At 70.7% G+C, this 115,343-nt stretch carries 87 protein-coding genes, 1 pseudogene and 2 CRISPR repeat arrays (1 of these 90 cut by a window edge); of the genes and pseudogenes, 48 read left to right on the top strand and 40 right to left on the bottom strand.

What is annotated here, in order from left to right; translation table 11 throughout:
* The 3 genes in view from FHS42_RS15830 to FHS42_RS15840 are tightly spaced (at most 14 nt apart) and all read left to right on the top strand, a layout consistent with a single transcriptional unit that may run on beyond the window.
* A protein-coding gene (locus FHS42_RS15830) for a glutamate ABC transporter substrate-binding protein (protein WP_184572966.1) crosses the window boundary here: on the top strand, positions 1-525 show its 3' portion. 393 nt of this gene lie to the left of the window's left edge; only the last 525 of its 918 coding nucleotides appear in the window; its start codon lies beyond the left edge, outside the window; the stop codon is at positions 523-525.
* A 14-nt stretch (positions 526-539) separates the two neighbouring features.
* On the top strand, positions 540-1,184 hold the full coding sequence (locus FHS42_RS15835) for an amino acid ABC transporter permease (protein ID WP_184572857.1): 645 nt from the start codon (positions 540-542) through the stop codon (positions 1,182-1,184).
* Complete coding sequence (locus tag FHS42_RS15840) at positions 1,181-2,056, top strand: amino acid ABC transporter permease (RefSeq protein WP_184572858.1); 876 nt, start codon at positions 1,181-1,183, stop codon at positions 2,054-2,056. The genes FHS42_RS15835 and FHS42_RS15840 overlap by 4 nt, the downstream gene beginning before the upstream one ends.
* An 81-nt stretch (positions 2,057-2,137) precedes the next feature.
* Here the strand turns inward: FHS42_RS15840 and FHS42_RS15845 are convergent, their stop codons facing one another.
* Together FHS42_RS15845 and FHS42_RS15850 are read right to left on the bottom strand one after the other, a co-directional pair.
* Positions 2,138-3,742 (bottom strand): CocE/NonD family hydrolase, encoded by a 1,605-nt coding sequence (locus FHS42_RS15845; RefSeq protein WP_184572967.1) that lies wholly within the window; start codon positions 3,740-3,742, stop codon positions 2,138-2,140.
* Between the two features lie 351 nt (positions 3,743-4,093).
* Positions 4,094-4,906, bottom strand: a complete 813-nt coding sequence (locus FHS42_RS15850) for a hypothetical protein (protein ID WP_246494846.1) — start codon at positions 4,904-4,906, stop codon at positions 4,094-4,096.
* 432 nt (positions 4,907-5,338) lie between these two features.
* Here FHS42_RS15850 and FHS42_RS15855 point away from each other — a divergent pair, with 432 nt between their 5' ends.
* The 8 genes from FHS42_RS15855 (at position 5,339) to FHS42_RS15890 (ending at position 17,170) form a co-directional block, all read left to right on the top strand.
* A complete protein-coding gene (locus FHS42_RS15855) occupies positions 5,339-7,381 on the top strand; it encodes a gamma-glutamyltransferase family protein (protein ID WP_184572859.1) in 2,043 nt (680 codons plus the stop codon).
* A gap of 190 nt (positions 7,382-7,571) precedes the next feature.
* Complete coding sequence (locus tag FHS42_RS15860) at positions 7,572-8,414, top strand: nitrilase-related carbon-nitrogen hydrolase (protein WP_184572860.1); 843 nt, start codon at positions 7,572-7,574, stop codon at positions 8,412-8,414.
* A gap of 82 nt (positions 8,415-8,496) precedes the next feature.
* Entirely contained in the window at positions 8,497-9,906 is a 1,410-nt protein-coding gene (hydA, locus tag FHS42_RS15865) for a dihydropyrimidinase (RefSeq protein ID WP_184572861.1), read from the top strand.
* A 52-nt stretch (positions 9,907-9,958) separates the two neighbouring features.
* Positions 9,959-10,975, top strand: coding sequence for a TIGR03842 family LLM class F420-dependent oxidoreductase (locus FHS42_RS15870; RefSeq protein WP_184572969.1), 1,017 nt, complete (start codon positions 9,959-9,961; stop codon positions 10,973-10,975).
* Positions 10,976-11,532: 557 nt separating this feature from the next.
* Positions 11,533-12,708 carry a sulfite oxidase gene (locus FHS42_RS15875; protein WP_184572862.1) on the top strand — a complete coding sequence of 392 codons (1,176 nt, stop codon included), beginning with the start codon at positions 11,533-11,535 and terminating at the stop codon, positions 12,706-12,708.
* 184 nt (positions 12,709-12,892) lie between these two features.
* Positions 12,893-14,722 carry a gamma-glutamyltransferase family protein gene (locus tag FHS42_RS15880; protein WP_184572863.1) on the top strand — a complete coding sequence of 610 codons (1,830 nt, stop codon included), beginning with the start codon at positions 12,893-12,895 and terminating at the stop codon, positions 14,720-14,722.
* Positions 14,723-14,850: 128 nt separating this feature from the next.
* On the top strand, positions 14,851-15,690 hold the full coding sequence (locus FHS42_RS15885; protein WP_184572864.1) for an inositol monophosphatase family protein: 840 nt from the start codon (positions 14,851-14,853) through the stop codon (positions 15,688-15,690).
* 76 nt (positions 15,691-15,766) lie between these two features.
* A complete protein-coding gene (locus tag FHS42_RS15890; protein ID WP_184572970.1) occupies positions 15,767-17,170 on the top strand; it encodes a phytoene desaturase family protein in 1,404 nt (467 codons plus the stop codon).
* Positions 17,171-17,264: 94 nt separating this feature from the next.
* Here the strand turns inward: FHS42_RS15890 and FHS42_RS15895 are convergent, their stop codons facing one another.
* The 3 genes from FHS42_RS15895 to FHS42_RS15905 all read right to left on the bottom strand — a co-directional run bounded on the left by FHS42_RS15895 (position 17,265) and on the right by FHS42_RS15905 (position 25,531).
* Positions 17,265-21,755, bottom strand: coding sequence for an SAV_2336 N-terminal domain-related protein (locus FHS42_RS15895; protein WP_184572865.1), 4,491 nt, complete (start codon positions 21,753-21,755; stop codon positions 17,265-17,267).
* 2 nt (positions 21,756-21,757) lie between these two features.
* Positions 21,758-22,741, bottom strand: a complete 984-nt coding sequence (locus tag FHS42_RS15900) for an AAA family ATPase (protein ID WP_184572866.1) — start codon at positions 22,739-22,741, stop codon at positions 21,758-21,760.
* 141 nt (positions 22,742-22,882) lie between these two features.
* Positions 22,883-25,531, bottom strand: a complete 2,649-nt coding sequence (locus FHS42_RS15905; protein WP_184572867.1) for a VMAP-C domain-containing protein — start codon at positions 25,529-25,531, stop codon at positions 22,883-22,885.
* 415 nt (positions 25,532-25,946) lie between these two features.
* On the opposite strand from FHS42_RS15905, the gene FHS42_RS15910 reads away from it, so the two are divergent.
* Positions 25,947-27,419: a DNA-3-methyladenine glycosylase 2 family protein gene (locus tag FHS42_RS15910; protein WP_184572868.1), complete on the top strand. Its 1,473-nt coding sequence runs from the start codon at positions 25,947-25,949 to the stop codon at positions 27,417-27,419.
* A gap of 131 nt (positions 27,420-27,550) precedes the next feature.
* On the top strand, positions 27,551-28,099 hold the full coding sequence (locus FHS42_RS15915; RefSeq protein WP_312866896.1) for a methylated-DNA--[protein]-cysteine S-methyltransferase: 549 nt from the start codon (positions 27,551-27,553) through the stop codon (positions 28,097-28,099).
* A gap of 62 nt (positions 28,100-28,161) precedes the next feature.
* Here the strand turns inward: FHS42_RS15915 and FHS42_RS15920 are convergent, their stop codons facing one another.
* The gene (locus FHS42_RS15920) at positions 28,162-29,088 is read right to left on the bottom strand and encodes an LLM class flavin-dependent oxidoreductase (protein WP_184572869.1); all 927 of its coding nucleotides are present in this window, start codon (positions 29,086-29,088) and stop codon (positions 28,162-28,164) included.
* Positions 29,089-29,164: 76 nt separating this feature from the next.
* Positions 29,165-31,051 carry a BCCT family transporter gene (locus FHS42_RS15925; RefSeq protein ID WP_246494848.1) on the bottom strand — a complete coding sequence of 629 codons (1,887 nt, stop codon included), beginning with the start codon at positions 31,049-31,051 and terminating at the stop codon, positions 29,165-29,167.
* Positions 31,052-31,301: 250 nt separating this feature from the next.
* On the opposite strand from FHS42_RS15925, the gene FHS42_RS15930 reads away from it, so the two are divergent.
* Complete coding sequence (locus tag FHS42_RS15930) at positions 31,302-32,474, top strand: glycerate kinase (protein WP_184572870.1); 1,173 nt, start codon at positions 31,302-31,304, stop codon at positions 32,472-32,474.
* Between the two features lie 125 nt (positions 32,475-32,599).
* Here FHS42_RS15930 and pssA read toward each other — a convergent pair whose 3' ends face one another.
* The 9 genes from pssA to FHS42_RS15980 form a co-directional block, all read right to left on the bottom strand.
* Positions 32,600-33,457 (bottom strand): CDP-diacylglycerol--serine O-phosphatidyltransferase, encoded by an 858-nt coding sequence (pssA, locus tag FHS42_RS15935; protein WP_184572871.1) that lies wholly within the window; start codon positions 33,455-33,457, stop codon positions 32,600-32,602.
* Positions 33,444-34,091 carry a phosphatidylserine decarboxylase gene (locus FHS42_RS15940; protein WP_184572872.1) on the bottom strand — a complete coding sequence of 216 codons (648 nt, stop codon included), beginning with the start codon at positions 34,089-34,091 and terminating at the stop codon, positions 33,444-33,446. Before FHS42_RS15940 ends, pssA begins: the two co-directional genes overlap by 14 nt.
* 170 nt (positions 34,092-34,261) lie before the next feature.
* Positions 34,262-35,476 (bottom strand): acyl-CoA dehydrogenase family protein, encoded by a 1,215-nt coding sequence (locus FHS42_RS15945; protein WP_184572873.1) that lies wholly within the window; start codon positions 35,474-35,476, stop codon positions 34,262-34,264.
* A gap of 1 nt (position 35,477) precedes the next feature.
* Entirely contained in the window at positions 35,478-36,047 is a 570-nt protein-coding gene (locus FHS42_RS15950; protein ID WP_184572874.1) for a MaoC family dehydratase, read from the bottom strand.
* An 89-nt stretch (positions 36,048-36,136) separates the two neighbouring features.
* Entirely contained in the window at positions 36,137-37,123 is a 987-nt protein-coding gene (locus FHS42_RS15955; protein WP_184572875.1) for an HpcH/HpaI aldolase/citrate lyase family protein, read from the bottom strand.
* The gene (locus tag FHS42_RS15960; protein ID WP_184572876.1) at positions 37,120-39,174 is read right to left on the bottom strand and encodes an ethylmalonyl-CoA mutase; all 2,055 of its coding nucleotides are present in this window, start codon (positions 39,172-39,174) and stop codon (positions 37,120-37,122) included. The genes FHS42_RS15955 and FHS42_RS15960 overlap by 4 nt, the downstream gene beginning before the upstream one ends.
* A 159-nt stretch (positions 39,175-39,333) precedes the next feature.
* A complete protein-coding gene (ccrA, locus tag FHS42_RS15965) occupies positions 39,334-40,671 on the bottom strand; it encodes a crotonyl-CoA carboxylase/reductase (protein WP_184572877.1) in 1,338 nt (445 codons plus the stop codon).
* Positions 40,672-41,215: 544 nt separating this feature from the next.
* Positions 41,216-42,064, bottom strand: coding sequence for a TetR family transcriptional regulator (locus FHS42_RS15970; protein ID WP_184572972.1), 849 nt, complete (start codon positions 42,062-42,064; stop codon positions 41,216-41,218).
* A 319-nt stretch (positions 42,065-42,383) separates the two neighbouring features.
* On the bottom strand, positions 42,384-44,189 hold the full coding sequence (locus tag FHS42_RS15980; protein ID WP_184572878.1) for a 3-hydroxyacyl-CoA dehydrogenase family protein: 1,806 nt from the start codon (positions 44,187-44,189) through the stop codon (positions 42,384-42,386).
* Positions 44,190-44,679: 490 nt separating this feature from the next.
* On the opposite strand from FHS42_RS15980, the gene FHS42_RS38225 reads away from it, so the two are divergent.
* Entirely contained in the window at positions 44,680-45,648 is a 969-nt protein-coding gene (locus FHS42_RS38225) for a HEAT repeat domain-containing protein (protein WP_281392760.1), read from the top strand.
* A 267-nt stretch (positions 45,649-45,915) separates the two neighbouring features.
* Here the strand turns inward: FHS42_RS38225 and FHS42_RS15990 are convergent, their stop codons facing one another.
* Positions 45,916-46,491: a GNAT family N-acetyltransferase gene (locus tag FHS42_RS15990; RefSeq protein WP_246494850.1), complete on the bottom strand. Its 576-nt coding sequence runs from the start codon at positions 46,489-46,491 to the stop codon at positions 45,916-45,918.
* A 417-nt stretch (positions 46,492-46,908) separates the two neighbouring features.
* On the opposite strand from FHS42_RS15990, the gene FHS42_RS37140 reads away from it, so the two are divergent.
* A complete protein-coding gene (locus FHS42_RS37140) occupies positions 46,909-47,280 on the top strand; it encodes an SPASM domain-containing protein (RefSeq protein ID WP_246494895.1) in 372 nt (123 codons plus the stop codon).
* A 27-nt stretch (positions 47,281-47,307) separates the two neighbouring features.
* Positions 47,308-47,655 (top strand): hypothetical protein, encoded by a 348-nt coding sequence (locus tag FHS42_RS16000; protein ID WP_184572879.1) that lies wholly within the window; start codon positions 47,308-47,310, stop codon positions 47,653-47,655.
* Between the two features lie 144 nt (positions 47,656-47,799).
* Here the strand turns inward: FHS42_RS16000 and FHS42_RS16005 are convergent, their stop codons facing one another.
* The 3 genes and pseudogenes from FHS42_RS16005 to FHS42_RS16015 all read right to left on the bottom strand — a co-directional run bounded on the left by FHS42_RS16005 (position 47,800) and on the right by FHS42_RS16015 (position 50,661).
* Positions 47,800-47,988: a DUF397 domain-containing protein gene (locus tag FHS42_RS16005; protein ID WP_184572880.1), complete on the bottom strand. Its 189-nt coding sequence runs from the start codon at positions 47,986-47,988 to the stop codon at positions 47,800-47,802.
* 149 nt (positions 47,989-48,137) lie between these two features.
* Positions 48,138-48,348: pseudogene (locus FHS42_RS16010) on the bottom strand (DUF397 domain-containing protein).
* A 70-nt stretch (positions 48,349-48,418) separates the two neighbouring features.
* Positions 48,419-49,057: direct repeats of the CRISPR family, unit length 29 nt; unit sequence GGGACCACCCCCGCACGCGCGGGGACCAT.
* A gap of 392 nt (positions 49,058-49,449) precedes the next feature.
* Positions 49,450-50,661, bottom strand: coding sequence for a helix-turn-helix transcriptional regulator (locus FHS42_RS16015; protein WP_184572881.1), 1,212 nt, complete (start codon positions 50,659-50,661; stop codon positions 49,450-49,452).
* 243 nt (positions 50,662-50,904) lie between these two features.
* On the opposite strand from FHS42_RS16015, the gene FHS42_RS16020 reads away from it, so the two are divergent.
* Genes FHS42_RS16020 through FHS42_RS16030 form a run of 3 tightly spaced genes read left to right on the top strand, consistent with a single transcriptional unit; the run spans position 50,905 to position 52,375 of the window.
* On the top strand, positions 50,905-51,564 hold the full coding sequence (locus tag FHS42_RS16020) for a hypothetical protein (protein ID WP_184572882.1): 660 nt from the start codon (positions 50,905-50,907) through the stop codon (positions 51,562-51,564).
* Complete coding sequence (locus tag FHS42_RS16025) at positions 51,561-52,010, top strand: NUDIX hydrolase (protein ID WP_184572883.1); 450 nt, start codon at positions 51,561-51,563, stop codon at positions 52,008-52,010. The genes FHS42_RS16020 and FHS42_RS16025 overlap by 4 nt, the downstream gene beginning before the upstream one ends.
* Positions 52,007-52,375, top strand: a complete 369-nt coding sequence (locus FHS42_RS16030) for a hypothetical protein (RefSeq protein WP_184572884.1) — start codon at positions 52,007-52,009, stop codon at positions 52,373-52,375. Before FHS42_RS16025 ends, FHS42_RS16030 begins: the two co-directional genes overlap by 4 nt.
* 138 nt (positions 52,376-52,513) lie before the next feature.
* A CRISPR array of direct repeats spans positions 52,514-52,970; the repeat unit is 29 nt; unit sequence GGGACCACCCCCGCACGCGCGGGGACCAC.
* A gap of 373 nt (positions 52,971-53,343) precedes the next feature.
* Here the strand turns inward: FHS42_RS16030 and FHS42_RS16035 are convergent.
* On the bottom strand, positions 53,344-54,384 hold the full coding sequence (locus FHS42_RS16035; RefSeq protein WP_184572885.1) for a YhgE/Pip domain-containing protein: 1,041 nt from the start codon (positions 54,382-54,384) through the stop codon (positions 53,344-53,346).
* A gap of 318 nt (positions 54,385-54,702) precedes the next feature.
* On the opposite strand from FHS42_RS16035, the gene FHS42_RS16040 reads away from it, so the two are divergent.
* A complete protein-coding gene (locus tag FHS42_RS16040; protein ID WP_184572886.1) occupies positions 54,703-58,878 on the top strand; it encodes a DNA polymerase III subunit alpha in 4,176 nt (1,391 codons plus the stop codon).
* 188 nt (positions 58,879-59,066) lie between these two features.
* Positions 59,067-60,242, top strand: coding sequence for a DNA polymerase Y family protein (locus tag FHS42_RS16045; protein ID WP_184572975.1), 1,176 nt, complete (start codon positions 59,067-59,069; stop codon positions 60,240-60,242).
* A 134-nt stretch (positions 60,243-60,376) separates the two neighbouring features.
* Here FHS42_RS16045 and FHS42_RS16050 read toward each other — a convergent pair whose 3' ends face one another.
* Positions 60,377-61,009, bottom strand: a complete 633-nt coding sequence (locus FHS42_RS16050; protein WP_184572887.1) for a DsbA family oxidoreductase — start codon at positions 61,007-61,009, stop codon at positions 60,377-60,379.
* Between the two features lie 237 nt (positions 61,010-61,246).
* On the opposite strand from FHS42_RS16050, the gene FHS42_RS16055 reads away from it, so the two are divergent.
* From FHS42_RS16055 to FHS42_RS16085, 6 genes are all read left to right on the top strand, one after another.
* The gene (locus FHS42_RS16055) at positions 61,247-63,028 is read left to right on the top strand and encodes a carboxyl transferase domain-containing protein (protein WP_184572888.1); all 1,782 of its coding nucleotides are present in this window, start codon (positions 61,247-61,249) and stop codon (positions 63,026-63,028) included.
* Between the two features lie 633 nt (positions 63,029-63,661).
* Complete coding sequence (locus FHS42_RS16060) at positions 63,662-64,900, top strand: ATP-grasp domain-containing protein (RefSeq protein WP_184572889.1); 1,239 nt, start codon at positions 63,662-63,664, stop codon at positions 64,898-64,900.
* A complete protein-coding gene (locus FHS42_RS16065; protein ID WP_184572890.1) occupies positions 64,897-66,801 on the top strand; it encodes an IucA/IucC family protein in 1,905 nt (634 codons plus the stop codon). Before FHS42_RS16060 ends, FHS42_RS16065 begins: the two co-directional genes overlap by 4 nt.
* On the top strand, positions 66,802-68,802 hold the full coding sequence (locus FHS42_RS16075) for an IucA/IucC family protein (RefSeq protein ID WP_246494852.1): 2,001 nt from the start codon (positions 66,802-66,804) through the stop codon (positions 68,800-68,802).
* Complete coding sequence (locus FHS42_RS16080; protein WP_184572891.1) at positions 68,799-70,292, top strand: type III PLP-dependent enzyme domain-containing protein; 1,494 nt, start codon at positions 68,799-68,801, stop codon at positions 70,290-70,292. Before FHS42_RS16075 ends, FHS42_RS16080 begins: the two co-directional genes overlap by 4 nt.
* A gap of 232 nt (positions 70,293-70,524) precedes the next feature.
* Positions 70,525-71,019, top strand: a complete 495-nt coding sequence (locus tag FHS42_RS16085) for a ribonuclease FAU-1 family protein (protein ID WP_184572892.1) — start codon at positions 70,525-70,527, stop codon at positions 71,017-71,019.
* Positions 71,020-71,358: 339 nt separating this feature from the next.
* Here FHS42_RS16085 and FHS42_RS16090 read toward each other — a convergent pair whose 3' ends face one another.
* Complete coding sequence (locus FHS42_RS16090) at positions 71,359-72,033, bottom strand: response regulator (RefSeq protein WP_184572893.1); 675 nt, start codon at positions 72,031-72,033, stop codon at positions 71,359-71,361.
* Between the two features lie 797 nt (positions 72,034-72,830).
* Here FHS42_RS16090 and FHS42_RS16095 point away from each other — a divergent pair.
* Both FHS42_RS16095 and FHS42_RS16100 read left to right on the top strand, forming a co-directional pair.
* A complete protein-coding gene (locus FHS42_RS16095) occupies positions 72,831-73,415 on the top strand; it encodes a TetR/AcrR family transcriptional regulator (protein ID WP_184572894.1) in 585 nt (194 codons plus the stop codon).
* 269 nt (positions 73,416-73,684) lie between these two features.
* Positions 73,685-74,434, top strand: coding sequence for a nitroreductase (locus tag FHS42_RS16100; RefSeq protein ID WP_312866897.1), 750 nt, complete (start codon positions 73,685-73,687; stop codon positions 74,432-74,434).
* Here the strand turns inward: FHS42_RS16100 and FHS42_RS16105 are convergent.
* Both FHS42_RS16105 and FHS42_RS16110 read right to left on the bottom strand, forming a co-directional pair.
* Entirely contained in the window at positions 74,431-75,318 is an 888-nt protein-coding gene (locus FHS42_RS16105; RefSeq protein ID WP_184572895.1) for an EamA family transporter, read from the bottom strand. The two genes, FHS42_RS16100 and FHS42_RS16105, sit on opposite strands and share 4 nt — an antisense overlap.
* 157 nt (positions 75,319-75,475) lie before the next feature.
* Positions 75,476-76,114 carry a class I SAM-dependent methyltransferase gene (locus FHS42_RS16110; RefSeq protein ID WP_184572896.1) on the bottom strand — a complete coding sequence of 213 codons (639 nt, stop codon included), beginning with the start codon at positions 76,112-76,114 and terminating at the stop codon, positions 75,476-75,478.
* A 309-nt stretch (positions 76,115-76,423) separates the two neighbouring features.
* On the opposite strand from FHS42_RS16110, the gene FHS42_RS16115 reads away from it, so the two are divergent.
* On the top strand, positions 76,424-77,017 hold the full coding sequence (locus FHS42_RS16115) for a helix-turn-helix domain-containing protein (protein WP_184572897.1): 594 nt from the start codon (positions 76,424-76,426) through the stop codon (positions 77,015-77,017).
* 94 nt (positions 77,018-77,111) lie between these two features.
* On the opposite strand, the gene FHS42_RS16120 is transcribed toward FHS42_RS16115, so the two are convergent.
* A complete protein-coding gene (locus FHS42_RS16120; RefSeq protein ID WP_184572898.1) occupies positions 77,112-78,041 on the bottom strand; it encodes a GNAT family N-acetyltransferase in 930 nt (309 codons plus the stop codon).
* A 214-nt stretch (positions 78,042-78,255) separates the two neighbouring features.
* Between FHS42_RS16120 and FHS42_RS16125 the strand changes: the two genes are divergently transcribed.
* Complete coding sequence (locus FHS42_RS16125; RefSeq protein ID WP_184572899.1) at positions 78,256-78,582, top strand: hypothetical protein; 327 nt, start codon at positions 78,256-78,258, stop codon at positions 78,580-78,582.
* 90 nt (positions 78,583-78,672) lie between these two features.
* A complete protein-coding gene (locus FHS42_RS16130) occupies positions 78,673-79,050 on the top strand; it encodes a GntR family transcriptional regulator (protein WP_184572900.1) in 378 nt (125 codons plus the stop codon).
* A 105-nt stretch (positions 79,051-79,155) separates the two neighbouring features.
* On the opposite strand, the gene FHS42_RS16135 is transcribed toward FHS42_RS16130, so the two are convergent.
* The 3 genes from FHS42_RS16135 to FHS42_RS16145 all read right to left on the bottom strand — a co-directional run bounded on the left by FHS42_RS16135 (position 79,156) and on the right by FHS42_RS16145 (position 82,659).
* On the bottom strand, positions 79,156-80,247 hold the full coding sequence (locus FHS42_RS16135; RefSeq protein ID WP_184572977.1) for a DUF5925 domain-containing protein: 1,092 nt from the start codon (positions 80,245-80,247) through the stop codon (positions 79,156-79,158).
* Positions 80,248-80,632: 385 nt separating this feature from the next.
* Positions 80,633-81,178 carry a hypothetical protein gene (locus tag FHS42_RS16140; RefSeq protein WP_246494854.1) on the bottom strand — a complete coding sequence of 182 codons (546 nt, stop codon included), beginning with the start codon at positions 81,176-81,178 and terminating at the stop codon, positions 80,633-80,635.
* Positions 81,179-81,432: 254 nt separating this feature from the next.
* Positions 81,433-82,659: a S8 family peptidase gene (locus FHS42_RS16145; protein WP_184572901.1), complete on the bottom strand. Its 1,227-nt coding sequence runs from the start codon at positions 82,657-82,659 to the stop codon at positions 81,433-81,435.
* Between the two features lie 328 nt (positions 82,660-82,987).
* On the opposite strand from FHS42_RS16145, the gene FHS42_RS16150 reads away from it, so the two are divergent.
* Together FHS42_RS16150 and FHS42_RS16155 are read left to right on the top strand one after the other, a co-directional pair.
* Positions 82,988-83,818 (top strand): SGNH/GDSL hydrolase family protein, encoded by an 831-nt coding sequence (locus tag FHS42_RS16150; RefSeq protein WP_184572902.1) that lies wholly within the window; start codon positions 82,988-82,990, stop codon positions 83,816-83,818.
* 424 nt (positions 83,819-84,242) lie between these two features.
* A complete protein-coding gene (locus FHS42_RS16155) occupies positions 84,243-84,506 on the top strand; it encodes a hypothetical protein (RefSeq protein ID WP_184572903.1) in 264 nt (87 codons plus the stop codon).
* A 196-nt stretch (positions 84,507-84,702) separates the two neighbouring features.
* On the opposite strand, the gene FHS42_RS16160 is transcribed toward FHS42_RS16155, so the two are convergent.
* The 3 genes from FHS42_RS16160 to hmgA form a co-directional block, all read right to left on the bottom strand.
* Positions 84,703-86,172, bottom strand: a complete 1,470-nt coding sequence (locus FHS42_RS16160) for a type ISP restriction/modification enzyme (RefSeq protein WP_376772601.1) — start codon at positions 86,170-86,172, stop codon at positions 84,703-84,705.
* A gap of 148 nt (positions 86,173-86,320) precedes the next feature.
* Positions 86,321-87,070: a GntR family transcriptional regulator gene (locus FHS42_RS16170; RefSeq protein WP_184572904.1), complete on the bottom strand. Its 750-nt coding sequence runs from the start codon at positions 87,068-87,070 to the stop codon at positions 86,321-86,323.
* Between the two features lie 18 nt (positions 87,071-87,088).
* Positions 87,089-88,438 (bottom strand): homogentisate 1,2-dioxygenase, encoded by a 1,350-nt coding sequence (hmgA, locus tag FHS42_RS16175; RefSeq protein ID WP_184572905.1) that lies wholly within the window; start codon positions 88,436-88,438, stop codon positions 87,089-87,091.
* A gap of 449 nt (positions 88,439-88,887) precedes the next feature.
* On the opposite strand from hmgA, the gene FHS42_RS16180 reads away from it, so the two are divergent.
* The 7 genes from FHS42_RS16180 (at position 88,888) to FHS42_RS16210 (ending at position 99,563) form a co-directional block, all read left to right on the top strand.
* Complete coding sequence (locus tag FHS42_RS16180; RefSeq protein ID WP_184572906.1) at positions 88,888-90,453, top strand: CitMHS family transporter; 1,566 nt, start codon at positions 88,888-88,890, stop codon at positions 90,451-90,453.
* A gap of 2 nt (positions 90,454-90,455) precedes the next feature.
* Entirely contained in the window at positions 90,456-91,880 is a 1,425-nt protein-coding gene (locus FHS42_RS16185; protein WP_376772603.1) for an MFS transporter, read from the top strand.
* Between the two features lie 295 nt (positions 91,881-92,175).
* On the top strand, positions 92,176-93,177 hold the full coding sequence (locus FHS42_RS16190) for a hypothetical protein (RefSeq protein WP_184572907.1): 1,002 nt from the start codon (positions 92,176-92,178) through the stop codon (positions 93,175-93,177).
* A gap of 102 nt (positions 93,178-93,279) precedes the next feature.
* The gene (locus FHS42_RS16195) at positions 93,280-94,221 is read left to right on the top strand and encodes a class F sortase (protein WP_312866898.1); all 942 of its coding nucleotides are present in this window, start codon (positions 93,280-93,282) and stop codon (positions 94,219-94,221) included.
* A gap of 552 nt (positions 94,222-94,773) precedes the next feature.
* On the top strand, positions 94,774-96,192 hold the full coding sequence (locus FHS42_RS16200) for an aldehyde dehydrogenase family protein (protein ID WP_184572908.1): 1,419 nt from the start codon (positions 94,774-94,776) through the stop codon (positions 96,190-96,192).
* Positions 96,193-96,691: 499 nt separating this feature from the next.
* Complete coding sequence (locus tag FHS42_RS16205) at positions 96,692-97,774, top strand: zinc-binding dehydrogenase (protein WP_184572909.1); 1,083 nt, start codon at positions 96,692-96,694, stop codon at positions 97,772-97,774.
* A 229-nt stretch (positions 97,775-98,003) separates the two neighbouring features.
* Complete coding sequence (locus FHS42_RS16210) at positions 98,004-99,563, top strand: alpha/beta hydrolase (protein ID WP_184572910.1); 1,560 nt, start codon at positions 98,004-98,006, stop codon at positions 99,561-99,563.
* A gap of 127 nt (positions 99,564-99,690) precedes the next feature.
* On the opposite strand, the gene FHS42_RS16215 is transcribed toward FHS42_RS16210, so the two are convergent.
* A complete protein-coding gene (locus tag FHS42_RS16215; RefSeq protein ID WP_184572911.1) occupies positions 99,691-100,323 on the bottom strand; it encodes a TetR/AcrR family transcriptional regulator in 633 nt (210 codons plus the stop codon).
* Between the two features lie 61 nt (positions 100,324-100,384).
* Between FHS42_RS16215 and FHS42_RS16220 the strand changes: the two genes are divergently transcribed.
* On the top strand, positions 100,385-101,539 hold the full coding sequence (locus FHS42_RS16220; RefSeq protein WP_184572912.1) for an acyl-CoA dehydrogenase family protein: 1,155 nt from the start codon (positions 100,385-100,387) through the stop codon (positions 101,537-101,539).
* A 135-nt stretch (positions 101,540-101,674) separates the two neighbouring features.
* Complete coding sequence (locus tag FHS42_RS16225) at positions 101,675-102,298, top strand: TetR/AcrR family transcriptional regulator (protein ID WP_184572913.1); 624 nt, start codon at positions 101,675-101,677, stop codon at positions 102,296-102,298.
* Positions 102,299-102,521: 223 nt separating this feature from the next.
* Here the strand turns inward: FHS42_RS16225 and FHS42_RS16230 are convergent, their stop codons facing one another.
* Genes FHS42_RS16230 through FHS42_RS16240 form a run of 3 tightly spaced genes read right to left on the bottom strand, consistent with a single transcriptional unit; the run spans position 102,522 to position 105,204 of the window.
* Positions 102,522-102,959, bottom strand: coding sequence for an NUDIX hydrolase (locus FHS42_RS16230; RefSeq protein WP_184572914.1), 438 nt, complete (start codon positions 102,957-102,959; stop codon positions 102,522-102,524).
* Complete coding sequence (locus FHS42_RS16235) at positions 102,956-104,218, bottom strand: DegT/DnrJ/EryC1/StrS family aminotransferase (protein WP_184572915.1); 1,263 nt, start codon at positions 104,216-104,218, stop codon at positions 102,956-102,958. Before FHS42_RS16235 ends, FHS42_RS16230 begins: the two co-directional genes overlap by 4 nt.
* Complete coding sequence (locus tag FHS42_RS16240; RefSeq protein WP_184572916.1) at positions 104,215-105,204, bottom strand: Gfo/Idh/MocA family protein; 990 nt, start codon at positions 105,202-105,204, stop codon at positions 104,215-104,217. The genes FHS42_RS16235 and FHS42_RS16240 overlap by 4 nt, the downstream gene beginning before the upstream one ends.
* Positions 105,205-105,360: 156 nt before the next feature.
* On the opposite strand from FHS42_RS16240, the gene FHS42_RS16245 reads away from it, so the two are divergent.
* Positions 105,361-106,686, top strand: a complete 1,326-nt coding sequence (locus FHS42_RS16245) for a helix-turn-helix domain-containing protein (protein WP_184572917.1) — start codon at positions 105,361-105,363, stop codon at positions 106,684-106,686.
* 860 nt (positions 106,687-107,546) lie between these two features.
* Here the strand turns inward: FHS42_RS16245 and FHS42_RS16250 are convergent.
* Both FHS42_RS16250 and FHS42_RS16255 read right to left on the bottom strand, forming a co-directional pair.
* Positions 107,547-108,008, bottom strand: a complete 462-nt coding sequence (locus tag FHS42_RS16250; RefSeq protein ID WP_184572982.1) for a MaoC family dehydratase — start codon at positions 108,006-108,008, stop codon at positions 107,547-107,549.
* 216 nt (positions 108,009-108,224) lie between these two features.
* Positions 108,225-108,815: a hypothetical protein gene (locus tag FHS42_RS16255; RefSeq protein WP_184572918.1), complete on the bottom strand. Its 591-nt coding sequence runs from the start codon at positions 108,813-108,815 to the stop codon at positions 108,225-108,227.
* Between the two features lie 788 nt (positions 108,816-109,603).
* On the opposite strand from FHS42_RS16255, the gene FHS42_RS16260 reads away from it, so the two are divergent.
* The 3 genes from FHS42_RS16260 (at position 109,604) to FHS42_RS16270 (ending at position 112,816) form a co-directional block, all read left to right on the top strand.
* Positions 109,604-110,371 (top strand): SDR family oxidoreductase, encoded by a 768-nt coding sequence (locus tag FHS42_RS16260; protein ID WP_221476579.1) that lies wholly within the window; start codon positions 109,604-109,606, stop codon positions 110,369-110,371.
* Positions 110,372-110,482: 111 nt separating this feature from the next.
* Positions 110,483-112,132: a class I adenylate-forming enzyme family protein gene (locus FHS42_RS16265; RefSeq protein ID WP_184572919.1), complete on the top strand. Its 1,650-nt coding sequence runs from the start codon at positions 110,483-110,485 to the stop codon at positions 112,130-112,132.
* Positions 112,133-112,216: 84 nt separating this feature from the next.
* The gene (locus FHS42_RS16270) at positions 112,217-112,816 is read left to right on the top strand and encodes a TetR/AcrR family transcriptional regulator (protein ID WP_184572920.1); all 600 of its coding nucleotides are present in this window, start codon (positions 112,217-112,219) and stop codon (positions 112,814-112,816) included.
* 197 nt (positions 112,817-113,013) lie between these two features.
* Here FHS42_RS16270 and FHS42_RS16275 read toward each other — a convergent pair whose 3' ends face one another.
* Together FHS42_RS16275 and FHS42_RS16280 are read right to left on the bottom strand one after the other, a co-directional pair.
* On the bottom strand, positions 113,014-114,231 hold the full coding sequence (locus FHS42_RS16275; protein ID WP_184572921.1) for an acyl-CoA dehydrogenase family protein: 1,218 nt from the start codon (positions 114,229-114,231) through the stop codon (positions 113,014-113,016).
* Between the two features lie 7 nt (positions 114,232-114,238).
* Positions 114,239-115,315 (bottom strand): phosphotransferase family protein, encoded by a 1,077-nt coding sequence (locus FHS42_RS16280; RefSeq protein ID WP_184572922.1) that lies wholly within the window; start codon positions 115,313-115,315, stop codon positions 114,239-114,241.
* Positions 115,316-115,343: the final 28 nt, after the last annotated feature.

Raw genomic sequence — 115,343 nt, forward strand, 5'->3', positions numbered from 1 at the left:
GTCGGCACATACACCATCAACGACCTGCGCAAGAGGCAGGTCGGGTTCGCCGGTCCGTACTACGAGGCAGGGCAGTCGCTGCTGGTGCGCGACGAGGAAAACGACATTCACGGGCCCGGCGACCTGGGGGGCAAGAAGGTGTGTTCGGCGGCAGGTTCCACACCGTTGCAGCGCATCGAGGACGACTATCCCCAGGCCGATCCGGTCGCCTACGACGCGTACTCGATCTGTGTGGACAATCTCCTCACCTACCAGGTGGACGCCGTCACCACCGACGACACCATCCTTATGGGCTACGCCGCCAAGGCCCCCGATGAACTCAAGCTCGCGGGGCGGCCGTTCTCCAAGGAGCCGTACGGCATCGGCGTACCCAAACGGGACACCGCCCTGCGGTTCGCCCTCGACGACGCCATCGAGGCGCATCAAAAGAACGGCGACTGGAACAAGGCGTACGACGCGACCCTCGGCCTGTCCGGCGTGCCCGCGCCAAGGGCCCCCGCCGTCAACCGCTATCCGGCGAGCTGAGGGAAGGCAGCACCATGGACGTCCTGACCGAGAACTTCTCCCTCTACGGCAAGGGCCTGCTCGGCACGGTGGAGCTCACCGGCTACGCCTCACTGCTCGCCCTGGGCCTGGGCGTGTTGATGGCCGCCTTCCGGGTCGCGCCGGTCGGCTCGTTGCGGGCGATCGGCACCGTGTGGGTGGCGGTGCTTCGCAACACCCCGCTGACCCTGCTGTTCTTCGCCGTACTCCTTGGCCTGCCGCGCTTTGGGCTGGTGCTGCCCTTCACCACCTTCGCCGTGCTCGCGCTCGGCTGCTACACCTCGGCGTTCATCTGCGAGGCGGTGCGCTCGGGCATCAACACCGTGCCGGTCGGGCAGGGTGAGGCGGCGCGCAGCCTGGGCCTGACCTTCGAGCAGACGCTGGGCGCGGTCATCATGCCGCAGGCGTTTCGCGCCGTGATCCCGCCGATCGGCTCCACGCTGATCGCGCTGGCCAAGAACTCCGCCATCGCCGGCTCCTTCAGCGTCACCGAACTCCTCGGCACCTACAAGAACCTCAACGAACTGGGCTACAGCATCATCTGGTCCTTCGTCTGGATCGCCGTCGGCTATCTGATCGTGACCCTGACCATCAGCGCGGTGTTCAACGTGCTGGAGACGCGCTGGGGAGTGCCGCGATGACCCACACCGCCCTCTACGACATCCCGGGCCCAAGGACGCGCCGCAGACACCGGATCTACGGGGCGCTGACCACCGTCGCCATCCTGGCGCTGCTGAGCTGGTTCGGCTACCTCCTCTACGACACCGGGCAGTTCGAGGCGCAAAAGTGGCGCCCCTTTCAGTACAAGGGCATTCAGGAACTGCTGCTACGGGGTCTTGGCAACACGCTCAAGGCGTTTGCGTACGCGGCCGTTCTCGCGCTGGTGCTCGGCGCGGTTCTCGCGGCCGGGCGGCTGTCCGAACACCGTCCGGTGCGCTGGTTGGCCACGCTGCTCATCGAGTTCTTCCGGGCGATGCCCGTGCTGGTCATGATCTTCTTCGTCTTCGTGGCGCTGAAGGTGCAGCCACTGCCCGCGCTGGTCACCGGCCTTACCCTGTACAACGGCTCGGTCCTCGCGGAGGTGTTCCGCACCGGTGTGGGCTCCGTGGACCGGGGCCAGCGGGAGGCCGCGTACTCGCTTGGCATGCGCAAGACGCAGGTCATGTCGTACGTCCTGGTCCCGCAGGGGCTGCGGGCCATGCTGCCGGCGATCATCAGCCAACTCGTGGTGGCGCTCAAGGACACCTCGCTCGGCTTTCTGATCACCTACGAGGAGTTTTTGCACGCGGGCAAGCTCATCGCCGGAAACCTCGACTACGACCTGCCCTTTATCCCGGTGGTGCTGGTCATCTCGCCCATCTACATCGGCATGTGCATGCTGCTGTCCTGGTTCGCGAACTGGGTGGCCAAGCGACAGCGCCGCAATCCGAAGGTCGAGGCCGCGGAGGTGGCGAGGCCGGAGCCCGGCACGGTGCTGCCGGGCTCCGGCACCCCGGGCGGCGGCCAGGCGTGAGGGAGCCGGGCCGCCGCAGCGGGGCCGCACCGGCACCGATGTGCCGCGGCGGCAGGGCGTGCGGGGGGTGCGGGAGCGGGCTCAGCCGCGTTCGTCGATGGGCACCGACACATATGACGGGTCGTGCTGCGGCGAGGAGAACGTGAGCTGGGCGCCCTTCGGGTTGTGCTCCACATACAGCGGGTCCACCGTGTCCACCACCACGGCGAGCTTGTGCCCGGCCGGGACGTCGTACGCCGTGGAGAACAGCTCCAGATCGACCGGGAACGGCTGCCCCGGCGTCTTGTCGTGGAAGGTCACCGGGGCGTGCGTGACCAGCTTGCCCACGCCGAGCGGGCCGACGTCGTAGAGGTAGGCGATGGCCGTGCCGCTGGACTTGTTGCTGGTGAGGGTGGTGTGCAGCGTCGTGGTGCCGCGAACGCGCTGCTGCTCCTCGTACCGTTCGCTTTGCCAGACTGCCGTGACCGAGCGTGGCAGCAGCGGAATGGAGGCGGTCGGCGGGAGCTTGAGGAACTGGTCGAGGATGTTGGTCAGGAAGATCAGCCCGCCGTTGGCGCCCGAGTCGATGTTCGTGTTGATCTTCTTGGTGCCGGTCAGTGCGATCGTGCGGCGCTCGCTGGTCACGTCCTTCCAGCTCGCATAGGTGTCGTACGCGCCCGTCGAGCGGGATTTCAGCCGCACGGGGCGCTCGCGGTTGATGCCGTTGTCCTCGCCCTTGAGGTAGTGGTCGAACCAGCGGTGGGCACTGTTCCAGGTGTCGTTCGGCAGCCCCAACAGGCCGAGGCCCTCGGCGGTGGCGTGGTCGCCGGGGCGGAACTCCAGGCGCTTGGGACCGGTCAGCTTCTCGTAGAAGTTCGCGTACTGGTTGGGCGAAAAGAGGCTGTCGCCCCAGGCGTTGCCGAGCATGATGGCCGCGCCGTTGTCGTTGATCCGGTCCAGGTACGTGGCGGGGGACCGTTTCTTCCCCCAGGCGATCATCTCGTCCTCCTTGTCCAGGTGGGAGCCGAGGAAGTCGCCCAATATGCGCCGCAGTTCCGCGCTGGGCCGCCCGGTCAGCTCGCCCGAGCCGCCGAGCATGAGACCGGCCTGTTGGTGCTGGGTGCGACCGCTGTAGATGGAGTCGATCAGGTCGCCCCAGCCGCTGAGCGCGCTGACGGCCCTGACCCGCCGATCGAAGGCGGAGGTGAGAAGGCTGATCCCGGCGCCGTAGGACACCCCGGCCATGCCGACCCGATGCGGGTCGGCGGGGGTGTGGGCCAGCGCCCAGTCGATGACCTTGCTGGCGTCGGCGATGTCCTCGGGGCCCGCGGTTTCTATCTCGCCGCCCGACTGCCAAAAGCCGCGCGAGTTGTAACTGACCACCACGTAACCGGAGTCGGCGAGCTTTTTGGCCTGGGCCAGGTACTCGATCTGCGGCATCGACCAACTCGTCGGCAACACAATGACGGGATAGCGCTGTGAGCCGTTGGCCCCGGCGGGCGTGACCACATTGGCCGCGAGCTTGACTCCGCCGTCGCCGGCGATGTCCACGAATCGCACGGAGGAACCCGCGGCGGTGGCGTCCTGAGCGGTGGGGGCCGCGCCTGCGGCGGGGGCGGCGGCCAGGGCGGTTCCGGCGAGCAAGGCGGCCGACACGGTGGTGGCTGCGGCGCGTAGGGCCGCTGTGCCGTGGAGGGTGCGCGGCATGGGAACGGGGGGCATCTGCGGCTCCAGACCTGGGACATCCCAGAGCGGCCCGGTCCCAGGGGCAGGGCCGCGGGCGGCGGTAAGTGACTGGAGAGTAAGCGGACCGGATTACCAGTGGTAACCCGTCGGTAGGTTACGGACGAGTAACGTCTTCGCTCGGGTAGTGGCGGCTATCCGAGCAAGGACGGCTGCCCGAGTGGCGGCTGCCGAAGCGGGGGGCGTGCCGGCTGGGCTCGGGGTCGGGTTTGCGGGTCGGGCTCGGGGGTCGGGTGTGCGGGCTGGGCTGGGGCGTCGGGCTTGCGGGTCGGGCTGGGTCGTCGGGCCCAGGGGGCGGGTTTTTGTGGGGTCGCGTCAGAGCGCCTTGTCCGTGCTGCGTGCGGCGCGGTGCCCCTTTGACTCGGCCGGTGTGGTCGCCACCTTCGACAGATCGGCGACCAACTCCACCACGTCCGGCCCGTACGCCTGGGAGTTGATGACCTTGAGTAGCAGGCAAAACGAGCCGTCGTGCCCGTGCTTGCGCGCAAGGCGGGAGCGATGGCGTACGAGGTGCCGCACGGCAGCCCGGTGGGTGATCGGGCGTTGCCCTGCCGCGAGGAAGACCGGTCGGTCGCCTCCGCCCGCCGTCAGCCGGGCCAGCAGCACGTACTCCACCGCCCCCGGCTCCATCCGGTACGCCGTGCCGCCGATGGTGAACGTCGCCCGGTCCATGCCGTTGCCGTCGCCGGGATGGACCAAAACACCGGGGAGCAGGTTGGCCAGGTGGGCGGCCAACCTGCGGTGCGAGATCGGGTCGCCCACGCAGAACTCGGTGCGCGCGCCGAAGCCCTGGAGCCCGGTGTCGTGCGGGGCGACCTCTGCGTGGGCCCCGCAGGTCTCCACGACCGAGGAGAGGCACAGCAGCGCGAGCGCGTCGTGGCGGGGGATGCTCCACTGGCTGGCGGACGTGCTGTCCCGATGGGTGACCAGGACGCACTCCGACCCCTTCGGCAGCCCAAAGAAGGCGCGTTCGCGGGCGAGCCTGCGCCGTGCGGTTGCCGTGTGGGCGAGCCAGCCGAGCGTCAGGCCAACGACCAGGGCGGCGGCTCCGGCGATGAGGTCGGACTCCGCGCCGCCTGGGCCCAGGGCCAGGCCCACCAAGTTCCACACCTGTGGGGTGTCAGTCATGGCCGCGCATCGTAGCGGCCGATCGGGTGCGTGTTCGAGGCATCGACGGTATGGACGGACTTGGCCGGGCGGCTTGTGCCGGTGGGCGGCTTATGGCGGGTCCGGTGAGTCGCGGCCCCGTCGTGCGGAACGGGTCCCGCCGTGCGGAACGGTTCTCGTCGTGCGGAACAAGTCCCGGCGTGCGGAACGGGCCCGTCCATCGAAGCGGCTCCCAGCGTGCGGCGCGGCGCGGCCTGACACAGCACGGCCTGACCCGTCCCGTCCCGTCCCGACCCGGCACGGCGCTGCGCCGCGCATGGCTCGCCCTGCCTCGTGGTTCGCGCCCCTGTCCTGTCGCGATCGGGGGACACACGTGCCTCATGCGTACTGTCGTGCGCCCTCGCGCGCGAGTAGGCTCCGGCCCCTGCCACCCGCTTCCTGCCTGGAGGTCAGATGCTCCGCCCTGTCGCGTCGCTTCGTTCGACGGTTACCGCCCCCGGGCTTTCGCCGCCGCTCGCCGTCCGCGCCCGGGGCGGTGTACGGGCACGGCGGTGGGCCGCGCTGGCCGCGACCGCCGCGCTGGTCACCACGCTCGGCTCCGTACCGGCCGGCGCGGATCAGGCGTCGCCGGAGCGCACGGCGGACGCCGCGGCGCCCGCAAGTGCGGCCCACACGCCTCCGGGCGGGCCCGCCAAGACGCCGGTGGCCGTTGGCCATGGCGGTGCCGTCTCCAGCGTCGATCCGAACGCCTCCGCCGCCGGGATCGAGGTGTTGCGGCGCGGCGGCAACGCGGTGGACGCCGCGGTGGCCACCGCGGCGGCGTTGGGCGTCACCGAGCCGTATTCGGCGGGTGTCGGTGGCGGCGGGTACTTCGTCTACTACGACGCCAAGCGGCAGCGGGTCTCCACCATCGACGGCCGGGAGACGGCACCGCGCAGCGCCGGCAGCGACTTGTTTCTGGAGAACGGCAAGCCGATCCCGTTCAAGGACGCGGTCACCAGCGGGCTCGGCGTCGGCACCCCCGGCACCGCTGCCACCTGGGACTCCGCGCTCGACCGGTGGGGCACCAAGTCCCTTGCCCAGGTGCTGCGGCCCGCCGAGCGGCTGGCCCGTAACGGCTTCACGGTCGATCAGACGTTCCGCTCGCAGACCGCGGACAACGCCGAGCGATTCGCCGACTTCCCGGCGAGTGCCGAACTCTTCTTGCCCGGCGGCAAACTGCCCGAGGTGGGCAGCACCCTGGCCAACCCTGACCTCGCCCGCACGTACAGGCTGCTTGCGAAGCACGGCGTAGCCGCCATCTACCGTGGCGAGATCGGCCGCGACATCGTCCGTACGGTACGCAAGCCGCCGGTCGCGGCGAACGCGCAGCGCACGGTGCGGCCCGGCGACCTGACCACCGGTGACCTGCGCGCGTACACCCCGCGCAGCCAGGCCCCGAGCCGCTCCAGCTATCAGGGCCTTGACCTCTACAGCATGGCGCCCTCCTCCTCCGGCGGCACCACGGTCGGCGAGGCGCTGAACATCCTGGAGAGCGCGTCCCTCGATCGCGGCCACCAGAGCGACAGCCACGGCCGAACCGCCGCCAGCCACCGTGGCGGTAAGGGCGGTAAGGGCGGCGAGCAGAGCGGAGCGCAGGCTCGGCTGAGCGAGCGACAGTTCTTGCACCGCTACATCGAGGCCAGCAGGGTCGCGTTCGCCGACCGGGGCCGCTGGGTGGGTGACCCGGCCTTCGAGGACGTGCCGACCCGGCAGTTGCTGCGCCAGGAGTTCGCCGACGCGCGGGCCTGCCTGATCGACGATGACAAGGCGCTCACCAGCCCCGTCGCCCCCGGCGACCCGCGCCACCCCGCGCCCTGCGGCTCATCGGGTGCCGCGACCCCCACTCCGTACGAAGGCCGGGACACCACGCATCTGACGGTGGCCGACAAGTGGGGCAATGTCGTTGCGTACACGCTGACCATTGAGCAGACCGGCGGGAGCGGCATCACGGTGCCGGGGCGCGGGTTCCTGCTCAACAACGAACTGACCGACTTCTCCTTCGCGCCCATCGCTCCCGGAGTGCACGACCCGAACCTGCCGGGGCCCGGCAAGCGCCCCCGGTCCTCGATGTCACCCACCATCGTGCTGGAGGACGGCCGCCCGGTGGTCGCCCTCGGCTCACCCGGTGGTGCCACCATCATCACCACGGTCCTGCAAACGTTGCTGAACCACTTCGACCGCGGTCTGCCGCTCGTTGACGCGATTGCCGCTCCGCGCGCCAGCCAGCGCAACGCAGCCGCCACGGAGCTCGAACCCGGCCTGTGGAACAGCCCGGTACGGGCCGAACTCGAAGCGCTCGGCCATCGGTTCACCAAGAATCCGGAGATCGGCGCGGCGACCGGTGTCCAGCGGCTGCCTGACGGGCGCTGGCTGGCCGCGGCGGAGACCGTACGGCGTGGCGGCGGCTCGGCCCTGGTGGTCCATCCGCACGGCGAGGTGCCGAACGGGCGATGACGGCGGGCCGGGCGGGGGCGCGGTGTGCCCCCGCCCTCGCCCGACCAGCCCCGTAACATGATCGACTTCGTCGCTCACTGCCGATGGCCTTGCCACCGTCCGTGACGAGGCTTACGGTCGCATTCTCACGCAATCTACGCGTGTGGAGCCCTGGCTCACGGCTGGCTGACGCCCGACGAAGGAGCAGCTCATGGCCAATGTTGTCCGTGCCGCGCTGGTGCAGGCGTCCTGGACCGGTGACACCGATTCGATGATCGCGGGGCATGAGGAACACGCGCGCAGGGCCGCCGCGCAAGGTGCCCAGGTGATCGGCTTCCAAGAGGTTTTCAACGCGCCGTACTTCTGCCAGGTGCAGGAGCCCGAGCACTACCGCTGGGCGGAGCCCGTACCGGACGGCCCCACCATCACCCGCATGCAGGCACTCGCCCGCGAGACCGGCATGGTGATCGTCGCTCCCGTCTTCGAGATCGAACAGGCCGGCTTCTACTACAACACCGCCGCCGTCATCGACGCCGATGGCACCTTCCTCGGGAAGTACCGCAAGCACCACATCCCGCAACTGCCGGGCTTTTGGGAGAAGTACTACTTCAAGCCCGGGAACGCGGGCTGGCCCGTGTTCGATACGGCGGTCGGCAAGATCGGTGTCTACATCTGCTACGACCGGCACTTCCCCGAGGGCTGGCGGGAGCTGGGCCTTGGCGGCGCACAGCTGGTCTACAACCCCTCCGCCACCTCGCGCGGTCTCTCTTCCCATCTGTGGCGCCTTGAGCAGCCCGCCTCCGCTGTAGCCAACGCGTACTTCGTGGCCGCGATCAACCGGGTCGGCATCGAGGAGTACGGCGACGACGACTTCTACGGCACCTCCTACTTCGTGGACCCGCGCGGGCAGTTCGTCGGCGAGGTCGCCAGCGACCGTGTGGAGGAGCTGGTCGTACGGGATCTGGATCTCGACCTCATCGACGAGGTGCGCCAGCAGTGGGCGTTCTACCGGGACCGCCGCCCGGACGCGTACGAGGGGCTGGTGCGCCGATGAGTGCCGGCGGGGCTGGGGCGCCGATCAGCGCCGGCGTCGCCGCGCGAGGTGGCGCGGGCGGGCGCGAAGGAGGCCGCCGGTCATGAGCGGTGTCAGCCGCACCGTCATCCGCGGCGGTCTCCTCGTCACGGCGGCCGACGAGACGTACGCGGATGTGCTGATCGAGGACGGCCGGGTGGCCGCCATCGCCGCGCCAGGGACGGCGTACGCGCGAAGTTGGACCGCGGAGCGGCTGCTCGACGCGCACGGCAAGTACGTGATTCCGGGCGGCGTGGACGCCCACACCCATCTGGAGTTCCCGTTCGGCGGGACGTTTTCCAGCGACACCTTCGCCTCGGGGACCAGCGCCGCAGCCTGGGGCGGCACCACCACCATCGTTGACTTCGCCGTGCAGACCAAGGGCCATGCCCTACGGGAGGGACTGGACGCCTGGCACGCCAAGGCGCAGGGCAACTGCGCCATCGACTACGCCTTCCATATGATCCTCGCCGACGTCAACGACGGCTCGCTGAAGGAGATGGACCTCCTGGTGGCCGAGGGCGTCACCTCCTTCAAGCTCTTCATGGCCTATCCCGGCGTGTTCTACAGCGACGACGGCCAGATACTCCGCGCCATGCAGCGCGGCGCCCGCAACGGCGCACTGATCATGATGCACGCGGAGAACGGCATCGCCATCGACGTCCTGGTCGAACAGGCACTCGCCGCAGGCCGCACCGACCCGCGCTCCCACGGCGAGGTCCGCAAGACGCTCCTGGAGGCCGAGGCCACCCATCGGGCCATCGCGCTCTCCCGGGTGGCCGGCTGCCCGCTGTACGTCGTGCACGTGTCCGCAGCCGAGGCCCTCGCGGAGCTGACCCGGGCCAGGGACGAGGGGCTGCCGGTGTTCGGCGAGACCTGCCCGCAGTATCTGTTCTTGTCCACGGACAACCTGGCCGAGCCCGGGTTCGAGGGCGCCAAGTACGTGTGCAGCACGCCGCTGCGGCCCCGTGAGCACCAGGCGGCGCTGTGGCGCGGGCTGCGCACGGACGACCTCCAGGTGGTCTCCACCGACCACTGCCCGTTCTGCTTCGTGGGCCAAAAGGAACTGGGCCGGGGCGACTTCTCGAAGATCCCCAATGGGCTGCCCGGGGTGGAGAACCGGATGGACCTGCTGCATCAAGGCGTGCTCGATGGCCATATCTCGCGCCGTCGATGGATCGACATCGCCTGCGCGGCGCCGGCCCGCATGTTCGGGCTCTACCCCCGCAAGGGCACCATCGCACCCGGCTCCGACGCCGACATCGTCATCTATGACCCAGCGGTCCGTCAGGTGCTGTCCGCGACGACCCACCATATGAGCGTGGACTACTCGGCGTACGAAGGACGGCAGCTCACCGGACGGGCCGAGACCGTGCTCTCCCGCGGAGAGATCGTCATCGACCAGCGGACGTTCACCGGTCGCAGCGGCCACGGCCGGTATGTGCCGCGGGGCAGCTGCCAGTACGCGCAGTAGCGCGGGCCGCGCCCGACGTCACCGTATGCCCGTGTCACACCTGGAGGTGCTTGTGGACTTCGGCCTCGTCTTGCAGCCCGATCCGCCCGCCGCGCAGACCGTTGGCCTGATGCAGCGCGCCGAGCGCAACGGCTTTCGGTACGGCTGGACGTTCGACTCCGCCGTGCTGTGGCAGGAGCCCTTCGTCATCTACAGCCGGGTGCTCGAACACACCGAGCGGCTCATCGTCGGCCCCATGGTGACCAACCCGGGCACGCGCACCTGGGAGGTGACCGCCTCCACCTTCGCCACGCTCAACGAGATGTACGGCAACCGCACCGTATGCGGCATCGGCCGGGGCGACTCGGCGATGCGCGTCGCGGGCCGTACTCCGCACACGCTGGCCAGACTTGGCACCTGCATCGACGCGATCCGGGACCTCGCCGAGGGCCGGGAGACCGTCGTGGACGGTGCGCCGATGCGGCTGTCCTGGGTGCGGGACGGCAGGCTCCCGGTGTGGATGGCGGCGTACGGGCCCAAGGCGTTGGCCCTGGTCGGGCAGAAGGCGGACGGGTTCATCGTGCAACTGGCGGACTTGTTCCTCACCGAATGGATGATCAAGTCCGTCCGTGCGGCGGCGGCCGATGCGGGCCGCGATCCCGCCGCCGTGACGATCTGCGTCGCCGCACCCGCCTACCTGTGCGCCGACACGCCCGATGCGCTGGCGCACGCCAGGGAACAGTGCCGCTGGTTCGGCGGCATGGTCGGCAACCATGTGGCCGACCTGGTCAGCCGCTACGGCGAAGACTCGAACGTGGTCCCCGACGCACTCACCTCGTACATCGAGCGGCGCGAGGGCTACGACTACGCCCAGCACGGCCGGACCGGCAACCCCGACGCGGAGTTCGTTCCCGACGAGATCGTTGACCGCTTTTGCATCCTGGGCCCACCCCGCGCCCACATCGCCAAGCTGACGGCGCTAGGCAAGCTGGGCGTGGACCAGTTCGCGCTGTACGCCATGCACGACGCGCGGGAACAGGTGATCGACGGCTACGGAGCGGACGTGATCCCGGGGGTCGCGGCGATGTAGCGAAGTCGGGCCCCGCCATGGGCGGAGCCAGGGTGCGGGGGGCCGTGTCGGCCGGCTGCGCCGGGTCGGGGCTGAGTTGGGTCGGGTCGGGCTGGGACGGGCTGAGTTGGGTCGGGTCGGGCTGGGTCGGGCTGAGTTGGGTCGGGTCGGGCTGGGTCGGGCTGAGTTGGGTCGGGTCGGCGTTGAGCCGAGCCGGGGCCCGCCCTGCTGCCCTGCCGTCCTGAGCCCGCGGCGCCTCGCCTTCGCGCCCTGCGCCGCCGCGCTGCCCGCTCCTCTCGTGGCGTCTTGCCCCCCGAATGGCGGCGCGGGAAACGCCGATCCGGGCGGGGGCGTGTGCCTAGGATGACCGCATGGCTGTCACCGCGCGCTCTGTGCCGCGCCGCCGTTGTTGTTGTCGCTGACACCCGTCCGCCGCTTTCGCGCGCGCTGCGCGCCTTCCCCCTCACCGCATCCTCCCGGCGCAACTGCGTCCCCACGCCACCGCGTAGCTGCGCCCCCACGTGCCCGCGTCCCCGTGCCCCCGCGCTCGCCAGCGCCCTTTCCCGAGGTGTTCCGCGATGACTTCCGCCCGCCGCACCGTGCTGAAACTGCTTGCCACAGCCCCCGTCGCCGCTCACGTGGCCCGAGCCACGCCCGCCGCCGCGGCCGAGCCGACACCCGGCATCGTCAAGCCCTTGCCACCCGAACTCTTCACCGTTCGTGGCAGCAATGCCGAGACCCGCTTCGCGGCCTTGCGCGGCACCGGCTACCACACGCCCGTTGACCGCTTCTTCGTCCGCAACCACACCTCCACGCCCCTCCTGGACGCGCGCACCTGGAGCCTGACCGTCTGGGGCAGCGGACTGCGCGGCGGGCCCCGCCGGTTCAGCTACCGCGAACTCCGTGCCCTGCCCTCCGTCGTCCACGACGTCGCCCTCGAATGCGCGGGCAACGGGCGCAACTTCTTCACCACCCAGCAACACGACACCGTCACCGGCACCCCCTGGACGCTCGGCGCTGTGGGCGTGGCCCGCTGGCGCGGGGTGCGCCTCGCGGAGGTGCTGCGCCGCGCGGGGATCGGCGGCCACGCGGTGGACGTCATGCCGCGCGGGCTCGACGCCGAGTACGTCGCCGGCGGCGTGAGCAAGGGCCGGGTGCGCCGCCCGTTGCCGGTCGCCAAGGCGCTGGACGATGTGATCCTCGCGTACGAGATGAACGGCGCGCCGCTGCCCCACGACCACGGCTTTCCGGTGCGGGTGGTCGTGCCGGCGTGGGTCGGCATCGCCTCCATCAAGTGGCTCGGCGACATCGAGGTCAGCGCCGAGCCGCTGTACTCGCCTTGGAACACCGAGTTCTACCGGCTGTTCGGGTCCGCATACCCGGCCGATGGCGGCACCCCACTGACCGTACGCAACGTCCGGTCCGCCTTCGAGTTGGACCATGGCTCCGTCTTCGCCGCGCACCGCATCCACCACCTCACCGGCCGCTCCTGGTCCGGTCTTGCGCCGGTGACCCGCGTGGACGTCAGCACCGATGGCGGTACGCACTGGCACCAGGCCAGACTTGAGGACCTCCCGCGCCGCAACGGCTGGGTCCGCTGGTCCTTCCCCTGGCGACCGCGTACGACCGGGCCTGCTGAGCTGCTCGCACGGGCCACGGACGCGGCGGGGAACACCCAGCCGGATCGCACGGTGCCCAATACGCAGGGATTCCTGTTCGACGCGGTGGTCAGGGTCCCGGTCACGGTCGGCTGACCCCGCGAACAGCGCCCACCCGCCCGAGCCGCGCAGCCCTCCTGCGCGCTGTGCGCCGTCGTCCGTGCGCGGGCCTGTGCTGTCCGGGCGCAGCCCGGGCGAGACCGCGCACCACTGCCGGGCCGAGCGCGCCCTGCGTACGCTCTCGGGAGCACCTCAGCCCCCGGCCAAGGAGTTTGCACCTGTGTTCACCACCCGGCCCACCCTGCAAGGCACCTTCGGCATGGCCTCATCGACGCACTGGCTCGCCTCACAGTCGGCGATGGCGGTCCTTGAGGACGGGGGGAACGCCTACGACGCGGCCGTCGCCGCCGCCTTCGTGCTGCATGTGGTGGAGCCGCACCTCAACGGCCCGGCGGGCGAGGCGCCCCTGATCATCGCCCCGGCCGGCGGTGAGGTGCAGGTGCTGTGCGGCCAGGGCCCAGCGCCGGCCGGTGCCAGCGCCGCCGCCTATCGGGATCTTGGGCTCGACCTCGTTCCCGGCACCGGACCGCTCGCCGCCGCCGTCCCCGGCGCGTTCGACGCCTGGTTGCTGCTTCTGCGTGACCACGGCACCAAGCCGCTTGACACCGTCCTGGCGTACGCCATCGGCTATGCGGAACACGGCCATCCGCCCGTGGAGCACCTCGGCGAGACGGTCGAGAAGGTACGGGCCCTGTTCGAGAGCGAGTGGACCACGTCGGCCGAGCTATACCTGCCCGGCGGCCGTGCCCCGGCCCCCGGCACGCTGTTCACCAACCAGGCACTCGCCGACACCTGGCGACGGCTGCTCGCCGAGGCCAACGCGGCGGGCGGCGACCGCGAGGCGCGGATCGACGCAGCCCGCCGCGTATGGCGGTCGGGCTTCATCGCCGAAGCGCTGGTCGCCGCCGCAGCGCGGCCCGCACTCGACACCTCCGGCGAGCGCCACGCAGGCCCGCTGAGCGGCGATGACCTGGCCGGATACGAGGCGTCGTACGAGGCCCCCGCGCGCTACGACTGGAACGGCTGGACCGTCTGCAAGCCTGGCGGCTGGTCGCAAGGCCCGGTCCTCCTCCAGCAACTCGCGCTGCTCCCACCGGAGCCCGGCGCCCTCGCCTACGGCACTGCGGACTACGTCCACACCCTCATCGAGGGCAGCAAGCTCGCCTTCGCCGACCGGGAGGCGTGGTACGGAGACGCGTACGGCCCAAGCACCGTCCCGCTGGCCGGCCTGCTCGACGCCGACTACAACAAGGCCCGCCGACAGCTGATCGGCGCCGCAGCCTCGCACGCACTGCGCCCAGGCCATCCCGCAGGGCGCGCCCCCCGGCTCGCCGCGCACGCCCTCGCCGTCGCACACGGCGAGCGGGCCGCGACGGGGCCGCTGACCAGCGCGGCGGCCGGCGTCGGCGAGCCGACGGTGACGGGCGTCTCCGCGGACGGTGGCACCCGCGGAGACACCTGCCACCTCGACATCGTGGACCGGTGGGGCAACATGATCTCCGCGACGCCCAGCGGCGGCTGGCTCCAGTCCAGCCCCGTCATCCCCGAACTGGGCTTCCCGCTCGGCACCAGGCTCCAGATGACCTGGCTCGACCCCGACCTGCCCAACACCCTCACCCCCGGGCGCCGGCCCCGCACCACCCTCACGCCCTCCCTCGCACTGCGCGACGGCGAGCCCGTCCTGGCCTTCGGCACGCCGGGCGGGGACCAGCAAGACCAGTGGCAACTGCACTTCTTCCTCGCGGTGGCGCTGCGCGCGCCAGTACGCGGCGGGCTTGACCTCCAGGGCGCCATCGACGCCCCGAACTGGCACCAGGAAAGCTTCCCCGGATCGTTCTATCCGCGCGGCATGCGGCCCGGCGCGGTCACCGTCGAGTCGCGGTTCGCGCCGGAACTGATCGCGGACCTGCGCCGTAGAGGCCATGTCGTGACGGTCGGTGGCCCCTGGTCGGAGGGGCGGCTGAGCGCCGTGGCCCGCGACCCACAGACGGGCCTGCTCTCGGCGGCGGCGAATCCCCGCGGGGCCCAGGGTTACGCGGTCGGACGCTGACGGCCCCCGCTGAGTGCTGCCGGCCGCCGCACGCTGCTCGCCGCGCCCGAGACTGGTTTGCTCCACGTTCACGCTGCGGCCAGCTGCGCGATGCGGACCGTGTCGGTCCGGCGTGGTTCGATAGACACATGATCGAAGCAAAGGACCCGGGGGAATGGGCGCGGCTCGAAGCCGCGGTGGATGAGGCGGTCCGCAAGGCGGCTGCCACGGAGATCATGCCGCGGTTCCGGCAACTGGCGCAGCACGAGATCGTGCAGAAGAACGGCCCGCACGACCTCGTCACCGTCGCCGACCGGCTAGCCGAGGAGCAACTGACCGCCGCCCTGACGGCGGTGCTGCCTGGCTCCGTCGTGGTCGGCGAGGAAGCTGTGCACGCCGACGTCGGTATCTTGGCCGCGCTGGGCGGCGACGCGCCGGTGTGGATCGTGGACCCGGTGGACGGCACCCGCCAGTTCGTCCACGGCGACCCGGCATTCGCCACCTTGGTCACCCTGGCGCACCGGGGCGAACTGCTCGCCTCCTGGACGTACGCGCCTGCCCTCGACCTGATGGCCGTGGCCCGCCAAGGCGGCGGCGCGACGCTGGACGGCCAGGTGTTGCGCTGCGGCCCGCCCGTGCCTGGCCAGGACATCAACGTCGCCATCTCGCACTACGACTTCACCACCGACGCGGAGAAGCAGGCGCTGTCCGGGCTGCGCACCGCCGGGGTGGCGCCCAGGCCCTGCGGGTCCGCGGGGCTCGAATACCTCAATGTGGCCCGCGGTCTGCTGGACGCCGTCGCCTTCTCCTGGGAAAACGCCTGGGACCACGCCGCCGGACTGCTGCTCGTCGCCGAGGCGGGTGGCGCGTCGGCCACCATCGCCGGCGAGCCGTTCCGGATCGCCGGCGGCAACGCGCTGCCGTTCACCGCGGCGCGGGACGAGGCGACCGTACGGCATATCCTGAGCCTGCTGACCGTCGTTGGCTGAGTCAGCACACGTTCCGCGCACGCCGTAGCCGTAACCCGGAGGCGACCTCACAGGCGAGGAGGCCGATGTGCCGTCCATGCTCGACGCGGTGGTGGTGGGGGCCGGTCCCAACGGCCTGACCGCCGCCGTTGAGCTGGCCCGCCGTGGCCACACGGTGGAGGTCTTCGAGGCGCGCGAGTCGCCAGGCGGCGGCGCCCGCACCGAAGAACTGACCCTGCCGGGCTTTCGGCACGATCCGTGCTCGGCGGCGCACCCGCTGGGCGCGGGCTCGCCCGCATTCAACGCCATGCCCCTGGAGCGGCACGGCCTGACCTGGCTGCATCACCCGCTCCCCATGGCCCACCCCTTCCCGGACGGCACGGCGGCGGTGCTCGCCCGCTCCATCGGGGAGACGGCGATGTCGCTCGGCGCCCGGGACGCGGGCACCTATCGCCGCCTGGTGGCGCCCTACGCGCCGCGCTTCGACACGCTCGCAGCTGACTTTCTGCGCACCCCGTGGCTAGGGCTGCCGCGAGACCCGGCGGGCTGGGCCCGGTTCGGCGCACTCGCCCTCCAGCCGGCCTCGCTGATCGCCCGCCGCTTCCACGACGAAAAGGCGCGCGGGCTGCTCGCGGGTCTCGCCGCGCACGCCGTCGCACCCGTCAGCGGCGTGGGCACTGGCGGCCTGGCCCTGATGTTCGCCATCGCCGCGCACGCGGTCGGCTGGCCGGTGGCCAGGGGCGGCTCGCAGTCCATCGCGGACGCCCTCGTGTCGTATCTACGCGCACTCGGCGGCCAGGTGCACACCCACTACGAGGTCAAGCGCCTGGATGACCTGCCGCCCGCCCGCGCGTACGTCTTCGACACCTCACCCACCGCGCTCGCCCGCATCGCCGGGCTCGGCGACACCTACCGCGGCTTTCGCTACGGCCCCGGCGTCTTCAAGATCGATTACGCCCTTGATGGACCCGTGCCGTGGACGGCCACCGAGGCGCGCCGCGCCGGAACCGTCCACCTCGGCCCCACGCTCGGCGAGATCAACGGCGCCCTGCACGCCGCCGTCGATGGCCGTGACCCCAGCGTTCCCTTCCTCATCACCACCCAGCCCAGCCTGATCGACGACACTAGGGCACCCGCGGGCAAGCACACCCTGTGGGCGTACGGGCATGTCCCCAGCGGCTGGCGAGGCGATGCCACGGAGGTCATCGAACGCCAACTGGAGCGCTTCGCCCCGGGCTTTCGAGACCTGGTGCTCGCCCGCGCGATCGCGGGCCCGCCCGAACTGGCCGCCCGCAACGCCAACTACGTCGGGGGCGACATCGCCTGTGGCGCGTTCGCCGGGCTCCAGACGGTGCTGCGCCCCAAGCTGGCCCGCGTCCCCTACGCCACCGCCCACCCCGCGATCTTCCTGTGCTCATCGGCGACCCCGCCAGGGCCCGGCGTGCATGGCATGTCAGGGCACCACGCGGCGCGGGCGGTATGGCGGCGGCTGCGTAGCTGAAACCCGTTGTACGCCACCGGAGTTGGCGCCTCGGAGCGCGCTGCGGCGGGCTGGGCGGGCTGCGGCGCGGGCGCGACTGCCCCACCGCGACCCGCTACGGCGCCTGGCCCTGCGCTGGCCCGGCCGGAAACCCTTCGGCGACCGTGGCCGCCAGTCGCAGATACGCGTCAAGGGTCTTCGTATCGAGTAGCGACAGTCGCATCTCACCGCGCGCGGCCAGATGCGCATCGTGCGGGACCGTCAGCACGGCCCGGCACGGCCCCTCCAACTGTGCCTTCGCCTGGACGATGGGCAGCCGCTGCCGCCGGGGCACCCGCAGGTTGTCCCACAGCACGGTGATGCTGTTCTGGGCGAGGCTGGCGAAGCCCTCGTCGCGGAGCGCCGCGTAGAGGTCGGCCGTCTGCGCACAGCCCACCCCCGTGGTCGTGCTGACGACGATGAGCTGATCCACCGAGGTCCGCAGCCCCAGTTCGTGGAGTGCGTCGGGGCGGTGCTGCCCTGCGTTGGTGAGGGTCAGCGCGTAGTGCGGGGTCAGCCGCTGGATGAGCGCGGAGTAGGCGGCGGGGAAGTCGCCGAGAACGGATGCTGCCGGCTCGGCGCCCTGGGTCAGCACCTTGAGCCCGGAGGGGCCGGGCGACAGACACGAGGCGATCTCCGCGGCCATGCGGGCGCCCGGCTCGACGCCCAACACTTCGGAGATGCCCCGCGGATTGGCCCAGCGCAGGCGGCCGGTGACGTGGGAGCCGCCTGGGCCGGCATCGACGGCGATGATCTGGTCCGTCCTGGCAGCCGCGAAGACCCCACCGAGGGCGAGCACGGTCGTAGCGGTGCCGGCGCCGAACTCGGCGCCAAGCACCGCGATGCGGTGGCACTTCGGCAGCGGTGTGCGGATGCGGCTCAGCCAGGTCTCCCGCTGGGCCGCCGCGGCCTTGCCGCCTGGCAGCATGGTGCGCAGCCCGCGCCGCCTCAGCAGCGGATCGAGGTCGTGCGCATGGGGGGCCGCCCAGGCCGCGGCGGACTGTGTCGTGGCTGTGGGGGGAGCCTCGTACGGCGGCGGAGGTGCCGTCGGGGCCGGCGCGGGGGGCGCGGCGGTGGGCGCGTCGTCGCCGGCGGTGCGCGCCGGGTTCGGGGCGGGGGAGACGTATCGGCCGATGAACTCGGCGACGTAGCGGGCCGTTGGCCTGCTGCCGGGATCGGGGGACAGGCACTGCATGACGAGGTTGCGCACCGGCTCCCAGTACGGGCCTTGCCACCACCGCGAGCCCACCCACCGCTCCTGGCTGCCGTCGCGGGTCGCCTCCAGGGCCAGGGTCCGTTCGCCGCCGCCGAGCGCCAACAAGATCGTGCCCAGCGTGTACACGCTGTCTTCGGCGACGCCGCCGGGAAGGGAGCCCCGCATATGCATGTCGTGCAGCGAGACGGAGGGCCAACCCGCCAACTTCACCGCGTCCCCGGCCAGCAGCACCGTGTCTGTGGACAGGGTGGGGTGCTCGACGCCCTGCGCGCCGCACAGCGCGACCGCGTCAGCGACCTGACAGGCGACGGATGCTGCGGTGAGCGCATCCCAGGCCAAGTCGGTCCCGTCGGCGAGCAGCGAGGCCAGCGAGCGGGCGAGGCCGCCATTCGGGCCACGTAGCAACTCGCAGGCCAACCACGGCTGAGCGCCGCCAAGTTCCGTATCGAGCAGCTGTGGCGCGTATCGGCCAGCCATGCGGCGCAGCGCGTCCGCCTCCGTGTGCAAGGTGTTCGCTTCCATGCGCAGCCGCTGCGCCTGTGCGCGGAGCACCTTCGGGGCGGTGCGCTGTTCGGGCTCCGTGCCCCGGATGGCGCCGGACGTGGTGCGCAGGCAGGCGTAGGTACCAGTCTGTTGATGCCTGCCCAGGTAGAGCACGCGGTCGAGGCTGGCGCTGATGCGCCCGACCAAGGTGTACGGCCCGAGCTGGGTCGGATCGTACGGCCGCAGCGGAGGCCAGTTGAACGGGTTGCCGGGCAGTGGTCTATCGGCGGTGTTCGGGGCGGCGGCGCCCGGTGGTGGGAACGTGTTGAGCAGGGTGCCACCGGCTGGAGCCAACTGCGGCCAGTGGCTCGGCGGCTGGCTCGATCCCCCCGCGTCTCGTGGCCCTTCCCGCGGGTCCTGACCATGGGCAGACCCGGGGAGCAGCAGGCCGCAATCGATGCAAAACCGTGCGTCGGAAAGCGACAGCGCTGAGCAGTAAGCGCAGCGCAGCACCGCGTCCGCCCCGTTGTAGTCCGGGTCGTACAGATTGTGTCCGCAGTGGTCGCAGGAGAAGTCGGCATGGCGTGTGTAGCTGCCGCACTGTGGGCAGTACGCACCGGCCTTGATGGGCCATTGCTCGTCAACCGGCTGGGACGGCACGGCGGGTGGTTCCGTACCCGTCTCGGCGGTGGCCCGCAGCGGGGACGGCGTGCTCGCTCGCGCCGCATCCGGCCCGGGCTGCTGCTCTGGACCCTGGCTGTCCTGGCTGTCCCGGCTGTCCTGGATGCCTTGGCTGCCCTGGTCCGGCTCCTGTTCCGTCTCCGCAGGCCCGGAGGGCGGTGGCGCATCGGGCGTAGGCGGCGCCGGGGCATCGGTCACGGGCAGCGCCGGGGCGCCGAAGCGGGCTGCCAGGCGCGGGCCGACCTCGGCGAAGGCGCGGGCGCCCGCAGGGGCGGTGTCCACGCCGCGCGGATGCGCGAGCCAGGCGGGGAAGTCGGGGGAGCGGCCCGCGAGTTCGCCAAGCAACTGGCCGATATGGCGCCCCGTGTCCAGGAGTTCGGCCGCTGGTACGGCATCGAGTAGCACGTCCACGGTGGCCCGCGTGAAGTCGAAGACCCGATGCTGCGGGGGCAATCCGCTGGCCCCGCAGCCGCCGCCGTGGCTGCCGTACGGCGCGTCGGCCGGGCGCAGCAGCCCGCCGAGGAACACCTCCGCGAGCTGCGCGGTGTCCGCCCGCCACGGCACCGCCGCCTGCACCAGCCGCATCACCGGTACGGACACGGGGGCGATGGCGGCCAGATGGGCGGCCAGCCGATACGCCTCGGGGGAGGCCGCGTCCTTGAACCGCTGTACCCGCCGGATGCCATCGGCGGTGGACTCGGGGCCCGGCTCCCTGGGCCGCGGGGTGGGGGCCGGCGCAGGCGCGACCAGCACGGCAGGCGCCGCCGGGCGCAGCAGCGGCAGCAGCGTGCTGCCACCGGGCGATGCCACCAGTCGGGCCCAGTCGGAGACCGGCGCCGCGGCCGGTTCGAGCACCGGCACCGGCACCCCGTCGAACGAGGCGAGCGACGGGGGCAGCACCGGGTCGGCCACCGTCCAGTCCGCGTTGGCCGCACCGCGCTGTTGCGTGGTGACCCGCCAACGATCGGCGCGGATACCGGAGCCGTCCCACAGCCGGGGCGGCAGCGCGTGCACGATGGCGGTGGGGCCGTGCCGGGCCCAGCGCAGCACGGCGGCGTGCTTGCGGCCGTCCCGCCAACTGGGCCCCATCCCGTCGCTGAGTACGAGCACCAGGGTCTGTCCGGACAGATCGGTGAGCGAGCCGGTCGGCGCGGTGGGTGCGGTCGCGTCGAACGGCCGCCCGCGCAGCCCCGGCACCCCCGAGGGCCCGTCAGTGTGCAGCCCGTACGTACGCACCACGCGGAACGCGCCCACGCGCTGCACCAGGGCCCGCAGCTCTGTCGCGAGCCGCTGCCACAGCAGCATGGACATGCCGTCGTCGATGACGAGGGCGAGGTCCAGCCAGCGCTCCCTGGCCGGGCGCAGTGCCACGTCGGGCAACCCGGTCTCGGCGAGGGCTGTGACCGTCGCGTCGGCGTCGAACTCCCCGCGGGTGCTGGACAGTCGGTGCTGTTTCAGCGGGCGCATCGCCCGGCTGATCCGCAACTCATCGCGCAGCGCCTTCCTCTCCGGCACCCGCAGCGGCTGCACGGCTGGCACCGGCGGGTTGGTCGGCGTGGCCCGCGCGGGCTCGGGCGCCGCGTACAGCCGGGCCGCCGCGCTCGGTGGCGCCTCGCGCACCCGGGGCGGCGGCGAGGCGATGGGCCCCAGCAGTTCGGCAGCTTCGATCTCCTCTGGTTCGCCCGGTCCGTCCACCTCTGACGCGCTCGGCTCGGTGGTCCCGGGCTGCTGGGTGCCCGAGGTGCTCCCGCCACTCGCGAACGCATCGGCCAGCGCCTGGAGCACCGGGGCGGTGGCGTCGGTGGGCATGCGACGGGCCAGCCATAACGCATCGAGCAGTTCGGGGTGCGAGAGTTCCACCCCGCAGTCGGCGAGCACCCCGAGAAACGCGGTCACGTGCTCACCGACGCGCTCCGCGGCGCGGGCCTCGCTCGCGCCGCCGGCCACCCACGGCGCCCGGGTGTCGCCGCCGCGCTCGTTGGAGGCGGCCAGCGCGTCGTCAGGGGCGGGCCCGATCTCGTCAGGGGTGAGGGCGGGGAAGTCGGGATCGCTGAAGTCAGGCGCGGAGTAGTGGACGTCCCGACGGCTCCCGCACGCGTCCCGCCGGCTCCCGCGCGCTTCCCAGCGCCCGAGGCGCGCCGGTCCATCGCCCGCGCCCGGCTCCCGCGGCTCACCGCCGTTCGCCATCCCTAGATCGCCCCGCCCAGCCGGTGCAGCACGGCGTCGAGTAGCCCCTCCGCGTCCAGGTCAACGCCGCCAGCGCGCAAGAACACCGCGTTGAGCAACTGGTCGGTGGCCAGCTCCCCGGGCGCCCGGCGGTGCAGGAACGCCTGAAGCAGATCGTCCACCGCGAGCAGCGAACCCGCGCCCAGGTGCGCGCTGACGATCGCGCGCAGCCGCTCCTCGTCAGGGTCCGGCAGTTCAAGACGTACGCAGCGGCGTAGAAAAGCGGGCGGGAAGTCGCGCTCACCGTTGCTTGTGATGACCACGATGGGAAACTCCCGGCACCGCACCTGGCCCCGCAACACCGTGGTGCGCTCATCCGCCCGAGCCGTCAGCACCTCCACCGCATGCTGGTCCTCGGGCAGCCGCGCCAACTCCGGGACCTCGAACTCGCCCTCCTCGAAGACCGTCAGCAAATCGTTGGGCAGGTCCACATCGCCCTTGTCCAACTCATCGACGAGCAGCACCCGCGGTCGGCCCGGTGCGGTCAGCGCGGTGCCCAGTGGGCCAAGTCGTACGAAGTCGCCGATGGGCGGCTCAGGAACGTTGCGGTCCCGACTCAGCGTCGCCTCGCGCAGCCTGCCGATAGCGTCGTACCGGTAGAGGGCGTCCTGCACGGTGGAGCGGCTGTTGACCGGCCAGCGCAGCACATCCCCGAGGTCGAGCTCGTAGGCGACCGCCCGCGCCAGCGACGACTTGCCGGTGCCCGGATGGCCGGTGACCAGGAGCGGACGGCGTAGATGAAGCGCGGCGTTCACGATGTCCGCGTGTCTGCGCTCGATCAGATACGGCGAGCGCTCCGCGGCGCCGGAGCGGCCATCGCCGCCGGACTGGCCGGTGCCACCGAACCGGCGCCAGGGCGGCGGTGGTGGCAACGGCAGCCCACGCCGCTCACCGTCGCCGCGAAACAGTCGCCAACTCCCGTCCATACTCTGGCCTTCCCCGCTCATCGACTCTGTCCGATCGGCGCCATAGCTCGGTGCTGCCCGCTCTGCCCGGCTTGCTCATTTCGTCGGGCCCTTGTCCCTGCTGGCCTTGACGGGATCATCGGCTGCATCGTGTCCCAAAGCCCCCTACCGTAACCACGGCCGTCACACCGGCCTGGTGGGATCGGCTAGTTCCAGGCGCGGTGGCGGGCGATCGGCGTCCGCCCACGCCAGCGCCGGACGCCCCACATAGGCGTCAGGCTGGGCCAGTGTGGACGCCCGGTAGGCGCGTACCCGCTCCGGAAGGTGCCGTACCGGCGCCTCCAACTCCCGTTGGGCCGCGGCTGAGGCAGGCGGCTGATCGCGGTACCACAACACCACCGGCACGCCCATCGCCAGGCACACCTGCACAATCGTGGTACGCAGCGCCGGCGGTACGTCGCCCACGGCCACCCTGGCCGCGTCCGGACGCGCGAGGAGCAGCCCGTACACCTCATTGGTGCCGCCGGTGGCAGGGCCTAGCCGCACCGTCTCCGCCTGGTCGAGTTGCTGCCACCGGTGCCGCCAGTCGGCCGCGTACCGCTCATCCCCGCGCCGCACCAGTTCGGGGCAGTTGACGACGAGCGGATATTCGGCGCCCAGCACGCCCACGAGCAGCCCGCCGGGGCCCGGCACCTGCCATTCGTCCACCGGAAGGTCCAACGCGTCGCGGTCCACGAGGATCTCGATGACCGGCCGGGACCCCTCGGTACGCAGCCGATGCAGCGGGCCGAGCACGGCCAGGATCTCCTGGGCGGCCTCCACCGCGCCGCGCGGGCGCTCGCTGTCCTCGCCGACCTGGCGCGGCCCTTCGCCCTCGTCACACCACATCCGCAACTGGTAGCGCTCACCGCTGGCTTGCCCGCTGCCAACCTCCCCGTTGGCAGCGCCGCCCCCGCTGTGCGCACCCTGCGCAGTGTTCGCAGCATGCACAGTGGTCGCAGTGTTCAGCACGGTGTTCGCAGCATGCACTGTGTTCACAGCGGGTGCACTGTTCTCATCGCGATACCGAGTCAACCGTACGAGCACCCGGGGTGGCGGGGACGGAGCGAGCTGCGCCTCGGCCCACTGGTGGGCGTCGGCACGGCGCTCCTTGAGCGCCGACGCGTGGATGCCGATCCTGGACGCGACCCCCGCACACCAACCGCGCAACTCGGCCCGCGCCGGTACGGGGCAGACGGCGGCCAGGTACTCCACCATCCGCAGCAGCCCCGGCACGGCCGATGTGCCGTCAGGCACCGGGTGGCTATCGCCCGGCAGCGTCTCCAGATGCCGGACCAGGGCCGCGATCCCGGCGACGTCGGCCGGCGCGGCGCGATCGCCCCACGCGGTTTCCCCCTCGGGCGCCAACGACACCCCGGCCACCGACAGCGCGGCCCGAGTGGCGGACGGCAGCCAGTCGAGAGTGTTGGCGGGCAGGCGCGACAGCACCCGGCACAGGCTGTCCAACTCGCCGGGCGACAACAGCCGCGGCACCTTCGACACCCGCCCCAAGGCCAGCAGTTCGGCAGTCGCGCCGGGCGCCGCCGGGTGCAGCAGCTCGGTCAGCGCGGCGAGTGCCCGCTCCTGCGCGAGCAGGAGACCCGCGAACACATGGGCCGAAATGGGCGACGCTCCGACGCCGCACCAGTCATCGTCCTGCGGGCCGTGCGCGTACCCGACCTCCACCCGTTCCGCGACCTGCACGCGCTCCGACGCGGGAACCCAACTCCCCTTGTGGTCACCGTAGTTGGCACACCTGTCATACCCGTCATACCCGTCATGCCTGTCGTGGCCGCTGCGGCGGTTGTGGTTGCTGTGGTTGCCGCCGCGCTCGTCGGCCGCCGTACGGACCGTGCTACTGCCGGCCGCCTTGGCGGCACCGCCCCCAAGGCCCACACCAGGTCCCGCCTGGTAGGTGCCGTCGTCGCGGTCGGGCGCCGGCCGCGCGCATTCATCGACGACGAGACGAGCGCACTCGGTGCGCCACTGCGGGTCCGGTAGCGCGCGGGCGATGGCACCGGCCAGGTCGCGCCGGATCGGATCGTGCGGCTCCGGCCGTCCGGTCCGCGCACCGTTCGCCCCGCCCACCTGCTCCGCCCCGCTCAGCAGCCATTCAGCTTGCACGGCCGCCAGTTCGGCCCGCACCCGCTGCCAAGGAATACCCCAGCCGCGGCGGGCGACGTGCCGCGGGGAGTACGGCAGGGACCTGCCGGACGGCTCGACCGGTGCCGACAGCGCCCCCGCCACCAGGCCGACCACCGCGCCATCGGAACCGGACCACAGCGGGCCCCCGCTATAACCCTCGTCGATGTCGGCGCCGGCAAGCGACTCGCCGTCCACGTAACCGATCCGGCCATCACACGACCACACGCGCGCCCGCGCCCGCGTCGCCTCGTGCCCCGCGCAGTGCCAGGCGTGCACGGCCTGGCCCTCGGCCATCGCGGCCCACCGCGGCGGACGCACCTGCCCCGGCAACTCTTCGGTCAGTTCCAGTACGGCCAGATCCCCGTCCCACTCCAGCGCACCAGTCTCACAACCCGGCCCTGGCGGCACCCACACCAGCAGTCGGGCCAGTCGCTCGTGCGGGCCGCCCGGCCCGTGCACACGGACCGGAAAGTCGGTGGGCTCCGGATGGCCGGTGGCCTCCTTGCGCTGGGCGCGGGCACTGTTGATGACATGCGCACAGGTCACAAACCGCTGCCCGGGCAGCAGCACACCCGAACCAACGGAACGCTGCTCCGCCAACGTCAGCACCGACACCAGCACCGGACGCCCCGCACCCTTCGCGGGCAACGGCCACTCCACGCTCACCCCGCGCACGTGCCGGGTTCGAGGCGAGGGCTTCGGCCCCCTTCGTACGCGGCTCCGTACGCGGCTTCGTACGCGGCGAAGCGTGCGCCCCAGCGTGGCGCGGGGCGGCGGGGTCTGGCGGGAAACACGGCTCGGCGGTTCACCCTCACCATGATGCAGACCGCCGCCCCACCGGTCTCCTGCTATGCCGTAACAACCAGGGCACATCGGTGCGGTCGGCCCCGGCGGCGCGACGAGCCCGCGGGGCCCCGGACGCACGGTGACGGTCACCCAGCGCATCCCGCCGACCCTCCGGGGCCCCCGCACCCCCCGGGGTGCGGGGAGGTGATCAGCGGACGCTAAGGGCCATGTCGGATTTCCGCGAGCCATGGTCGTCCGCACCGGGGATGCTCAACGCATGCACACTGACTTCGACCGGTGCGTGAGAGCCGTCCAATCCAAGGACGCCCGCTTCGACGGCTGGTTCTTCACCGCCGTTTTGACCACCCGCATCTACTGCCGCCCGAGCTGCCCGGTGGTGCCGCCCAAGGTCGAGAACATGTCGTTCTACCCGAGCGCAGCCGCCGCCCAGCAGGCCGGCTTCCGGGCCTGCAAGCGCTGCCGCCCGGACGCCAGCCCCGGCTCGCCCCAGTGGAACGAGCGAGCCGACCTCGTCGCCCGCGCCATGCGGTTGATCGCGGACGGTGTGGTGGACCGCGACGGCGTCCCCGGACTCGCCGCCCGGCTCGGCTACAGCACCCGACAAATCGAGCGCCAACTCCTGGCCGAGCTGGGCGCGGGCCCCCTCGCACTCGCCCGCGCCCAGCGCGCGCAGACCGCCCGGCTGCTGATCGAGACCAGCGACCTGCCCATGGCCGAGGTGGCGTTCGCCGCGGGGTTCGCCAGCATCAGGACCTTCAACGACACCGTGCGGGAGGTCTTCGCGCTCTCCCCGACCGAGCTGCGCGGTCGCACCCGCGGCGGCGCGCGACCCGCCGCCCCCGGCGCGCTCAGCCTCCGACTGCCCTTCCGCGCCCCGCTGTGCCCCGACAACCTGTTCGGGCACCTCGCGGCGACCGCCGTACCCGGCGTGGAGGAGTGGCGCGACGGCGCGTACCGGCGCACCCTGCGCCTGCCGTACGGGCACGGCATCGTCAGCCTCCGCCCGACCCCCGACCACATCGGCTGTCACCTCTCGCTGACCGACCTGCGCGACCTGGCAGGCGCGATCAGCCGCTGCCGCCGACTCCTTGACCTGGACGCCGATCCGGTCGCCATCGACGAACTGCTGCGCACCGACCTGGAGTTGGCGCCGCTGGTGGACAAGGTGCCAGGACGCAGGGTGCCGCGTACGGTGGACGCCGACGAGTTCGCCGTACGAGCCGTCATCGGCCAACAGGTATCCACGGCCGCCGCCCGCACGCATGCCGGGCGGCTCGTCACCGCCCACGGTGAACCGGTCGATGACCCCGCGGGCGGCCTCACCCACCTCTTCCCCAGCACGGCGGCACTCGCCGATCACGACCCCGAAGCGCTCGCCATGCCCCGCACCCGGCGGGCCACCATCGGCGGCCTGATTGACGCGCTGGCGGCCGGCGACATCGCCCTCGGCGTCGGCAGCGACTGGGATCGGGCCCGCGCCCAGTTGACGGCGCTGCCCGGGATCGGGCCATGGACCGTGGAGGTCATCGCCATGCGCGCGCTGGGTGACCCGGACGCCTTCCTCCCCACCGACCTCGGCGTGCGCCGCGCCGCCGCGGGCCTTGGGCTGCCGGCGACGCCCGGCGCGCTCGTTAGGCACAGCGCCCGATGGCGGCCCTGGCGCGCGTACGCCGTGCAGTACCTGTGGGCCACCGACGACCACCCGATCAACCTGCTGCCCGAAGGCTGATGATGGGGCGGCACACCCCATGCCGCGACGGCCCGCCACGGCCGCCCCGGCGCCGCCCATGCGGTGGCGCGCCCCGCGCCGCCGCACCGGATACCCTCACTGCGCCCGACTTCAAAGGAGACCGACCCGCCGTGCCCGTACGCGTCCACACCTTGATCGACAGCCCTTGCGGTCCACTCACCCTGGTGGCCACCGATGGGTTGCTCTCCGGGCTGTACATGACCGACCAGCGGCATCGGCCACCGCAGGAGACGTTCGGTGAGCCGGACGACACCCCGTTCCCCGAGGTCATCCGGCAGCTCTGCGACTACTTCGACGGGGGCCGCGCCGACTTCGCCGGGCTGCCGATCCAGCTGTCCGGCACCGCCTTCCAGCGCCGTGTATGGGAGCAACTGCAAGCCATCCCGTACGGCGAGACCATCTCCTACGGGCAACTGGCCGACGACATCGGCCAGCCGGGTGCCGCCCGTGCGGTGGGCCTGGCCAACGGCAAGAACCCGATCAGCATCATCGTCCCCTGCCACCGGGTCGTCGGCGCCACGGGCAACCTGACCGGGTACGGAGGCGGCCTGCCGCGCAAGCGTCGGCTGCTGGACTTCGAGCGAGGCCGCATCACGTGCGCGGATGGGTCGTTCGTCGATGCCCCCGGGGCAAGGTTGGCTCAGGACCAACTCTTCTGATCCGCCATGCGGCAGGGGGAGCGCGTCCAGGTGTGTGGGGCCGCCAGGCGCGGCGGCAGCGCTCAGGCCAGCAGTTCACGCACCTCGGCCAGCGCATCCACCTGGGCCCGCCAGTCGCCATCGGCGAACCCCATGACGATGTGCCGCGCTCCCGCCCCCCAGTACGGATGCAACTGCTCCGCCGCCTCGCGCGGCCCGCCGGTCACCGGCACGGACGCCAGCCGCTCCACGGGCATCCCGTACGCCACCGCCATCCGGGCGGCGATCTCCGCGCGGCCGGGCAGCCCGGGTGCGGCACCGAGCACCCCCGTGGCGCCAACGGCCACCGTGGGCGCGGGGCGGCCACGCCACACGGCCCGCTCGGCGAGCTGCACCACCCCGTTGGCCACCTCGTCGGGCGTGACCAGTGAGGGGAACCAACCATCCCCGTAGCGGATCGCGCGCCGTATCGCAGCGGGCGAGTCACCGCCCACCCACACCGGCGGTTGCGGCACCGTGGGCGTCAGCTCCAAGTCAAGGCCGCCCGGCTCGTCCGGCAGGCGGACTCGCTCACCGGCGAGCAGCCGGGGCAGTAACGCCAGTGCGGTATCCGTGCGTACGTCCCGCTCGGCGTACGGCACCCCGGCCGCCGCCCACTGCGCGGCCCCGCCCCCGGTGCCGATGCCAAGAACGAGCCGATCGCCCACCACATGCCGCAGACTGGCGATCTGCCGCGCGGCCCACGCCAGCGGGCGAATGCCGGGCACGTAGCCGGCGGAACAGATCCGCACCCGCTGGGTCACGGCGGCCACCGCAGCCAGCGCGACCGCCATCTCCACCGATGGTCCCGCGCCCACCAGTTGATCGCCCTGATCGCCGTACGCGACGAGGTCGAGCCCCACGCCCTCGGCATGCTGGGCGGCGGACGCGAAATCGAGCCTTTGCTCGTGCTGGACGGTGAGGGACGGCAGGACAACGCCGATCTCCAGGCGTGCGAGGGTTCTCGTCATGCCGTAACGGTGCAACTTCAAGGCCACTTGAGGTCAATGCCGCCCATGCGGCGCCGCGGGAACACGCGGCTGCGGCTCAGCCGGAGCGGCTGGACTCCCCAGACTCGCCAGTCCCACCGCCGGCCCCACCACTCCCGCCAGACCCACCAGACCCACCCGAGCCGCCAGACCCACCCGAGCCGCCAGACCCACCCGAGCCGCCAGACCCACCCGAGCCGCTAGACCCACCCGAGCCGCCAGTTCCGCCGGGCCCCGGCTCATCGCCGGCCGACGCACGCTCGGCGGCCCGGCGCAGCCGGGGGTGACGGGGGTGCCGGGTGGGGGCCTGTTCGGTGAGGGCGTCGCCGATCATCGCGCGTACCGCGTCCCGTAGCCCGTGCATCGGGTGCTGCCGGGTGGGCCCGGCCCCCGGGTCCGTACGCAACTCCCGCAGCAGCGCCCAGCACAGCGCCAGCATCACCAGCACGAACGGTAGCGCTACCAGGATCGTGGCCGTCTTCAGTGCGTCGAGACCGCCGGCGACCAGCAGTACGGCGGCCACCGCGGCCATCAAAATGCCCCAGGCGACGACCAGCCAGGTGCGCGGATGCAGGGAGCCCCTGCTGGTCAGCGAGCCCATCACCAGCGATGCCGAGTCGGCGCTGGTGATGAAGTACGTCATCACCAGCGCCATCGCCAGCCAAGAGGTGACCGTGCCCAGCGGCAACGCGTCCAGCATGGCGAACAGCGAGGCTTCCGCGCCGTCCTTGGCCTTTTCCGTCAGGTCAGCGGTGCCGCTGGAGTCCAGCCGAATGGCGCTTCCGCCCATCACACAGAACCAGATCATCGTCGCGCCGCTGGGCACCAGGAGCACCCCGATCAGGAATTCCCGAATAGTGCGGCCCCGCGAAATACGAGCGATAAAGGTGCCCACGAACGGTGCCCAGGACAACCACCACGCCCAGTAGAAAATGGTCCAGGTGCCAAGCCAGCTCTCGTCGGTGAAGGCACCGGTATGCGAGGCCATCGGCAACAGATCGCTGAGGTAGCCGCCCACGCTCGCCGGGATGCTGTCCAGGACGTACACCGTAGGCCCGACGACGAAGACGAACAACATCATCAGCGCGGCCAGCACGACGTTGAGGGTGCTCAGCCACTTGACGCCCTTGTGCAGCCCCGAGAAAGCGGAGGCCACAAACGCGGCGGAAAGCGCGAAGATAATGACCAGCTGTGTGGTCTTGGTGTTTTCCACACCAGCGGTGAGATTCAGCCCCTCGGCGACCTGCAACGCACCGAGGCCAAGGCTGGTCGCGGTGCCGAAGACGGTCGCGAACACCGCCAGCAGGTCGATCGCCTTGCCCTGCCAGCCATCGGCCCGCCGGTCGCCGATGAGGGGCACGAACGCGGAGCTGAGCCGGTTGCCGCGCCCCTTGCGGAACACGGCGTAGGCGAGGGCGAGCCCGGCGATGCCGTAGATCGCCCAGGGCGTGAGCGTCCAGTGGAAGAACGAATACTCCATGGCGGTACGGGCCGCCTCGCTCGTACCCCCACGTTCGCCGCTTGAGGGCGGCGGATCGGTGTAGTGCTGCAAGGGCTCGCCGACCCCGTAGAACATCAGGCCGATGCCCATGCCCGCGCTGAACATCATCGCGATCCAGGCGAGATTGCCGAACTCCGGCTCGGAGTCGTCCGGGCCCAGCCTGATCCGGCCGAATCGGCTCATGGCGATCACCAGGCACAGCACCAAGAACACATCGGCGGCGACCACAAACAGCCAGCCGAAATTGGTCAGCACCCAGTTCAGCGCGGTGTCCGAGGTATCGGCGAAGTTGTCCTTGGCGAGGGCTGCCCAGCCAACGGCGGCCAACACGGCCACCACCCCGATGACGACGACCGTCCTATCGGGCGAGGGGTCGTGCACGGCGGCCGGACCCTCGTCCGGGCCGGGCGTGGGGTCGGTTTGCTCGATGGGCGGGGTACTCATGGCGTCCCACTATGGTGCGCTAAAGCGCTCTATGCGCCCGTGGCGCGCCGTTTGGCAACGACTGCGGCCATGGGCAGCCCAGGGCCCCTGCGGATAGGGTCGCAGCGGCGCGACTGCCTGTGCGACAGCACAGCCGGAAGCAAGGGGACGCAAGGTGGCGGATGCCGCGAGGACAACCGGGACAGGCGCCACCAACGCACGGCACACATCAGGCGTATCGGGCGTGCCGGATATGTCGGGTGTATCGGACATGTTGAGCGCATCGGGCAGGACGGGCGCGACAGCGGGCGCCGTGGCGAGCGTGCTGATCGCCGCCGATAAGTTCAAGGGCTCCCTGACGGCCGTGCAGGTCGCCGACCATCTGACGGCCGGCCTGCGCTCGGCCGCCCCCGGCGTACGGGTGGAGTCGGTGCCGGTCGCCGATGGCGGAGACGGGACGGTGGACGCTGCGGCGGAGGCCGGGTTCGAGCGCCGTACGGTGCGGGTCACTGGGCCGTTGGGCGACCCGGTCGCCGCCTCGTACGCGCTATGTGGCACGACCGCCGTGGTCGAGATGGCGGAGGCGTCCGGGCTGCGGCAGCTGCCCGCCGGCGTATTCGCGCCGCTGACCGCCACCACCTACGGCACTGGCGAGCTGCTGCGCGCCGCCCTGGACGCGGGCGCCCGCACGATCGTCTTCGGCGTGGGCGGCAGCGCGACCACCGATGGCGGCGCGGGCATGCTCGCGGCGCTCGGGGCCCGTCTGCTGGATGCGCGGGGCCGCCCGATCGGCCCCGGCGGCGGTGCGCTGCGCGATCTTGCCGAGGCCGACCTTTCGGGGCTCGACAAGCGACTCACGCATACGGCCATCACGCTCGCCAGCGACGTGGACAACCCGCTCACCGGGCCCACGGGCGCGCCCGCGGTCTACGGCCCGCAAAAGGGCGCTAGTGCGGCGGACGTAGCAGCCCTGGACGCGGCCTTGGCGCACTACGCGGACGTGCTGGAGCGCGCGGTGGGCCCGAGCGCCGCCGCGTACGCCCAGGCACCGGGAGCGGGCGCGGCGGGCGGCATCGGCTACGGGGCGCTGGTCGGGCTCGGCGCGCACTTCAGGCCCGGCATCGAGGTGATGCTCGATGTGCTCGGCTTCGCCCCGGCGCTGGCCCGCGCCGACCTGGTGATCACCGGTGAGGGCTCGCTCGATGAGCAGACCCTGCACGGCAAGGCCCCCGCGGGCGTCGCGGCGGCGGCGCGGGCGCACGGCGTGGAGGTGGTGGCCGTCTGCGGTCGCCTGGCGCTGGCCCCCGGCGCCCTGGGCCGGGCAGGCATCCGCCATGCGTACGCGCTCACCGCGCTCGAACCGGACCCGGCACGCTGCATGGCCGAGGCGGGACCACTCCTCGAACGCGTGGCCGCGCAAATCGCGGCAGACTTCCTGACCTGACCTGACCTGACCTGACCTGACGCGACCTGCCTGGTTCCGGGTAGGCACAGACCCGAGCCATGACGAAGGGCCCGAGCGGTGTGCTCGGGCCCTTCGATGGTCGGTGGTTCTCGCGGGATGAGCCGCTACGGCAACTGCGTTGCCCTGGCCTCGCGCCGGTTGTCCCGGAAGGTGTTGACCCGCCGGGCCGTCGCAAAGAGCGGAATGACCGCGCCCAACACGACCTGGAGCGCGCAGCCCGTCTGGAGCAGCAGCTCTCCACCGGGGGCCTCGAAGGCCCACGCGCCCAGCAGGCCCATGCTCAGCATGATCCAACCCAGCATGGCGACCGCGAGCGGACCGCGCGGCTTGGGGTACTCCACCCGGCTCACCATCAGCCAGGCGACGCCCACGATGGCGAGCAGCGTCGGGAAGAACGGCAGCTCAAGCAGCACCACAGAGATCACGGTCAGCGCCCCGAAGGGGCTTGGCATGCCTTGGAAGACGCCGTCGCGCAGTGTCGTACACGAGAATCTGGCGAGTCTGAGCACGACGGCGAGCAGGACCACGATCGCGGCGACCGCCGATACGCGCTGATAGGCGTCGTCGGCGACCATGCCCCACACCACGACGAAGTAGGCCGGGGCGAGGCCGAAGCTGATCAGGTCGGAGAGGTTGTCCAGCTCCGCGCCCATCGCCGAGCTGCGCAGCTTGCGCGCCACCAGCCCGTCGAAGAGGTCGAAGACCGAGGCGAGCAGCATCAGCATGACCGCGGTGGCGGCGCTGTGCCGGGCCATTCCGCCGTCCTCGTTGCCCGTCAGATGCGGGATGAGGACGCCGGTGGTGGTGAAGTACACGGCCATGAAGCCGCAGGTGGCATTGCCGAGGGTGAGCGTGTCGGCTATCGACAGCCGCGTTGACAGCGGCATGTCGTCCGTATCGTCAGCGCCCTCGTCGGCTTCGGGGACCCAGGTCGTCTGGGCCTCCGGATCAACTACGGTCAAGGCGAGTCACCCCCGCGGTGGTGGTTTCGCCAACCTCGACCGCGGCCTCGACACCTTCCGGAAGGTAGATGTCTACCCGCGAACCGAACCGGATGAGTCCGATCCGCTCGCCCTGCTCGACCTTGGTGCCCTGCGGTACGTAGGGCACGATGCGGCGGGCGACGGCGCCGGCGATCTGCACCATCTCGATGTCCCCGAGTTCGGTGTCGAAGTGCCAGACAACGCGCTCGTTGTTCTCGCTCTCCTTGTTGAACGCCGGGATAAACCCGCCGGGGATGTGCTCGACCGAGTCCACCGTGCCCGCGAGCGGTGCTCGGTTCACGTGGACATTGAGCGGGCTCATGAAGATCGCGACCCGGGTACGGCCGTCCTTCCACGGCATGATGCTCTGCACCACGCCGTCAGCGGGAGAGATGACCCGGCCCTGCGCGATCTCGCGCTCTGGGTCGCGGAAGAACCACAGCATGCCCGCCGCAAGCGCGGTGGCAGGCACGGCAGCGGCAGCCCAGCGCCCCGAGCGACGGGAGCGAGCCAGGCTCACCGCCGCCGTAGCGACGGTCGGAAGGAGCCACGGCGACGCTCCGCGCGCGAGGCGTACGCGTGCGCGGGGTGCAGAGGAAGAGCTGTGGGGCATGGATGACCTTCGTAGCGGAGGATGCCGCTTAGCGAAAAAGGGGACGGCGGCTTTCCCGGGATGGTATCGGTTGCGAGCGGCAACTGGGCAAGCGCCAGGGCTAGTCGGTGGCCGAAGACCGGTGACGGGTTGTGATCTACTTCTCGAAAAAACCACCCCGAAATGGACAATTACCCCTGGAAGCGGTACTCCTCTAGCAGACGACGGCCGATGATCATTTTCTGGATCTCGGCGGTGCCCTCGCCAATGAGGAGCATGGGCGCCTCCCGGTAGAGACGCTCGATCTCGTATTCCTTGGAGAAGCCATAGCCGCCATGGATGCGGAAGGCGTCCTCCACGACCTCTTTGCAGAACTCGGCAGCCAGGTACTTGGCCATCCCCGCTTCGAGGTCGTTGCGCTGCCCGGAGTCCTTTTTCCGGGCCGCATTGACCATCATCGCATGGGCGGCTTCGACCTTGGTCGCCATTTCCGCCAGTTTGAACTGAATCGCCTGGTGCTGCGCGATTGGTTTGCCAAACGTATGCCGCTGCTGCGCGTAGGAAACGCCCAGCTCAAAGGCGCGCTGCGCGACCCCGCAGCCGCGTGCCGCGACATTTACGCGGCCGACCTCGACGCCGTCCATCATCTGATAGAAACCGCGCCCGGTGGCTCCGCCGAGCACTCGGTTGGCCGGAATGCGGAGCCCGTCCATGATCAGCTCGGTGGTGTCTACCCCCTTGTAGCCCATCTTGTCGATCTTGCCGGGGATGGTCAGCCCGGGGAGCACCTCGCCGAACCCCGGTTTCTTCTCGACCAGGAAGGTGGTCATCGACCGGTGCGGCTTGGCGGCGGCCTCCTCCGGGCTGAGTCCCTCGTCTGTCCGGCACAGCACGGCCACCAAAGAAGAGGTCCCGCCGTTGGTCAGCCACATCTTCTGGCCGGTGAGCACGAAGTCATCGCCGTCCCGTACGCCCTTGGACGTGATGGATGACACATCTGACCCCAGGGCCGGCTCCGACATGGAGAACGCGCCGCGGATGTCGCCCGCCGCCATCTTCGGCAGGTAGTAGTCCTTCTGTTCCTGCGTGCCGTGCTGCTTGAGCATGTACGCAACGATGAAGTGCGTATTGATGATGCCCGACACGCTCATCCAGCCGCGGGCGATCTCCTCCACGCACAGCGCATAGGTGAGCAGCGACTCACCAAGGCCCCCGTACTCCTCCGGAATCATCAGTCCGAAGACGCCAAGTTCCTTCAGGCCCTCGACGATCTGGCTCGGGTACTCGTCGCGGTGCTCCAACTCGGTGGCGACCGGCAGGATCTCCTTGTCGACAAAGTCCCGCACCGTGGAGAGGATTTCGCGCTGGATCTCACTGAGACCCTCGGTCTGCGCGAGACGGCTCATCTCACTTCTCCTTCTTCGCAGGGAACTTCGCAGAAGTCTGGGCGGGCGCCTGAGTGGAGGCCTTGGCGGGCGTACGGAGTTCGGGGCGGCCCGGCTGTTCGCCGCCGCGCTCCTTGATGTAGGTGGCGTTGGGCACCATCACCTTGCGCCGGAAGACACAGACGAGCGTGCCGTCCTGCTGGTAGCCCTTGGTCTCGACGTAGACGATGCCGCGGTCCGCCTTGGACCGTGACGGGGTCTTGTCCAGCACCTCGGTCTCGCCGTAGATCGTGTCGCCGTGAAAGGTCGGCGCCACGTGGCGCAGCGATTCGACCTCCAGGTTGGCGATGGCCTTGCCCGAGACATCGGGAACGGACATGCCCAAAAGCAGCGAGTAGATGTAGTTGCCGACGACCACGTTCTTGCCGAAGTCCGTTGTCTCCTCCGCGTAGTTGGCGTCGAGGTGCAACGGGTGGTGGTTCATGGTGAGCAGACAAAAGAGGTGGTCGTCGTACTCGGTGACCGTCTTGCCGGGCCAGTGCTTGTACACATCGCCGACCGTGAACTCCTCATAGGTCCGGCCAAACTGCATGGGTGCTGTCCCTCCGGGATGGCGCCCCGGACCCGTTGGGGGCCCGGGACGGGAACGTGGTGTGTGGGCCGCGGCCCGGCGGGAGCCGGTCAGGCAGCGGGTGGCTCGAACTTGCCGGTACGGGGCATGCCAGCCGCCCGGCCCTTGCCCGCGATCACCAGCGCCATCTTCCGGCTGGCCTCGTCGATCATCTCGTCACCGAGCATCGCGGAACCCTTCTTGCCGCCCGCCTCCGATGTGCACCACTCGTACGCGTCGAGGATCAGTTCGGCGTGGTCGTAGTCCTCCTGCGAGGGCGAGAACACCTCGTTGGCGGCCTCGACCTGGCCCGGGTGCAGCACCCACTTGCCGTCAAAGCCGAGGGCCGCCGCCCGACCCGCCACCTCGCGGTACCCGTCCACGTTCTTGATCTGTAGGTACGGGCCGTCGATGGCCTGAAGATCGTTGGCGCGAGCCGCCATCAAGATGCGCATCAGGATGTAGTGGTACGCGTCGGCCGGATAGCCCGGCGGCTGCTCGCCGACCACCAGCGTCTTCATGTTGATGGAGGCCATGAAGTCGGCCGGGCCGAAGATGAGGGTCTCAAGGCGCGGTGACGAGGCCGCGATCTCATCGATGTTCACCAGGCCCTTGGCGTTTTCGAGCTGCGCCTCGATGCCGATCCGGCCGACCTCGAACTCCATCGTCTTCTCGATCTGCGTGAGCAGCAGATCGAGGGCGATGACCTGCTGCGCGTCCTGCACCTTGGGCAGCATGATGCAGTCCAGATTGGGTCCTGCACCCTCGACGACCGTGATGACGTCCCGGTAGGTCCAGTGCGTGGTCCAGTCATTGACCCGTACCGTGCGAGTCTTACCGGTCCAGTCACCGGTGTTCAGCGCCTCGACGATGGTGTGCCGGGCCCCCTCCTTGGCCAGCGGCGCGCACGCGTCCTCCAGATCCAAGAAAACCTGGTCGGCGGGGAGGCCCTGGGCCTTCTCCAAAAAGCGCGGGTTGCTGCCGGGGACAGCGAGGCAGGAACGGCGCGGGCGCAGCCGGTTGACGGGCGACACCTCGGCGGACGGGTGGGCACTCATGCGGGGGCCTCCAGGGAGTCGAGCTTGTTCGCTTTGCGGATCTCATCGACGATACGGCCGATGATCTCGGTGATACCGAAGTCCTTGGGAGTGAAGACCGCCGCGACTCCGGCCGCGCGCAGCGCGCTGGCGTCGGCGGACGGGATGATCCCGCCGACGATCACCGGGATGGGGGTGTCTCCCGAGCTGTTCGGTCCGAGGGAGACGGTGACACCGGCCTCACGCAGCCTGCCGAGCACGTCCGGGACCAACGCGGCGTGCGAACCGGACAAGATGGACAGGCCGACGCAGTGCACGTCCTCGGCGATGGCCGCGGCGACGATCTGCTCCGGGGTGAGCCGAATCCCCTGGTAGATCACCTCGAAGCCCGCGTCCCTGGCCCGTACGGCGATCTGTTCGGCACCGTTGCTGTGCCCGTCAAGGCCGGGCTTGCCGACCAGCAGCCGCAGCTTGCCGGTGCCGAGGTCGGCCGCCGTCTTGGCGACCTTGTCCCGTACGGCGCCCAACGTGCTGCCCGGCTCGGCGGCGACCGCCAGCGGGGCGCTGCTGACCCCGGTGGGGGCGCGGTACTCGCCGAACACATCGCGCAGCGCCCACGACCATTCGCCGGTGGTCACGCCCGCCCGTACGCACTCCAAGGTCGCCGGCATCAAGTTGGCGCTGCCGGCAGCGGCGGCCTTGAGGGCGGACAGCGACTCCTGGGCGCGCGCCTCGTCTCGGTCATCGCGCCAGCGGTGCAGCGCGGCCACGACCCCGGCCTCGTTCTCCGGGTCCACCGTCATGATCGCCGTGTCGAGGTCGGCAGTGAGCGGATTGGGCTCGGTCGTCTCGTAGCAGTTGACGCCGACGATCAATTCCTCACCGGCCTCGATCTTCGCCCGCCGCTGCGCGTGCGAAGTCACGAGCTGGGACTTGAGATATCCGGTCTCAACGGCCGCCATCGCGCCGCCCATCTCCTGGATACGGTCGATCTCGGCCAGGCACTCCGCGGTGAGGTCCGCCACCTTGGCCTCGATGACATGCGATCCGGCGAAGATGTCCTCGTACTCCAGCAGATCGCTCTCGTGCGCCAGGACCTGCTGAATGCGCAGCGACCACTGCTGGTCCCAGGGCCTGGGCAGGCCGAGCGCCTCGTTCCACGCCGGCAGCTGTACGGCGCGGGCGCGGGCGTCCTTGGAGAGGGTGACCGCGAGCATCTCCAAGACGATCCGCTGGACGTTGTTCTCCGGCTGCGCCTCGGTCAGACCGAGCGAGTTGACCTGCACGCCATAACGGAAGCGGCGCTGCTTGGGGTTGTCCACCCCGTACCGCTCACGGGTAACCTGATCCCAAATGCGGCCAAACGCGCGCATCTTGCACATTTCCTCGATGAACCGCACGCCCGCGTTGACGAAGAACGAGATGCGCGCCACCACATCACCAAACCGCTCCGGCGGCACCTGGCCGGACTCGCGTACGGCGTCGAGCACGGCGATGGCCGTACTCATGGCGTACGCGATCTCCTGCACCGGCGTGGCCCCGGCCTCCTGGAGGTGGTAGCTACAGATGTTGATCGGATTCCACTTGGGGATGTGGTTCACCGTGTAGGCGATCATGTCGGTGGTCAGCCGCAGGCTGGGGCCAGGCGGGAAGACATGCGTCCCACGCGACAGATACTCCTTGACGATGTCGTTCTGCGTGGTGCCCGACAGCTTGGTCAGGGCCTCCTGGCCAAGACCCTGTTCCTCGGCCACCACCTGGTACATGGCCAGCAGCCACATCGCCGTGGCGTTGATGGTCATGGAGGTGTTCATCTGCTCCAGCGGGATGTCCTGAAACAGCCGCCGCATATCACCCAGGTGGGAGACCGGGACCCCGACCCGGCCGACCTCGCCGCGAGCGAGGACGTGGTCGGGGTCGTAGCCGGTCTGCGTCGGCAGGTCGAACGCGACCGAAAGGCCGGTCTGGCCCTTGGCGAGATTGCGCCGGTACAGGGCGTTGGACGCTTCGGCGGTGGAGTGCCCGGCGTACGTCCGCATCAGCCACGGCCGGTCCTTGTGACGATCAGTCATGTAGGTGAGTACCTCAGACGTTCCGACGGGATGGTGGATCGTTGCTGCGTTGCTGCGTTGCTGCGTTGCTGCGTTGCTGCGTTGCTGCGTTACGCGTATCGGCTGTGCTTGTTGTTCCGCTCCGCTACGCGTCGCGGCTGTGCTTGTTGTTCCGCTCCGCTACGCGTCGCGGAAGCGATTAATGGCGTCGATGTGTTGTGCGCGCAGTTCCTCGTTGCGGACGCCGAGTCCTTCCTCCGGGGCGAGGGCGAGGACGCCGACCTTGCCCTGATGGAGGTTGCGGTGCACGTCGTAGGTCGCCTGGCCGATCTCGTCCAGCCGGTACGTCTTCGACAGGGTGGGGTGAATCTTTCCCTTGGCGATCAACCGGTTGGCCTCCCACGCCTCGCGGTAGTTGGCGAAGTGCGAGCCGACGATCTTCTTCAGCGACATCCACAGATAGCGGTTGTCGTATTCGTGGGTGTAACCGGATGTCGAGGCGCAGGTGACGATGGTGCCCCCCTTGCGGGTGACGTAGACGGAGGCGCCGAACGTCTCGCGGCCCGGGTGCTCGAAGACGATGTCCACGTCCTCGCCGCCGGTCAGTTCGCGGATGCGCTTGCCGAAGCGCTTCCACTCGCGCGGGTCCTGGGTGTGCTCGTCCTTCCAGAACCGGTAGCCCTCGCCATTGCGGTCGATGATCGCTTCGGCGCCCATGGCGCGGCAGATGTCCGCCTTCTGGTCGCTGGAGACCACGCAGATGGGGGTGGCGCCGCCGGCGAGTGCGAGCTGGGTGGCGTAGGACCCCAGGCCGCCGCTGGCGCCCCAGACCAGGACGTTGTCGCCCTGCTTCATTCCAGCGCCGTTGCGGGAGACGAGTTGCCGGTACGCGGTGGAGTTCACCAAGCCGGGCGCTGCGGCCTCCTCCCAACTGAGGTGGCCCGGTTTCGGCATGAGCTGGTTGGACTTGACCAGAGCGATCTCGGCGAGGCCACCGAAGTTGGTCTCGAAGCCCCAGATGCGCTGCTCGGGGTCGAGCATGGTGTCGTTGTGCCCATCGGATGACTCCAACTCGACGGACAGGCAGTGCGCGACCACCTCGTCACCAGGGCGCCAGGCGTTGACGCCGGGGCCGGTACGCAGCACGACGCCCGCCAGATCGGAGCCGATCACGTGGTAAGGGAGATCGTGTCGCTGCGTGAGCGGCGAGAGCTTGCCGTAGCGCTCCAGGAAGTTGAAGGTCGAGACGGGCTCGAAGATCGAGGTCCAGACGGAGTTGTAGTTCACCGAGCTGGCCATCACCGCGACCAGCGCCTCGCCCGGGCCCAGTTCGGGCACCGGGACCTCATCGAGGTGCAAAGACTTGCGCGGGTCCTTCTCCCTGGTGGTGAGGCCGTCGAACATCTCGGCCTCGTCCTTGTGCACGGTCACCGCGCGGTACGAGGAGGGCAGCGGTAGGGCCGCGAAGTCCGCGGACGTGCTGTCCGGAGCGAGGATCGCGTCCAGGATTTGGTTCATCGTGGGGCCTCCGGCGAAGCGTTTCGGGGACGCTTGGGGGAACGCTGGGCTCTGTACGGGGTGCGTGCCGTCGGTTCGGCGGTGCTGACGCGTGGCGATGCGCGGGGCTTCGCTTCACTCGGCTTCCACTTGTGGCGGAGGCCGCGCGGCGATGCGGCGCGAGAGTGCCTGTGACGCAGGCGTCCGGGCGGGCAAAAAGTGATTGCTGGGACAGCCGGCACACGACGAGTGTCTGCGTGCCGGCCGCCCGGACACCCTCAACGTATGGCACCGCGTGCCACCCTGCAAGACACTGGGTGCCAACAATTTCTCTCACTTGTCATCTGCCGTGCACGCATGAGCGTAAACGGCCGCCCGGGATGGGGCGGCCGTCGCTATGGGTGAGAGCGTGAGCTCGTATCGCTACGAGAGCGCTAGGCGAGTGCGGCGAGTGCGGCGAGTGCTACGAAGGTGCTGCAAGGGCGGCCATGCGGACGGTTGCGCGGATGGCCGCGAAGTTGGCGGCGGGGCGAGGCCGGCGAGTCAAGCGGGGCCGGCGAGGCGATCAAGACGATGTTGAGTCCTGTTGGATGGCCCTCTCGATGGCGCGCATCACATCGGCCAGCGGTGCGTCCGTACGAGCCACGGCCACCAGAACCTCGTTGTCCGCCGTCGCGATGGCGGCGGGCCGTTCGGCGGCGGGCCGGTAGGCGCCAAAGCCGGTGCCGAACGTCTTGCGGACGATCGCGAACGCGTGGTCGAGCTGCGTCTCCACATCGCCCTGCCCCTCAGAGCGCAACCAACGCCTGAGCACATGGTTGTGCGCGGTCACCACCGCGGACGCGGCGACCTCGGCCAGCAGCGGATCGTCGTTGCCGTGCCGATGCGCCGTCTCGTCGAAGTGGCCCAGGAGATAGCGGGTGAACAGCCGCTCGTAGCGGGCGACAGAGGCGATCTCCGCCTCCCGCAGGGTCGGCACCTCGCGGGTCAGCCGGTAGCGGGCCACGGACACGGCGGGATCGGCCGCGTACATCCGCATGACCTCCTTGATGCCCCGGCACACCGTGTCCAGCGGATGCTCGTGCGCGGGGGCGACCTCAAGCACGGCCTCGGCCCGTACCAACGTGTCATCGTGATCCGGGAAGATGGCCTCTTCCTTGGATCGGAAGTGCCGGAAGAAGGTGCGGCGAGCAACTCCCGCCCGGGCGGCGATCTCATCGACCGTCGTCGCCTCGTAACCCTTGGCCGCGAACAGGTCCATGGCGGCAGCCGCTAGCTTGCGACGCATGGTGAGCCGCTGTGCGGCGGCGCGGCGACTGCTGGCGCTCTCGCCTCCATCCGGCGTCTTGCCGGCGGTGGACTGCTGGTTACGGGCGGACTTTACGGGCTGGGCCATGGGGGGAACGTACTGCATTTTCCCCGAAGGCAGGTCAGTACCCCAGCCCTTGGAACCACCGCTGGACGGGTCGCCCAGCGGTTCGAGCAACCCGCCCCACCCCGCCTCCCTTCCCTGTGCCGCTGCGGGTGGATGGCGCTGCCCCCGGCCCGGGGACGAGGCAGCGCCCGCGCCGCTTTCGGCGGCGGCTGTGTTCCCGGTGTTCCCGGTGTTCCCGGTGTTCCCGGTGTTCTGGGTGTTCGCGGTGTCCCGGGCGCCCCCGGTGCTCTGGGTGTTCGCGGTGTCCCGGGCGCCCCCGGTGCTCTGGGTGTTCGCGGTGTCATCGGTGCCCCGCGGCTCAGGCCCTCGCATACTCGCGGAAGCCGCGGCCCGTCTTACGGCCGAGGCAACCCGCCGCGACCAGGTGCTCAAGCAGCGGCGCGGGAGCCAGGCCCGGATCGCGGAACTCGCGGTGCAGCACCTTCTCGATGGCCAGCGACACATCGAGGCCGACCACGTCGAGCAGTTCGAAGGGGCCCATCGGATAGCCGCCGCCCAGCTTCATCGCCGCGTCGATGTCATCCAGCGTCGCGTAGTGCTCCTGCACCATCTTCACCGCGTTGTTGAGGTAGGGGAACAGCAGCGCGTTCACGATGAAACCGGCCCGATCCCCGCAGTCCACCGGGTGCTTGCGCAGCACGGCGCACACGGCCCGAACGGTGGCGTGCGTCGTATCGGAGGTCAGCACGGTACGCACCACCTCCACCAACTTCATGGCCGGTGCCGGATTGAAGAAGTGCATCCCGATGACGTCCTGCGGGCGCGAGGTCGCCCGGGCACAGGAGATGACCGGCAGCGACGACGTCGTGGTGGCGAGCACCGCGCCCGGCTTGCACACCTTGTCCAGCATCTGGAAGAGCTGCTGCTTGACCTCCAATTCCTCGGCCACCGCCTCAACGGCCAGCTCCACATCGGCGAACGCGTCCAGCGATCCCGCCGCGGTGATCCGCCCCAGCGCGGCATCGCGCGCATCGGCGGTCAGCCGGCCCTTGTCCACCGAGCGGGCCAGGGACTTCGCGATGCGCGCCACGGCACGCTCCGCCTTCTCCAGGCTCCGGGCGGCGAGCACCACGGCGTACCCGGACTTGGCGAACACCTCGGCGATGCCGCTGGCCATGGTCCCCGAGCCCGCCACGCCCACGGAGCTGACCGGCCGGCTTTCGCCGGGCCCGGCGCACGCGTCGGCGGGCGTCTGCGCGTCCGGCACCACGGCGTCGCTGCCCGGCTGCTGGTACGTATAGAAGCCGCGGCCCGCCTTACGGCCCGTCAGGCCGGCCGCGCTGAGCTGGCCGAGGATGGGCGCGGGCGCGTGCAGCCGGTCGTGCGAGGCGGCGTACATCGCCTCAAGGACGGTACGGGCGGTGTCCACGCCGATCAGGTCGAGCAGCGCGAGCGGGCCCATCGGCAACCCGCAGCCCAGGCGCATCGCGGCGTCAATGTCCGCACGGGTCGCGTACTTCGACTCGTACATCGCAGCCGCCTGGTTGAGGTAGCCGAAAAGCAGCCCATCGGCGACGAAGCCGGGCCGGTCGCCGACCGACACGGGTTCCTTGCCGAGTTCCCTGGCGAGTGTGATCACCGAGGCGACGGCCGCCGGGGACGTGAGCACCGAAGAAACCACCTCGACCAGCTTCATGGCCGGAGCCGGATTGAAGAAGTGCAGGCCAAGGACGCGTTCGGGCCGGGCGGAGCCGGCCGCGAGCCGGGTCACCGACAGCGCGTTGGTGCCGGTCGCCAAGATCGTGTCAGGGCGCACGACGGCATCGAGCGCGCTGAACACCTCGCACTTGGTGCCGTAGTCCTCGGGCACGACCTCGATCACGAGGTCCGCGTCGGCCGCGGCCCGCAATTCAGGAAAGACGCGGAACCGGGCGAGCGCGTCCAGCCGTTCTTGCTCGGTGATCCGCCCACGCCGCACGGCGCGGGCGGTGGACGCCTCAAGGGCGGTCACGGCCTGCCGGGCCGCGGCATCGGAAACGTCGATGCCGATGACTTCACGGCCCGCACAGACGAGCACTTCGGCGATGCCGGTGCCCATGGTGCCCAGGCCGACGACGGCGATGGTGTGGACAGGCGTGGGATCAGGGGTGGACGAATGGTCCATCGCGAGACTCCAGAGAAAGTTCCCCGCCGAGTGATGCGGAGAGAAGTGACGACTGAGGAGTTGCGTGCCCGTTGGCGGGCAACTCTGCCCGTAGGGGACCGCAGGGAGTGGGCGGCTCAGGCCCTGTCCCGGGGCCGCACCGCACACACAAAGCGCCGAACCGACTTCACTTCATCTACTTCTTTGGCGGCTGCGTCACCAGGCCGCCAGAGCAGGGGTGCTGCTCGTGCCGGGGAGCTTAACTCGCCGGTAACCAAGAACGCCAGGGTCCGTTTCCGCCACAGTCGCGTGGCGCGGGTCACAGTGGTGAGGGGCGCGGTGGCGAGGTGGGCGTGGGGCGTGGGCGCGGGACCGCGCCGTAGGGGTGGGCGTATTCGGTCGGTAGGTGTACTCGGCCGGCAGGCGGGCGCGGGCAGGAGTGGGCATGAAGCGGGCGGGGGTACATGCCGTACGGGCACCCGCGGCAGGGCGTAGCAACACACCCCCGCTCATGACCGTTCGTGGCCGCTCATGGCGGTTCAGCACCGTCCATTACGGAACATCGCGGTGCGTAACAGGGCAGGCTTGGGAAACGGTGCGGGCCGATGCGAGCGTGACCACGGCGCTACGGGGCAAAGACAAGGGCAAGGGGAGGCGGGAGATGGAAGAAGAACTCCGCGAACTGGCGGCCCGTGCACGGGCATCGCTGACAACATCGGCCGATTACGCGGCGTATGAGCATCTCCTCGCTCTCGTACGCCAGAACACCTCCACCGCACGCGAGGAACTGGCCCGAGTGCTCGTCGCGAACGGGCAGCCGTTGTGCGCCAGAGAGACCGCGGCCTTCGTCCTGGGCTGCGCGGGCGACCGGCGGGCCTTCGAGCCGCTGGTGATGCTCCTCAACTACCGCGACCCGGCCCACTGCGCGACCGCGGCCCGCGCGCTGGCCAGGCTCGGTGACCCGCGCACCGCGCGCGCGGCGGCGGTCCTCGCCACCAACCCGCTGCGTACCGCCTATGCGCTCCACCCCATCCGGCTACTGGTGGAACTGCGCGCCCCCGAGTCGGTGCCCGCCCTGGTCACCACGCTGCGGCGGCTGTTAGCCGAGCGGGACCACTACTGGCCGATCGCCCGCGCGTGCGTGGTCGGGCTCGGCACGCTGGGGGACCGGCGCGCGATCCCGGTCCTGGCGGCGGCACGCGAGCATGAACGGTTACGCCCCGAGGCGGATACCGCTCTCGCCCTGCTGGCCGGCAAGACGCCGAGGCCGGGCGGCGCCGCGCGGGCGGACGGCGCACGGGACGACGGGACGCGTGGGGCCCGCGACGCGGCCTGGGGCGGCGGGGTGCCTGGGCCTCGTGATCCTCGTGATCCTCGTGATGGACCGGGGGGCGGTGGCGCGCGAGGCGTGCCACCGGGGCGGCGGGACCCGCGCCCCGGTACGAGACCCCCGGGACAACGCCCGAGGCCGAACCCGTAGCGGGTGCGGGTGCGGGGTGGGGCTGTGCTGTGCTGGGCTGGGCTGGGCTACGGGGCTGGGTTGTGCTGGGTTACGGGGCTGGCTGGGGTGAGGCTGTGGGGTCAGGCGGCAGCTTGGCCGGTTGGCGCTGAGCCGCGCCACGTTACGTCGAGAGCGGGGCCCGGGTTGCCTGGGCGCGGTGCCTGGGCGCGGGGTGTAGTGGGGGAGCCCGGCAGATCTGCGCCGACCTACGCCGAACTGTGCCGACCTACGCCGATCTGTGCCGATCTACGCCGAGGGCGGCAGGGTGAGCGCGTAGCGCACCTCCGGCACCTGGGCCCCGTCCACGTCGTACGACTCCTCGCCCCCGTCCGGGGCGAACCCCGCGCGGGCGTAGAACCGCTCGGCCCGCTCGTTGCCGCGCACCACCCACAGCCGTACGCGGGGGAACTCCCGCTCAGCCAACCTCCGCAGCATCTCGGCGAGCAGCGCCCGCCCGATGCCCGTACCGATCCGCTCCGGCAGCACGTAGAGCGCGTACACCTCGGCGTCCCCGGACGGCAGATCCTGATCCCGATACGGCCCACAACAGGCCCACCCCACGACCTCGCCCCCGGTGCCTCCGCCACTGCGGCCCCCGGTGCCTCTGTCACCGGCCATGGGCCCCTCCGCAACCAGGTTGATCACATCACCGAGACCACGGGCGAAAAACTCCCGACGCCGGGCGGCGTCCTCACTCACGCTCATGGCATCCAGATACGTCTGGGGCATCAGCCCGACGTACGCGGTCTGCCAACCCCGCACCCGTACGGTGGCCACGGCGTCGATATCGTCCTCGGTCATCTCCCGTACCTGAACATCCATGACGGAAAGCGTAGTTGAGCGAGATCGGGATGATCCACTGATAACGCCCGCGTGGCGATCTTCGGGTGCCGGTCACCCGCATGGAGCCGTGGCCGCCCGCGTCAGCGAGGCCCGGTGGGGAGTCGGTGATGGTTGGCGCCGCTCATGGGCGGTGGCTTGACGGAACATGACCCACATCCGGGATGAGCTGTGGGAGGCGTTCACGGACTGCGGAGTCAAACTCGCCACGTCTACTACTCCGATGCGTCGGAGGAGCATGACGCAGTGACCAGGCTCCGGGGTTCCCACAGGCGAACCCGGGCGAACGTAGAAAAGGCGCTGAGCCTCAATATTCCGCTTCGCGACGGAGTCGTGTCGCTCCGGGAAGATCGGCGCGTCCAGGAGGCGGCCAGGGACCTTACGGCGCTCGGCGTGGGAATGGGGGGCGGAGACAGAACCCGGGCATTCGGACGGGCGAGTAAGGGTGCTGCCCCGACGATCAGCGACCTGTGCGGGCACTGCGCTCACGAGAAATGCGCCATCGGTCCGACCGGTGACGTATGGCCGTGCGTGCTCGGTCGATCCCTGAACATCGGGAACGTACAGAATTCCCCCCTCTCTGAGATATGGGGCGGGGACCGGATGGCAGAGGTTCTTGCCAGCATCACCGCCGAGCACGGAGAAGGCGCACAGGCCTGTACTCCTCAGTTCCTGCCCATGTGCGGCCCGTGTGATCCGTGCGTTCCCTCGGTCGGGCACTGTGACCCCAGGGAGGCGGACAGCGCCGCTACGATCGGATCACCGGCCTAACTCACTGCGATCATCGGGAGCACGCCAATGGACGATCATGGGGACGACTTCGGGGCATGGGGATGGGAGAGCGGAAGCAACGCCACGCAGCGGACCGAAGAGGAATGGGCCACGATCGCCCGCTACGTTCGGCACGCGGCAAACAAGGTCGGCCCCGAACTCCAGCTGTGCCTGCCCGGTGAGCCCCAGGAATGTGGGCGGACCGCTCAGCAGCATGTGCTGGCATGGTCCGCTCACCTCAAGGCCGTGGCCCATCACCTCATCGAGCAGTCCGCCCCCAGCGAGGCAAGAGGGGCTTTTGTTGCCGGACCCCTGTATCAGCGGCGGCTAGCTGATCTTCGCGTCCAGAACGCCTCTGTGTCTGCCTCCCGCTGACTCCCGACCCTGGCTGCCCCTTCTGCGCGTCCGTCCTCCGTGATGCATGGCGGACTCTGGCCAATCAGACACGCACCACGGACTGACGAGAAAGCCCCGTAACTCCTCAACTTGGGAGTGACGGGGCTTCTTCGCGTCGGTGGGTCAAATAGCAAACTCGCCCGCCTTGACGCCGGCTACAAACGAGGACCAGGCCGATGCGTCGAAGCTGAGAGCGGAGCCCTCTTGATCTTTCGAGTCTCGGACGCAAGTGCGCTTTGATTGCGTGCAAATCTCGACGCACTGCCCCCCGTTCGAGCCGCTGTAGGAGGATTTGGACCACTTTTCACTCATTGCCGTACTCCTCTTCTCGGTCTCATCTTCCGTCTCGCGTGGAAAACCTGCCTGGACGCTTACGCTCAGCGGGAGTTATCGCGCGTGCTATGACGCGAAGCCCCGCCACTCCCTAACAGAGGAGTGGCGGGGCTCTTTGCGTTGGCGGGTCAGACTCCGAACTCGCCCGCCTTGATGCCGGCGACGAACGCCGACCAGGCCGACGCCTCGAAGGCTAGCGCCGGACCGTGCGGGTTTTTGCTGTCTCGGACTGGGACGAGCCCGTGTGTGTGCGTGGTCGGGGGCCCATTCGACGCATTGCCCGCCGTTGGCTCCGCTGTAGCTGGACGCCACCCACCGCTGTCGGCTGTCCGCCTTCATCATTTACGTCTGCTTGCCCGTACGAAGCGCCCTGATCATTGCCCTGGAAGCATCCGGGGCCAAGCAGCAGGGGACCACCCCCGCACGCGCGGGGACCATGCCATGGCGGGCCCGATGCGCGCGCACGGCCTGGGACCACCCCCGCACGCGCGGGGACCATCCGGGCCGGACTCCAGCACCCCAACTGCCGGCAGGACCACCCCCGCACGCGCGGGGACCATCCAAGGAACTACCCCAAGAGATGGCTGAGGAGGGGACCACCCCCGCACGCGCGGGGACCATCCAAGCGCCTGACTCCCGCACCCAAGGCTGCTGGGACCACCCCCGCACGCGCGGGGACCATCGGGTGCCGCGGAGCGCTGCGCCACCGTTCCAGGGACCACCCCCGCACGCGCGGGGACCATAGCTCGTTGGGTTCGAGGGCGAAGAACACGCAGGGACCACCCCCGCACGCGCGGGGACCATTGGCCGGGGCCCGCCGAAGGTGGCGAGATGGTGGGACCACCCCCGCACGCGCGGGGACCATTGGGTAGTTCCCATCGCGGGTGGCTGCGTGGAGGGACCACCCCCGCACGCGCGGGGACCATCGGAGCTGCACTGATGATGGGTCAGTGATCGAGGGACCACCCCCGCACGCGCGGGGACCATAGCATGCCCGCGATCGCAAAAAGCTTGTCGAGAGGACCACCCCCGCACGCGCGGGGACCATAGTTCGCGACCAGCGGCTTTACCGAGCCTGACCCCGGTTTTTACCCACTTCTTCAAACTCCGACATTCGGCGCAAACCCCTTGATTCTAGGCGTTTCGTTTGTTGCTGCACTGGCTCGTGGACAATCGCGATGCTGAGCGCACCACGGCCACGAACTCACCATCTTTTTCTATAACTTCCGCCCTGCCATGTGCATTCTGCCATGGGCTGACTGTCACGCTCGGGTGTTGGGCCGGCGGCCTTAAGTGCCGTTGGTTGCGCACGGGGGCGATGCGCCCAATGCGAGAGGCTCGTCGCGCTCAAAGATTCGCCTGTGCTCCATGTGAGTACGGAAGCATCGTGCGGCGCGGATAATACAAGGCTCGCCACTCTTGGCCGAACAACGAGCCTCGTTAGAAGCGCTTAAGCTCTTGGTAAGCCTCACGGAGACCCGACGCCTCGGGAAGTTGTCGCGCCTCTACCACCTTGACTACCTCAAGGGCTCGCCAATGATTTGAAGGCACCACTCGACCGGACAGTATGGCTCGCTGCGCCGCCTGGCACGCTTCGTCCAAACGATCGCCGCTGAGGAGGGTCAGAGCTAAATCGATATTGGCCGATGCGACCCGGCGCGGCCATTTGTGGACATCCTTAGTGGGAGTGAGGCGTGCAATAACTTCCCGCGCATGCGTCTCGGCCGCAGGATCACCTAGCCACGCCAGTGTTGTCGCAGTGTAGGAGAGCGACTTGGCGGGGTCATACTGGTAGTGGTGTTCGTTGCCCGCGCGAGGGGCTAGGGAACCGGATGCACGCTGGACTTTCTTGATAGCTGCGTAAGTCTCCTTCCCTTCTCCTAGGCGAGCCCGTGCCCGCCCTTCCTGTGCCGTGGCTTGGATCTCCGCCGAACTGCCCTTGGGGGACAGGCTTTGCGCTGTTTGCGACAGCTCTACCGCTCGCAGATACTCGCCTTCCGTGAGAGAGCGCCAGGCATCTGTTTCGAAGCACCATGCTTGTATCTCAAGGTGGCCGGTATGTTGGGCCAAAGTCATAGCTGCTCGTAGACGCGCTGTAGCTGCGTATTTCTGATTGAGATCAATGTGGACTGTTGCGCCCAGGAGTTGAAACCATCCGCCGACAACGAAAAGACGTCGTTGCTCGCCCAGCGTCATCCGGGCATCCATGAGATGCATCACGTAGGCAGAATGCTTGCGTACACGTTGCAAAAGCTCTTGCGGTGGGGACACTGGATACTTCATTGCTAGCTCATCGAACGCACTTTCAAGGCGGTTGAGTGTCTCCGAACCAACATCGCTCGCTGACACGCGACGTGCTAATTCAAGCGCCTCGAATTCGTCATCTGTGGCGGGGAGGGAGTCCGCAACCCATTGCGTAAAGGACGGGGGGTGTGAATAGGCGTCCGGGGTCAACAGGGCGTTTAGCTCTTGGGCCGTGATGTGCAGAGTTTTGGCGATTCTCGGCCGCTGCCACGGCTGCGGCTCATTCTTGCCGGATTCCCAGCGCTGCACGGTGGAACGGTCTGCCCCCACTGCTTCGGCGAATTCCTCCTGATTGAACCCGCACGCCTTCCGACGCTCTGCGAACCTCCGTCGCCGGTTGTCCGTCATCGTCCTCTCCCGTCCGGGTGGCTGCCCTGGTCAGGGTAGCCAGTGAGGCCACCGTGAGGCGTCAGTGCGGCTTTTCTGCTGTGGTGCCGCACCTTGGGCACGCGGTTGCATACGCCTTCCGAAGAGACTTCCGCGACGCGACGAACGTCCGCGGGCGTGGGTCACCTGAAAGAGGCAGGCAGCCGTGCTCAAGTTTACGTGCCCAATCGATCGTCACCGCAGCGGTCAGTGGGGGGTGCGCCGATGACCGAGCACCCCGGCCATTGGCCGCCCGCCCCGGAACCCATTGACGCCAAGCTGTCTCAACTTCTCGCGCTCAACGACCAGTTGGCGTGCGATGTGCCCTTGATGGGTCATGTCGATACCGCACCCGCTACCCGGCCGTGCGCCACGTGCCGGGCGGTGGCCATCGTCCGGGACCGTGCGTGTGCGTTGCGGGATTGGCTGCGGTACCGCAAAGCCGTGGAAACACTGCGCGCACACCGGGGCGCGGAGCACCAGCGTGAGCAGAGCGGGCCCGCGGTGACCAGTGCCGCGAAGCGGAGTTCGGTGCTGACTGGGCAGCACACCGTACGGACGGTGCAGGGTGCGGTGTTGCGGTTCTTCCTCGCCAACGCCGGTCGGGCCGAAACCGCGGACGCGTGGGAGCCCGTGTCAGACATCGACTTCCAACACGCCTACGAAAACGCGCTGTTTGACCCCAAAGCGCTGGCATCCGACGAGCTACGCACCAACCCCCACCGCATTCAACTCCCGCTGGACGCGCTCGCCGGGACAGGTGGCTTCTTTTGGGCGGATGGCGCGGATGCGGCCGGGGTCATGACCACCAACGGCAAGACACCCAGCGACTGCGGGCTCGACTACCTCGCTGACACCCCCACCACCCCGGACAGCGCCTCATGAGCGCCCGGCAACTTCGCGTGGCCCTGCTGATCTGGAAACCCCGCAACCCCCACGCACCGGGCGATGTGACCAGCGGTCTGCCGCAGGTTCTCCTCGTGCATGAGGGTGCGCCGCCGTGGTACCTGCCCGGTGTCATCCTGCGCCCTGGTGAGTTGTTGCTGTCCGCAGCCGCACGCACCGCATGCGCACTCGGGCTGCAACTGCCACCTCGCCATCGCGTCTTGGCCACGGACTTTCGCCGGCCCGAGCGCATGACGCTGGTCGTCGATGGCGGATGGACCTCCGGCACCGACGCCCGGATAGCGGCCGGGGAATTCAGCCCTTGTCACTGCCACCCCGCCCCCCACCGTCGTCGCTGGGCTCCCAGCGAGGGCTTGGACGACGTCATCACCCGCGCCCTACACGCCGCCATCACCACCCCACCGCGAAAGGAAACCCGCCCATGATCCCCCTGCCCCGCCACTGGCAGACCCACCGGCACGGCTACGCCGCGTTCTGCCTGGGAGACGGCGACGAGTGCGAAGCCGAGGCAGACGACAGGCTCACCATCGCCGAAGTAGACGTGTGGATGGCCACCCACCGCGCCCACAGCGGCCACGCCCGCTTCCACGTCTCCACCTTCGGCACAGCCGACCTCTGCGAGAACGAACCACCACTCCGCCTGCCCACCGCCACCCCCGCACTCCAACTCCTCGCCACCACCGCACTCACCCACATCAACCACCTCTGGACCCACCACTACACCCGCACCCTCACCCGCCTCAACCAGCGAACACCACGACGCACAGACACCAAGCGATCAGGCAGGTAGCGGACACCCGCATGGGCCCCGGTTCATGGCTGGGGCCCATACGAGACACCACTGCCGGGAAAACCTCGGCAACCGCGAGTGGTACCCACGCACGCGCGGGGACCACCGGGGCATCCAGGACGCGCACAAGAAGACCTGGGGACCACCCCCGCACGCGCGGGGACCACGATGCCCCCGTACAACTACGGCGGCAGGTTCCGGGACCACCCCCGCACGCGCGGGGACCACGCCGTAACTTTCCACCAGCGCCTTTGTGGCCCCGGGACCACCCCCGCACGCGCGGGGACCACCCGCGCGTGCAACTCCGGCTATTTGTACGGGCGGGACCACCCCCGCACGCGCGGGGACCACCGGGTGGCGTGGTCACCGGGCAGTCCTTTCCGGGGACCACCCCCGCACGCGCGGGGACCACCAGCCGCGGCCGTTCTCGTCCAGGCTGACGATGGGACCACCCCCGCACGCGCGGGGACCACGCCCTCCAGCAGATCCGGGACAAGGGGGAAGAGGGACCACCCCCGCACGCGCGGGGACCACCGTCCCGCGCGCCCGCTACGAGTGCCTGCTCTGGGACCACCCCCGCACGCGCGGGGACCACAGTTCGTGACCTGCGACGTTACCGCGCGCTGACCCGGTTTTTACTCACTTTCGCGGATTCCGGCATAGCTCGCAAAGCCGTCACTCCTCAGCCGTCGGCATGTTCGTCACACGCTATGCCAGCCCTCCCCTCCGCAGCCAGGTGATCGGCAATGAAGGTCGCGCCGGGGGACGTTCAGAGGCCCCGTAACAGCGAGACCAGAACCCAGACCCGAGACCTCAGCCCGACTCAGCCCCAAGCCCTCAGCCCCAACCACGCAGCGCCCAACCACACAGCGCCCAGCCCCAAGCCCAGCCAGCCCCCAACACCAAGCTCCCAGCCCCCAATCCCAACCAACCCCCAACCCCAAGGGCTAAGCGCCCAGCGCCCGGCGTTACCCCAAGGCCGCGGCCTCCCTGCCCTTGCGGCGTACTGCCAGGGTCAGCGTGATGATCGTGCCCGCTAGCGCCCACGCGGCCAGGATCAGGAGGGGGCCGGTAATCGCGTTGCCCTGGAAGTAGGCGATGGAGCGGGCCGTCCAGGTGCCTGCGCCCGGGGGGAGGGCGGGGCCGATGGCTTGCCAGAAGTCGGGTAGTAGGGGGTAGGGGTAGGCGCCGCCCGCGCTGGGGTTGCCCAGGATGACGATGATCAGGATTGCCAGGCCGATGCCGACGATGCCCGCGATGCCCTGGCAGGCGAGGGTGGTTGCCCCGACGGCGAAGACCACCAGTGCGCCGAGCCCCCACAGGCCGAACACGCTGCCGGGCAGTGCGCCGAGGATTGGCCCGACGATGATCGTGCCGCCCAGGCCTGCGGCGATCGAGTAGACGGCGAGGGTGCCGAGTCTGATGGTGGCCCGGCTGCCGTTCGCGGGGCGGGCGCCCGCGCTGACGGCGAGTGCGGCGGCGCACAGGTAGCCGCCCACGCACCAGCCGACCACCAGGTAGAACGAGGTCAGGCCCCGGCTGTCGTCGGCCGCGGTCGGGGCGATGTCCTCGGTGCGTACCGAGCGCTGATCGGCCTTCTCGGCCTTGGTCACCACCAGCTCGACGGCCTGGACGAGCGAGGAGCCCGCGCCGCTGGCCACGAGGAGTCGGTCGGTGTTGCCGCGTGGATCGACGATCAGCGCCGCGTTGATGTCCCGGTGCTTGATCTGTCGTACCGCCTCCGCCTCGCTCTTCACGGCCCGTGGATCGAGCGGGCCGCCCGGCAGCTTGTCGAGCTTGCCCACCACCTGGCTGCTGACCTGTTTCGGTGCCACGACGGCAATCGACACATGGTCAGGTTTCGGCCGATGGAAAGAGCCGACGTACGAGAGGATGAAGGCCAGTTGGAGCAGCAGTACGCCGATGACGAGTAGCGCGGCGCGTGTCGATACCGCGTTTTTGACCTCCTGCCCGAAGGTGCGGTCAATGTCCTCGCGCGTCGCTGTCATCCACCGCTCCTCGCCGCTTCTACCTGGCCATTTGCCTCTCCATATGGTGCGTGGGGCGGCGTCGGCCCGCAGCCTCGGCGCGCCGGTCGGGTGAGGGGTGGCGGGTGCGGAGGAGGCGGGGGAGCCGAGGAAATGGCATTCGCACGAATGTTCGAGCTGGGGGGTATGGTGAGAGGAAGAGATGGCGGAAAACAGTCGGTCGGGAAGTGGGGCAAATGGGTCGGAGTGGCTGCGGGGCAGCCTGAGGCCGGGTGGGGCGGCGGCGGTAGTGGGGGGTGGCAGTAGTGGTCAGGTTGGCGAGTGAGGAGGTGCGTGCGGGTGCCAGGGTTTACGCATCTGCACGTCGCATCCGGGTTTTCGATGCGATACGGGGCCTCGCACCCGGAGCGGCTGGCCGAGCGCGCCGCCGAGCGCGGCATGGACGCGGTCGCGCTGACCGACCGGGACAGCCTTGCGGGTACGGTGCGGTTCGCCAAGGCGGCTTCGGCCGCCGGGGTGCGCCCCCTCTTCGGCGTTGACCTGGCCGTACGGCCTGCGGCTCCAGGGCCGGGGCGTACGGCTAGGCGGCGCGCGCCGGTGCGGGGCGGCGCGTTTATCGATGAGTCCGCGCCCCGGATGGTCTTCCTCGCCCGGGACGGCGCGGCCGGCTGGGGTGCGCTGTGCGGCCTGGTCTCCGCCGCGCACGCCGGGGGCGAGGAGCGTCCGCTGCTGCGCTGGGAGGACCTGGTGGCGGTGGCCGACAGCATGCCAAGCGCGCTCGCGCCGCTGACCGTGCTGCTTGGCCCCGAGTCCGACGTCGGCCGTGCGCTGTCCGCCGGGCGGCCCGATCGCGCCGCGCGGCTGCTGGCCCCCTGGCGCGAACTGTTCGGCGACGCGCTGCGGCTTGAGGCCGTCTGGCATGGCGGGCCCACCGCGGTACCGGGGCCGGGGCGCGGACATGCTCAGGACCCTGCCGCGTCCGCCGCTTCGGTCGTGGCCGCCGCGCAGTGGGGCCGCGCCGGCTCCAAGCCCACTGTCGGTGCCGCCACCGGCCCGGCCCTTCCCACCGCAGCCGGTTCCCCGGCCGGTTCCGGGCCCGGGTCGCTGCGGCTCGCGGCTCGTACCGTCGGCTTTGCCGCAGAGCAGGGCGTACGCCCCGTACTGAGCAACGCCGTACGGTACGCCGACCCGGGACAGGGGCCGGTCGCGGACGTGCTGGACGCCGCCCGCAGGCTGGTCCCCATCCCCTCGCGTACCCCGGACAAGCTGGACAGCGGCGAGCGGTGGCTCAAGGACGTGAACGGCATGGTCCGGGTCGCGGAGCGGATCGTGGAGGCGGCCGGGTTCCGGCGGGACGCCGCGTACCGGCTGCTGGACCAGACCCAGGCCACGGCCGCCGCCTGCCAGGTGGACCCGGAGGACGATCTGGGGCTCGGCAGCGTGCACTTCCCCGAACCGCGACTGGTCGGGGCCATCGGGCACACCGCGGAGCGGACGCTGCGCTCGCGCTGCGCCGCCGCCATGGTGGTGCGCGGCTACGACCGCGACCGGGCGCGCTGGGACCGGCTGGAGACCGAGCTGCGCACCATCGGACAGCTTGGTTACGCCTCGTACTTCCTGACCGTCGCCCAGGTCGTGGACGACACCCGCGCGCTGGGCGTTCGGGTCGCCGCGCGGGGTTCGGGCGCCGGCTCGTTCGTCGTCCATCTGCTGGGCATCGCGCACGCTGACCCGGTCGGGCACGGGCTGCTGATGGAGCGCTTTTTGTCCGTACGGCGCAACGCGTTGCCCGACATCGACATCGACGTGGAGTCGGCCCGCCGCCTTGACGTCTACCGCGCGATCTTCGACCGCTTCGGCGCCGACCGGGTCGCGACCGTTTCCATGCCCGAGACCTACCGGGTGCGCCATGCCGTACGCGATGTGGGCGCGGCACTGGGCATGGACCCGGAGGAGGTGGACCGGTTGGCCAAGTCCTTTCCGCACATCCGCGCCAAGGATGCCCGCGCGGCTCTGGCCGAACTGCCGGAGCTGCGCGGCGTCGCCGCCAGGATGGGCGACCGCGCCCCGTTGTGGGACCTGGTCGAGGCGCTGGACGGGCTGCCGCGCGGGATCGCCATGCACCCGTGCGGGGTGCTGCTCTCGGACGCCACACTGCGCGCCCGCACCCCTGTGGTGACCAGCGCGGGCGGCGGCTCGGGCGTGGGCGGCATGCGCGGGGCGATGGGTGCGGACGGCACCGCCGCCGGCGCGGGATACGGCGCGGACGGTCTGGCCGGCCTTGGGGGCGGCAGCGGCGGCCCGCACGGTGTGGGCTTTGCGATGTCCCAGTTCGACAAGGACGACGTGGAGGAGTTGGGGCTGCTCAAACTCGATGTCCTCGGGGTGCGGTTGCAGTCGGCGATGGCGCACGCGACCCGGGAGGTCGCCCGGATCACCGGTAGGCCGCTGGACCTGGACGACCCGGCGCAGGTGCCACCGAACGACCCGGCGACGTACGGGCTGATCAGTTCGGCCGAAACGCTGGGTTGCTTCCAGATCGAGTCACCCGGCCAGCGGGACCTGATCGGGCGGCTCCAGCCCAGCACTTTTCATGACCTTGTAGTCGACATATCGCTTTTCCGGCCCGGCCCCGTCGCCGCCGACATGGTGCGCCCCTTCATCGAGGCGCGGCACGGGCGCAAGCCGCCGCGCTACCCGCACCCGGATTTGGAGGAGCCGCTGCGCGAGACGTACGGCGTGGTCGTCTTCCACGAGCAGGTCATCGAGATCATGCGGATCATGACCGGCTGCGATCGCGGACTGGCCGACGAGGCACGGCGCGCGCTGTCGAACATGGAGCGACGGGGCCGGGTGCGGGCGTGGTTCGCGCAGGAGGCCGGCGCACGGGGTTATGAACCGCGGGTGGTGGCGCGTACCTGGGAGATCGTCGAGGCGTTCGGCTCGTACGGCTTCTGCAAGGCGCACGCCGTGGCCTTCGCCGTCCCGACGTATCAGTCCGCCTGGCTCAAGGCCCACCATCCGGCGGCCTTCTACGCCGGACTGCTCACCCACGATCCCGGGATGTACCCGAAGCGGCTGCTCCTCGCGGACGCGCGGCGGCGTGGGGTGCCGATCCTGCCGCTGGATGTGAACCGGTCGGCGGCTGCCTATCGCATCGAACTGGTGTCCGATGGTGAGGGTCGGGTTCGGGGCCGGGGACGGGGCCAGAGCGGGGGCCGGGGCGAGCGGCTTGGTGTCCGGTTGGCGCTCGGTGAGGTGCACGGCATGAGCGAGGCCGAGGCGGCACGCATTGTGGCGGGGCAGCCGTACTCCTCGGTGCGGGACCTGTGGTGGCGCGCCCGGCCCGGGCGGCCGGTCGCGGAACGGCTCGCCGAGGTCGGGGCGTTGGACGCGTTCGGCGTCAACCGCCGGGACCTGCTGCTGCACATCGCCGAGTTGCACCGGCAGCAGCGCGGCCTGCGGGGCGGCGGCGCCCATACGGGGCAGCTTCCGCTGGACGCGAGTGCGGCGAGTGCGGGACCGGGGGCTGCCGCGGGTGCGGGCGCGGGTGTTGGTGGCGCTGGGGGTGCTGATGCTGGTGCTGGTGCTGGGGAGTTGTTTGCGCCTGCTGGGCTCCCCGACCTCGATGCCGGGGAGCGGCTCGGTGCCGAACTCAGCGTCCTCAACATGGACGTCTCCCGGCACCTCATGGACGATCATCGCGACTTTCTGGAGGAATTGGGCGTGACCTTCGCGGATCGGCTGGATTCGGTACGGCACGGGGAGACCGTGCTTGTCGCCGGGGCCAAGGCCGCGACCCAGACCCCACCCATCCGCTCCGGACGCCGGGTCATCTTCAGCACCCTCGACGACGGTACGGGGCTGGTCGATTGCGCCTTCTTCGACAGCCCACCGCCGGACGGCGAGCGTCGCGGCGGGGATCGCCAGACCAGCCAGACCAGCCAGGCCAGCCAGACCAACCAGGCCAGTCAGACCAGCCAGACCAGCCAGGAGGGCCGGGCAAGTCAGATGAGCCAGGAGGGCCAGTCGAGCCAGGAGGGGCAGGCGGGGCAAGGTGACCAGGGTGGCCAGGGTGGTCAGGGTGGTCAGGAGGCCGTATCGGGGCATGCGGCGTGTGCGTACACGGTCTTCCATTCCTGGCTGCTGTTGATCAGGGGAGTGGTGCAGCGGCGTGGTCCGCGTAGCTTCAGCGTCGTGGGCGCCGCGGCCTGGGACCTTGCTGAGCTGGCCGAGTTGCGCCGTACGGGAGGGCTCGAAGCGGTCGCCACCCGTCTCGCGCAGGGGGACGGGGCACGGAGCGCCGGGGCGGGCGATGGCGCCGATGACGGCGCGGGCACGGGGCCCGGCGGTGAGGGTGCGGCGTCCGGGGCGGCGGCGGGCCCGGACGACGGGCGTCGCATCCGGCTGCCCAACGGTTACACCATGCACCCCTGGGCCGACCTCCAGCCCGCGGGTGAACGCGCCGCCACGGGCCGCAAGTTGTGGCACTCCAGCCCGGGGAGCGCGGGATGACAGACATCGGGATGACAGACAGCGGGGTCACAGCCAACGGACGGAACGTGCCCCGCCCGGGGCCCCGTCCGGGGGCTGAATCCTCGGAGGGCTGGGGCGCGGGGGCCGGAGATGGCCGCCCCGTGGCGCTCGGTTCTGCGGCGGGAGGGGAGGAGGCCCGACCGGCGGCCGGGTCCGTGCTGTTCGTACTGTTCGTGCGGTTCCACGCGCCCGCCGGCGGTCCCCTTGGGGAGGACACCTATACGGGGCTGCTCGCGCTGCTCGCCGAGCTGACCCCCGTCGTACAGGCGCTGCCGCCCGATGCCGCGCTGGCGGACGTACGGGGCGCGCTGCGGTACTTCGGCCGGGACGCCGCCGAGTTGGCGAGCATCGTACGGGTACGGGCCCTGGCCCGGCATGGTGTGGACTGCACCGTGGGCGTCGCCGCGAACCCCCTGCTCGCGCGGATGGCCGCTGCGGAGCACTCGGCCGGGCAGTACCCCGGAGCAGGGCGCACCGGAGCGGGGCACCCCGGAGCGGGGCGGACCGAGGCAGAGCGCATCGGGGCGGGGCGGGGCGGTTCCGGGTACGCCGCGCGGGGTGGTGCGTCGGGCGGCGGTTGGCGAAGTGGTGCGCGGGACGGCCGGCAGGGTGGGGCGCCGGATGGTTCGCGGTACGGGTGGCGGGGCGCGGTGCGTACGGTGCCGGACGACCCGAAGGCCGTGGCCGCCTTCCTCGCCCGCAAACCCGCCGCTGCCCTGGACGGCGTCGGCCCCGTGACGGCCCGCACCCTGGACGCGTACGGGCTCGGTGAGGTCGGCAGGATCGCGGCGGCGCCGCCGGGCACCCTCCAACGCATCCTGGGCGCCACGGCCGGGCGCGCCGTCTACGAGCGGGCCCACGGCATCGACCGGGTGCCCGTGACCCCCAACTCGCTGGCCCGTTCCATCGGCTCCGAGCACCGTTTCGCGGGCGATGAGCTGGACCCCGCGCAGCGGCGGCGCGCGCTGCTCGCCCTCGCCGACGAACTTGGCTCACGGCTGCGTACGAGCGGGCAGGTGGCCCGCGCGGTGACGCTGACGGTTCGTTACGCCGACCGCTCCGTCACCACCCGGAGCAGGACCCTGCCGGAGCCGACCGCGCACACTCCGGCCCTGACCTCCGTCGCGTACGCGCTGCACGAGGCGCTGGCCCTGGAGCGGGCCAGGGTACGGGCGGTGGCGCTGCGCGCCGAGGACCTGACCGCTGCCGAACTCTCCTCCCGGCAGCTCACCTTCGATCCGGCCGACGACAAGGCCCGCCGGATCGAGGCCGTGACGGATCGGGCCCGTGCCAAGTTCGGGGCGCACGCGGCCAGGCCGGCGGGAGCGGCGGGCGTCGCCTAACCCGCGCCCCCGCCGGCCGACCCGCCACCGTGCCCTCGCCCCACCCCATTGCGACCGTCACCGTCACCGTCACCGCCACTCGCACTCCCACTCCCACTCGCACTCCCCGTAGCGAGTCGCCGCGTACCGGCTGGCTACCCCACTGGCTGTCCCAGCAGTTCCAGCAGCGTGTCCACCGATGGCGCGCCCAGTGGTGCGGCATGTCCGCCGACGACGAACGTCGGCGAGCCCAGCACGCCGCGCTCCCGCGCCAGATCGCGGTCCGCAAGCACGCTTCCCGCGTACGCGTCGCTGTCCAAAACCGACCACATCTCCGCGGTGTCGAGCCCTACCTCGCGGCCCAGCGGGACCAGCGCGGCGTGGTCGGCGACATCGATGTTCTCGGTCAGATAGCCGCGGAGCAGACGCTCGATCATGGCGTCACCGAGCCCGCGTTCGACCGCGAGTTGCAGCAGGCGGTGCGCGTCGAAGGAGTTTGCCGGCAGGGCGGTGGCGAGATGGAGCTCCAGGCCCTCCTGCTGCCCCAGGTAGCCGATCATCTCGAACTGCCTGAGTGCCGCCGAACGGTTCTCGTACACGCCGTACTCGACCAGCAGGTCCGCAATGGGCCCGCCCGGAAACCGCGGACTGCCCGGGTCGAGTTCCAGGCTCCGCCATACGATTTCGACCTCGGCCCGCCGGTCGAAGCGGGCCAGTGCTCGCTCCAGCCGCCGTTTGCCGATGTATCCCCAGGGGCAGAGCACGTCCACCCAGACTTCCACCCTCATCGGAAACCCCCTCCGCTCGGCCGCCGGCGTTGTCCCACGGGTGCGATCGGCACCATCAGAAAAACGATGCAACTTCAACCGAACCTGAAGTCAAGCCCGGCATCCAGACTTTCTTCGATTGGTGGTGGGAGCGGGGCCGCCGGTGGTATGCGGTGCACTGCGCCGGCGCTGTACCGCGTTGAGCTGGGCGGCAAGGGCGAAGGTGTGGCGGGGCCCAGGCGTGGCAAGGTGTGCTACATGACCGGAACTCGCCCACGCCCGACCGCACGTGAGCTGATCGAGACCGTTGCCGCCCCGAAAAGCTGGCGCTGCTGGGACAAACCGGTCGAGGTGACAACGGCCGACCCGGACTACCTGGCCGCCCTGCAACGGGCCCGGGAGCGTACCGGTCTGGATGAGTCCGTGATCACCGGGGAGTGCTTGCTCTCCGGGCAGCGGGTGGCGATCGTGGCCTGCGAGTTCGGCTTCCTGGCCGGGTCGATCGGCGTTGCGGCGGGGGAGCGGCTGGTACGGGCGGTGGAGCGGGCCACAGCGGAGCGGCTGCCGCTGCTCGCGGCGCCCGCGTCCGGGGGGACCCGGATGCAGGAGGGGACCGTCGCCTTCGTTCAGATGGTGAAGGTCACCGCGGCGATCACGGCCCACAAGGCGGCCGGTCTGCCCTATCTCGTCCACCTACGTCACCCGACGACGGGCGGCGTCCTCGCCTCCTGGGGCTCGCTCGGCCATGTCACATCGGCCGAACCCGGCGCGCTCATCGGCTTCCTGGGGCCCAGGGTCCACGAGGCGCTCTATGGGGAGCGGTTCCCCGCGGGTGTGCAGGTCGCGGAGAACCTGTTGGCGCACGGTCTGGTTGACGCGGTCCTACCGACAGCCCACCTGCCCGGCGTGGCGGCGCGCGCTCTACGGGTCCTGAGCGGTGGTGGACCCACGACCGATGGGTCCCCTGACGCGGCCCCGGGCCCCGGCACCCCGCTGGCACCTGGCGCCCCGCTGGCACCCGGCATCCCGCTGGCACCCGGCGTTGTCCCCGCGCCGCCTGCGCCCGGTGCGTTGCCGGTGCCTGACGCCGCGGAGTCGATTCGCCGCTCACGGCGCCCGGAACGGCCGGGCGTGCGGGCGTTGTTGCGGGTTGCGGCCGAGGACGTCACCCCGCTGAGCGGCACGGGGGCGGGGGAGCATGACCCCGGCATGCTCCTCGCGCTGGCCAAGGTGGGCGGCACGCCCTGCGTCGTCCTCGGGCACGACCGGGGCGATCGCGGTGATCCCGGTGATCCCGGTGCCCCCGGCGGCGCGATGGGCCGCCGCCTGGACGCGCCGTCTGGCGCCGATGCCGAGACCGGCCCGGTGGTCGGCGCTGCGGCCGGGGCCGAGGCCGGGGCCGGGGCCGCGGCGGGAGTGGGGCAGCCGCTCGGCCCGGCCGGGCTACGTACCGCGCGGCGCGGGATGCGGATCGCCGCCGAACTGGGCCTGCCGCTGTTGACCGTTGTGGACACCGCGGGGGCCGCGCTGAGCCAGGCGGCGGAGGAGGGTGGTCTGGCGGGTGAGATCGCCCGTTGTCTGGCCGATCTGGTGACGCTGCCCGCCCCGACGCTGTGCCTGCTGCTCGGCCAGGGCGCGGGAGGTGGGGCGCTGGCCTTGCTGCCCGCCGACCGGGTTCTCGCGGCCCGCCACGCATGGTTGTCGCCGCTGCCACCAGAAGGGGCTTCGGCGATCTTGTATCGGACTACGGAGCGGGCGTACGAGGTCGCCGCACGCCAGGGCGTGCGCTCGGCAGACCTGCTTGCGGCGGGGATCGTGGACCGGGTGGTGGAGGAGACCGAGCCGCGGGCGGGCGCCACGGTACGAGATGGCGTACCCGGCGCCGAGCCCGTGTCTCCCGTACGGGATCGGGATGCGGCCGATGCCCCCGCGGAGTTCCTGACTCGCCTCGGCGTGATCTTGGGTGCCGAACTCGCCGCTCTGCGCGCCCGGGACCCCGCGGAGCGCCTCGCTGCCCGGCGCGCGGCGGGACGGGGGTAACGACTGCCGCGCCGGCCCCGTGCGTGAGGCCATACGGGGCCATGCGGCGCGCGAGGGTGCGCACCGGCGCGAAGGCACCCGAGGCGCCCACCTCTGCCGCAGCGTCCGCGCGCCCAGCCCCGCCGCACCGTCCGCGCGCCCAGCCCCGCCGCAGCGTCCGCGCGCCTACCCCCGCCGCACCGTCCGCGCGGCCGGGCCGGTGCCCCCGTCACCCGCTTCGTGGGTCGCTGCCGCTGTGCGTGACCCACCCGTCAGGGGGGAAGCTCCCTCGGGCGGCTGTGACGCTCGGTGGACGCGGCTACCGTCAGGGTGTTGACCCATCGGGAGGGTGTTCCGCCCGGATGCGGGTGCCCCGTGCGGCGATGGCGAGGCGAGCCGAGGTACGCCCCACGCGGAGCCTGTCGAGGGAGGATGCCGAGGTGGGGTGCGGGGGTGCGGGGGTGCGCGGCGCAAAGGTGCTTCGTCGAGGGGAGGTTGTCGTCACTGGAGGAGCCGGAGAAGGCCCCCTGACGGATGGCCGTGCCGAATTGACAGACTTAGGTAAACCTAACCTACTGTCTGTCCGAGCGAAAATGATCTCGTCGCTATCCCGTCCCGAGGACTCTCTCCCGCCCTGAAAGGCCCCGACTTCCCGTGCGGCTTCACCTCCTTGCGGTCAACCCCACCGACTCCGTGACGGAGGGTTTCCTCCCCGCCGCCGCCCGACTCGGACTTGCCGTCACCGTGGTCACCGACCAGCCCGCCGCGCACGAGCGTGCCTACGCCCAGTACGCCGCAGCGGGGGGAAGGCTGCCCGCGTTGGACTACCTCGCCGCTGACGTGGGGGACTTCCGCGAGGTCATCGCCACCATCGCGGCGGGCGGCAGGCCCACTGCCCTTTTCAGCAACAGCGACCACCTCCAGGCGCAGACCGCTCTGGCCGCCGACTTCTTCGGGCTGCCGGGCAAGGACTGGCGGGCAGCGCTCCGTACGAAGAACAAGGCCGAACTACGGCGCGCGCTCGCCGACGCTGGGCTGGACGCCGTCCGGTCAGCCGAGATCGGGCCGGGACGGAACGGGGAGGACCCGGCGGACGTGGCGGAAGCGGTGCGGCAGGCGAACCCGCCGTATCCCTGTGTGGTCAAGCCGCGTGAGGGCGTCGCCAGCGAGGACGTGGCGCTCGTGGCGAATGAGGCCGAACTCGTGGCCCGCTGCGCCGAGATACGGGCTCGTCGGCCCGGCGTCGCTTTGGTGGCGGAGGAGTTCTTGGCCGGGCCGCTGCACACGTTGGAGACCCTGGGGGACGGCCGTACGCTGCACACCGTCGCGGCCTTCCATACCGAGTTGTCCCCGCCCCCGTACTTCATCGAGCAGCGGCTGCGGCTGCTCACGGGCCCGCCCCCGTACGCGGATCAGGTGCTGGCCCAACTCGAAGCCCTGGGCGTGGGGTTCGGGGCCTGCCACACCGAGTATGTCGTGCAGGGTGAGCGGGCCCGGATCATCGAGGTCAACTACCGGGCGATCGGCGACCAATGCGACCTCGCCCTCGCCGACGTGCTCGGCATTCCGCTCTTCGAGCACATCCTGCGTACCCATCTCGGCCAGCCGCTGCCCGCCTCGCTCGGCGCCAGGCTCGGCGGCCGGGCGCGCATGGAGTACGTGACCGCCGACCGCGCGGGAACCCTGATCGCCGCCCCCCGGGCGAGCGATGAGGTCCACGCCGGCGTACGCCTGGTCTATCGGCCCCTGCGGGAAATCGGCACCCACCGGCCGCTGCACCACACGAACCGTGACTTCCTCGGCGTGCTGCGCGCGACCGGCGGCGACGAGCGCGCCGTCGCAGCGGCAGTGGCGCGCTTCCTGGCCGCTCACACCTGGGAGATCCGGCCATGAGCACCGCCCACCGGGGAAACCGGGATGCCGGCCGGTCCCGCGCCCCGTACGACGCCATCGAGGGTGACCTGCTGCTGAGGGTGCTCAACGCCCTCCTGCGCGAGGACGCCTACGGGCTGCGCTCCGGGGCGCGCACCGTGCGTCGGGCCGATGGCGACCTGCTGCGCCTGGCGCTGCCCGCTGGCGCGCTGCTGCTGCCCATCGAGGCGGACGGGTTCCAGTGTGAGGTCCGCGCCAGCCGGCCCGTGGGGGAGACCGAGGACGGCACGCTGGCCGGAATGCGGGCCGTTCTCGGCCGGCTGCGGTCCGCCGCCGGGGCCGCGGACCGGGCCGGGTTCGACGCCTTCGTCGCCGAGTGCGAACAGGAACTGGCCACGCTGCGGCTGCACGCCGCGGCCAGGCCAGGAGTCGTGGCGGAGCTGGCTGCGCGGTACGGCCCGCGTCCCGCGCAGCAGTGGCGGGGCCTTGCCGGCTCGCTCGCGTACGACACACTCGCCGCCCACCGTGACCACCCGGTGTATCCGACCGCGCGCACCAGGCCCGGCCTTAGCGCCGCGGGGCTCAGCGCCCACGCGCCGGAGTTCCACCCCGAGTTCGCGCTGCGCTGGATCGCCGTGCCCCGGGCGGCGGTGTGCCACGGTGACGGGCCGTTGCCCACCTGGTGGCCGACGCCCAGCACGCTCGGTCTGCCCGACGCCGACGAGCCGCAACTCGTCCTGCCCGTCCATCCGCTGACCGTGGGCCCGCCGCTCACCGCCGCGCTGCGCGCTGCCGGGCTCGCAGGCCGGGCGACGCTCGCCCCCCGGCCGTGGCTGCGCGTGCGGCCAACCCTGTCCGCGCGTACCGTCGCCGTCACGGACGACCCCGCCATCCACCTCAAACTGCCGCTGGGCACCGCGACGTTGGGGCGGCGCAACCGGCGCACCATCAAGCCGGGCACGCTGATCGACGGGGCGGCCGGGCAGCGGCTCACCGCGCTGGTGATCGCCCGCGAGCCCCGGTTCGCGCACAGCATCCTGCTCGCCGATGAGCACACCCATCTGCACGCCGGCCATGAGCTCCTCGCCACCCTCGTGCGCCGCTACCCGCCCGGCCTCGACGCGGCCCAAGTGGTGCCGGTGGCAGCCCTGTTGGCCAGCTGCCCGGACGGCTCGCTGGTCGCCGACGCGCTTGCGGCCCGCTTTTACGGTGGTGACCTGCTGGCCTTTCTCGACGCTTATCTGACGTTGCTCTTTGACTGGCACACCACGCTGTTCGGCTACGGAGTGGGGCTCGAAGCACACCAGCAGAACACCTCACTCGTATTGGACGAGGCGGCGGGGCGCCCCCGACTGCGATTGCTCATCAAGGACCACGACGGCCCGCGGGTTCATACGCGCCGGTTGGCGGTGCGGCTCGCATCCGGCCGCCTCGACTCGCCCGCACTGGGCTTCGACGATTCCCGCATTCTGGTCGGCGACGACGGCCCCGTCGCTGACGTCTTCACCACCATCGCGGTGCACCTGTGCGCCGGAGCGCTCGTCTTTGAACTGGGCCGCATCGGGCGCGCCCGGCTCGGCACCCTGATGGATCTGCTCAGGGACCGGCTCACGGAGGCGATCGACCAACTGGACGCCACCCCCGCCCCCGCTGATGCCCTCGCCCCCGCGGTCATCGGGGCGTCCGCGCCCCTTGTGCCGTCCGCCCGTTTCGCTGGGTCCGCTGGGTCCGTCATACGTGCCCTGCCCGCGCCCGGTGCCGTCCTGCGCGAACGGGTGCTGGATGCGGACCGGTTGCCCGTCAAGGCGATGGTGACCGCGGGCACGCTGCTCGCCAAGGAGCGTTCGGGGGCCGCCGACATCAACAAGCACTACGTCAGCGGACCCAACTACCTGCTGCGTACCTCACGCTGGAGCCGTTGAATGTCATCCACGCTGCCCCGTCTCGCCGCACCGGCCATCGCGACCGCCGACGAGGTGGTGGCCCACACCCTGCTCAACTGCCTGCTCCGCGAGATGTCGGGCCCGGAGCGCCATACCGCGGTGAGCGAGGGGCACTTGCATCTGCGCATGCCGCGCAGCGGTGTGCTGCTTCGGGTTCGGTTGCGCCGTACGTCGCTGATCGGCGCCCACCGGTTCGCCGGGTCCGTCGCCGAGCGGCGCCGCTCGACCTGGGCGGAGTTGTCCTGGCGCGGCCTCGCCGCCCGGGTGGACCGGGAGTTGCGGTTGCGTACCGGGGTGGCCAACGACGAGTTCATCGAGCAGATCAAACTGAGCCACGCGGGCGTCACCGCCGCGCTGCGGTACTCGACCGCGTACCCGGGCGGGCGGCCCGCCGAACCGGGCATCTCGCCTGGCTCCGGGCCGGCAGCGGGCCCGCAGCGCCCCGCAGCGGCAGCGGCAGGCTCACCGACCCCCGGGCCGCTAGCCCCGTCGCTCCCCGGACCAGCAGCAGCCCCACCGGCGACGTGCCCGGCGCGCGGCGCCACCGGTGCCCCGGAGCCCGGGCCGAGCGCGGACCAGCCCCCGGGCCCGGCATCGGCCAGCGACCCGCATGACCCGGCCGCCGGCCCGGCCCCGGGCAGCGACCCGTATCTCGCATCGGAGCAGTCCTTGATCTTCGGGCACCGCTTCCATCCCACGCCCAAGGCGCGTTCGGGAAGCGCTGACGGCTGGCGGCGGTACGCGCCCGAGGCCGGCGCCCGCTTCCCGCTGCACCAACTCGCCGTGCGCGCGGACCGGATACGGCAGGAGTCGGTGTCCGCGACGGCCCTGGCCGCCCTCGACCGGCAGCGGCCGGTGCCCGATGGCTACCTGGCGCTGCCCGCGCACCCCTGGCAGTACGCCATGCTGCGCGAGCACCCGGCACTGCGGGCCGCCATCGCCCGGGGTGATGTGTGTGACCTGGGTCCGGGCGGCCGGTGGTTCACGCCGACCGCGTCGGTGCGTACGTTGTACGACGGGCGGGTCTTCTTGAAGTTCAGCCTCAATGTGCGGATCACCAACTGCCTGCGCAAGAACGCCGAGTACGAGCTAGCGGGCGCGGTCGCGCTCACCCAGTTGCTGGAACCGGTGGTCCGTGACCTGAGCACCCGCTTTCCCGGCTGCGAGGTGTTGCGCGAGCCCGCCTACCGCACGCTCGCGCTGCGCACCGGCGACGCGAGTGCCGATCGCGAGTTGGCCGAGGGGTTCGGCGTCATCGTCCGCGAGGGGCTTGCGGCCCGGCTGGCGCCTGGTGTGACCGGGCTGCTCGCCGCCGCGGTCGCCGACGAGTATCCCACCGGTGGCGCACAGATCGGCAGACTGCTCGCCGCGCACCCCGCGGGTGCCGGCCCCGATACGGCGCTGGCCTGGTGGGATGCCTATCTGCGGCTGCTCGTCCCGCCCGTGCTCGCGGCCTACTTCGACCACGGCGTCGTACTCGAACCCCATCTGCAAAACGTCGTGGTCGGGGTGGACGGTGACAACTGGCCGCGCCAGGTGCTCTTTCGCGATCTGGAGGGCACCAAGCTGCTGGCCGGACGGCATCGAAGCAGCCTTGCCGCCTTGCCGGCCGATGTGGCCGGTCCGATGACCTACGACTCTCGGCGCGGCTGGGACCGAGTGGTCTACTGCCTGCTCGTCAACCACGTCGCGGAGTTGCTCGCGGCGCTGGCCGATCTCTATCCGGAGCTTGAGCCCGCCCTGTGGTCGGCGGTCCGCCGCGTGCTGCACGAACGGTCCGCCGCGCACGGCGAGCCGCCGCCACTGCGCGCCCTGGCCACCGGAGCCCCGTTGCCCGCCAAGGCCAACCTGTTGACGCGGTGGGGGCGTAAGGCGGACCGCGACGCCGGGTATGTCCGTATCGGTTCGCCGCTTGGCTCCGCGCTGCTGTCCGAGGCCGCTCGCGAGGCCGCCACCACCGCCCCCTGGAGCTCCCCATGACCTCCGCACACCAGCCGGCACGCCACTGCTCCGCAGGGCACCCCCCGTCGCCTCCCGCCCCGACGAGCGCATCGGCGGCTCATGCGCCAGCGCCTAGCACCACGGCCGGCCATGGGCTGGTCAGCCCGCGCGCCCTGGCCCACGCCCAGGGCCTGTCCCCGGAGGATCTGCCGGCGTACGTCTACGACCTCGACGCGCTCGATGCGCACGCCGCGGCCGTACGGAGCGCGCTGCCGCGCACCGTGGAGCTGTACTACGCGGCGAAGGCCAATCCCGCCGCCGAGATTTTGCGTGCCTTGTCCACGCATGTCACCGGTTATGAGGTGGCCTCCGGCGGGGAGCTGACCCATGTCGGGTCCGCGGTGCCCGGCGCGCCGCTGGCCTTCGGCGGCCCCGGCAAGACCGAGGCCGAGCTGCGCCGCGCCCTTGACCGAGGAGTGGAGCGCTTCCATGTGGAAAGCGAGCACGAACTGCGGCTGCTGACCGAGTTGGTCGCGGCCCGGCATCACGCGGACGCCCGCCCGGTCGGGGTGCTGCTGCGTGTCAACCTGCCAGCGGAGCCCGGTGGAAGGCCCGAGCCCGGTGGAAAGCCGGAGCCAGTGGGACGGTTGGGGCCGGTGGGGGAGCCGGGGCTCCGGCCGGGCGGAGACGGGGAGCTGGTCCCTGCGCAGCGGCTAGCCCCGAAGGCGGGCGCGGTCGTCGGCCACCCCCTCCGGGCGGCCCTCACCATGGGCGGCCTCCCCAGCCCCTTCGGGCTCGACCCGGAGCAGCTCAAACGCCTCGTGCCGCTGTTCGCCGATGAGGGCGCCGCGGCCCGGGCCGGATTGCGGCTGCGCGGCATCCACGCCCACCTCGCCAGTGGCCTCGATGCGCGGGCACAGCTCGCCACGGCCGAGCGAATCGTGCGCTGGGTGCGGGCCCTGGCCACCGAGGGCGGGCCCTGGCTCGCCGCGCAACTCACCGAGGTCAACGTCGGTGGCGGCATGGCCGTCGATTACGGACGCCCACACGACCGTTTCGACTGGGCGGCGTACGGTGCGGGCCTGGACACACTCGCCGCCCGCTACCCGGAGTTCACACTCCGCATCGAACCAGGGCGGGCGCTGACCGCGTACTGCGGCTGGTACGTCACCGAGGTACTCGACGTCAAGCACAGCCAGGGAGAGGCATTCGCCGTGCTCCGCGGCGGCACGCATCACCTACGCACGCCGGTCACCAAGGGGCATGATCAGCCGTTTGCGGTGCTCCCGGTGGAGCGGTGGCCAAGGGCCTGGGCACGCCCTGGCGTAGTCGGGGAGCCGGTCACCCTCACCGGTCAGTTGTGCACGCCCAAGGATGTGCTGGCCGCGCGAGTCCCCACAGCGTGCCTACGGGCCGCCGACCGGGTCATGTTCGCGCTGGCCGGCGCGTACGCCTGGAACATTTCGCACCACGAATTCTTGATGCACCCCCGCCCGGCCTTCCACTTTCTGGGCAGCGCCCCGTACTGACCACGCGACGGCGCGCGGGCTGGGTGGGCTGTGGGCTGGGCGGGCTGTGCGAGAAAAACGAGTGGTCAGTGCGGCGGGTGGTACGGCAGTGTCGAGCACCGAATCAATGCCACGCCACACGCCACACGGGCGGGCGGGTGCGCGGGTACGGGCGTACGGCGGGACGTACGAACGTGCTCGTCGCGGTGTTACGGCGCGGCGCCCGCATGGCGAAGGATGAGAGAGGCTGCACATGGCACAGACCTTGGCTCCCGGTGGCGCAGCGACGGTGATCAAGGACCCGCGCCCGGACGTCCGTTACCCGGCGGAGGTGACCAGCGACGATGGCACCCATGTGGTCGTCCGCGCCCCGTGGGCCGGGGCCGAGGTGCGCGACTTCGGGTTCGTCCGTTTCGAGCGGGGCGATGTGTTTACGGAGCACTACTGGCGCGATCGTTGGTTCGCCATCAAGGAAGTACGTGATGCGCAGGGGCTGCTCAAGGGCTGGTACTGCGATGTGACACGGCCGGCTCGCGTCGAGGACGGCACGCTCGTGGTGGTGGACCTCGAACTCGACCTATGGCTGTCCGCGGACGGCAACACGGTGCTGCGCCTGGACGAGGACGAGTTCGCCGAGAGCGGCCTGGCCGAGCGCGACCCGCAGGCGGCGGCGCGAGCGCAGGCGGCCCTCGACGAGTTGGAGACCCTGGCCCGCGGCGCTGGATTCCACGAACTGCTGGCCGCGTAACGGCCCTGCGGCTCGCGCCCGGGCGGCGCATACGGCTCTGCGCCCGGGCGGCGCATACGGCCCTGAGCCCGGGCAGCGCACCCGGCCCGCGCCCCGCGCCCGCCGCTCGCGCCCCCGCGCATCGACGCATGAGCAGGAACGCGCCAGCGGCGCCCGCGCCCGGCGCTCGGGGGCGGGCTGTGTTGTGCCCAAGATCCCCGCCTGGGTGCCTGCTCCGGCCGAGGGGCGGGGGCGGACCCGCGCCAGCTGCCGGGCCGTCCTACGAGCCTCCCGTGCCCGCCTCGGGCCCCGTGTCCGCCCCCCGGGGGGAGCCCCGTCCGTCTTCTGGGCGGCGCAGCGTCAGGCGACCCACCGATAGCGCCGCTCGGGCCGGCCCGTTCCGCCGTACCGCAGGGTGATGTCCACGCGTCCGGTCTCGGCGAAATACTCCAGGTAGCGGCGCGCGCTGACCCGAGACAGGGCTCCGGCCGCCGCGCACTCGGAGGCGGAGAGTCCCTCCGGGTGCTCCCGCATCACCCGCTCCATCAACTCGGCCGTATGCTGCGCCAGCCCCTTGGGCAGCTCTCTCGATCCGGGTGGCCGGGTGCCAAAGATCTGGTCCACGTCCTCCTGGCTCGCTTCGCCCAGGTCGGCCAGCCGGTGGCGTAGCGCACCGATATGCCGCAACTGCTCTTGCAGCGCGCTTTGGTTGAACGGCTTGATCAGGTAGTACAGCGCCCCGGAGCGCAGCGCGGTGCGAATGGTGTGCGCGTCCCGCGCCGCCGTGATGAACAGGGCGTCCACATGGTGCCGCGGGTCACGCGCTCGCAGCTCGCGCAGCACGCTCAGCCCGTCCAGATCCGGTAGGTAGACATCGAGCAGTACGAGGTCCGGCCGCAGCCGCTCCGCCGCGCGCAGCGCCTCGGCTCCGCTGTGCGCGACCCCCGCCACGGAGAAGCCTTCCGTAGCGGCGACGCAGCGGCTGTGCAGCCTGGCGACCATGAAGTCGTCATCCACGACCAGGACTCTGGTCATCGATGCCCCCCTTGCCTCAACGGCCCGCTCGCCTGCGGGCCTTATCCGTGCGGCCCACCGAGCGGCAGGCGTGAACTCAACGACCACAACGTCTTTTAATACCGGAAGCGAGACAACGGGGTAACCCGCGGGCAGCATGTGGGCCACGTCACGGCCTCCCCGTCCGTGCGAGGCGGTCGGCGACTCCCCCCGGCGTCGGCCGCCTCGTTTCCTTCTCGTCTCCTCTTTGTACCTTCTACGCGCCAGCACCATCCCCCACGATTCCTCCCCGCACCACCCCCACAGCCGGGCCCCCGTACCCCCCCTCGCGGGGGCCACGGCACTCCGCCCTGGCGCGTTCTTTGCCTTCCCTCTACGCGCCAGGGCGGACTTTTTCGTATGACGCTCGCCGCTTGCCGCGCGCTCGGCCGGTTCGTCGGCCCGCGCACCGCGTTAGTCCGGCCCGGCGAATCTTCGCACCCGGCACGGCCGCACCGTGACGAGCCGCCGCCCCATCGGATCGCCTTAACGGAGCCGTACCAACTGCACGTCTCCTGGCGCCGGTAGTGGCGCTGACGTCGGTGTGGAGCGAGCCGCGGGGCCCGGCGCCTGGCACCCGACACCCGACCCCTGGCCGCGGTGGCGAGGTGCCTCGGCTCCTAGTTGACCGTCCGCGTACCGATCGGTACTGTCGCTTGCGTACCGATCGGTACGCCTGTCTTACGTGCGGGCCGGACGGGCTGCGCGCGCAAGCGGCGCGGTGCCGCCGGCTTCGCCGTGGCGGGTAGCGATCCACTGAGGAGAGAAGGGCGAGTCGTATGGCCGACGACAGCACCGGGCGTTCACCGGCCGGTGAACGGGTCTGGCAGGCCGCGTGCGAGTTGTTCTCCCGGGACGGCATCCGCTCGGTCGGAGTGGCGGAGATCGCGGCGACCTCGGGAGTGGGGAAGCCGAGCCTGTACCGGAACTTCGGCTCCAAGGACGAACTCGCCGTCGCCTATGTGAAGGCTCAGGCGGTGGCCGGGCTTGAGTCGTTCGAGGTGGCGCGCCAGGCGTGTCCCGGCGACGAGCTGGCTCAACTGCGGCATGTCATCGCCCGGGTCGCTGGCGAGATGGGGACGCCCGGCTATCGCGGGTGCGTCATCGCGAACACGGCGATCGAGTTCTCCGATCGGGAGCATCCGGTACGGCAGGCGGTCGATGAGCTGAAGGCCGAGTACCTACGCCGGCTGACGACGCTGGTCGCGCGGCTGCCGGTACGCGATCCCGAGGCGCTGGCGTACACCCTCCAAATCCTGATGGAAGGGGCCGGCGCCGCCGCGCAGTTCTACTCGGTCGAGCGGTCACGTGCCACCCTGGTCGAGGCGGCGGACCGCATCATCGCCTCCTACCTGCGCCAGTAGCCGCCACCCGGCGGTGCCACCGCCGGGCTGATCCTGGCCGTCATGCGGTGAGCCCCGTTACGCCCCGCTGCCCGCTGCCCGCTGCCCGCGGCTCCCGCGGTGCCGCCCCGGGTGGCTCGCCGCCCCCTCACCCGCCCCGTCTCCGTTCTTCTGTGTCGCCGCGGCCATGCCTCAGCGCTCGCCGTCGCGGCCCACTGCCGTGCGCCCCGATCGCTTTATTTTGTCCGCATTTTCCGTGTTTCTCACTGCTCCGGAGTATCCAGATGACCATGACCGACCCGATGCCCGCGTACGCAGAAAAGCTCATACGCGGCCGGCGCGCCGTGCGGGCCTACCGCCCGGACCCGGTTCCGGAACCGACGCTGCGCGCGATCTTCGCCCTCGCCGGAGCGGCACCCTCCAGTTCCAACACCCAGCCCTGGCAGGTCGAGGTGGTCAGCGGCGCTGCGCGGGACGCCCTGAGCCGTGACCTGCTGGCCGCCGCCGACGAGCAGCGGCTATCGATGGACTTCGACTATCACCACGACATGTACACCGGCGTGCACCGCAGGCGGCGCAGTGCCGCGGGCGCGGTGATGTACGGAGCCATGGGCATCGCGCGCGACGATCAGGCGGGGCGCGACGCGGTGAACCGGGAGAGCCTGCGCTTCTACGGCGCCCCGCACGTCGCCCTGCTCTTCATGCCGCCCAACGCCGAGGAACGCATGGCCAACGACACCGGCATGTACGCCCAGACCCTGCTGTTGGCGATGACCGCGTACGGCGTCGCCAGTTGCCCGCAAGGCCTGCTCGGCTTCTACGCCGACACCATCCGCGCGTCCCTCGGCATCGAGGAGGGCAATGATGTTCGGCATCTCCTTCGGCTACGCCGACACCTCATCCCCGTGGAGCAGGATCGCTGTGCCGCGCGCGGAGTTGGACGAGACCACCCGCTTCCACCACTAGCGCCCAGGGCTTTGCCTTTTAGATCATCCATAACCATTCAGGGCCGTCGCGCGTGCGGGCGCCGCGGACCCTAGCCAAGCGTCAGCAGTACGGTCGCCGCCGCGGCGGACAACAGGCCGATGGCTTGGGCCCGGGTGGCCCGCTCGTGGAGCACGGACAGCCCAAGGAGGGTGGGGATGGCCGGGTAGAGCGAGGCGAGCACGACGGCCAGGGCCAGCATCTGCTGCTGTGCGGCAAGCAGATATAGAGCGAGGCCACCGGCCGCGCCCGCGCCTGTCACGGCCGCAGCCGCGAGGAGTCCCACAGGTTGCCGGAAGTGCTCGCGGTGCCGGTAGGCGGCGGGCAGGAGGACCGCGACGGCGGCGACCCGACCACAGGGCACCGGCCACAAACCGGCGGCGGGCGCGGCCTGGGCCAGCCCGATGTACTGCACGGCGACCCCGGCGCTGGCGACCAAGCCGTCCGACACCGCGGGCCCAACCTCCACGCCTGCGTCAGGAAGTGGTCCGGGCCCGTTCCCCCCATCAGGCTTGCCGCCACGGTCGCCACGGTCGCCACGGGAGACCAACCACAGGGCTGGCACCGTCACGCACATGCCCAACCAGGCCAGGGCAGTGGGGCGATCGCCGAGCAGGCACACCCCGCACAGCACCGATAGCGCCACCCCCGTGACAGCGCTGATCGGGATGACGATGCTCATCGCCCCACGACTCAGCCCTCGATTGAGGAAGTGCATGGCCAGACCGCTGCCGAGGCCCGACAGCGCGCCCCACAACATGTCCGCGGAACCGACGTGTTCGGCGGGCACGCTGACCGCCAGGACGACCGCCAAAGCGAGGCCGCCCACCTGCCCCACGAACGTCACGATGGCGAAGTGCGCGCGGCGGGAGAGCAGTCCGCCTGCGAAGTCAACGACTCCGTAGCAGGCCGCGGAAGACAACGCGAGGAAAACACCCATCCGCTGTGAGTCCCCCGTCTTTACCGAATCACTGCTCCGATGATCGCGGCCGGCTTCCGGGACCGGCCCACGGCATCCCTACGATGCCGTGGGCCACCAGCGCCGCACTGGCACATGGGCGGCTCTGCGAGGTATCAGCGCCGACTCGACGGTGCTGTCAGGCGGGGTGGCGCCGGAGCCGCAGGGTGTTGTCGGGGCGAGTGGTGGGGCGCTGGTCGGGCCCGATGAGGGGGCGTTGGTAGGTATCGGCGGTCAGCACGTCCCAGCGGTCCATGGGGAGCGCGAGGTCGGCGAGGACCTCATCGGGCGTGGGGAAGTGCACCTCCGGATCGGGTTCGGCCTCCCAGGGCGGGAAACCGGCATGCCCGACGATCAACAGGGTTCCGCCAGGTGCCACGGCCCCGGCCGCCGTGCGCAGCACCTCGCCCCGAGGCAGCTCCACCGGGGAGTGCAGGAAGTGGGCCGAGACCAGGTCGAAGGCGCCAGCGGGGAAGGAGTTGGCCAGGTCGTGCTGTTGCCAGTCGATGCGATCGCCGACACCGGCCGTGGCGGCGTGGTCGGCGCCCCGGCGCAAGGCGGTGGGGGAGATGTCGGTTGCGGTGACGTGCCAGCCTTGTTCGGCTAGCCAGATGGCGTCACCGCCCTCTCCGCACCCCAGGTCCAGGGCCCGGCCCGGGATCAGTTCGGCCGTCTCACGGAGCAGGGCGGTGTTGGGGTTGCCGCTGAACACGCGGTCGCTGGCCTGATAGCGGGCGTCCCAGAACTCTTCGGCCGTTGGTGTGTGCGTGTCGGTCACGGGTGTGCCGCCTTTCCTCGCGGAAGTGGGTCGCGGAAGTGGGTCACGGGATCAGACGGCAGGCCGCTCCTGCGGTCGCGGTGCCCCACAGCACTGCCTGACGCGCCATGCGGCGCGGAACGGGAGCCGCGGGCGTTGCGGGGTGCCAAAGCCCGGCCTTCGCCGACGATCCGGCTGTCGTGCACCGCCGCCGTTGTGTGTGCCGTCCGCCGTTGCGAACGCCGTGTTCGCGGCTTCCGTTCTGCTGCCACTTTGTGCGCCGTCGCGCCCGCTTGACAAAATCCTTTGCTGTATTAGCAAATGGGGCCCATGGGAGATGAGGACCTTGCGCAGGTACTGACCGCCGTGGGGCCGCGGCTGCGAGCGCTACGTATCGCGCGCGGCCTGACGTTGGCTCAGCTCGGGGAGAAGACGGGGATCTCGCTGAGCACGCTTTCGCGCCTGGAGTCGGGGCAGCGCGAGGCAACCCTCAAGCTCCTGCTGCCACTGGCCAAGGCGCACGGCGTGCCCCTGGACGAACTGGTCGGGGCGCCCGCCACCGGCGACCCCCGCATTCATCCGCGGCCCTTCACCCGTTATGGGCAGACCTGGATTCCGCTCACCCGGTTTCTGGGCGGCCTGCACGCCTACAAGCAGCTCCTCCCCGTACGCCCGCCCGACCAGCAGGGACGACCCGAGCAGGGCAGCCATGAAGGATATGAGTGGCTCTATGTACTCTCCGGTCGGCTGCTGCTCGCGCTGGGTGACCATGACTTGGTCCTGACCGCCGGAGAGGCCGCCGAGTTCGACACCCGTACCCCGCACGGCGTCGCCAACGCAGGTGACCACCCTGTCGAATGGCTCGCGCTCTACGGAGCGCAGGGCGAACGGATGCACGTACGCGCCCGCCCCACAGGGCCCTGAGCTCCGCACGCTCCCAGGGGTGCACTCCAGGCAGCACTCCTGGGAGCACTGTGAGCAGCACTCCAGCCAACGCCCTGGGCGTCAGATCGGATCGTCATCCCAGGGTCTTGAAGACCCGCCGTTCCCCCTGGGTCGGCTCGTAGCCGTACCGCCGGTTGATGGCCAGCATCGGCTGGTTGTCGGTGTCGTTGGTGGTGAATGCTTCGCGGAAGCCGGTTGCCTGCGCCCGGTGCAGCGAGACGGTTTTGGCCAGCGTCGCCAGGCCGCGGCCTCGGTAGGCGCGGCGGGTGCCGGTCATGCCGGACTGGTAGCGGTCGCGGCGGTCGGTGTGGACGATGGTGAAGGCTGCGATGGCGCCGTCCACCGTGACCACGATGGATAGTTCGCGGTCCAGGAGTGGATGCTCCCAGTTCATGGCGCGCCATTCGGCGAAGCCCATGGTGTCCCCGCCGACGTCGCTCGGCTCGTCGTTGCTGGTCTCCGTGTCCGCCTCGTGGAACTCCGGTAGTCGGTCCGCGAAGTCAGCGGCCGTTCGCAGTTCCACTCCTGCCGGCAGGTCGGCGGGGTCGGGCAGCGGTGGCAGCGTGACGTTGGCGAGGTCCAGGCGCTGGAAGACGGAGCCGCGGCTGGTCTGGTAGCCGCGGCGCTCGGCGAAGCCGAGGCAGGCGGAATTGTCCAGCGCCCATACGTAGATCGTCTGCGCGCCCTCGGCGGCCAGGTACCGTTCGCCCTCGGCCAGCATCGCCGACCCCACGCCGCGGCCGATCGCGTCGGGGTGCACCGACGGATTGCAAAAGCACTTGCCAGGCTCGGGACTGTCAAAGGCCAGGCCGGTGTGCGCGGTGGCGACGATGTGCCCGTCCAACTCGCCGATGAGTAGCCGATAGCGCTGCGCGGCGGGGGCGTTGGCCGCTTGCCAGATGACCGACTCAGGGGTGGCCACGATAAAGGGAACCGCGGCGCGGCGCACGGCCGCCACCGCCTCGGCGTCTTCGGGTCGAAAATCACGAACGATCACAGTCATGGGGCTGCACGGTACGTGCCGATCACGCCATCCGCCTCTGCATTTTTTGCCTGGTCAAGCCCCCGCTATCGTGCGGCCGTCCGGTGCTGATCGCCCGGTGGCCGGGCCCAGTCGGCTACTGGGGGGCGCTGCCCGGCACAGGGTGGCGGAGGGTGGGTAGCGGCCGGGCGGATCACGGGCATGGCTGGTTTTCGCGCCGTTACACCCCGTATGCATGGTGGATGCATCTATTTGGGCGTACGGTGACGCCGCGAATCTCTCCGCCCGGCCCGTACCGGGCGCGACGGGCCGTATCGACGGGGGCAGCGCCGCGCCCGGACAAGCCCGGGACGGCCAACCGGAGGGAGGTGCCGCGACCATGTGCACCATCACCGGATGGATCTTCTACGGCCACGACGTCCCCGTACGGCCGCTACTGCACGAGGCGACGTTGAGTGAGGCGGTGGCCGACCCCACCGGCCAGCGCTTCCGGGCCAGCACCGAACTCGACCTCGGCCTCGACTCCTGGCTGCGGCGATACGGCATTTCATTGGAACTGTGACCCCGACGCGGGAGCGGGGGTGACGGCCACCGTCAGGCGCTGGCCACAATGGGGGCGACACGCCCCGCAACCCGTACAGGAGCACACCCCGTGACCTTGCGCCTCACCGTCGAGCCCGACACGGGCACCGCGCCCTTCGAGCAGGTACGCACTCAGGTGGCCGACCAGGCCAGGAGCGGCGCGCTGCCGGTGGGCTACAAGCTCCCCACGGTACGCGGGCTCGCCGAGGAGCTCGGCCTTGCGGCGAACACGGTGGCCAAGGCGTACCGCGTGCTGGAGGCGGACGGCGTGATCGAAACCCGGGGGCGGCACGGCTCGTTCATCGCTGCCGCTGGGGACGCCGCCGTACGGGAACTGGCCGCCGCAGCCGAACTGTACGCGCGCCGCGCCCACCACCTGGGGCTTGACCAGGCGGCGGCGCGGGCAGCAGTCACCGACGCGCTGCGCGCCACCTACCACGACGGCTGAGCCCCCACACTTCCGCTACCGATTGCCGTACACAGATGTGCGCCACACCGGTGCGCTACCGGCGCGCCCGCAGCGCCGATGCCCTCGATCCACAGGGCTACAGGGCTACAGGTACAGCCCCGCATCGGAGCCCGATGGTTGCGCCGGCACGGACGCCGGGGTGGTGCCGCGGCGCAGCGCGAACAGCTCGGCCAGCGTCGAGCCGTCACGGCCCACCCCCTCATCGGTGCCCAGCCAGCGCACCGCCTCGGTGCGGGTCAGCTCGCCCACCTCTATCCGAGCCAAACATCGCCCGGGACGCACTACGGCCGGATGCAGCCGCTCCAGGTCCTCGTTCGTGGTGACCCCGACCAACACGTTGCGGCCCTGCCCGAGCAGCCCATCGGTCAGGTTCAGCAGCCGAGAAAGCGCCTGGCCCGCCGTGTGCCTGGCCTCGCCGCGGATCAGCTCGTCGCAGTCCTCAAGGAGCAGCAGCCGCCAGCGGCCCTTGGCCGAGCCGTCGTCCTCGCCGATGGCGATGTCCATCAGATAGCCGACGTCGTTGAACAGCCGCTCCGGATCGAGTACACAGTCCACCTGGCACCAGTCGCGCCACGAGCGGGCCAGCGTGCGGAGCGCGGAGGTCTTGCCGGTGCCGGGCGGGCCGTGCAAAAGCAGCAACCGTCCGGCGATGTCGTCCGGGGTGACCTTCATTAACTGGTCCATGGCCTCGGCGACCGGGGCCGTGTAGTTGGCGCGAATCTCCGGCCAGGTGCCTGCCGAAATCTGCCGTGTTGTGCGATACGGGCCCCGCCGAGGCGAGACGTACCAAAAGCCCATGGTGACGTTCTCCGGCTGCGGCTCCGGCTCATCCTCCGCGTCCTCCACCGCCTGCCGCAAAACCTTGTCGGCCAGCTCCTCGGCGACGGCCGTCACGGTCACATCGGCGCCCCTGTTCCAGCGGGAGATCAACACCGTCCAGCCGTCGCCCTCCGCGAGGACTGCACTGCGGTCGTCGTCGCGGGCCGAGCGCAACACCCGCGCGCCCTGCGGCAACAGCGTGAGCCCGGACTTGACCCGGTCTACCGAGTGGCTACGGGCATAAGGCTGCTCACCGGTCGCAAACCGCCCGAGGAACAGCGCGTCCACCACATCGGATGGCGAGTCGCTGTCATCGACGTTCAGCCGGATCGGGAGCGCCCGCTCGGTTGGCGTCATCGCGGGCGCCTCCGAGCCGCCAGCAGCCCCGGCGCCCGCCGCGGGCGAACCCGCGCTTTGCCGCTCCGGCTGCTGCTTCTTCTGCTTCTTCTGCTTTGGCTTTGTTGTCTTTGACGGGCTGGTCGGCAGGGTCTGCCTCCGGGCTTCGTGCTGGCGGTCGGCGCACATGCGGCCATGATCCGTCACCGGCGGCGCCCGCGCACGTAATTACGCAACTCCCGCCGCTCCCCGCCGCATGCGCAGGAGCCAACGTGCTGCTCTCCCGAACCTGTCCGCTGGGCCCGGGAGCGTACCGGGGACCGCGCCGACGCGTACGACGACGACATCGTCTGGCTGGCCGCCACCTTCACCAAGCGGTGGGGCCGACACCACATGAGACGGCCCCTCAAGCCCGACTTCTGTTGAGGTGGCGCCGCCAGCGTCGTGCGTAGGTCAGCAGGAAGAGCAACAGGCTCAGCACGCCGACCACCACCACGCCGCCGCGCGCGGACCACATCTGCAAGGCGAGCAGGAGCTGAGCCACCAACAGATCGATGACCAACGCCCCGGCCACGGCGAGCACCGGACGGCTGAGCGGGTCAATACCGTGCAACGCCGCTCCGATGGCGGATGCGGGTGCCCAGACAAGGAAAAAGAAAGTGAACGGTGCTCGCAATGGTGATGCCATGTCCACACATGCGAGAACCGCTCCCACGCAGCCGATAACGAGCGCTGCTCCCGCGGAAAGCGAGAAGGACTGTTCGCCCAGCCTTCTCTTCCTTCTCTTCTTTGCGGTGTGCTCTTCCGCATCTTCTTGTTCGTTTTTTTCGGCGATTTCTGCCGTGTTCGCTGCGCTGTGCTCTGCGGCGTTGCGCCTGGCGTGCTGCGTGGTGTGCTGCCTGGCGTTCCGCGTGCTGTTTTCTGTGGCGTTTTCTTCAGTAAGTTTCTGCATTGGCGACTTAGCCCCCCGAAGCGCCGGATGCCGGGCTCAAATGTCGCGCAGGGTACGGATGCCCGTCAAGGCGGTTCAAGCACCCGAACAGGCCACAGGAAATAGTCAGTTGACCATTCCCTGTGGCTCGTGTGGCCCTTCTCGGGGTTTCACCTATTTTGTCCTAGTCCCCGCGGCGCGGCGGGCCCCACAGCACTGCACGGGCGCCGGAGCGTGCCCCAGCGGGCGCCCTGCGCGCGATGTGGGGGAGTGCGTTACGGGACGACCTTGAGCAGCCTGTTCGGCGATCCGGCGCCGGGGTTGATCACGACACCGGTGGTCGCGCCGTCCAGCACGGCCTTGGTGACCTGGGCCGGGGTCGCGCCGGTGTGGTTGGCCCCGTAGATGGCCGCGACGCCCGCCACGTGCGGAGCGGCCATCGAGGTGCCAGAAAGGGTGCTGCTGGTGCCGTCGCCGGTGTGCCAGGCGCCGGTGATGCTCACGCCGGGCGCGAAGAGATCGACGCTGGGGCCGTAGTTGGAGGAACGGGACGCGGTGTCGGTCTTATCGACGGAGCCGACAGTGAGCGCTTCCGCGACCCGGGCGGGGGAGAAGTTCTGGGCCGGTGCCGCGGAGTTGCCGGCCGCCACGGCATAGGTCACACCGCTCTTGATCGAGTTCTGTACGGCGGTGTCCAAAGCGGTGTTGACGCTGCCACCCAGCGAGAGGTTGGCCACCGAGGGGCCCTTGTGGTTCTTGGTGACCCAGTCGATGCCGGCGATCACCCCGGAGGTCGAGCCCGAGCCGTTGTCATCGAGCACCCGGACCGCCACGACCTTGGCCTTCTTGGCGACCCCGTACACGGTGCCAACGGCGGTGGAGGCCACATGGGTACCGTGCCCGTTGCCGTCCTGGGCGACGTTGTCCTTATCGACGGCGTCGTAGCCGTTCACCGCCCGGCCACCGAAGTCGCTGTGACTGATCCGGATGCCGGTATCCACGACATAGACGGTGGCCCCGCCGCCCGCGCTGTCCGGGTAGGTGTACTTCCGGTCCAGCGGAAGCCGGGGCTGGTCGATGCGGTCCAGACCCCAGGACGGCGGGTCGTACTGCGTGGCCTCCGTGTGGACGGTGGTGTCCTGCACAACCCGGGCCACGGCCGGGTCGGCCGCTAGGCGCCGGGCGGCGCTGGCCGGCAGGTGGATGGCGTAGCCGTGGAGGGCGGCGGTGTAAACCCGGTGCACGGTGCCGCCGTAACGGCTGATCAGCGCCATGCCCTCGGCGGATCGGGCGCTTAGGCCCGTGCCAGGGCGCAGCGTGACGATATAGCTGCCCTTGATCGCGTCGGGGCTGTCCGCGCCCACCACCGTGCCCTGCGTGGTGCGCTCGGGCGAGTGGGGTGTGGCCTGGGCGGGGAGGGCGGCGGCGCCGATCACGGCGCTGGCCACCGCCGCGGTCAGAGCGGCGGTTCTGGACTTCTTGGACGTACCTAATGATGCCATCGCGAGGGGTCCTCCTCATCGGTGGCGCGTCAGTGGGGCACGCGCGTCGGGGGTGCGCACGTCATGCGTGCGCGCGTGCCGGGCGGGGGTGGGACCGCGTCCGGTGGAAGTGAATATCTCGCTCCTGTTCGGGGCGGAACAAGACTTCTGACGTCATGACATATTCATGCCATGCGGCCGTAACTCGCTGCCATGACGGGTAAGAAATTGTTGGCATGGACACAACCTGCGTGGCTCCATGGGCTCCCTTGGCGCTACGGCTCTACGCGCGCCACGCGGAGCTCACTCCTCACACCCTCACGGCACAGATCCTGCTAAAGGAGGCTCCATGAGACTCACCCGGTTCTTGTCCGCCGCGTCGGCGGCACTGCTCACCGCGGCTCTCGCGCTCACCGGCGGCCAGGTCGCACAGGCGGCCGATGCCACCGCGCAAGATCGCGCCAACACCCAAGCGGCGTCCGCCTATGTGGCGCTCGGCGACTCCTACTCATCCGGTGTCGGGGCCGGCGACTACGACGCCAGCAGCGGCGACTGTAAGCGCAGCAACCGCGCCTATCCCAAGCTATGGGCCAACAAGAACGCGCCGTCCAGCTTCAACTTCACCGCGTGCTCCGGCGCCCGAACGGGTGATGTTCTGGCGAATCAGCTCGGCCCGGTCAACTCCGGTACGGGTCTTGTCAGCATCACCATCGGTGGCAACGACGCCGGCTTCGCCGACGTCATGACCACCTGTGTCCTCCAGTCCGAGAGCGCCTGCGTCAACCGGATCAACACCGCCCGCGCGTACGTCGAAAGCACGCTGCCCGGCAAGCTTGACCAGGTCTACTCGGCCATCGACTCCCGCGCCCCGAGCGCCCGCGTCGTGGTCCTTGGCTACCCGCGCTTCTACCAGCTCAATGGAAGCTGCGTCGCCGGACTCACCGAGAAGGAAAGGACCGCCATCAACAACGCGGCCGACCTGCTCAACACCACCATCGCCAAGCGCGCCGCCGACCACGGCTTCGCGTTCGGCGACATCGCCAGCCGCTTCGCCGGCCACGAGATCTGCTCCAGCAACTCCTGGCTGCACAGCGTGACCTTCCCGATCGGCGACTCGTACCACCCGACCGCCGCCGGCCAGTCCGGTGGCTATCTGCCCTCGTTCGCCGCGGCGGCGTAACCGGGCAGCACGCCACCGACGCCTCGTCCACCTGGTCGGCGCCCTCTTTGGTGCAGTTGACGGTGCGTGGCTCCCACAAGGAGGCGGTGGCGACCAGGCTCCGCGCCTGCTCGCCGACCGCCTCCTGGCAGGGTCCATCTTTTGTCTTATATCGGCTTATGTACTATCTTGCTCTGCCGCCCTGTGTCGTCTTCCTGCGTTGTGGCACTCGCCGCAAGCGTGGGGCGCAAGGAGGCGGGCGTGCGGGGCGCGAGGTTGGGCCGGGAGCGCGGCAGCGCGCGACGGGGGTCGCGCCACGTTGGGAAACGTCTGTCAACATCCTTGACGGCGCAGTGAATCCGAGGTGTGGGATGCGTGGGTGACGGCAGGGGGAGGTAGGGTTACTCTGCCCGGGGCGGGTGCCTTCGTACGGGTGGGGAGTGTCATGGAGCAGATAGCAATGCGTAGCAGGCCACGAGTGCCTGCGGTCAACTGTGGGAGCGGCGCGTCCAGTGCGCGCCTCGACCGTCACCTCGCGGTGCTCGGTGGCCCAGCGGTGCCGCAGCGCGAGGCGGAGGGTGCCACGGTGCTGATGCAGGAGCTGACCGCGCGTGATCACACGCGCACGAAGACCAGCCGAGGTGCCCGAGTGTCGATGTTCGCGCCGCTACGGCGACTGCGTCGCTCGCTGTTCGGCAGCAGAAGGTGACCGACCCGGACGCGTAGCGTTCGGCAGGCGAGACACCTACTCCCGCTCGTTCCCGCTCGAACCGGCCCGGTCTGGTGCCCACCAGGCCGGGCCGACGTTTCGCATTCGCCACGGTTGCGTGCGGCCCCGGCTCGCGCCGGCCGGCGCCCTCGCTCAGCCACCGGCCATCCGGCATCCGACCGGCCCCCGCACCCGGTCAAAGCAGCGCGAACTGGCCCTCGGGCCCCTCCTCATCGTGGTCCAGCACGGACGCGGGGCGGCGCGTGGACTCCGGCACCGGCAGCACACCCGCCTCCCGTAGTTCGGCCGCCTCGATCATCGGGCCGTCTGCCACCTGCTCCGCGAGCTGCCGCGCTGGCTCCCGCAGTTCGGCCAGGAGTGTCAGTACGGTGATCAGCTCCAGCAGGTCCGACGTCCACTCCTGGAGCCAGCCGGAGGGCCCGATGGCCTCCAGGGTGCCCGGAGCCCCGCTCGTGCTGCGGGGCTCGAACCAGCTCTCCAGCACGCGTACGCCACCGTGGTGGAACTCCCACGCGGCCTGTGCCACCGGCGAGATCCGGCCGTTTCCCACGTAGAGGGTCTGCGCGTCGGGGTCGTAGCTCAGCGCGTCCAGTGCCGGTCCTGCGGCGAGCGGGGCCCGCACGTAGGGGCGCTGGCCGCCCGGCAGCCGGGGCCGCCTGCCGGGCGCTGCGGCCCCGGGCGCCCCGCTGTCACCGGGCGGCGGGACGCAGCGGGCGCCGCGGGTGTGCAGCCACACCCGCTGGCGGCCAAGCGCGACGCCCGCCTGCCACACGCGCGGCGACGCGGTCAGCGGGACCGTCGTCGCACCGCCCTGCGTACGCTGCGCGACCGCGGCCGTCCAGGCGAGCACATCCTCCGCGCTGACGCCGTGCCCGAGTCGGCCCGCAAGATGAGCGAGCAGCCCCGGCGCGAGGTTGGGCTCAAGGCCGCCGGGCCGCCGGTAAAGCGGTCGGACCTGGCCGGGCCTGCCGGCCAGGGAGTGCCCATCGGGCAGCAGCGCGGCAAAGGTGAGACTCGCCTCCGCGCCGGGCGCGGGCCGCTCGGCGGCGCCCAGGACAGAGCCCGACCCGGAGACTGTCCGCCCGACTGCGCCGGCGCCCGCTGCACCGGCCAACCGCCCCGGTGCGGTGGACCCGGGCGCCCGGGCCTTCTCGCGGGTGGCGGGTCGGCTGGTACGGGGCGTACGAGGTGGCGCCTCGTGGGCCGGTTCGAGCAGATGGATCTGGTAGTCGTCGGCCACGCGCCACAGTTCGGGTCTGGCCGCGTCGATCAACCGGTGATCGGGGAGCAGCCACTGTTGGTCGTAGGGCCCGTGTGCGATCCGTATCGGCTGCGGGCAGCGGCCACGTTCGCGCGTGAACTTGGCGGTGGAGCCGGGCTGGCCCGGCAGCTGTGCGACGGCGGTGTGCGGCGTACGGGCTCGGGTGGGCCGGAACAACGCCGTCCGCCCGGCCTCGTCGTCGGTCCGCAGCAATCGGTCCCAGCGTGCCGCGAGGGAGGCGGCGTCGGCCGCCAGCACCCAGGCCCGGCCGAGCCGCAACGGGGGCACGGTCCAGGGCATCACATCGGCCAGCACCGGCGCATCGCCCCGACCGGCGTCTGTCCCCGCCACGGCAGCCCTCCCCGACGTCTGTGCCCCCAGCATGGTAACCACGCCAGGTGTACCCGCCGCCTACGCCGCCGCCCAGTACGGGTCCACGGCCCGGGTGCACCGCCTGCCGCATCCCCGCCCCGGCACACTGCCGCAACCCGCGCCGCCGGCGCCACTACCGCACGGGCCCCTTTCGCTGGGTTCAGTGTGCTTCCAGGGTGACCGTGAAGGAGAAGCGGTCCCCTCGGTAGCGGATACGGGCCACATCGACCACCTCGCCCAGCTCGTTGTAGGTGATGCCCGTGTAGTGCAGGATCGGGCTGAGCAGGGGGACGTTGAGGAGGCGGGCCGTTTCCGGGTCGGCCAAGCGAGCCTCGACCGTGTCCGTGATCCGGCTGATGCGAATGCCGACAGCGTCGCGTAGCACCTTGGTCATGGGCCAGCGGGTCAGGTCGGCGAGGTCGATCTTTTCGGCGATATCGGGCCGGATGAGGTTATGGGCCCAGTTGGTCGGCTCGCCGCTCTCCTCCTCGCAGCGCAGCCGTCGATAGGCCATCGCCTCGGGCAGCTCGGGGAAGTGCTCGGCGAGTTCGGCCGGAACCGGCTCCGGGCCGTGGCCCAACAGCGTGGTGCGTTCACCGGACTGCTGGGCCACTATCGCGTCCACCGAGCCGAGCAGCCGCACCGGCGCGCCGCGGCGTGCGTTCGGCTTGATGAACGTGCCGCGCCGGCGATGCCGGCTGATCAGCCCTTCCGTTTCCAGTTCCTTCAACGCCTGCCGCATGGTCAGGACGCTGACGCCGTAGTGCTCGGCGAGCCGGTCCTCGGTCGGCAGCCGCAGCGGCTCCTCCGGGCGGCGGCCCAGTATGGAAGCGCGCAGCGACTGTGAGACCTGATACCAGAGCGGCAGCTTGCGGTTCAGGGCGAGCGAGTCGGGAGCGAAGGTGGTCACGATGGCTCCGTACTACTCCTACGACCGGAAATGGCGCTCCAGACCCTGCCATACATCGTCGTATCGGCTCTGCAAGTGGTCAGCATTCAGCGCCTGCGGAGTCGTGGTGACCGGCCAGCGGGTCTCGAACATGAAGGCGAGGCCATCCTCCACCTTCTGCGGCATGAGTTCGGCAACGCTCGCTTTGTCGAAGGTCGTCCGGTCCGGGCCGTGCGCCGACATCATGTTGTGCAAGGAGCCGCCGCCCGGTACGAAGCCGCCCTTGCCTGCTTTCTTGGCATCGTAGGCGCCCTCGACGAGGCCCATGTACTCGCTCATGACATTGCGGTGGAAGTACGGCGGCCGGAAAGTGTCCTCGCCGACCAGCCAGCGCGGTGCGAAGACAACGAAGTCCACACCCGCGAGCCCGGGAGTGTCGGACGGCGAGGTCAGCACCGTGAAGATGGAGGGGTCCGGGTGGTCGTAGCTGATCGAGCCGATGACATTGAAGCGGTGCAGGTCATAGACGTACGGCACGTGATTGCCGTGCCAGGCGACGACGTCTAGGGGGGAGTGGTCGTACGTTGTGGCCCACAGGTTGCCGCAGAACTTGTTGACCACATCGACGGGCGTTTCGCGCTCCTCGTACGCGGCGACCGGGGCCCGGAAGTCGCGGGCGTTGGCCAGGCCGTTGGCGCCGATCGGGCCCAGGTCGGGGAGGATGAAGGGCTGTCCGTAGTTCTCGCAGACGTAGCCGCTTACGGTCGGGTCAAGCAGCTCGACGCGAAACCGCACCCCGCGCGGAATGAGCGCCACCTCGCCCGGCTCGGCGCGCAGCAGCCCGAACTCGGTGCGCAGCAGCAGGCCCCCGCTCTCGGGCACGATCAGCAGCTCGCCGTCCGCGTCGCTGAACACCCGGTCGGTCATGGAGGTGTTGGCGGCGTAGAGGTGGATGGCCATGCCGGTGCGCTGGGTGGCGTCGCCGTTGCCGCCGAGCGTCCACAGGCCGGCGAGGAAGTCGGTGCCGGTGGCGGGCTTGGGCAGGGGGTCCCAGCGCAGCCGGTTCGGGTCGGGCGCCACGGCCGACTGCTCGGGCCCGGTGAACGGGGCGCTGCGCAGCGCCCCGTTGTCGATCCGGGTGAACGGTGGGTGCGCCGCCGATGGGCGGATGCGGTAGAGCCAGGAGCGGCGGTTGTTGCGCCGCGGCTCGGTGAAGGCGCTTCCGCTGAGCTGCTCCGCGTACAGGCCCAACGGCGCGCGCTGGGGCGAATTGCGGCCATGCGGCAGTGCTCCGGGCACTGCCTCACTGCTGTGTTCGTTGCCAAAGCCGGAACTGTAGATCAGTGCCTCGGCGACCTTCCTCGCTTGCTCGTTGCCCGTGCCGCTCATCGCGTGCTCCCACCATCGAGATTCACCATCGAAGAATTCCTATGCGTGACCATAGGAATGAGGCTGCCCCACGTCAATGCGCAGGGCGGGCCGGCTGCGGGAGTGGGCACGTGCGCTCTGCCATCCGTACCCGCATCCGCGTCATGATCCGCCCGTTGGCCGGCTCTTTGGCGCGGGTCTTGCGGGGTGCGGGTCGCGTCGGCGGTGTGAGCGGTACGGGGCGATGCGGGCGCCGCGAGCCGTACGGGCTTGGCGTCGGCGGTGTGGCCTGGCGTGGGCCGATGCGCGTTGGGCTTCAGCGGCGTAATTGACCTGGGGTTTTGCGCATATTGCTTGCATGTCAAGGTCTTGTTAACGCAAAGTTACCGCGCCTAACGTCACCTCACCGCCACCTCGGCGGCGCTGCCCGCCATCTTTCGGCGGCGTTCAAAGGCGAACGTGAGGTACCCATGCTGACGATCCTCGGCTTCGTCATGATCGCCACCTTCCTGGTGCTGATCATGATGAAGAAGATGTCTCCGCTGGCGGCGCTGGTGCTTGTTCCCGCGCTGTTTTGCGTCCTGGTAGGGAAGGGCGCGCAGCTAGGCGACTACGTGCTCGACGGAATTGGCGCTTTGGCGCCCACGGCGGCCATGCTCATGTTCGCCATCATCTACTTCGGCGTGATGATCGACGTCGGGCTTTTCGATCCGATCGTCCGCATCATCCTGCGGTTCTGCAAGGCCGATCCGGTACGGATCGTCGTCGGCACCGCCGTACTGGCCGCCGTGGTGTCGCTGGACGGTGACGGCTCCACCACCTTCATGATCACGGTGTCGGCGATGCTGCCGCTCTACCGGCGGTTGAAGATGAGCGTGTTGGTGATGACCTGTGTCGCCGCCACGGCCAACGGCGTGATGAACACCGTTCCATGGGGCGGCCCCACCGCCCGTGCCGCTACCGCGCTGGATCTTGACGCGGGCGACATCTTCATACCGATGATCCCGGCGCTCGCGGTCGGCCTGCTGTTCGTCTTCTTCCTCGCTTACGTACTGGGCAGGCGCGAGCGCAACCGGCTCGGCCTGCTGACCTTGGACGACCGCGACCTGACGGCCGAGTCCACACAGCCTGAGCTCACACGGCCCGAGGTCGATGCGGGCCAGCCCGAGCAGGTGCTGGTCACCATCGGCGGGGCTGATGGGTCTAGCAGGGCTGAAGGGGCTGCTGTGGTGAGTGGCGTCCGCGGTTCGGGTCGGGTGCGGCTCACGAAGGGGCCCGGCGCGGGGAGCGCTGGCGGGGGTGCTGCGAGTGCTGCGAGCGCAGTGGGCGATGGGAGTGCTGCGGGTGCGGGCGTTGCTGCCGGTGCCGACGTGGCGTTTGGTGCTGACGAGGACCCGCAGACCCTTGACCCGAATCGGGCGACGCTGCGCCCGAAGCTGTACTGGTTCAACGCCGGGCTCACCGTGGCCCTGCTCACCTTGCTGATCTTGCAGACGCTGCCGATACCGGTGCTGTTCCTGCTGGGCGCGGCGGTCGCGCTCACCGTCAACTTCCCGCACATGCCGGACCAAAGGGCGCGGATCGCCGCACATTCGGAGAACGTGCTCAACGTCTCCGGCATGGTCTTCGCCGCCGCCGTGTTCACCGGTGTCCTCACCGGCACGGGAATGGTCGAGCACATGGCCCGCTGGTTGGTAGACGGCATACCCGATGGGCTGGGGCCGCACATGGCCCTGGTCACCGGCGTACTGAGCATTCCGCTCACGTACTTCATGTCCAACGACGGCTTCTACTTCGGCATCGTGCCGATCCTCGCCGAGGCGGGTGCCGCGCACGGGGTGTCCGCGACGGAGATCGCCCGCGCCTCGCTCGTCGGACAGTCCCTGCACATGTCGAGTCCGCTGGTGCCCGCCGTGTACGTGCTGGTCGGCATGGCCAAGGTGGAGTTCGGCGATCACACCAGGTTCACGGTGAAGTGGGCCGCGCTCACCGCGCTGGTGGTGCTCGGTGCCGGACTGCTGTTCGGCATCATTTAAGTATGGCGGGTATGACGGGTATGGCGGGTATGACGGGGATAGCGCCGCCTGGTAGGGGCTGGCTGCTGCGCCTGGTCATCGCCTTCGCGTTCGCGCAGGGGGCGGTGAGCATGGCCAGGCCCGCCGTCTCCTACCGCGCCTTGGCACTGGGTGCCGACGCGCGGGCGGTGGGTGTCATCGCCGGCGTGTACGCGCTGCTCCCGCTGTTCGCCGCGGTCCCGCTGGGGCGGCGCACCGACCGTGGCCGCGCCGCCCCGCTGCTACCTGCCGGTGTGGTGCTGATCGCGGGTGGCTGTGCGCTCAGTGGCCGCGCCTCCTCGCTCACCGAGATGGCCCTGTGGAGCGGCGTGATGGGGCTCGGGCATCTGTCGTTCGTGATCGGTGCGCAGTCCATCGTCGCTCGGCGCAGTGTCCCCGCCGAACAGGACCGTAACTTCGGCCACTTCACCATTGGCGCCTCGCTCGGCCAACTCGTCGGACCCGTCGCGGCCGGGCTGCTGGTGTCGGCGGAGGATGGCCAACTGGCCCGTACCAGCGCGACCGCCCTGCTCGTGTCGGCCGCGGTGGCGGCCTGCTCGTTCGCGGGGCTGTGGCGCATCGAGCGCCGCACCGGCCGGGCCGCGCGGTGTGTGCGGCCGGTACGTGGGGGCAAGGCGACGCTGGCCCCCGTGCCGGTGCTGGGCATACTGCGCTCGCGTGGTGTGGCGTCGGGCATCTTCATCAGCCTCGCCGTGCTGTCCGCGACCGACATCCTCACCGCCTATCTGCCCGTGCTCGGTGAGCATCGTGGCATCGCCCCGGCGACCGTTGGGCTGCTGTTGAGCTTGCGGGCCGCGGCCACGATCGCCTGCCGGCTGGTGATGACGCCAATGATTCGCATGGTCGGCCGCACCGCGTTGATGGCCGCGAGTTGCCTGGTGGCGGCGGTGCTGTGCGCGGGCATCGCGGTGCCGCTGCCGGTGTGGGCGCTTGCGGTGGTGCTGGCGCTGCTTGGCTTCACGCTCGGTGTGGGGCAGCCGCTGTCGATGACGACGGTGGTACGGGCCGCGCCCGATGCCGCGCGAAGTACCGCGCTCGCGCTGCGGCTGACCGGCAACCGCTTCGGTCAGGTGGCCGCCCCCGCCGGAGCGGGCGTGCTGGCGGGCGTGGCGGGCACGGGGGCGCCGTTCGTGATGCTGGGGGTGCTGCTCCTCGGCTCGGCGGCGGTGGCGGCGCGCGGTCTGCGCGCCGCGGGCGCCGGCGAGGTGCCCGCGGCTGGCGCGGGTGGTGCGTCCGCGGCTGGCGCGGACAACGGTGGGGCGTCCGCCGGCGTCCCGGGCGCCGATGATGCGTCCGCCGGTGCCGCCTTCGGCCCTCGTCCGTACGGCCCGCAGGAGCGTGCCCTGCCGAAAGAACGGCATGTACCTTTCCGCCGCCCCGGTACGTAACGGCCCGGGCTCTTGGCGCTGGGGCGGGCGTGGGCGGGAGCGCCGAGGTCTCGGCTGATCCCCTCGTGCGCAGAGCGAGGTGTCGGCGTGTCGGGGCGGTGCGGCGACGGCCCGTCAGCTGGTCGGCCGGGCCCGTCTGGAGGGGTGCCGTGGCCGCTGATGCTGGGCCAGGTGGGGGAATTGCGGCGGCTGTTCGGGAGTTGGCCGTTTCCCCGCGGCCCGAACGTGACACGTAGTCAGGCGATCAACCGATTCGTATGACGTATGACAATCGCCTGGCTTGAAGGAGTCGCACGTGACCACCTCAGTACCGCTCCGCGTCACCGGCGCCAGATCTGCCGCGGTCGCCGTTGCCGCACTGGCCATCGGCGGCGCTGTCCTGGTGGGAGCGCCCACCTCCGGCGCTTCCTCCCCCGGCGCTTCCTCCCCCGGCGGCGGGGACGTGAAGATCCACCGCGTCGGCACGCCCGTTCAAGACTCCCGCGACGAGCGTAAGGTCTGCGCGTTCTACCTGGCCGCAGCCGATGTCACCGGCTCGCAGGACCTCACCTGGCAGATCGCTCCGCAGCCCAACCCGCGTAACCAGCCCGGCATCGGCGGCAACATCGCCATCGAATCCGGCAGTGGTCACACCGGCCCGCACACGCTCCCCAGCGGTAAGTACCAGCTCACCTGGAGCGGCGCCGACCAGCAGGATGCGGCCAACCGGAAGATGTTCATGGTCGAGTGCCCGCCCGGCGACCAGGGCCAGCCCGAGACCAACGGCCCGCTGCCCCCGGCCGCGGGCGCGGAGAGGGCACCTGCGGACGGGGAAAAGGCCCCCGCGGGCGAAGAGAAGGCCCCGGCGGACGAGAAGGAGCAGCCACCCGCCGCCGAACAGGGCCGGTCCGCAGCCTCCGCCGATGACCGGCTCACCGACGTGGTACAGGACCCGCCCGCGGAGTCGGCCGATGACCGCCAGAACGCGCCGGCAGCCCCCGCAGGCCCCGCGGATTCGGCCGCCGAGCAGCCGGCCGCGCCGGACCGGTCACGCACCGAGCAGGAGCACCTGTCCGCCACGGGCGACGGGCGTCCCGGTGGCCAAAATGACGAGCAGTCCCCGGCGTCCGGCGCCGAGCAACCCGCGGACGCGGGCATGGAGCAACCGCGGGGCGCGGTAGCCGCCGGTGGCGGCGGGACGGCCGATGTGGGGGTGCCGACGAAGGGCGTGGGGACGGCCCTGGCCGCCGGTGCCGTCGTGGCGTCCGGGCTGATCCTCGGCCGCCGCGTTCGGCGCCGTTCCGGTCAGGCCGTGTAGGACGTCATGACGCCGCGCAGCCTTCTCGCACCGCGGGCCCTCCTGGCGCTGTGCCGCCGCAGCGCCGGCGGGAGCCGTGGTTGTGCCGTGCCGCGCAGGCGCATGAGCCGTGCCCGCCGTCGCCGTCTTTCGGTGACGGCGGGCACGGCCGTATCGCTGCTGGCCGGCGGGGTCTTTTGGGCCGTGGCCCCCGCCTCGCCCGGGGCCTTTTCCTACCCGCCGCCTGCCTGGGCAGCGGGCGCCGCTGCGGGGCTCATCGCCGGCCACGACGCCGGCGAGGGCGATGACCGCTGGGAGGACCTGGCCCGCGAACGCGTCAACGGCGATACGAGCGAGGGGAACGACAAGGGCAGCAACGGCGGCCAGGGCGACCAGGGCGATAGGGGAAGCCGAAGTGCAGCCGGTGGCCAGGGCTTCGGGGACATGGAGGGTCATGACGGCGAGCCGTCGGCGGGGCCCGACCTGCGCAGCCGGCCCCCGGCTGCTCCCCGTTACGGCCCCGCGGCCTCCGGTGCGCACCGGGGCGGCCCGGCGCAGACCGCCCCGCCCGTCGTTCCGCGCGCCCCCATCTCCCGCTCCCGGCCCAGCGTGTTGGCCATCCCGGACCTGAGCATCGCCGCGCCGGTCATCGGGCTCGGCCTCGATCGAAAGGGCCGGCTCGGTACGCCGTCGATGGACACCCCGCTGGTGGCGGGCTGGCATCAACGGGGGCCGAGCCCGGGCGAGCGCGGCACCGCCGTCATCGTCGGCCACCGCGACACCCCTAGTGGTCCCGCCGTCTTCCTCGAACTGCCCGCGCTGGACAAGGGCGACCTCATCAGCGTCACCCGCCAAGACGGCAAGACCGCTGTCTTCGTGGTGGACGGGGTGCGTACGTACGAGAAGTCCGGCTTTCCCGACCGGGAGGTGTACGGCGATACGGGGCGCCCCGAGTTGCGGTTGTTGACCTGCGGCGGGGACTTCCATCCGAAGACCGGTTATGGCGCCAACGTCGTGGTCTTCGCCCACCTCGCCGATGTGCGGGACGGCGCACCGGCCGGATGACGGATGCTGCGGGCGCAGCCGGCGCCACGGGCCGGCGCCGGCGCCCGGTGGGTCAGCCGGGTTCCGCTGCGCACGTGTGGTGCGGCGCTGCCCGGCGGCCCACGAGCAAACGCCGCCTGACGCGTCTTTGAGCCACCGGGGCTGACCCCTACGACGCCCCCTGGCCACCCCACTCCTGGTCACTGTCGGCCGTAAACCATCGGTGCGCGGCGAACGGCTGGTCCGTGGGGTGGTGCGATACGGGGGCCGTCAGGCACGGTGTACTCGACGGACACTTGCCCGTCACCGCTGCCCCCACGCCCGATGCGGTGACCGGCACGCAACGCCAAGGCTGGCCAAGCCCAGTCGAGCCCAGCGCGGATCAGCCCAGCCACACAGTGACCGGCGACAGGCGACCAGCTCATGCGACACGGCCCAGTGGGGCCGACGCAAACGGCCCGTGCGCGTCCGGTTACGTGATCCAGGGCACGCGGCTAACCCTGGCGTGCGAAAACTACCGTCGCTAGTTTGGTCGGGTACGGGGCCAGAGCGCTGCGCTGGAGGGCGAACGACGTGAAGTCGCATGACGGGATGTACATCGACGGCGATTGGCGGCCCGCGGTCGGTACGGACACGATTGAGGTCGTGAACCCGGCGGACGAACGGGTCATCGGGTCGGTACCAGCGGGCACCGCACTCGATGTGGACACTGCCGTACGCGCCGCACGCGCGGCCCTGCCGGGCTGGGCCGCTACCGCGCCGGCCGATCGTGCCGCACGCATCGCAGCGCTGCGCGATGCGCTCGTCGCGCGCCGCGAGGAGATCGCCGAGACGGTGGTGGCCGAGCTTGGTTCCACCCTCAGCTTCGCTCGCAACGTCCAGACCGCGCTGCCGATCGCCGTCGCGGGCAGCTATGCGGAATTGGCGGCGAGCCACCCCTTCGAGGAACGGGTAGGCAACTCCACGGTGCTGCACGAGCCGGTCGGGGTCGTCGGAGCGATCACGCCGTGGAACTACCCGCTGCACCAGATCGTCGCCAAGGTCGCCCCCGCGCTCGCGGCAGGCTGCACCGTTGTCCTCAAGCCCGCCGAGGACGCTCCGCTGGTGGCCCAACTCTTCGCGGAGGCCGTGCACGAGGCGCAGTTGCCCGCTGGGGTGTTCAACCTGGTGACGGGCCTTGGCCCAGTCGCGGGCCAGGCGGTGGCCGAACACCCCGGCGTGGACCTGCTCTCCTTCACCGGTTCCACCGTCGTCGGCAAGCAGATCGGCGCGACCGCGGGAGCTGCCGTGAAGCGGGTCGCCCTCGAACTCGGCGGCAAGTCGGCCAATGTCATCTTGCCGGGCGCCGATGTAGCCAAGGCGGTGAAGGTCGGTGTGGCCAATGTGTTCGCCAACTCCGGCCAAACCTGTAGCGCCTGGACGCGCATGCTGGTGCACGCCGACCAGTATGAGGAGGCGGTGGAACTGGCCATCGTCGCCGCGGCGAAGTATGTGCCCGGCGACCCGCTCCACCCCGACACCCGGGTCGGCCCGGTGGTCAGCGCACGGCAGCGGGATCGAGTGTGTCGCTATATCGACCGCGGCATCGCCGAGGGCGCCCGGGTGGTGGTGGGCGGCCCGAGCGCCCCGGACGGTCAGGACAGGGGCTACTACGTTCGTCCCACCGTGTTCGCCGACGTCACGCCCGAGATGACCATCGCCCAAGAGGAGATCTTCGGGCCGGTGCTCTCGATCCTGAAGTACGCCGATGAGGATGACGCGCTGCGCATCGCCAACGACACCGTCTACGGGCTGGCGGGCGCCGTCTGGGCGGCCGACGAGGCCACGGCGGTAGCGTTCGCGCGCCGGATGGATACCGGCCAGGTGGACATCAACGGCGGGCGGTTCAACCCGCTCGCCCCGTTCGGCGGTTACAAGCAGTCCGGCGTTGGTCGTGAACTGGGCGCCCACGGCCTGGCCGAATACCTTCAGACCAAGTCGTTGCAGTTTTGAGCAGACGGGACCTGCGCAGAACCGGTATTCGCCCGGGCCGAGCCCCGTCAAGCCTCCGCAGCCCCGGACGGCCCAGGCAAGCCCAGCAGGCCAGCGAGCCCAGGCAAGCTCGACCAGGCCAGCGCCGTGTGCCCCCCAAGCGGCCTGACCGACATGGTCCGTAACACCGTTTGATGGTCCGAATTGGCAGGCGGCCGGGGCGGATCGCGCGCGACGAGCTCTGCCCCAATCATTACGGAGGGTGACCAGCCGGCAGGGTCCGACAGGGTCTGACAGAGGTCTGGCCGGGGCGCGTGCGCCGGAGCACGAGAGCTGTGCTTGTCCGCCCGCCCGCCGTACCATCCGCACCGTCGTGTTTCTCGATCCGGCGTACGCCCCCACGTACGCCGGAGCACCCCGTCCGCCCGCCGGCGGAGCGTCGGGCCCGTAGCGGCCGGTCGCCGACCCGGCAGGGTCAACGTCTCACCCCCACATCATGCCTGTGCCCCTAGGAGAAACCGTGGTTCGCGCCGCTGTACTCACCGCAGTCAACGCCCCGCTGGAGATCGTCGAAATCGACCTCCCGAAGCCGGGCCCCGGACAGGTCCGGGTCAAGCTCGCCGCCGCCGGGGTGTGCCACTCCGACCTGTCGCTGTCCAACGGCACCTTGCGCCAGCCCGCGCCGGCCGTCCTCGGGCACGAGGGGGCGGGCGTCGTCAGTGCCGTGGGTGCGGGGGTGACCTCGGTCGCCACCGGTGACCGCGTCGTCCTCAACTGGGCACCCTCCTGCGGCAACTGTCACTTTTGTGCACTGGACGAGCCCTGGCTGTGCGCCCACGCGAGTGCCGCCGCCGACATCCCGTACGCCACCCTCGCCGCCGACTCCACCGCCCTCTACCCGGGCCTTGGCACTGCCGCCTTCGCCGAGGAGACCGTGGTCCCCGCGCACGCGGTGCTGCCGCTGCCAGAGGGCGTCCCGCTCGCGGACGCCGCGCTGCTCGGCTGTGCCGTGCTCACCGGCTACGGTGCGATCTTCCACTCGGCTCGGGTCGTCGAGGGCGAGTCGGTCGTCGTCTTCGGAGTCGGGGGCGTGGGCCTCGCGGTGCTCCAGTGCGCGCGGATCGCCGGTGCGGGGCCGCTCATCGCCATCGATGTGTCGCCGGAGAAAGAGAAGTTGGCGAGAGCCGCCGGGGCCACCGACTTCCTGATAGCGGGCGACGACACGGCCAAGCGAATACGTGAACTCACCGAGGGATACGGCGCGGACGTGGCCATCGAGTGCGTCGGCCGCGCGGACACCATCCGTGCCGCCTGGTCGAGCACCCGCCGCGGCGGGCGTACCACGGTCGTCGGCATCGGCGGCCAGGACCAGCAGGTGACGTTCACCGCGTTGGAACTGTTCTACTTCGGCCGCACGCTCTCCGGCTGCGTCTACGGAAACAGCGACCCCGTCCGAGACTTGCCGGTCATCGCGGAACATGTGCGGGCTGGGCGGCTCGACCTGTCCGCGCTGGTCACCGAGCGCATCGGGCTCGAAGGCATCCCTGCGGCCTTCGAAGCGATGCTGGCGGGCCGCGGCGGGCGCGCGCTCATCGTCTTCTAAGCCACGGCACCGGCCGCCGGCCCCGGGCAAGCCGCGGGGCCGGCTTCGGTGCTCGGCTGCCGCGGCCCGGCCGTTTCGGTCCCCGCTCGCTGCGGTCTGGCCGGCCGGCCAGCCGGGAAGCCGCATCCACGGGCGTCCGCCAGGGCTCCGTGCCCGGGTGCTGTCCCCCGACCAAGCTCGGGGGACAGCACCAGTGATCGCGCCCCGGAGTGCCGCTTAACGTGCCGGTATGCATGCCATCACAAGGCCGGCTGCGGCGGGCTTAGCGCTCGCTGCCTGCCTGGCCACCGCACCCCTGACCGCGATACCGGCCGCTGCCCACACCGGCACCCCCGCCGCAACCGGCAACCTCTCCCGCTTCTACGAGCAGCGCCCGCACTGGACGAGCTGTGTGCTCGGGCCCAAGGACGAGGTCGGCAGGCAGCTGGAGCAGGCCGGCGCCCAGTGCGCCGACGTCACGGTCCCACTGGACTACTCCCGGCCCACCGGCCGCACCATCACCGTTGCGCTGTCCCGGATCAAGGCCACCGACACCGCACACCGCGTCGGCCCGATCGTGTTCAACGACGGCGGCCCCGGCGGCCCCTCGCTCGCCAGCCCGGTAACCGCGCTGACGTCCATGCAGGACACCGCGCAGCGCTACGACCTGGTTGGCATGGACCCCCGCTTCGTCGGCCGCAGCACCCCGCTGGACTGCGGCTGGCCGGTCAGCACATCCCTCGTGTCGGCCGGGTTCACCCGGGCCAGCTTCGACCGGCAAGTCGCACATCAAAGGGACCTGGCGAGGCGCTGCGCCACCCGACACGGTGACGTGCTGCCTCACGTCACCACTCGCAACACGGCCCGCGACATGGATGTCGTGCGCGGCGTTTTGCGCGAGCGGAAAATCTCGTACCTGGGCTACTCGTACGGTACGTACCTGGGTACCGCCTACACCCAGATGTTCCCCGGCCGCCATGACCGGGTGGTGCTCGACGGGGCCATCAACCCGCTCGCCTACCAGCCCCGGATGCTCAAGGGCCAAGAGGCCACAGGGGAGCGGGTGTTGGCCGACTGGGCCGCCTGGGCCGCGCAGCACAACGCGACCTATGGCCTTGGCAACACCCGCGAGCAGGTGCTGCGCACCGTCCAGCGGACCACGCATGCTGCCAGCCAGCGTCCACTGGTGATCGGGTCAGGCCCGGACGCGTACCGGGTGGACGACACGACGGTGCCCATGGTGGTCTTCGCCGGCGCCGCCAGCGACCGCGACCCGGCCCGGCACACGCTCGCCGGCCAACTCTCGCTCCTCGCCCGGGCGGCGCGGGGCGAGAAGGTCGAGCCCACACCGGAACTGGCACGCGTCCTGGACTTCGCCCTGACCGGCGTCAGGTCGGCCAACGGCAGCGCGCAGACGGCGATCCTGTGCGGCGACGAGGCCGCACCGCGCGACCCCGAGGTGTACTGGCGCGATCTGGAGCAGATCCGCGCCCAGTACCCGCTGATGGGTCCGATGGCCAACAACGTCAACCCCTGTGCGTTTTGGCCGCACGCACCGCGTGAGGCCCCGGTCCGCGTGCAGCGCGACGCCGCAGCCTTGATCGTGGCCGCCACCGGCGACCCGCGTACCCCGTACACGGGCAGCAAGGCGCTGCGCGGCATGCTGCCCAGTTCCCGGCTGTTGACCGTGGAGGGGGCCAACCAGCACGGGCTGTTCGGGGAGTACGGCAATGCGTGCGTGGACGCGCGGGTGAACGCGTATCTGCGCTCGGGCAAGCTGCCCGCGGCGGATCTGAGCTGTCAAAAGTGACCTGGCCTGGCCCTTGGCCTGGCCCTTGACCTGGTCCCTTGGTCCCTCGACCCGGGTGACCCGGTTGACCCGGGTGACCGGTTGGGCCGGGCTCGGGCCCGGCGGGGTGAGCGTTCGGGTGCGGGGGTCAGTCCAGCCGTTCGAACTGCAACGCCAGCCCGTCGAGGAGCGCCGTGAGCCCCGTCTCGAACGCCCCTTGATCCACGTGTTCCTGGCGGTCGGCCAGCAGATGCGCCTGGCCCAGATGCGGATAGGCCGCCGGGTCGTACGCGTCGGGGTCGTCCACGAAGCCCCGGGCGAAGGAGCCAAGCGCGGACCCGGCGACGAAGTAGCGCATCAAGGCTCCCACCCGCGTCGCCTGGGCGGGGGGCCACCCCGCCCGCACCATCGCACCGAATACCGCGTCGGCCATCCGCAAACCCGTGGGGCGCCGGCCAGGGCCCTGGGCGAGTAGCGGCACGATGTTGGGGTGTGCGGTCAGCGCCGCGCGGTAGGAGCGGGCCCACTCAAGAAGCGCCGTGCGCCAGTCGCCGGGGCCGTCGAACATCGATAGATCGACCTGGGCGACCACCGAGTCCGCGACCGCGTCCAAGATCTCGTCCTTGGTCGGGAAGTGGTTGTACAAGGAGGGCCCGCTGACGCCCAAGTCGGCAGCGAGCCGCCGGGTTGAGACCGCCTGAAGCCCCTCCGCATCAACGATGGACAGGGCGGCCGTGACGATTCTCTCGCGGCTCAGCAGGGGCTTGCGGGGGCGGGCCATGCGCCACATAGTAGAGCCCGCTGGCATAAAACTAGCACCGTTAATTAAATGGGGTGGCGATGTGAACCTGGAGCTCACCGAGGAGCAGACCGCCGTGCGACGGTTGGCCAAGGACTTCGTCGATCGGGAGATCACGCCGCACGCGGTGGAGTGGGACCGAGCCGAAAGCGTGGACCGGGCCGTGGTGCACAAGCTCGGCGCGCTGGGCTTCCTCGGCCTCACCATTCCCGACCAGTACGGCGGCTCCGAAGGCGACCATCTCGCCTACGCCTTGGTCACCGAGGAGCTCGGGCGCGGTGACTCGGCGGTGCGCGGCATCCTCTCGGTCTCGCTCGGCCTGGTCGCCAAGTCCATCGCGGCCTGGGGGAGCGAGGAGCACAAGCAGGAGTGGCTGCCCAGGCTGTGTTCGGGCGAGGCCGTGGGCTGCTTCGGGCTCACCGAGCCCGGCACCGGCTCCGACGCCGCGAACCTCACCACCCGGGCGGTCCGCGACGGCGATGCGTATGTGATCGACGGCAGCAAGATGTTCATCACCAACGGCACCTGGGCCGATGTGGTGCTGCTCTTCGCCCGCACCGGCGGCGAGCCCGGCCACCGGGGCATCAGCGCCTTTTTGGTACCCACCGATACGCCGGGCCTGAGCAGGCGCGAGATCCACGGCAAGCTGGGGCTGCGCGGCCAGACCACCGCCGAACTCGTCCTGGAGGGCGTACGGGTGCCGGCATCGGCCATGATCGCCGCCGAGGGCAAGGGCTTCTCGGTGGCGATGTCCGCGCTCGCCAAGGGCCGGATGTCGGTCGCGGCGGGCTGCGTGGGCATCGCGCAGGCATGTCTGGATGCGGCAGTGGCGTACGCCGGGGAGCGTGAGCAGTTCGGGGGCCGAACCATCGCCCACCACCAGCTCGTTCAGGAACTGCTCGCCGATATCGCCGTGGACGTGGACGCGGCCCGGATGCTGACCTGGCGGGTGGCCGACCACATCGAACGCGGACTGCCGTTCGCCACCGAGTCGTCGGTGGCCAAGCTGTACGCCAGCGAGGCGGCGGTGCGGTGCGCGAACAACGCGCTCCAGGTCTTCGGCGGTTACGGCTATATCGACGAGTACCCGGCGGGCAAACTCCTGCGAGATGCCCGCGTCATGACTCTTTACGAGGGCACCAGCCAGATCCACAAGCTGCTGATCGGCCGTGCGCTCACCGGGGTCTCCGCGTTCTGAGCGCACCAGCGGCGCGGCGCAGGCCACGGGCCCCGGACCTTGGGCCGCTGGCCCTAAGCGCTCGCTCAGCCGCACGGTATGGTGTGCCTCCCGTCCGCGGAGAGCCCGCAGACGGCTGGCAGAGCGGGGCCGTCCATGAGCGTGCAGGCGCAGCAGTCCAAGGAGGAGTGGGCCGACGTCGCTCCGGACGCCGCCCGACGACTGGTGATCGCGGCAGTGCAGGCGTTCGCCGAGCGCGGCTATCACGCCACCACCACCCGCGACATCGCCGGCCGCGCTGGCATGAGCCCCGCCGCGCTCTACATCCACTACAAGACCAAGGAAGAGCTGCTCTACCAGATCAGTCTGGTCGGCCATCGGCTCGCACTCAGCATCCTGGAGCGCCCCGCGCTGGCAGTTGGCAGCCCGGCCGAGCGGCTGGCCGACGCCGTACGCTCCTTCGTCCGCTGGCATGCCGAACACCACACGACCGCGCGGGTGGTGCAGTACGAACTGGATGCGCTAGGCCCCGAACACCGCGCGGAAATCGTCGGCATGCGACGGGCGACGGATGCCGCGGTACGGAAGATCATTGAGGACGGCGTGCGGTCCGGGGACTTCGACGTTGCCGATGTGCCCGGTACGACGCTTGCCGTCCTCTCGCTTTGCATCGATGTGGCCCGCTGGTTCAGCGACGACGGCCACCGCGGCCCGGACGAGGTCGGAGAGCTCTATGCGGGCCTGGCCCTGCGCATGGTGGGCGTCGCGCCGGCGCACTAGCCATCGCTGGTGATCAGTCGAGCCATCGCTGATGGTCAGTCGCTATGCCCCCGGGCGGGGTCGGCGGCCCCGATCAGGGAAATGATCGCGGCGTCGGTGCTGCCGGCCTCGGCGGCCGTCCGGCCCGCCCGCCTCTGGGCCGTACGGGCCGTAAGGGCGATACGGGCCGCCCGGGCCGACCGGGAGCCGCGCACCACGCGCCACCCTGTCGGCCGTGCTGGTCCTACGCGTTGGCCAGGGCCTTCCGTACGCCGTCGGTGACGCCCGGCAGGTCACCGGTCGGGGCCGCCCACCGATGCAGGTCGTGTTCGGTCAGGATGAGTGGCCCGGTCTCGGCGACGGTGACGGCGAAGTTGAACTGGCGGGTGGTGGTGCCGCGGCTGTTCTCGTAGTCGAAGTGCCCGAGGTAGCGGTCTACGGAGGAGACGGTCAGGCCGGTCTCTTCTCGTGTCTCGCGGCGGGTCGCGTCCAGGATGTTCTCCCCGGCGTCCACGTGTCCGGAGGGGATCTCCCACAGGCCGCCCATGAAGTCGTCCGGCTTGCGGCGGACCAGGAGGATGCGGTCGGCGTCGGTGACGACGGCCGCGGCCACGAGGGTGGTGATGCCTTCGGCTTCGGCCTCCTCGGCCAGAGTTCGGGCGAGGTCGGAGGTCACGGTCACAGAAGCTCCTTGTGGTGTTCGCTGACCTTCCTGGCCGCGCTGACGTACTGCTCGGCCAGGTCCAGATCCTGTTCACGGTGCCAGACGGGCAGCTTGATCGTGTGCGTGTGCGCCTTCTCGGCGATGGGGAAGTCTCCGGGCCGGCAGCGGCTGTGGGTGTTCGGGTAGCCGGGGAAGAGGTAGGAGGGGTGGGAGGGATGCTGGTAGAGAGGGAGCTGGTTCAGGGGGCGGGTGGAGCCGGGCAGGTCGAACTCGGTCGCGCCTTCCGCTACGAGGGCCTCGTGGAACCGGTCGGTGGGCAGGCCGCCGAGTTGGTCGGGCTGGTAGGTGGCCGTCAACGCGTACCAGGACGACTTCACTCCCTCGGGCACGGGGGTGACTTCCAACGCGGGTACCTGGCTGAGCTCGCGGGTCAGGTAGGCGGCGATCTCCTCGCGGCCGGCGAGGTAGGCGTCCAGACGGGTGAGCTGGTCGTGGGCGAGGGCGGCGGCCAGGGGGTGGATGCGGAGCTTGAGGCCGGCCCCGGTGACCGCGTACCGTGCGAGCGGATGGCCTTGCGGGATCTCCTTCCTGGCCCGCTTGTTGTAGTGCGCGAACGTCAGGATTCGGTAATAGGTGTCGTCGTCGTCCGTGAGGACGAAGCCGCCCTCACCGCCGGATAACGGCTTGGGACCGTTGAGGGAGAAGGCCCCGGCCAGGCCGAACGTGCCGACCTTCTGCCCGCCGTGGCTCGCTCCGTGGGCGTGTGAGCCGTCCTCCAGCAGGTCGAGGTCGCAGTCCTTGGCCAACGCAGTGAGGCCGGTCATGTCGGCGGGCTTGCCCCACAGGTGGGTGACCATGATGGCGCGGGTGCGGGGGGTGATCAGCTCGGCCACCCGGGCGGGGTCGATGTTGCCGGCCGGGAGCGTCTCGCACAGGATCGGGGCCGCGCCGAGGTGGAACAGCGGCGAGGCGGTGGCGTGGAAGGTCCAGGCGGGGACGATGACCTCGTTGCCGGGCTGGATGCGTGCGGCCCAGTAGGAGGCGTGCAGGGCGGCGGTGCCGGAGCTGGTGGTGATCGCGTGCCGTGCGCCGAAGTAGTCCTGGAGGGCGTCTTCCAGGTCCGCGACGATCCCGGACCGGCCGGGGACGGAGACGGCCGAGTCCAGCTGGGCGAGCACCTTCGCGCGGGTGATGTCGTCGATCGGGGGCCAGGTGAAGTGGGGGCCGCTGTTGGCGACGGCCGGAGTGCCGCCGAGGAGGGCGAGGGGGCTGGTCACAGCATCTCCTTGGGGTCGATGTAGCGGCCTGCCGTCTTGGACTCGTAGCAGGATGCGATGAACGCGGCGTGAGCCAGGTGCTGTTCGGGGCCGGAGACGTTGGGCCGTTCTCCGTCCAGGACCCGGCAGAAGTAGTCGATCTGTGCGGTGGCGACGCTGGGAGCGTACGGGCGGGTCAGCTCCTCCACGACCGTGCCGTCCAGGGCGAGCCGCTGGACCGATCCCTTCGTCAGCACCACCGAGCCGGCCGTCCCGACGACCCGCAGGAACTCCGTCTTCGGCGCCATCCAGCGGGACAGGACGAGCGATCCGTACAGGCCGGAGGCGTAGCCGAGTTGGACGACGGCGGTGTCCTCCGCGTCGTACCCGCCTTCGGGAAGGGCGGTGGTGGAGAACTCCGCGATGACCCGGCTGGGCAGGCCGAAGTACCACAGCAGTAGGTCGATCAGGTGGTAGCCCATGTCGATGATGCAGCCGCCACCGGCCTGCTTGAGGCCCCCGCGCCATCCGGCGCCGGGGTTGGGCGTGTGGAACGAGTAATGCCCGCCGACCAGGAACGCGGTCCCGATCTGGTCCAGCATGCCGGCCACGCTGGTGTAGATCGGGTTGAACCGGCGCTGGAGCGTCACCATCAGCTCCATCCGCCCGTCGTGGCAGATCCCGGCCAGTTCACGCGCCTCCTTGACGGAGGTGGCGAACGGCTTCTCCTTGAGGACGTGGACGTTAGCGGCGGCGCACACCTCGATCACCGCGCGTCCGGCGTGGTGGGGGACGGCGACGATTACGAAGTCAGGGGCCGTCTCGGCCAGGAGGTCACTCGCCCGGGCGAAACCGGGCACCCCCAGGGTGTCCGCTCGGTCGTGCAGGATGTCCGGGTTGTTGTCGCATACCGCGACGAGTTCGGCCCGGCTGGAGCCGAGCAGGCCGGGCACGTGATCCTCGGCGGCCTGGTGACCCAGGCCGATGATCGCAGCGCGTCGTTTCATGCGCGTCCGCCTTCCACATCAGGGAGGAACGTGTCGAGGAACGACGAGTACAGCGCTAACTCGGCGTCCGGCCATAGGTGTTAGCCGTAGTCCTGGGGTTGTCCCGCCCGTACGCGCGATAGCCTGGCGGTCACCGTCGATGATGGGATTGCTCCCATGGACGACCCGATTCGGCATCCCCTCGCCTATGCCCGCTTCTTAAGCGGCTGGTCTCAGAGCGACCTCGTAGGGCGCTTGCACCGCGCTGCCGCGATGCGGCCCGAGGGTCTCCGCTCGGGCACCGACAAGGCGGCCGTCAGCAAGTGGGAGAACGGCCGCAAGACGCCGAGCATCGAATCCCAGCTCCTGATCGCGGACGCCTTCGACGTGCCCATCTGCGACCTGGAGCGGTATCCGTGGCCCCACTGGCTCCCGGGCCGGGACGACCCGGCGCCGCTCGGGGCGGCGTACACCGTCCAAGCACTTCGAGATGCACAGAGAGCCACGATGAACCGCGAACGCCGTACCTTCCTGACTTACAGCGCGCTCGCCCTTGCCGGGCTGGCCTCCCAGTGGGCCGCGCTCGAACCCGACCGCCTCACCACCGCACTCGGTGGGCGCCGCGTCGATGATCAGCTCGTGGACTGGCTGGAGGACACCAGCACCCGACTGACCGCCCTGCCGACCGAGCAGCGCCAGCACACCATCAAGCTGATGGACGCCCACCTCGCCACCGTGACCGATCTCCTCGAAGGCACCCGCTACAGCGAGGCCACCGGCCGCCGCCTGCACCGCCTGGCGGCCTCCGTCTCCAGTGCCTGCGGCTGGTACCGCTTCGACCAAGGCGCGCACTACCCGGCCGGCAAGCTGTGGAACGCCGCTCTCACGAACGCGCACACCGCCCGCGACCGGGATCTCGGGGCCGGGGTCCTGTCCGACTTCGCCTACCAGTCGATCTGGCTCGACCAGCCCGAATCCGCCGTAGAACCCCTGAGCCAGGCCCTGATCCACACGAGGCACCCCACAGCCCGCTCGCTGCTGCACCTGCGCAGGGCACGAGCCCACGCCGCCCTTGGGGCCGCTGCCGACTGCCATCGCGACCTCGCCGCCGCCGAGACCGCCCTGCTGACCAAAGCGGCCGACCCCGCACCGGGCTGGTGTCGGTGGATGAGCACGGCGGATCTGGCCGTTGACTCCGGCCGGTGCCTCCTCGACCTCGGCCGTGCCGAGGAGGCCCGAGCCCGCATTGACGAGGGCCTGACCCTGCTGCCCCGTGCCCGGGACAAGACGCGTGGCGTCTTCCGAACCTACGAGGCACGCAGCCTCCTCCAAGCCCGCGAGGTCGAACAGGCCCTCATCGTCAGCACCGAGTCATTCGACCTCGCCACCCGCATCGGCGCCAACCGATGTGTCACCCTGGTCCGCGAACTCGCCCCCGCCTTCAAGCCCTACCAGAAGGTGGACGGCGTCCCCGAGTTCCTCGAACGACTACGGACCGCCTGAGAGCTACCCGAGGCCCACGCCGCCGCCGGCCAGCGCTGGCGGAAAGTGTTTTGGTCGCAACGCTTTCCGGACTCGCGTTCACCTCCCGCGCTACGGCTCTTCGCCGAGCATCTGCTCCAGTTGCTCGGCGCACGCGGGGTCATGCTCGCGGATGCGTCGGAACCGCTCGGCTCGCAAGCACCGGCCAGTATTCCCGGCTTGCCTCTGTCACGCCGTCGAGTTCCTCCGCGACGTCGCTGACGTCACGGCCGCCGGCCGCGTCGAGCACCCTGCGGATGGTCTTTGGCCCGCCGCCGGACTTCCGCCCGCAGCTCCGGCCGCGTGATTCTGACGGACCGCAGAACACGAGGACCTCGGCGATCACACCGCCGGGGCCCTGTTATGGCTTCCGGCCGCATCTCGGCCGACCCGCACTTCAGCGGTTCAGAATCAAGACATGGGGGCATTCGGACTCTTATCCGGGTCACGCCCCATGATCATTCCGTAGCGTTCAATTCGTCTGCATTACCGGCGAGCCCGGCTACGCAGACCGACCATGCGGACGAACGACACGGGCTCTTCTTCCTACTCCGGAACGCGTACCCGCCTATCGTGCAGCCGCAGTCCGGTGGCCGGCATCGCGCCAGTCGGTCCGCACCCGGCGATGCTCACGTCGAACATGAGGGGCGCACGATCGGCGCCGGAGGCTGGCGACCGCAGTGCCGGGACGTCGCCCGCAGTGGCATCGCGTTCGTGCGGTATCACGGTCTGCCGCGAGCTACGAGCCCGGGCATCGCCCCGTCCGCTTCTTCCCGGCCGCGTGATCACGCACCTCGACGGCACCCGGGAAGCCACGTGACCGGCCGCCTACCGCGCCGCGCTTACCAGGAGAAGCGGCTGACCGACTCGGCCACGCACACCGGCCGGTCGCCGCCCTCGCGTTGGATCGTGACCACCGTGGTGAGCTGAACGCCCGCCTTGACCTCGGCGGCCTCCGCGATGGTGGCCGAGGCGCGCAACCGGGAGCCGACCGGCACCGGGGCGGGGAACCGGACCTTGTTCACCCCGTAGTTGACACCCATTCGCACCCCTTCGACGCGCATGAGCTGTGGAACGAATGCGGGCAACAACGACAGCGTGAGATACCCGTGCGCAATGGTCGAGCCGAACGGCCCGGCCGCGGCCTTCTCGGGGTCCACATGAATCCACTGGTGGTCCCCGGTCGCTTCCGCGAACAGATCGATACGCCGCTGGTCGATCTGCCACCACTGGCTGGGCCCGAGCGGTACACCGATCGCGGCCCGCAACTCATCGAGCGAGGTGAAGATCCGGGGTTCTGTCATGCTCATGCCTTTCGTGGTGCCACGCCGCGGCGCCATGCCCTGGTGCCATGCCGTCGTGCCATGCGGTGGTAGCGGCGCAAGCCCTGGCGCGGTGATCACCCCACGCCGACGTGGCGCGGACTAAGCGCTTGCTCAGCATGCTGACCGGGGCGTGAGCTGTCAACGCGAAACCGCCTGCGTCGCACGGCCACGCCCGCACGCGTGCCGGCGTGGCCGTCAGCGCACGCCGGCCATGGCCGGTGCCCCGGTCGGAGCGCTCGGTCGCGGCACCACGATGCCGCAGCCCGCACAGACGGGTCCCGGCTCCCAGGCGCGGCCGGCGAGTCGGTGCCGGATCATCCGTTCCTTACCGCAGATGGGGCAGCCGGCGCGCGGACCATCCTCCGCCTCCATGGCCGCGATGACTTGCCGCAGCACCTGCGGCAGTGGCGCGTGGGGATGGGTTTCCGGGTCGGCGCACCGTACGACCTCGCAGCCGCCCCAGGTCAGCCGGTGCCAGTCGTCCACGGCGCCCGGCTGACGTACTCCGTCATGCTTCTCTCGTCTGCGGCGGGCGGCGAACTCCGCCTCGTACGCGAGCCACACCTCCCGCGCCTCCTCAAGCTCTTCCAGCGCCGTTACGAGCCGCGCCGGGTCGGGATCACGGTCACCAGGCCGCATCCCGGTACGGACACACAGATGGTGCCAGGTAGCGCGGTGCCCATAAGGGGCAAACCGCTCCAGGCATTTTCGTAGTGAAGTGCGCCGCAACGCGACGCTGTTGTGTGGATCGCGAACCTCTCGTGCCAGTGCTCTGAAACCGGCCAAGGCATCCCACCTCCGACATGCGGACCAGACCCGATGCCTCATGGACGTGGCCCGCCGCGATTTGGCTCCATCTTTCAGCTTTGTCGTTCCCAGGAGCACCGTCCGTCTCGTGGCTCACACAGGAATTGGTTCCAGGTGAGCGCATCGACACGCTCGTCGCTGACGGCGTTCCACCGGGCGCCGTCGCCGCCGCGCTGACGCTCAACGGCCCCGTTCGTGCCGCCGTTGCCGCGGGCCGCGGGTACCACCGCACCGGAGCTGCTCGCCGGCCCCTGCCGCGAGTGCGCGGCGCACCCCGACCCCGCCGGCCGGTCGGGCCGGGACGCCGAGTTCGCCGGCATCCGCCCATCGAAGGCCCGGCACTGAACCCGCGTACAGCAGCGACCGGTCTGGCCGCTACAACCGCTACAACGACTTCGTCGGCGGCTACCCCCAGCCATGAGTGGCAAACCGAGGTGCTTCTTGTCGATGAGCGAGCGTGTGCGGCGAACGCCGGGCCTGAACTCGCCAAGCGGGGCGGGCTCCACCGGTCGGTGAAGCCCGCCCCGCTATGCCCGATCACGGCGTGGGAGACCGGCACAGCGCTGGACGCCCCGACGCCGGGCCGCCCCCGTACTCCCGCTCTGCTGGGCCCTTTCGCCAGGACATACCGACCGGTTAGTCTGTCCTGGTTGCGCCGCACACCTGAGCCGATCGGGCGGCGTCGGCGCGTGCTTGGCGGCGCGTACGGGCCGTAGCGCCGGTCCGCACGGAACCGAGGGACCCGGGAGGGGCAGATCGTGGACACCATGCGGGACGCGGGAGTGGTCGTGACCGGCGCGGGCGGCGGCATCGGTGCCGCACTCGCCCGCGGCTTCGCCGCTCGTGGCGCCCGAGTCGTGATCAACGACCTCGACCCCGACAAGGCGAAGGCCGTGGCCGACGAGATCGGCGCAATCGCCGTGCCCGGGGACGCCTCCGGCGTGGTGCCCGCCGCGCGGGACGCGCTCGGCGGCAGCATCGATGTCTTTTGCGCCAACGCGGGCGTCGCCCCCACCGGCGGTCCCGAAGCCGTCGATGAGCTGTGGGCGGCGGCCTGGGACGTGAACGTCATGGCACACGTTCGCGCGGCCCGCGAACTGGTGCCCGACTGGTTGGAGCGGGGCAGTGGCCGCTTCGTCTCCACCGTTTCCGCTGCCGGGCTGCTCACCATGGTCGGCTCCGCCCCCTACAGCGTCTCCAAACACGCCGCGTACGCCTTCGCCGAATGGCTGGCCGCCACCTACCGGCATCGGGGCATCCGCGTGCACGCCATCTGCCCGCAGGGCGTACGTACGGACATGCTGGCCGGCACCGGCAGCACCGGCGAACTGGTGCTCGCGCCCACCGCCATCGAACCGGACGAGGTGGCCGACGCCCTGTTCCACGGCATCGCCGACGAGCGATTCCTGATCCTGCCGCACCCGGAGGTCGCCGGCTACTACGCCGCCCGGGCCACGGCGCCCGACCGCTGGTTGGAGAGCATCAACCACCTTCAGCAAAAGGTCGAGCGGCTTTCGCACGGGCCCGGCAGGTGACCCATGCCGCACCGCTCGTACGTCCATGACGCCCGCCCTGAACCCCGAATGCCTGCCCCCCGAACCCCTGACGGCCCGAAGGACGCCAGCCGACCCGATGAGGAGCCGCTGATGACCTCCTACCAGGACCAACCCTGGCTGGCTCAGCTCAATGATGCGCAGCGCCGCCCGGTGCGGCCCCGGCCCAGCGTGCTGGACGCCTTCCGGGATGCCGTCCGCGCGGCGCCCGAACGCACCGCGCTGGCCTACTTCGACGGGCGGCTGAGCTACCAGGAGGTGGACCGGCTCTCGGATGCGCTCGCCGGACACCTGGCCGCGCATGGCTTCCGGCCCGGCGAGCGGCTGGCCGTGGTGTTGCAGAACTCGCCGCACTTCGTGCTCACCCTGCTCGCCACCTGGAAGGCCGGCGGCATAGCGGTGCCGGTCAACCCGATGTACAAGACGGCCGAGTGCGCGCACGTCCTGGCCGACGCCGAGGTGAGCGCGCTGGTGTGCGCGGACCGGGCGTGGGAGGCGTATCTGCGCGCGGCTGCGGGGGACGCGCTGGTGCGCATCGTGCTCACGGCCTGTGAGACGCAGTTGCAAAGCCGCAACGACCTTCGAGTGCTGCCCGCCGACCGGCTACCCGTCCCCGGCGACACCACCGACCTGCTGGCCGCAGCGCGCGGCGAGGCCGTGCCACCCACCGTGCCCTCGCCCGCCCCTGGCGACACGGCACTCATCTGCTACACCTCCGGCACCAGCGGCACGCCCAAGGGCGCCATCAACTCCCATGGCAACCTGGCCTACAACGCCGAGCGGCAGCACATCGGGCACGGTCTGCCGGCCGGCTCCACCTACTTCGCGCTGGCCCCGCTCTTCCACATCACCGGCCTGGTCTGCGAGTTGTCCACCTGCTTCGTGGCGGCCGGCACGCTGGTCCTGGCGTACCGCTTCGAGGCGGGCGTGGTGCTCGACGCGTTCACCGAACACCGCCCCGCGTACACCGTCGGCCCCGCCACCGCCTACATGGCGCTGATGGCGCGACCGGATGCCACCCGAGACCACTTCGCCTCCTTCGAGATGCTCTCCTCCGGCGGGGCACCGCTGCCGCCCGCCCTAGTGGACGCCTTCCAGGCACGCTTTGGCCCGTATCTGCACAACGGCTACGGGCTCACCGAGTGCAGTGCCCCGTGCGCCAGCGTCCCGCCCGGCCGCCGGGCACCCGTCGATCCCGTCTCGGGCACGCTGGCGGTGGGCGTTGCCGGGCCCGACACCGTGGTGCGCATCTTGGACGAGGAGGGTGCCGAGGTGCCGTTCGGGGAGCCGGGCGAGATCGCCGTGCGCGGCCCGATGGTGGTCAGCGGCTACTGGCGCAGGCCCCGGGAGAGCGAGGCCGCCATTCCCGGCGGCGAACTGCGCACCGGCGACGTGGGCTTCATGGATCGGGACGGCTGGCTGTACGTCGTGGACCGCAAGAAGGACATGATCAACGCGTCTGGCTTCAAGGTCTGGCCCCGCGAGGTGGAGGACGTGCTGTACACCCATCCGGCGGTGCGGGAGGCGGCCGTCGTGGGCGTGCCCGACGCCTACCGTGGCGAGTCGGTGAAGGCGTACGTCAGCCTGCGGCCCGGGCACGCGCCGGAGCCGGCAGATCTGGTCGCCTACTGTGAGCGACGCCTCGCGGCATACAAATATCCCCGCGTGGTGGAGATCCTGCCTGAGCTGCCCAAGACGACGAGTGGGAAGATCCTCCGGCGGGAACTGCGCGCCGAAGCGTGAGGCACCCGCCGCGGCGCGCGCCGCGTGGCGGGGACCAATGGCGGCGATGCCATGAGGAAACGGAACGAGGGGTAGGTGGCGGTGATGGCCAAGGCGACAGGCGGCGACGCGAGAGCGGTACCGGTGCCGCAGCGGTTGCTCGACGCCGCCACCAAGCTCTTCGCCGAGCGCGGCTATGACCGCACCTCAGTACAGGAGATCGTGGAAGCGGCCGGCGTCACCAAGGGCGCGCTCTACCACTACTTCGGCTCCAAGGACGATCTGCTGCACGAGGTGTACGGGCGAGTGCTGCGACTCCAGCAGGAGCGGCTCGATGCGCTCGCCGGCGCCGACGCTCCGGTGGAGCGCCGGCTGCGGGACGCCGCCGCCGACGTCGTGGTCACCACCATCGAGAACCTGGACGACACGAAGATCTTCTTTCGGTCGATGCACCAGCTCAGCCCCGAGAAGCACAAGCAGGTACGGGCGGAACGGCGCCGCTACCACGAGCGGTTCCGGGCCCTGATCGAGGAGGGCCAGCGGTCGGGCGTCTTCAGCGCCGACACCCCCGCCGACCTGGTGGTGGACTACCACTTCGGCTCCGTCCACCACCTGGGCACCTGGTATCACCCCGATGGTCCACTCACCCCGCAGCAGGTCGCCGACCAGTTGGCGGACCTGCTGCTACGAGCCCTGCGCCCGTAGCAGCGGCGCGGGCCCACGGCCTTGCCACCGTGGGCCGCGTCGATCCGCGTGCCGCCGCAGCTCGCGTACCGCTTAACTCCTGCCGCCGCAGCTCGCGTACCGCTTAACTCCTGCCGCCGCAGCTCGCGTACCGCTTAACTCCTGCCGCCGCCGCTCGCGTACCGCTTAACTCCTGCCGCCGCCGCTCGCGTACCGCTTCAGCCCGCGTATCGCTTGAGCTCTCGGCGCGCCAGCGACCGCTGATGTACCTCGTCGGGGCCGTCCGCGAGCCGTAGGGTGCGGGCGGCGGCCCACAGCTCGGCCAGCGGGAAGTCCTGCCCGACCCCACCGCCACCGTGCAACTGCACCGCCTGGTCGATGATGTCGGCGACGGTGCGCGGGGTGGCGATCTTGATGGCCTGGATCTCCGTGTGCGCGCCCCGGTTGCCGACCGTGTCCATCAGCCAGGCGGTCTTGAGGACCAGCAGCCGCAGCTGCTCCACGCTCACTCGGGCGTCCGCGATCCAGGATTGGACCTGGCTCTGCGCGGCGAGCGGCTTACCGAAGGCCGTACGGTCCAGGGCGCGGCGGCACATCAGCTCGATGGCCCGCTCAGCCATGCCGATCAGCCGCATGCAGTGATGAATGCGACCGGGGCCGAGCCGGGCCTGGGCGATGGCGAAGCCGCCGCCCTCCTCGCCGATCAGATGGTTCACCGGCACCCGCGCCCGGTCGAAGACGATCTCCGCGTGCCCACCGTGGTAGTGGTCCTCGTAGCCGTAGACCCGCATCGCCCGGCGGACCTCGACCCCCGCCGTGTCCCGCGGCACCAGCACCATGGACTGCTGGCGGCGAACGTCCGCGCCTTCGGGGTCGGTCTTGCCCATGACGATGAAGACGTGGCAGTTTGGACTCATCGCACCGGAGATGTACCACTTGCGGCCGGTGATGATGTACGCGTCGCCATCGCGCTCGATGCGGGTCTCGATGTTGGTGGCGTCCGACGAGGCCACATCGGGCTCGGTCATCGCGAACGCGGACCGGTTCTCGCCCTCAAGAAGCGGCTTGAGCCAGCGCCTCCGCTGCTCATCGGTGCCGAACTCGGTGAGCACCTCCATGTTCCCGGTGTCCGGCGCGGCGCAGTTCAGCGCGGTGGGAGCGAGCTGCGGGCTCCGGCCGGTGATTTCCGCGAGCGGCGCGTACTGCGCATTGGTCAGCCCTGCCCCGTACTCGGTGCCGGGCAAGAAGAGGTTCCACAGCCCCTGGTGGCGCGCCTCGCGCTTGAGGTCGGTCACCACCGGGGGCTGCGCCCAGGGGTCGGCCTGCGCGGCGCGTTGCTCGTGAGCGACGGCCTCGGCCGGGTAGACGTGCTCGTCCATGAAGGTCAGCAGCTTCTCGCGGAGCTCTGCGGTGCGGGCGTCGTACGCGAAGTCCATGGCGGTGCTAGCCCTCCTGAAGGGTGGTGAGGCCGTTCTCGACGAGCAGCGGGACCAGGGCGCCGATCCGGTCGAACCCGGCGCCTACGGTCTGTCCGAGGGTGTAGCGGTAGTGGATGCCCTCCGCGATCACCGCGAGCTTGAAGAACGCGAACGCGGCATACCAGGCGATATGGCTGACATCGCGGCCCGAGCGCTCCGCGTAGCGCGCGATCAGTTCGGCGGCCTCCGGGTGCCCGGGCGCCCCGCGCGTGGTGCTGAGCGGGGAGTCGGGGAATTCGGGCTGCTCGGTGTACATCACCAGCAGGCCCAGGTCCGAGAGCGGGTCGCCGAGTGTGGACATCTCCCAGTCGAGGACGGCCGTGATGGTGCGGTCGGCGCCGACCAGGACGTTGTCCAGGCGGTAGTCACCGTGCAGCACGGTGGGCGCGGGCGACGGCGGCACGGCGTGGGTCAGCTTCTCGCGCAGCGCGTCGATGCCGGGCAGCTCCCGATTCTTAGAGGCCGCCAACTGCTTGCCCCAGCGGCGCAGTTGGCGCTCCAAATAGCCATCGGGTCGGCCGAAGTCGGCGAGGCCCACCGCGGTCGGGTCCACCGTGTGCAGCTCGACGAGCGTGTCCACGAGGTCGAGCAGGAGGGCTCGGGTGCTCTGCGGGCCTAGCGCGGCGAGCTGCTTGGCGCTGCGGTACGGGGTGCCGGCGACGTACTCCATGACGTAGAACGGCGAGCCGGTCACCGACTCGTCCGTGCACAGCGCCAGCGGCTCGGGCACCGGCACGCCGGTCGGATGTAGGGCGCTGATCACCCGGTATTCGCGTGCCATGTCGTGCGCGGTGGCCAGCACATGGCCCAGCGGCGGACGCCGCAGGACCCAGCGCGCGGTGCCGTCGCTGATGGCGTAGGTGAGGTTGGACCTGCCGCCCTCGATCAACTCGGCGCGCAGCGGGCCGTCCACAAGCCCCGGTCGCTCGCGGTCCAGATACGCGCGCACCCCCGCCAGGTCCACTCCTGGGGGTGCCGGATGCGTCGGGTGCGCTGGGTCGCCGGCTGCGGGAGTGCCGGAAGGTGGGGTGCCAGCGCTCATTGAGTCTTCCTCCGGAGGGTCGGGGACA

The organism is Streptomyces zagrosensis, assembly GCF_014203645.1.
Lineage (GTDB): Bacteria > Actinomycetota > Actinomycetes > Streptomycetales > Streptomycetaceae > Streptomyces > Streptomyces zagrosensis.

What these genes read in the sequence shown, in the direction of transcription:
- FHS42_RS15835 (WP_184572857.1), top strand. Translation starts at nt 540, where the DNA reads ATGGACGTCCTGACCGAGAACTTCTCCCTCTACGGCAAGGGCCTGCTC.
- FHS42_RS15840 (WP_184572858.1), top strand. Translation starts at nt 1,181, where the DNA reads ATGACCCACACCGCCCTCTACGACATCCCGGGCCCAAGGACGCGCCGC.
- FHS42_RS15845 (WP_184572967.1), bottom strand. Translation starts at nt 3,742, where the DNA reads ATGCCGCGCACCCTCCACGGCACAGCGGCCCTACGCGCCGCAGCCACC.
- FHS42_RS15850 (WP_246494846.1), bottom strand. Translation starts at nt 4,906, where the DNA reads ATGACTGACACCCCACAGGTGTGGAACTTGGTGGGCCTGGCCCTGGGC.
- FHS42_RS15855 (WP_184572859.1), top strand. Translation starts at nt 5,339, where the DNA reads ATGCTCCGCCCTGTCGCGTCGCTTCGTTCGACGGTTACCGCCCCCGGG.
- FHS42_RS15860 (WP_184572860.1), top strand. Translation starts at nt 7,572, where the DNA reads ATGGCCAATGTTGTCCGTGCCGCGCTGGTGCAGGCGTCCTGGACCGGT.
- hydA (WP_184572861.1), top strand. Translation starts at nt 8,497, where the DNA reads ATGAGCGGTGTCAGCCGCACCGTCATCCGCGGCGGTCTCCTCGTCACG.
- FHS42_RS15875 (WP_184572862.1), top strand. Translation starts at nt 11,533, where the DNA reads ATGACTTCCGCCCGCCGCACCGTGCTGAAACTGCTTGCCACAGCCCCC.
- FHS42_RS15885 (WP_184572864.1), top strand. Translation starts at nt 14,851, where the DNA reads ATGATCGAAGCAAAGGACCCGGGGGAATGGGCGCGGCTCGAAGCCGCG.
- FHS42_RS15890 (WP_184572970.1), top strand. Translation starts at nt 15,767, where the DNA reads ATGCTCGACGCGGTGGTGGTGGGGGCCGGTCCCAACGGCCTGACCGCC.
- FHS42_RS15895 (WP_184572865.1), bottom strand. Translation starts at nt 21,755, where the DNA reads ATGGCGAACGGCGGTGAGCCGCGGGAGCCGGGCGCGGGCGATGGACCG.
- FHS42_RS15900 (WP_184572866.1), bottom strand. Translation starts at nt 22,741, where the DNA reads ATGAGCGGGGAAGGCCAGAGTATGGACGGGAGTTGGCGACTGTTTCGC.
- FHS42_RS15910 (WP_184572868.1), top strand. Translation starts at nt 25,947, where the DNA reads ATGCACACTGACTTCGACCGGTGCGTGAGAGCCGTCCAATCCAAGGAC.
- FHS42_RS15920 (WP_184572869.1), bottom strand. Translation starts at nt 29,088, where the DNA reads ATGACGAGAACCCTCGCACGCCTGGAGATCGGCGTTGTCCTGCCGTCC.
- FHS42_RS15925 (WP_246494848.1), bottom strand. Translation starts at nt 31,051, where the DNA reads ATGAGTACCCCGCCCATCGAGCAAACCGACCCCACGCCCGGCCCGGAC.
- FHS42_RS15930 (WP_184572870.1), top strand. Translation starts at nt 31,302, where the DNA reads ATGTTGAGCGCATCGGGCAGGACGGGCGCGACAGCGGGCGCCGTGGCG.
- FHS42_RS15940 (WP_184572872.1), bottom strand. Translation starts at nt 34,091, where the DNA reads ATGCCCCACAGCTCTTCCTCTGCACCCCGCGCACGCGTACGCCTCGCG.
- FHS42_RS15945 (WP_184572873.1), bottom strand. Translation starts at nt 35,476, where the DNA reads ATGAGCCGTCTCGCGCAGACCGAGGGTCTCAGTGAGATCCAGCGCGAA.
- FHS42_RS15950 (WP_184572874.1), bottom strand. Translation starts at nt 36,047, where the DNA reads ATGCAGTTTGGCCGGACCTATGAGGAGTTCACGGTCGGCGATGTGTAC.
- FHS42_RS15955 (WP_184572875.1), bottom strand. Translation starts at nt 37,123, where the DNA reads ATGAGTGCCCACCCGTCCGCCGAGGTGTCGCCCGTCAACCGGCTGCGC.
- FHS42_RS15960 (WP_184572876.1), bottom strand. Translation starts at nt 39,174, where the DNA reads ATGACTGATCGTCACAAGGACCGGCCGTGGCTGATGCGGACGTACGCC.
- ccrA (WP_184572877.1), bottom strand. Translation starts at nt 40,671, where the DNA reads ATGAACCAAATCCTGGACGCGATCCTCGCTCCGGACAGCACGTCCGCG.
- FHS42_RS15970 (WP_184572972.1), bottom strand. Translation starts at nt 42,064, where the DNA reads ATGCAGTACGTTCCCCCCATGGCCCAGCCCGTAAAGTCCGCCCGTAAC.
- FHS42_RS15980 (WP_184572878.1), bottom strand. Translation starts at nt 44,189, where the DNA reads ATGGACCATTCGTCCACCCCTGATCCCACGCCTGTCCACACCATCGCC.
- FHS42_RS38225 (WP_281392760.1), top strand. Translation starts at nt 44,680, where the DNA reads ATGACCGTTCGTGGCCGCTCATGGCGGTTCAGCACCGTCCATTACGGA.
- FHS42_RS15990 (WP_246494850.1), bottom strand. Translation starts at nt 46,491, where the DNA reads ATGGATGTTCAGGTACGGGAGATGACCGAGGACGATATCGACGCCGTG.
- FHS42_RS37140 (WP_246494895.1), top strand. Translation starts at nt 46,909, where the DNA reads ATGGGGGGCGGAGACAGAACCCGGGCATTCGGACGGGCGAGTAAGGGT.
- FHS42_RS16000 (WP_184572879.1), top strand. Translation starts at nt 47,308, where the DNA reads ATGGACGATCATGGGGACGACTTCGGGGCATGGGGATGGGAGAGCGGA.
- FHS42_RS16005 (WP_184572880.1), bottom strand. Translation starts at nt 47,988, where the DNA reads ATGAGTGAAAAGTGGTCCAAATCCTCCTACAGCGGCTCGAACGGGGGG.
- FHS42_RS16015 (WP_184572881.1), bottom strand. Translation starts at nt 50,661, where the DNA reads ATGACGGACAACCGGCGACGGAGGTTCGCAGAGCGTCGGAAGGCGTGC.
- FHS42_RS16020 (WP_184572882.1), top strand. Translation starts at nt 50,905, where the DNA reads ATGACCGAGCACCCCGGCCATTGGCCGCCCGCCCCGGAACCCATTGAC.
- FHS42_RS16025 (WP_184572883.1), top strand. Translation starts at nt 51,561, where the DNA reads ATGAGCGCCCGGCAACTTCGCGTGGCCCTGCTGATCTGGAAACCCCGC.
- FHS42_RS16030 (WP_184572884.1), top strand. Translation starts at nt 52,007, where the DNA reads ATGATCCCCCTGCCCCGCCACTGGCAGACCCACCGGCACGGCTACGCC.
- FHS42_RS16035 (WP_184572885.1), bottom strand. Translation starts at nt 54,384, where the DNA reads ATGACAGCGACGCGCGAGGACATTGACCGCACCTTCGGGCAGGAGGTC.
- FHS42_RS16050 (WP_184572887.1), bottom strand. Translation starts at nt 61,009, where the DNA reads ATGAGGGTGGAAGTCTGGGTGGACGTGCTCTGCCCCTGGGGATACATC.
- FHS42_RS16055 (WP_184572888.1), top strand. Translation starts at nt 61,247, where the DNA reads ATGACCGGAACTCGCCCACGCCCGACCGCACGTGAGCTGATCGAGACC.
- FHS42_RS16065 (WP_184572890.1), top strand. Translation starts at nt 64,897, where the DNA reads ATGAGCACCGCCCACCGGGGAAACCGGGATGCCGGCCGGTCCCGCGCC.
- FHS42_RS16075 (WP_246494852.1), top strand. Translation starts at nt 66,802, where the DNA reads ATGTCATCCACGCTGCCCCGTCTCGCCGCACCGGCCATCGCGACCGCC.
- FHS42_RS16080 (WP_184572891.1), top strand. Translation starts at nt 68,799, where the DNA reads ATGACCTCCGCACACCAGCCGGCACGCCACTGCTCCGCAGGGCACCCC.
- FHS42_RS16085 (WP_184572892.1), top strand. Translation starts at nt 70,525, where the DNA reads ATGGCACAGACCTTGGCTCCCGGTGGCGCAGCGACGGTGATCAAGGAC.
- FHS42_RS16090 (WP_184572893.1), bottom strand. Translation starts at nt 72,033, where the DNA reads ATGACCAGAGTCCTGGTCGTGGATGACGACTTCATGGTCGCCAGGCTG.
- FHS42_RS16095 (WP_184572894.1), top strand. Translation starts at nt 72,831, where the DNA reads ATGGCCGACGACAGCACCGGGCGTTCACCGGCCGGTGAACGGGTCTGG.
- FHS42_RS16100 (WP_312866897.1), top strand. Translation starts at nt 73,685, where the DNA reads ATGACCGACCCGATGCCCGCGTACGCAGAAAAGCTCATACGCGGCCGG.
- FHS42_RS16105 (WP_184572895.1), bottom strand. Translation starts at nt 75,318, where the DNA reads ATGGGTGTTTTCCTCGCGTTGTCTTCCGCGGCCTGCTACGGAGTCGTT.
- FHS42_RS16115 (WP_184572897.1), top strand. Translation starts at nt 76,424, where the DNA reads ATGGGAGATGAGGACCTTGCGCAGGTACTGACCGCCGTGGGGCCGCGG.
- FHS42_RS16120 (WP_184572898.1), bottom strand. Translation starts at nt 78,041, where the DNA reads ATGACTGTGATCGTTCGTGATTTTCGACCCGAAGACGCCGAGGCGGTG.
- FHS42_RS16125 (WP_184572899.1), top strand. Translation starts at nt 78,256, where the DNA reads ATGGTGGATGCATCTATTTGGGCGTACGGTGACGCCGCGAATCTCTCC.
- FHS42_RS16135 (WP_184572977.1), bottom strand. Translation starts at nt 80,247, where the DNA reads ATGACGCCAACCGAGCGGGCGCTCCCGATCCGGCTGAACGTCGATGAC.
- FHS42_RS16140 (WP_246494854.1), bottom strand. Translation starts at nt 81,178, where the DNA reads ATGCAGAAACTTACTGAAGAAAACGCCACAGAAAACAGCACGCGGAAC.
- FHS42_RS16145 (WP_184572901.1), bottom strand. Translation starts at nt 82,659, where the DNA reads ATGGCATCATTAGGTACGTCCAAGAAGTCCAGAACCGCCGCTCTGACC.
- FHS42_RS16150 (WP_184572902.1), top strand. Translation starts at nt 82,988, where the DNA reads ATGAGACTCACCCGGTTCTTGTCCGCCGCGTCGGCGGCACTGCTCACC.
- FHS42_RS16155 (WP_184572903.1), top strand. Translation starts at nt 84,243, where the DNA reads ATGGAGCAGATAGCAATGCGTAGCAGGCCACGAGTGCCTGCGGTCAAC.
- FHS42_RS16160 (WP_376772601.1), bottom strand. Translation starts at nt 86,172, where the DNA reads ATGCTGGGGGCACAGACGTCGGGGAGGGCTGCCGTGGCGGGGACAGAC.
- hmgA (WP_184572905.1), bottom strand. Translation starts at nt 88,438, where the DNA reads ATGAGCGGCACGGGCAACGAGCAAGCGAGGAAGGTCGCCGAGGCACTG.
- FHS42_RS16180 (WP_184572906.1), top strand. Translation starts at nt 88,888, where the DNA reads ATGCTGACGATCCTCGGCTTCGTCATGATCGCCACCTTCCTGGTGCTG.
- FHS42_RS16185 (WP_376772603.1), top strand. Translation starts at nt 90,456, where the DNA reads ATGGCGGGTATGACGGGTATGGCGGGTATGACGGGGATAGCGCCGCCT.
- FHS42_RS16195 (WP_312866898.1), top strand. Translation starts at nt 93,280, where the DNA reads ATGAGCCGTGCCCGCCGTCGCCGTCTTTCGGTGACGGCGGGCACGGCC.
- FHS42_RS16210 (WP_184572910.1), top strand. Translation starts at nt 98,004, where the DNA reads ATGCATGCCATCACAAGGCCGGCTGCGGCGGGCTTAGCGCTCGCTGCC.
- FHS42_RS16215 (WP_184572911.1), bottom strand. Translation starts at nt 100,323, where the DNA reads ATGGCCCGCCCCCGCAAGCCCCTGCTGAGCCGCGAGAGAATCGTCACG.
- FHS42_RS16225 (WP_184572913.1), top strand. Translation starts at nt 101,675, where the DNA reads ATGAGCGTGCAGGCGCAGCAGTCCAAGGAGGAGTGGGCCGACGTCGCT.
- FHS42_RS16240 (WP_184572916.1), bottom strand. Translation starts at nt 105,204, where the DNA reads ATGAAACGACGCGCTGCGATCATCGGCCTGGGTCACCAGGCCGCCGAG.
- FHS42_RS16245 (WP_184572917.1), top strand. Translation starts at nt 105,361, where the DNA reads ATGGACGACCCGATTCGGCATCCCCTCGCCTATGCCCGCTTCTTAAGC.
- FHS42_RS16250 (WP_184572982.1), bottom strand. Translation starts at nt 108,008, where the DNA reads ATGACAGAACCCCGGATCTTCACCTCGCTCGATGAGTTGCGGGCCGCG.
- FHS42_RS16260 (WP_221476579.1), top strand. Translation starts at nt 109,604, where the DNA reads ATGCGGGACGCGGGAGTGGTCGTGACCGGCGCGGGCGGCGGCATCGGT.
- FHS42_RS16265 (WP_184572919.1), top strand. Translation starts at nt 110,483, where the DNA reads ATGACCTCCTACCAGGACCAACCCTGGCTGGCTCAGCTCAATGATGCG.
- FHS42_RS16270 (WP_184572920.1), top strand. Translation starts at nt 112,217, where the DNA reads ATGGCCAAGGCGACAGGCGGCGACGCGAGAGCGGTACCGGTGCCGCAG.
- FHS42_RS16275 (WP_184572921.1), bottom strand. Translation starts at nt 114,231, where the DNA reads ATGGACTTCGCGTACGACGCCCGCACCGCAGAGCTCCGCGAGAAGCTG.
- FHS42_RS16280 (WP_184572922.1), bottom strand. Translation starts at nt 115,315, where the DNA reads ATGAGCGCTGGCACCCCACCTTCCGGCACTCCCGCAGCCGGCGACCCA.